The sequence below is a fragment of the Pseudomonas sp. GM50 genome (assembly GCF_000282375.1).
Classification (GTDB): domain Bacteria; phylum Pseudomonadota; class Gammaproteobacteria; order Pseudomonadales; family Pseudomonadaceae; genus Aquipseudomonas.
In genome coordinates this window covers 228,270-343,612 of record NZ_AKJK01000042.1, presented here as the reverse complement: position 1 = coordinate 343,612, position 115,343 = coordinate 228,270, and the positions used below count along the sequence as shown (strand labels likewise).

General features: G+C 59.1%; 106 protein-coding genes and 1 pseudogene (2 of these 107 cut by a window edge). 63 read left to right on the top strand and 44 right to left on the bottom strand.

The window, feature by feature from the left end:
• Positions 1-287 carry the 3' portion of a heme o synthase gene (cyoE, locus tag PMI30_RS20685; protein WP_008007987.1) on the top strand. 613 nt of this gene lie to the left of the window's left edge, so the window shows 287 of its 900 coding nt (coding positions 614-900); its start codon lies off the left edge, out of view; its stop codon occupies positions 285-287.
• The gene (locus tag PMI30_RS20690) at positions 284-919 is read left to right on the top strand and encodes an SCO family protein (protein ID WP_008007985.1); all 636 of its coding nucleotides are present in this window, start codon (positions 284-286) and stop codon (positions 917-919) included. Before cyoE ends, PMI30_RS20690 begins: the two co-directional genes overlap by 4 nt.
• 194 nt (positions 920-1,113) lie before the next feature.
• On the opposite strand, the gene PMI30_RS20695 is transcribed toward PMI30_RS20690, so the two are convergent.
• From PMI30_RS20695 to zur, 7 genes are all read right to left on the bottom strand, one after another.
• Complete coding sequence (locus tag PMI30_RS20695) at positions 1,114-1,887, bottom strand: MetQ/NlpA family ABC transporter substrate-binding protein (protein ID WP_008007983.1); 774 nt, start codon at positions 1,885-1,887, stop codon at positions 1,114-1,116.
• Positions 1,888-1,947: 60 nt separating this feature from the next.
• Positions 1,948-2,622, bottom strand: a complete 675-nt coding sequence (locus PMI30_RS20700; protein WP_008007981.1) for a methionine ABC transporter permease — start codon at positions 2,620-2,622, stop codon at positions 1,948-1,950.
• Positions 2,622-3,629, bottom strand: a complete 1,008-nt coding sequence (locus PMI30_RS20705; protein ID WP_008007979.1) for a methionine ABC transporter ATP-binding protein — start codon at positions 3,627-3,629, stop codon at positions 2,622-2,624. Before PMI30_RS20705 ends, PMI30_RS20700 begins: the two co-directional genes overlap by 1 nt.
• A 286-nt stretch (positions 3,630-3,915) precedes the next feature.
• Positions 3,916-4,632: a PA5502 family lipoprotein gene (locus tag PMI30_RS20710; RefSeq protein ID WP_007902852.1), complete on the bottom strand. Its 717-nt coding sequence runs from the start codon at positions 4,630-4,632 to the stop codon at positions 3,916-3,918.
• Positions 4,633-4,669: 37 nt separating this feature from the next.
• Positions 4,670-5,458, bottom strand: a complete 789-nt coding sequence (gene znuB / locus PMI30_RS20715; protein ID WP_007902855.1) for a zinc ABC transporter permease subunit ZnuB — start codon at positions 5,456-5,458, stop codon at positions 4,670-4,672.
• Positions 5,451-6,236 (bottom strand): zinc ABC transporter ATP-binding protein ZnuC, encoded by a 786-nt coding sequence (znuC, locus tag PMI30_RS20720; RefSeq protein ID WP_008007978.1) that lies wholly within the window; start codon positions 6,234-6,236, stop codon positions 5,451-5,453. The genes znuB and znuC overlap by 8 nt, the downstream gene beginning before the upstream one ends.
• Positions 6,236-6,718 carry a zinc uptake transcriptional repressor Zur gene (gene zur / locus PMI30_RS20725; protein WP_007902861.1) on the bottom strand — a complete coding sequence of 161 codons (483 nt, stop codon included), beginning with the start codon at positions 6,716-6,718 and terminating at the stop codon, positions 6,236-6,238. Before zur ends, znuC begins: the two co-directional genes overlap by 1 nt.
• A 66-nt stretch (positions 6,719-6,784) precedes the next feature.
• Between zur and PMI30_RS20730 the strand changes: the two genes are divergently transcribed.
• Positions 6,785-7,705 (top strand): zinc ABC transporter substrate-binding protein ZnuA, encoded by a 921-nt coding sequence (locus tag PMI30_RS20730; RefSeq protein ID WP_008007977.1) that lies wholly within the window; start codon positions 6,785-6,787, stop codon positions 7,703-7,705.
• 143 nt (positions 7,706-7,848) lie between these two features.
• Here PMI30_RS20730 and PMI30_RS20735 read toward each other — a convergent pair whose 3' ends face one another.
• Both PMI30_RS20735 and PMI30_RS20740 read right to left on the bottom strand, forming a co-directional pair.
• Complete coding sequence (locus tag PMI30_RS20735) at positions 7,849-8,799, bottom strand: homoserine kinase (protein ID WP_007902869.1); 951 nt, start codon at positions 8,797-8,799, stop codon at positions 7,849-7,851.
• A 59-nt stretch (positions 8,800-8,858) separates the two neighbouring features.
• The gene (locus PMI30_RS20740) at positions 8,859-9,146 is read right to left on the bottom strand and encodes a DUF2782 domain-containing protein (protein WP_008007976.1); all 288 of its coding nucleotides are present in this window, start codon (positions 9,144-9,146) and stop codon (positions 8,859-8,861) included.
• 74 nt (positions 9,147-9,220) lie between these two features.
• On the opposite strand from PMI30_RS20740, the gene polA reads away from it, so the two are divergent.
• Positions 9,221-11,989: a DNA polymerase I gene (polA, locus tag PMI30_RS20745; protein ID WP_008007975.1), complete on the top strand. Its 2,769-nt coding sequence runs from the start codon at positions 9,221-9,223 to the stop codon at positions 11,987-11,989.
• Between the two features lie 300 nt (positions 11,990-12,289).
• On the opposite strand, the gene yihA is transcribed toward polA, so the two are convergent.
• Entirely contained in the window at positions 12,290-12,931 is a 642-nt protein-coding gene (gene yihA / locus PMI30_RS20750) for a ribosome biogenesis GTP-binding protein YihA/YsxC (RefSeq protein WP_007902875.1), read from the bottom strand.
• 191 nt (positions 12,932-13,122) lie between these two features.
• On the opposite strand from yihA, the gene PMI30_RS20755 reads away from it, so the two are divergent.
• From PMI30_RS20755 to PMI30_RS20785, 7 genes are all read left to right on the top strand, one after another.
• Complete coding sequence (locus PMI30_RS20755) at positions 13,123-13,413, top strand: c-type cytochrome (protein WP_003196231.1); 291 nt, start codon at positions 13,123-13,125, stop codon at positions 13,411-13,413.
• Positions 13,414-13,459: 46 nt separating this feature from the next.
• A complete protein-coding gene (locus PMI30_RS20760; protein ID WP_008007974.1) occupies positions 13,460-14,071 on the top strand; it encodes a c-type cytochrome in 612 nt (203 codons plus the stop codon).
• Between the two features lie 199 nt (positions 14,072-14,270).
• Positions 14,271-14,912: a thiol:disulfide interchange protein DsbA/DsbL gene (locus tag PMI30_RS20765; protein ID WP_008007973.1), complete on the top strand. Its 642-nt coding sequence runs from the start codon at positions 14,271-14,273 to the stop codon at positions 14,910-14,912.
• Between the two features lie 14 nt (positions 14,913-14,926).
• Positions 14,927-15,784, top strand: coding sequence for an endonuclease/exonuclease/phosphatase family protein (locus PMI30_RS20770; RefSeq protein WP_008007972.1), 858 nt, complete (start codon positions 14,927-14,929; stop codon positions 15,782-15,784).
• Positions 15,785-17,833, top strand: coding sequence for a GGDEF domain-containing protein (locus PMI30_RS20775; RefSeq protein WP_008007971.1), 2,049 nt, complete (start codon positions 15,785-15,787; stop codon positions 17,831-17,833). It begins immediately after the preceding gene.
• Positions 17,834-17,938: 105 nt separating this feature from the next.
• Positions 17,939-18,718 carry an N-acetylmuramoyl-L-alanine amidase gene (locus PMI30_RS20780; protein WP_008007970.1) on the top strand — a complete coding sequence of 260 codons (780 nt, stop codon included), beginning with the start codon at positions 17,939-17,941 and terminating at the stop codon, positions 18,716-18,718.
• Positions 18,719-18,791: 73 nt separating this feature from the next.
• Positions 18,792-20,408, top strand: a complete 1,617-nt coding sequence (locus PMI30_RS20785) for an EAL domain-containing protein (RefSeq protein ID WP_008007969.1) — start codon at positions 18,792-18,794, stop codon at positions 20,406-20,408.
• A gap of 11 nt (positions 20,409-20,419) precedes the next feature.
• Here the strand turns inward: PMI30_RS20785 and PMI30_RS20790 are convergent, their stop codons facing one another.
• The gene (locus PMI30_RS20790) at positions 20,420-22,210 is read right to left on the bottom strand and encodes an ATP-binding protein (protein WP_008007968.1); all 1,791 of its coding nucleotides are present in this window, start codon (positions 22,208-22,210) and stop codon (positions 20,420-20,422) included.
• 10 nt (positions 22,211-22,220) lie between these two features.
• Positions 22,221-23,567 (bottom strand): sigma-54-dependent response regulator transcription factor AlgB, encoded by a 1,347-nt coding sequence (gene algB / locus PMI30_RS20795; protein WP_008007967.1) that lies wholly within the window; start codon positions 23,565-23,567, stop codon positions 22,221-22,223.
• Between the two features lie 441 nt (positions 23,568-24,008).
• On the opposite strand from algB, the gene PMI30_RS20800 reads away from it, so the two are divergent.
• The 4 genes from PMI30_RS20800 to PMI30_RS20815 all read left to right on the top strand — a co-directional run bounded on the left by PMI30_RS20800 (position 24,009) and on the right by PMI30_RS20815 (position 28,154).
• Entirely contained in the window at positions 24,009-24,293 is a 285-nt protein-coding gene (locus tag PMI30_RS20800) for a hypothetical protein (protein ID WP_008007966.1), read from the top strand.
• Between the two features lie 82 nt (positions 24,294-24,375).
• Complete coding sequence (locus tag PMI30_RS30440; RefSeq protein ID WP_003177151.1) at positions 24,376-24,540, top strand: DUF1328 domain-containing protein; 165 nt, start codon at positions 24,376-24,378, stop codon at positions 24,538-24,540.
• Positions 24,541-25,369: 829 nt separating this feature from the next.
• The gene (gene gltP, locus PMI30_RS20810) at positions 25,370-26,701 is read left to right on the top strand and encodes a glutamate/aspartate:proton symporter GltP (RefSeq protein ID WP_008007965.1); all 1,332 of its coding nucleotides are present in this window, start codon (positions 25,370-25,372) and stop codon (positions 26,699-26,701) included.
• Between the two features lie 223 nt (positions 26,702-26,924).
• A complete protein-coding gene (locus tag PMI30_RS20815; RefSeq protein WP_008007963.1) occupies positions 26,925-28,154 on the top strand; it encodes a nucleoside recognition domain-containing protein in 1,230 nt (409 codons plus the stop codon).
• Positions 28,155-28,273: 119 nt separating this feature from the next.
• On the opposite strand, the gene PMI30_RS20820 is transcribed toward PMI30_RS20815, so the two are convergent.
• The 9 genes from PMI30_RS20820 to PMI30_RS20860 all read right to left on the bottom strand — a co-directional run bounded on the left by PMI30_RS20820 (position 28,274) and on the right by PMI30_RS20860 (position 38,741).
• On the bottom strand, positions 28,274-28,900 hold the full coding sequence (locus PMI30_RS20820; protein WP_008007961.1) for an ABC-type transport auxiliary lipoprotein family protein: 627 nt from the start codon (positions 28,898-28,900) through the stop codon (positions 28,274-28,276).
• Positions 28,897-29,835 (bottom strand): MlaD family protein, encoded by a 939-nt coding sequence (locus PMI30_RS20825; RefSeq protein WP_008007959.1) that lies wholly within the window; start codon positions 29,833-29,835, stop codon positions 28,897-28,899. The genes PMI30_RS20820 and PMI30_RS20825 overlap by 4 nt, the downstream gene beginning before the upstream one ends.
• Position 29,836: 1 nt before the next feature.
• Complete coding sequence (locus PMI30_RS20830) at positions 29,837-30,640, bottom strand: ABC transporter ATP-binding protein (protein ID WP_008007958.1); 804 nt, start codon at positions 30,638-30,640, stop codon at positions 29,837-29,839.
• Entirely contained in the window at positions 30,637-31,785 is a 1,149-nt protein-coding gene (locus PMI30_RS20835; RefSeq protein WP_032835078.1) for an ABC transporter permease, read from the bottom strand. The genes PMI30_RS20830 and PMI30_RS20835 overlap by 4 nt, the downstream gene beginning before the upstream one ends.
• A 54-nt stretch (positions 31,786-31,839) precedes the next feature.
• Positions 31,840-32,868, bottom strand: coding sequence for a DUF5924 family protein (locus PMI30_RS20840; protein WP_008007954.1), 1,029 nt, complete (start codon positions 32,866-32,868; stop codon positions 31,840-31,842).
• 270 nt (positions 32,869-33,138) lie between these two features.
• On the bottom strand, positions 33,139-34,518 hold the full coding sequence (locus tag PMI30_RS20845; protein ID WP_008007951.1) for a M16 family metallopeptidase: 1,380 nt from the start codon (positions 34,516-34,518) through the stop codon (positions 33,139-33,141).
• A 56-nt stretch (positions 34,519-34,574) separates the two neighbouring features.
• Positions 34,575-36,233: a Na/Pi cotransporter family protein gene (locus PMI30_RS20850; protein ID WP_008007949.1), complete on the bottom strand. Its 1,659-nt coding sequence runs from the start codon at positions 36,231-36,233 to the stop codon at positions 34,575-34,577.
• Between the two features lie 346 nt (positions 36,234-36,579).
• Positions 36,580-37,347, bottom strand: a complete 768-nt coding sequence (locus PMI30_RS20855) for a TerC family protein (RefSeq protein ID WP_008007946.1) — start codon at positions 37,345-37,347, stop codon at positions 36,580-36,582.
• 86 nt (positions 37,348-37,433) lie between these two features.
• Positions 37,434-38,741 (bottom strand): CitMHS family transporter, encoded by a 1,308-nt coding sequence (locus PMI30_RS20860; RefSeq protein ID WP_008007945.1) that lies wholly within the window; start codon positions 38,739-38,741, stop codon positions 37,434-37,436.
• Between the two features lie 320 nt (positions 38,742-39,061).
• Between PMI30_RS20860 and PMI30_RS20865 the strand changes: the two genes are divergently transcribed.
• Positions 39,062-39,463 carry a GFA family protein gene (locus PMI30_RS20865; RefSeq protein WP_008007943.1) on the top strand — a complete coding sequence of 134 codons (402 nt, stop codon included), beginning with the start codon at positions 39,062-39,064 and terminating at the stop codon, positions 39,461-39,463.
• Here the strand turns inward: PMI30_RS20865 and PMI30_RS20870 are convergent, their stop codons facing one another.
• The gene (locus PMI30_RS20870; protein ID WP_008007941.1) at positions 39,464-39,790 is read right to left on the bottom strand and encodes a DOPA 4,5-dioxygenase family protein; all 327 of its coding nucleotides are present in this window, start codon (positions 39,788-39,790) and stop codon (positions 39,464-39,466) included.
• 87 nt (positions 39,791-39,877) lie between these two features.
• On the opposite strand from PMI30_RS20870, the gene PMI30_RS20875 reads away from it, so the two are divergent.
• Positions 39,878-40,543, top strand: coding sequence for an NAD(P)-dependent oxidoreductase (locus PMI30_RS20875; RefSeq protein ID WP_008007939.1), 666 nt, complete (start codon positions 39,878-39,880; stop codon positions 40,541-40,543).
• 66 nt (positions 40,544-40,609) lie between these two features.
• Here the strand turns inward: PMI30_RS20875 and PMI30_RS20880 are convergent, their stop codons facing one another.
• Positions 40,610-41,560: a choline sulfate utilization transcriptional regulator gene (locus tag PMI30_RS20880; RefSeq protein ID WP_008007937.1), complete on the bottom strand. Its 951-nt coding sequence runs from the start codon at positions 41,558-41,560 to the stop codon at positions 40,610-40,612.
• 114 nt (positions 41,561-41,674) lie between these two features.
• Between PMI30_RS20880 and betC the strand changes: the two genes are divergently transcribed.
• The 3 genes from betC to PMI30_RS20895 all read left to right on the top strand — a co-directional run bounded on the left by betC (position 41,675) and on the right by PMI30_RS20895 (position 45,887).
• Positions 41,675-43,189: a choline-sulfatase gene (gene betC, locus PMI30_RS20885; protein WP_008007935.1), complete on the top strand. Its 1,515-nt coding sequence runs from the start codon at positions 41,675-41,677 to the stop codon at positions 43,187-43,189.
• Between the two features lie 16 nt (positions 43,190-43,205).
• Complete coding sequence (choX, locus tag PMI30_RS20890; RefSeq protein WP_008007933.1) at positions 43,206-44,126, top strand: choline ABC transporter substrate-binding protein; 921 nt, start codon at positions 43,206-43,208, stop codon at positions 44,124-44,126.
• Positions 44,127-44,318: 192 nt separating this feature from the next.
• A complete protein-coding gene (locus tag PMI30_RS20895) occupies positions 44,319-45,887 on the top strand; it encodes a SulP family inorganic anion transporter (RefSeq protein WP_008007931.1) in 1,569 nt (522 codons plus the stop codon).
• A 106-nt stretch (positions 45,888-45,993) separates the two neighbouring features.
• Here PMI30_RS20895 and aroE read toward each other — a convergent pair whose 3' ends face one another.
• Both aroE and hemF read right to left on the bottom strand, forming a co-directional pair.
• Positions 45,994-46,812 carry a shikimate dehydrogenase gene (gene aroE, locus PMI30_RS20900; protein ID WP_008007929.1) on the bottom strand — a complete coding sequence of 273 codons (819 nt, stop codon included), beginning with the start codon at positions 46,810-46,812 and terminating at the stop codon, positions 45,994-45,996.
• Between the two features lie 81 nt (positions 46,813-46,893).
• Positions 46,894-47,808, bottom strand: coding sequence for an oxygen-dependent coproporphyrinogen oxidase (gene hemF, locus PMI30_RS20905; RefSeq protein WP_008007927.1), 915 nt, complete (start codon positions 47,806-47,808; stop codon positions 46,894-46,896).
• 173 nt (positions 47,809-47,981) lie between these two features.
• Between hemF and PMI30_RS20910 the strand changes: the two genes are divergently transcribed.
• Positions 47,982-48,959: an NADPH:quinone reductase gene (locus PMI30_RS20910; RefSeq protein ID WP_008007925.1), complete on the top strand. Its 978-nt coding sequence runs from the start codon at positions 47,982-47,984 to the stop codon at positions 48,957-48,959.
• 116 nt (positions 48,960-49,075) lie between these two features.
• Here PMI30_RS20910 and PMI30_RS20915 read toward each other — a convergent pair whose 3' ends face one another.
• From PMI30_RS20915 to PMI30_RS20925, 3 genes are all read right to left on the bottom strand, one after another.
• A complete protein-coding gene (locus tag PMI30_RS20915; RefSeq protein ID WP_008007923.1) occupies positions 49,076-49,633 on the bottom strand; it encodes an L-threonylcarbamoyladenylate synthase in 558 nt (185 codons plus the stop codon).
• Between the two features lie 54 nt (positions 49,634-49,687).
• Positions 49,688-50,788, bottom strand: coding sequence for a DNA-processing protein DprA (gene dprA, locus PMI30_RS20920; protein WP_008007921.1), 1,101 nt, complete (start codon positions 50,786-50,788; stop codon positions 49,688-49,690).
• Positions 50,789-50,868: 80 nt separating this feature from the next.
• Complete coding sequence (locus PMI30_RS20925) at positions 50,869-51,894, bottom strand: LysM peptidoglycan-binding domain-containing protein (protein ID WP_008007920.1); 1,026 nt, start codon at positions 51,892-51,894, stop codon at positions 50,869-50,871.
• Between the two features lie 169 nt (positions 51,895-52,063).
• Between PMI30_RS20925 and def the strand changes: the two genes are divergently transcribed.
• The 5 genes from def to PMI30_RS20950 all read left to right on the top strand — a co-directional run bounded on the left by def (position 52,064) and on the right by PMI30_RS20950 (position 56,753).
• Positions 52,064-52,570 carry a peptide deformylase gene (gene def / locus PMI30_RS20930; RefSeq protein ID WP_008007919.1) on the top strand — a complete coding sequence of 169 codons (507 nt, stop codon included), beginning with the start codon at positions 52,064-52,066 and terminating at the stop codon, positions 52,568-52,570.
• 71 nt (positions 52,571-52,641) lie between these two features.
• The gene (gene fmt, locus PMI30_RS20935) at positions 52,642-53,601 is read left to right on the top strand and encodes a methionyl-tRNA formyltransferase (RefSeq protein ID WP_008007917.1); all 960 of its coding nucleotides are present in this window, start codon (positions 52,642-52,644) and stop codon (positions 53,599-53,601) included.
• Positions 53,598-54,908, top strand: a complete 1,311-nt coding sequence (gene rsmB, locus PMI30_RS20940; RefSeq protein ID WP_008007915.1) for a 16S rRNA (cytosine(967)-C(5))-methyltransferase RsmB — start codon at positions 53,598-53,600, stop codon at positions 54,906-54,908. The genes fmt and rsmB overlap by 4 nt, the downstream gene beginning before the upstream one ends.
• A 22-nt stretch (positions 54,909-54,930) precedes the next feature.
• Positions 54,931-56,304: a Trk system potassium transporter TrkA gene (gene trkA, locus PMI30_RS20945; RefSeq protein WP_008007913.1), complete on the top strand. Its 1,374-nt coding sequence runs from the start codon at positions 54,931-54,933 to the stop codon at positions 56,302-56,304.
• A 134-nt stretch (positions 56,305-56,438) separates the two neighbouring features.
• Complete coding sequence (locus PMI30_RS20950; RefSeq protein WP_008007911.1) at positions 56,439-56,753, top strand: tetratricopeptide repeat protein; 315 nt, start codon at positions 56,439-56,441, stop codon at positions 56,751-56,753.
• Between the two features lie 138 nt (positions 56,754-56,891).
• Here the strand turns inward: PMI30_RS20950 and PMI30_RS20955 are convergent, their stop codons facing one another.
• Together PMI30_RS20955 and tag are read right to left on the bottom strand one after the other, a co-directional pair.
• Complete coding sequence (locus tag PMI30_RS20955) at positions 56,892-57,779, bottom strand: lysophospholipid acyltransferase (protein ID WP_008007909.1); 888 nt, start codon at positions 57,777-57,779, stop codon at positions 56,892-56,894.
• A gap of 40 nt (positions 57,780-57,819) precedes the next feature.
• A complete protein-coding gene (gene tag, locus PMI30_RS20960; RefSeq protein ID WP_007902964.1) occupies positions 57,820-58,377 on the bottom strand; it encodes a DNA-3-methyladenine glycosylase I in 558 nt (185 codons plus the stop codon).
• Positions 58,378-58,458: 81 nt separating this feature from the next.
• Here tag and glyQ point away from each other — a divergent pair, with 81 nt between their 5' ends.
• The 4 genes from glyQ (at position 58,459) to PMI30_RS20980 (ending at position 62,868) form a co-directional block, all read left to right on the top strand.
• The gene (glyQ, locus tag PMI30_RS20965; RefSeq protein ID WP_003213601.1) at positions 58,459-59,412 is read left to right on the top strand and encodes a glycine--tRNA ligase subunit alpha; all 954 of its coding nucleotides are present in this window, start codon (positions 58,459-58,461) and stop codon (positions 59,410-59,412) included.
• Complete coding sequence (gene glyS / locus PMI30_RS20970; protein ID WP_008007908.1) at positions 59,409-61,463, top strand: glycine--tRNA ligase subunit beta; 2,055 nt, start codon at positions 59,409-59,411, stop codon at positions 61,461-61,463. The genes glyQ and glyS overlap by 4 nt, the downstream gene beginning before the upstream one ends.
• Positions 61,464-61,467: 4 nt before the next feature.
• Positions 61,468-62,007: a D-glycero-beta-D-manno-heptose 1,7-bisphosphate 7-phosphatase gene (gene gmhB / locus PMI30_RS20975; RefSeq protein ID WP_162831697.1), complete on the top strand. Its 540-nt coding sequence runs from the start codon at positions 61,468-61,470 to the stop codon at positions 62,005-62,007.
• Between the two features lie 81 nt (positions 62,008-62,088).
• Complete coding sequence (locus PMI30_RS20980) at positions 62,089-62,868, top strand: lysophospholipid acyltransferase family protein (protein ID WP_032835069.1); 780 nt, start codon at positions 62,089-62,091, stop codon at positions 62,866-62,868.
• Positions 62,869-63,050: 182 nt separating this feature from the next.
• On the opposite strand, the gene PMI30_RS20985 is transcribed toward PMI30_RS20980, so the two are convergent.
• Both PMI30_RS20985 and PMI30_RS20990 read right to left on the bottom strand, forming a co-directional pair.
• Entirely contained in the window at positions 63,051-65,363 is a 2,313-nt protein-coding gene (locus PMI30_RS20985; RefSeq protein ID WP_008007905.1) for a CHASE2 domain-containing protein, read from the bottom strand.
• Positions 65,364-65,381: 18 nt separating this feature from the next.
• A complete protein-coding gene (locus PMI30_RS20990; RefSeq protein ID WP_008007903.1) occupies positions 65,382-66,377 on the bottom strand; it encodes a FecR family protein in 996 nt (331 codons plus the stop codon).
• Positions 66,378-67,142: 765 nt separating this feature from the next.
• Between PMI30_RS20990 and PMI30_RS20995 the strand changes: the two genes are divergently transcribed.
• Positions 67,143-67,862, top strand: a complete 720-nt coding sequence (locus tag PMI30_RS20995; RefSeq protein ID WP_008007900.1) for a response regulator transcription factor — start codon at positions 67,143-67,145, stop codon at positions 67,860-67,862.
• A gap of 72 nt (positions 67,863-67,934) precedes the next feature.
• Here PMI30_RS20995 and gyrB read toward each other — a convergent pair whose 3' ends face one another.
• From gyrB to dnaA, 4 genes are read right to left on the bottom strand one after another with little or no spacing between them, the layout of a single operon-like run.
• A complete protein-coding gene (gyrB, locus tag PMI30_RS21000) occupies positions 67,935-70,352 on the bottom strand; it encodes a DNA topoisomerase (ATP-hydrolyzing) subunit B (protein ID WP_007902994.1) in 2,418 nt (805 codons plus the stop codon).
• Positions 70,353-70,357: 5 nt separating this feature from the next.
• Positions 70,358-71,461 carry a DNA replication/repair protein RecF gene (recF, locus tag PMI30_RS21005; RefSeq protein ID WP_008007898.1) on the bottom strand — a complete coding sequence of 368 codons (1,104 nt, stop codon included), beginning with the start codon at positions 71,459-71,461 and terminating at the stop codon, positions 70,358-70,360.
• A gap of 20 nt (positions 71,462-71,481) precedes the next feature.
• Entirely contained in the window at positions 71,482-72,585 is a 1,104-nt protein-coding gene (gene dnaN / locus PMI30_RS21010; RefSeq protein ID WP_007903001.1) for a DNA polymerase III subunit beta, read from the bottom strand.
• Positions 72,586-72,624: 39 nt separating this feature from the next.
• Entirely contained in the window at positions 72,625-74,145 is a 1,521-nt protein-coding gene (gene dnaA / locus PMI30_RS21015; protein ID WP_008007897.1) for a chromosomal replication initiator protein DnaA, read from the bottom strand.
• Between the two features lie 567 nt (positions 74,146-74,712).
• On the opposite strand from dnaA, the gene rpmH reads away from it, so the two are divergent.
• The 21 genes from rpmH to glmS all read left to right on the top strand — a co-directional run bounded on the left by rpmH (position 74,713) and on the right by glmS (position 94,988).
• Positions 74,713-74,847: a 50S ribosomal protein L34 gene (gene rpmH, locus PMI30_RS30425; RefSeq protein WP_003213577.1), complete on the top strand. Its 135-nt coding sequence runs from the start codon at positions 74,713-74,715 to the stop codon at positions 74,845-74,847.
• Between the two features lie 16 nt (positions 74,848-74,863).
• Entirely contained in the window at positions 74,864-75,265 is a 402-nt protein-coding gene (gene rnpA, locus PMI30_RS21020) for a ribonuclease P protein component (RefSeq protein WP_032830545.1), read from the top strand.
• Positions 75,258-75,503 carry a membrane protein insertion efficiency factor YidD gene (gene yidD, locus PMI30_RS30420; protein ID WP_052966011.1) on the top strand — a complete coding sequence of 82 codons (246 nt, stop codon included), beginning with the start codon at positions 75,258-75,260 and terminating at the stop codon, positions 75,501-75,503. The genes rnpA and yidD overlap by 8 nt, the downstream gene beginning before the upstream one ends.
• Positions 75,504-75,505: 2 nt before the next feature.
• Positions 75,506-77,191, top strand: coding sequence for a membrane protein insertase YidC (gene yidC / locus PMI30_RS21025; RefSeq protein ID WP_008007895.1), 1,686 nt, complete (start codon positions 75,506-75,508; stop codon positions 77,189-77,191).
• Positions 77,192-77,270: 79 nt separating this feature from the next.
• On the top strand, positions 77,271-78,641 hold the full coding sequence (gene mnmE / locus PMI30_RS21030) for a tRNA uridine-5-carboxymethylaminomethyl(34) synthesis GTPase MnmE (protein WP_007903009.1): 1,371 nt from the start codon (positions 77,271-77,273) through the stop codon (positions 78,639-78,641).
• 551 nt (positions 78,642-79,192) lie between these two features.
• Positions 79,193-81,085 (top strand): tRNA uridine-5-carboxymethylaminomethyl(34) synthesis enzyme MnmG, encoded by a 1,893-nt coding sequence (gene mnmG / locus PMI30_RS21035; protein ID WP_008007892.1) that lies wholly within the window; start codon positions 79,193-79,195, stop codon positions 81,083-81,085.
• Entirely contained in the window at positions 81,082-81,726 is a 645-nt protein-coding gene (gene rsmG, locus PMI30_RS21040; protein WP_007903014.1) for a 16S rRNA (guanine(527)-N(7))-methyltransferase RsmG, read from the top strand. Before mnmG ends, rsmG begins: the two co-directional genes overlap by 4 nt.
• Before the next feature lie 18 nt (positions 81,727-81,744).
• The gene (locus PMI30_RS21045) at positions 81,745-82,542 is read left to right on the top strand and encodes a ParA family protein (protein ID WP_008007890.1); all 798 of its coding nucleotides are present in this window, start codon (positions 81,745-81,747) and stop codon (positions 82,540-82,542) included.
• Positions 82,543-82,551: 9 nt separating this feature from the next.
• The gene (locus PMI30_RS21050; protein ID WP_008007888.1) at positions 82,552-83,424 is read left to right on the top strand and encodes a ParB/RepB/Spo0J family partition protein; all 873 of its coding nucleotides are present in this window, start codon (positions 82,552-82,554) and stop codon (positions 83,422-83,424) included.
• 148 nt (positions 83,425-83,572) lie between these two features.
• Entirely contained in the window at positions 83,573-83,980 is a 408-nt protein-coding gene (locus PMI30_RS21055) for a F0F1 ATP synthase subunit I (protein ID WP_007903021.1), read from the top strand.
• Between the two features lie 16 nt (positions 83,981-83,996).
• Positions 83,997-84,866: a F0F1 ATP synthase subunit A gene (atpB, locus tag PMI30_RS21060; protein ID WP_008007886.1), complete on the top strand. Its 870-nt coding sequence runs from the start codon at positions 83,997-83,999 to the stop codon at positions 84,864-84,866.
• 133 nt (positions 84,867-84,999) lie between these two features.
• Positions 85,000-85,257, top strand: coding sequence for a F0F1 ATP synthase subunit C (gene atpE / locus PMI30_RS21065; protein WP_002555987.1), 258 nt, complete (start codon positions 85,000-85,002; stop codon positions 85,255-85,257).
• Positions 85,258-85,313: 56 nt separating this feature from the next.
• Positions 85,314-85,784, top strand: coding sequence for a F0F1 ATP synthase subunit B (locus PMI30_RS21070; protein ID WP_007903028.1), 471 nt, complete (start codon positions 85,314-85,316; stop codon positions 85,782-85,784).
• A 12-nt stretch (positions 85,785-85,796) separates the two neighbouring features.
• A complete protein-coding gene (locus tag PMI30_RS21075) occupies positions 85,797-86,333 on the top strand; it encodes a F0F1 ATP synthase subunit delta (RefSeq protein WP_007903030.1) in 537 nt (178 codons plus the stop codon).
• A gap of 21 nt (positions 86,334-86,354) precedes the next feature.
• The gene (gene atpA, locus PMI30_RS21080) at positions 86,355-87,899 is read left to right on the top strand and encodes a F0F1 ATP synthase subunit alpha (RefSeq protein ID WP_008007884.1); all 1,545 of its coding nucleotides are present in this window, start codon (positions 86,355-86,357) and stop codon (positions 87,897-87,899) included.
• 50 nt (positions 87,900-87,949) lie between these two features.
• On the top strand, positions 87,950-88,810 hold the full coding sequence (gene atpG, locus PMI30_RS21085; protein WP_007903034.1) for a F0F1 ATP synthase subunit gamma: 861 nt from the start codon (positions 87,950-87,952) through the stop codon (positions 88,808-88,810).
• A 27-nt stretch (positions 88,811-88,837) separates the two neighbouring features.
• Positions 88,838-90,217 carry a F0F1 ATP synthase subunit beta gene (atpD, locus tag PMI30_RS21090; protein WP_008007883.1) on the top strand — a complete coding sequence of 460 codons (1,380 nt, stop codon included), beginning with the start codon at positions 88,838-88,840 and terminating at the stop codon, positions 90,215-90,217.
• A gap of 45 nt (positions 90,218-90,262) precedes the next feature.
• Positions 90,263-90,688 carry a F0F1 ATP synthase subunit epsilon gene (locus tag PMI30_RS21095; RefSeq protein ID WP_007903037.1) on the top strand — a complete coding sequence of 142 codons (426 nt, stop codon included), beginning with the start codon at positions 90,263-90,265 and terminating at the stop codon, positions 90,686-90,688.
• A gap of 117 nt (positions 90,689-90,805) precedes the next feature.
• Positions 90,806-92,173, top strand: a complete 1,368-nt coding sequence (gene glmU, locus PMI30_RS21100; RefSeq protein WP_008007881.1) for a bifunctional UDP-N-acetylglucosamine diphosphorylase/glucosamine-1-phosphate N-acetyltransferase GlmU — start codon at positions 90,806-90,808, stop codon at positions 92,171-92,173.
• Positions 92,174-92,377: 204 nt separating this feature from the next.
• Positions 92,378-93,154 (top strand): DeoR/GlpR family DNA-binding transcription regulator, encoded by a 777-nt coding sequence (locus PMI30_RS21105; RefSeq protein ID WP_008007879.1) that lies wholly within the window; start codon positions 92,378-92,380, stop codon positions 93,152-93,154.
• 1 nt (position 93,155) lies between these two features.
• Positions 93,156-94,988 carry a glutamine--fructose-6-phosphate transaminase (isomerizing) gene (gene glmS, locus PMI30_RS21110; RefSeq protein ID WP_008007877.1) on the top strand — a complete coding sequence of 611 codons (1,833 nt, stop codon included), beginning with the start codon at positions 93,156-93,158 and terminating at the stop codon, positions 94,986-94,988.
• Between the two features lie 71 nt (positions 94,989-95,059).
• Here the strand turns inward: glmS and PMI30_RS21115 are convergent, their stop codons facing one another.
• Genes PMI30_RS21115 through PMI30_RS21140 form a run of 6 tightly spaced genes read right to left on the bottom strand, consistent with a single transcriptional unit; the run spans position 95,060 to position 100,798 of the window.
• A complete protein-coding gene (locus PMI30_RS21115) occupies positions 95,060-95,992 on the bottom strand; it encodes a phosphatidate cytidylyltransferase (RefSeq protein WP_008007875.1) in 933 nt (310 codons plus the stop codon).
• Position 95,993: 1 nt separating this feature from the next.
• Positions 95,994-96,614 (bottom strand): lysophospholipid acyltransferase family protein, encoded by a 621-nt coding sequence (locus PMI30_RS21120; protein WP_008007874.1) that lies wholly within the window; start codon positions 96,612-96,614, stop codon positions 95,994-95,996.
• A gap of 11 nt (positions 96,615-96,625) precedes the next feature.
• Positions 96,626-97,081, bottom strand: coding sequence for a hypothetical protein (locus PMI30_RS21125; protein ID WP_008007872.1), 456 nt, complete (start codon positions 97,079-97,081; stop codon positions 96,626-96,628).
• The gene (locus tag PMI30_RS21130) at positions 97,071-98,381 is read right to left on the bottom strand and encodes a phosphatase PAP2/dual specificity phosphatase family protein (protein WP_008007870.1); all 1,311 of its coding nucleotides are present in this window, start codon (positions 98,379-98,381) and stop codon (positions 97,071-97,073) included. Before PMI30_RS21130 ends, PMI30_RS21125 begins: the two co-directional genes overlap by 11 nt.
• A complete protein-coding gene (locus PMI30_RS21135) occupies positions 98,378-100,135 on the bottom strand; it encodes a bifunctional alpha/beta hydrolase/class I SAM-dependent methyltransferase (protein ID WP_008007869.1) in 1,758 nt (585 codons plus the stop codon). The genes PMI30_RS21130 and PMI30_RS21135 overlap by 4 nt, the downstream gene beginning before the upstream one ends.
• A gap of 39 nt (positions 100,136-100,174) precedes the next feature.
• A complete protein-coding gene (locus tag PMI30_RS21140; RefSeq protein ID WP_008007867.1) occupies positions 100,175-100,798 on the bottom strand; it encodes a CDP-alcohol phosphatidyltransferase family protein in 624 nt (207 codons plus the stop codon).
• A 159-nt stretch (positions 100,799-100,957) separates the two neighbouring features.
• Between PMI30_RS21140 and PMI30_RS21145 the strand changes: the two genes are divergently transcribed.
• The 6 genes and pseudogenes from PMI30_RS21145 to PMI30_RS21170 all read left to right on the top strand — a co-directional run bounded on the left by PMI30_RS21145 (position 100,958) and on the right by PMI30_RS21170 (position 108,035).
• A complete protein-coding gene (locus PMI30_RS21145) occupies positions 100,958-101,860 on the top strand; it encodes a LysR family transcriptional regulator (RefSeq protein WP_008007865.1) in 903 nt (300 codons plus the stop codon).
• A gap of 131 nt (positions 101,861-101,991) precedes the next feature.
• Positions 101,992-102,618 carry a glutathione S-transferase family protein gene (locus tag PMI30_RS21150; RefSeq protein WP_008007863.1) on the top strand — a complete coding sequence of 209 codons (627 nt, stop codon included), beginning with the start codon at positions 101,992-101,994 and terminating at the stop codon, positions 102,616-102,618.
• Between the two features lie 63 nt (positions 102,619-102,681).
• Positions 102,682-103,674: pseudogene (locus PMI30_RS21155) on the top strand (pyridoxamine 5'-phosphate oxidase family protein); the annotation flags it as partial.
• 388 nt (positions 103,675-104,062) lie between these two features.
• Complete coding sequence (locus PMI30_RS21160; protein ID WP_008007859.1) at positions 104,063-104,440, top strand: DUF6124 family protein; 378 nt, start codon at positions 104,063-104,065, stop codon at positions 104,438-104,440.
• A 279-nt stretch (positions 104,441-104,719) separates the two neighbouring features.
• Complete coding sequence (locus PMI30_RS21165; protein ID WP_008007857.1) at positions 104,720-105,913, top strand: DUF3142 domain-containing protein; 1,194 nt, start codon at positions 104,720-104,722, stop codon at positions 105,911-105,913.
• Positions 105,900-108,035, top strand: a complete 2,136-nt coding sequence (locus PMI30_RS21170; protein ID WP_008007855.1) for a hypothetical protein — start codon at positions 105,900-105,902, stop codon at positions 108,033-108,035. Before PMI30_RS21165 ends, PMI30_RS21170 begins: the two co-directional genes overlap by 14 nt.
• On the opposite strand, the gene PMI30_RS21175 is transcribed toward PMI30_RS21170, so the two are convergent.
• A complete protein-coding gene (locus PMI30_RS21175; RefSeq protein WP_008007853.1) occupies positions 108,036-108,665 on the bottom strand; it encodes a LysE family translocator in 630 nt (209 codons plus the stop codon).
• A gap of 145 nt (positions 108,666-108,810) precedes the next feature.
• Between PMI30_RS21175 and PMI30_RS21180 the strand changes: the two genes are divergently transcribed.
• Positions 108,811-109,284: an Lrp/AsnC family transcriptional regulator gene (locus PMI30_RS21180; protein WP_007896573.1), complete on the top strand. Its 474-nt coding sequence runs from the start codon at positions 108,811-108,813 to the stop codon at positions 109,282-109,284.
• Positions 109,285-109,405: 121 nt separating this feature from the next.
• On the opposite strand, the gene lpdA is transcribed toward PMI30_RS21180, so the two are convergent.
• A complete protein-coding gene (lpdA, locus tag PMI30_RS21185; RefSeq protein ID WP_008007851.1) occupies positions 109,406-110,806 on the bottom strand; it encodes a dihydrolipoyl dehydrogenase in 1,401 nt (466 codons plus the stop codon).
• Positions 110,807-111,013: 207 nt separating this feature from the next.
• On the opposite strand from lpdA, the gene hflK (PMI30_RS21190) reads away from it, so the two are divergent.
• The 4 genes in view from hflK (PMI30_RS21190) to PMI30_RS21205 are tightly spaced (each overlapping or abutting the next) and all read left to right on the top strand, a layout consistent with a single transcriptional unit that may run on beyond the window.
• A complete protein-coding gene (gene hflK / locus PMI30_RS21190) occupies positions 111,014-112,978 on the top strand; it encodes a protease modulator HflK (protein ID WP_081501255.1) in 1,965 nt (654 codons plus the stop codon).
• On the top strand, positions 112,975-114,030 hold the full coding sequence (hflC, locus tag PMI30_RS21195) for a protease modulator HflC (protein ID WP_081501254.1): 1,056 nt from the start codon (positions 112,975-112,977) through the stop codon (positions 114,028-114,030). Before hflK (PMI30_RS21190) ends, hflC begins: the two co-directional genes overlap by 4 nt.
• On the top strand, positions 114,027-115,085 hold the full coding sequence (hflK, locus tag PMI30_RS21200) for a protease modulator HflK (RefSeq protein ID WP_008007846.1): 1,059 nt from the start codon (positions 114,027-114,029) through the stop codon (positions 115,083-115,085). The genes hflC and hflK (PMI30_RS21200) overlap by 4 nt, the downstream gene beginning before the upstream one ends.
• On the top strand, positions 115,082-115,343 hold the 5' end (the start) of the coding sequence (locus PMI30_RS21205; protein WP_008007844.1) for a cation-translocating P-type ATPase. 1,649 nt of this gene lie beyond the right edge of the window; the window shows 262 of its 1,911 coding nt (coding positions 1-262); its start codon is at positions 115,082-115,084; its stop codon lies beyond the right edge, outside the window. The genes hflK (PMI30_RS21200) and PMI30_RS21205 overlap by 4 nt, the downstream gene beginning before the upstream one ends.

Sequence of the window (115,343 nt, the reverse complement as noted above, 5' to 3'; positions counted from 1 at the left end):
CGATGCTGCCGGTGACCCATGGCGAGCACTACACCAAAGTCCACATCCTGCTTTATACCTTTGCGCTACTGGCCGTCAGCCTGATGCCCTACGTGATCCACATGAGCGGCGTGCTCTACCTGATTTGTGCCCTCGTACTGGGCGCGAGGTTTCTGCAATGGGCCGTGGTGCTGTACCGTGGCACTCGGCCGCACGCGGCGATCAACACGTTCAAGTACTCTATTTACTACTTGTTCCTGCTGTTTATCGCGCTGCTCGTAGACCACTACTTACTGTTGAACCTATGACTCGAACCCAGAAAACCGTCTTCATTCTCGTCGCCTTGATCGCGCTGATCCTGGGCCTGACCATCAATAAAGTACTGACCGGAAAAAACCAGGGCGACCCGACGGCACTGATCGATGCGGGGATCATCCTGTTGCCCCAAAGCCGTAACCTGCCGGACGTGAAGATGACCGATCAGGACGGTAAACCGGTGGCAGTCAACGAGCTGAAAGGCAAGTGGAGTTTGCTGTTCTTCGGCTACACCTTCTGCCCGGACATCTGCCCGACCACCCTCGCCCAGCTGCGGCAGATCAAGAGCGAACTGCCGGCAGATTCGGTGGACAAGTTGCAGATCGTTTTGGTCAGCGTCGACCCGAATCGCGACACGCCCAAGCAGCTCAAGCAGTACCTGGGCTACTTCGATCCGCAGTTCATCGGGCTGACTGCGTCCTCGGTCGAAGACATTCAGAAACTGGCCAATGCGGTGAGTATTCCGTTTATTCCGGCGGACACCAGCAAGCCTAACTACACCGTCGACCACAGCGGCAACCTGGCGGTGCTCGGCCCGGACGGGACGCAGCGTGGGTTCATTCGTGCACCGTTGAATAACCAGAAACTGGTCACGCAGTTGCCGGTAATGCTCAAGCGCGAATAACCAACACAGAACCGTAGGAGCCAGGCTTGCCGGCGAAAGCGATATCACGGGCGCCTTCGCCGGCAAGCCTGGCTCCTACAGGGGTGGTATTTCAGGCATAAAAAACGGGGACGCAATCAATGCGTCCCCGTTTTTGATCGTTCCCACGCTCCGCGTGGGAATGCAGCCAGGGACGCTCTGCGTCCCCTTTAACATCAGAACGCCGGCAATACCGCGCCTTTGTACTTCTCAAGAATGAAGGCTTTCACTTCCGGGCTGTGCAGGGCAGCAACCAGTTTCTGCATCGCGGCGCTGTCCTTGTCGTCTGGACGGGCAACGAGGATGTTCACGTACGGCGAGTCGCTGCCTTCGATGACCAGCGCATCCTTGGATGGATCAAGCTTGGCTTCCAGCGCGTAGTTGGTGTTGATCAGCGCCAGGTCGACCTGAGTCAGCACGCGCGGAATGGTCGCGGCTTCCAGTTCACGGAATTTCAGGTCCTTGGTGTTCTCGGTGATGTCCTTCACGGTCGACAGGATGTTGTTCGAATCCTTCAACTTGATCAGGCCAGCCTTCGCCAGCAGCAACAGCGCACGACCGCCATTGGTGGCGTCGTTCGGGATCACCACGTTGGCGCCGCCCGGCAGCTCGGTCAGCAATTTGTACTTGCTGGAGTAAGCGCCCAGCGGCTCCAGGTGCACACCGGCAACGCTGACAAGGTTGGTGCCTTTGGCCTTGTTGAACTCATCCAGGTACGGCTGGTGCTGGAAGAAGTTGGCGTCCAGACGCTTCTCGGCCACCTGCACGTTCGGCTGGATGTAGTCGGTGAAGACTTTGACCTTCAGGTCCACGCCTTCTTTGGCCAGGGCCGGTTTAACGAACTCGAGGATTTCCGCGTGAGGCACCGGGGTAGCCGCGACAGTCAGGGTGTCGGCAGCGTGTGCGGAAAAGGCTGCAACGGCAGCGAACGCGACGAGTAGTTTTTTCATTCAGCTAACTCCTTGTGAGACGCCCGTATGGCGCCTGCCAGCGAATGGCCGGCTCATGACTTATTTACGTGAGAAATGGACAACCAATTTGTCGCCAACGGTTTGCAGCACTTGAACCAGCATCAGCAGCAACACCACCGTCACAACCATCACATCCGTCTGGAAGCGCTGGTAACCGAAACGGATCGCCAGGTCGCCCAGACCGCCAGCGCCGACCACACCGGCCATTGCCGTGTAGGACACCAGTGTAATCGCTGTCACCGTAATCGCCGCGAAGATGCCGGGACGGGCTTCCGGCAACAAGGCATTGGTGATGATCTGTCGTGTCGTCGCGCCCATGGCCTGGGTCGCCTCGATGATGCCGCGATCCACTTCACGCAGGGCGGTTTCCACCAGTCGTGCGAAAAACGGAGTTGCGCCCACCACCAGCGGTGGAATCGCACCGGCAACCCCCAGGGAGGTACCTGTGATCAACACGGTGAACGGAATCATCACGATCAGCAGAATGATGAACGGCAGTGAACGCAGAATGTTCACCACCAGCGACAGCATCGCGTAGACGCCTTTGGCTTCCAGCAACTGGCGCGGGCTGCACAGGAACAACAACACGCCCAGCGGCAGACCCAACAGTACAGTGAACAACAGCGAACCGCCGAGCATCAGCAGGGTGTCGCCGGTAGCCAGCCAGATTTCGTACCAATCGATATTGGAAAAGAAACTCATCAGGACTTCCATCAGCGCAGCACCTCCATGTGGACGTCAGCTGCGGTGAAGCGGGCAAACGCCGCGTCCATGTCGCCACCAGTAACGGCCAGGGTCAATTGCCCGTAAGGGACGTCTTTGATGCGATCGATACGACCGGCCAGGATGCTGTAGTCCACACCCGTTTCCCGAGCGACGGTGCCCAGCAACGGCGCGTAGGTCGCTTCGCCCTGGAAGGTCAGACGCACGATGCGCCCCGGTACGTGAGCGAAGTCGTCGCGCTGTTCGCTTTCGTCGATTTGCTCGTCTTCCTGCACGAAGCGCTTGGTGGTCGGGTGCTTGGGATGCAGGAACACCTCGGCCACCGAACCTTGCTCGACGATCTTGCCGGCATCCATCACCGCTACCTGATCGCAGACCCGACGGATCACATCCATTTCGTGGGTGATCAGGACGATGGTCAGTTTCAGTTCGCGGTTGATCTCGGCCAGCAGTTGCAGGACCGACGCGGTGGTTTGCGGGTCCAGGGCACTGGTAGCTTCATCGCACAACAGGATTTTCGGTTTGGTTGCCAGGGCGCGGGCGATGCCGACACGCTGTTTCTGACCACCGGACAATTGCGCCGGGTACTTTTTCGCATGGTCAGACAGGCCGACCCGCGCCAGCAACTCCGCCACACGCTGGTCGATTTCGCGACGGGACAGTTCACCGGCGAGGGTCAGCGGTAGCGCGACGTTATCGGCCACGGTTTTGGACGCCAGCAGGTTGAAGTGCTGGAAAATCATCCCGACCTGCTGACGGAAACGCCGCAGGCTATTGGCGTCCAGCGCGGTGACTTCTTCGCCATCGACGATGATCTTGCCGCCACTGGAGTTTTCCAGGCGATTGATCAGACGCAGCAGGGTACTTTTCCCCGCGCCGGAATGGCCGATCAGACCAAAAACCTGACCATTATCAATCGTCAGACTGGTCGGGTGCAGGGCGGGAATATCCTTACCGGCAACGCGGTAAGTTTTGTGGACGTTTTGAAACTCGATCACGTAGCGAACCTTGTGGGGCGCGTTGGAAAAGGATCAGCGGTTAGCCGGGCGGGCATTTTAGCCTGTCCGTATAGAGGTTATTAGCATTTATTCCGCATTCAACCAGCGATTTGGCAATAACGCGATCAAAGGTAGGAGGCCTAAGGCCAAGGCGGTTCCGGCTTGAGGATCTTTATCGAACAGGAGGACGCCTTCGCGGGCAAGCCTCGCTCCTACAGGTTTAGTGTCGTTCGTTGATTACGGAAACGATACCAACCTGTAGGAGCGAGGCTTGCCCGCGAAGCTTTTAAGGCTTGCGCGGACTCAAAACCATCTGCGCCGGAATGTTGCGCAGAATCTGCTTCTCCAGCTTCAGATCAAACTCCGAATCCAGCTTCTTCACCCGCTTGGTCAGCAGCGTGGCCAGCCAAGGGTAATCCTGAGTGCGTGGCGCCTGAATGCTCACGTCGCACTGATAATTCACCACATCGGCGGCAATGGCATCCAGTTGACGACGAAGCTTGCTCATATCGGTGAGATTCAACGCCACCGTAGTGCTTTCAGCCGTCGGGTCGATGACTTTGGCCTGAGGTTTGGCCTCGGCAGCCTTGAGAGCCGCTTCGGCTTTATCCAGTTCAGCCTTGCGGGCATGGACAATGGCGCTGTTGACACCACCGGTCAGCGCCGGGGCCTTGGGCATCAGCACCCGGGCACGGCTGAGGGCGGTGGCGGCTGCATTCACATCACCTTTTTGCAACACGATCTGGCTACGCAGCAAATAAGCCTCGGCCAATTGCCGTTGGTACTGCTCGAGGGATTGATCGTTGGGCGACTCGGCCTGCAAGGCCGCCAATTGCCCTTCGGCGGTGGCCAGCTCGCTGCTGGCCAGGCTTTGTTCCAGCTGTGCGATAGCCGTGGCCCGTGCATCGGGGGCCTCGGTGGCTGCCGGTGGCGTGCTCTGGCAAGCGCCCAGCAGCAGCGAAAATGCGACAAGGAGCAGATAACGGGAGGCGAACAGCTTCATTCCTGCGACTCTCTATTTGCGCAAAAAACGAGCAAGTCTACACCCCTCGACGGGGCAGGACAAAACTCAGCAGAAACAGCGCGGCGGCCGTCACCACAATCGACGGGCCGGCCGGGGTGTCCTTGAACCAGGACAACGCCAGCCCGCCACACACCGCGAGCATGCCCAGCAGGCTCGCGCCCAGTGCCATCTGCTCCGGCGAGCGGGCATGACGCTGTGCCGCAGCCGCTGGAATAATCAGTAACGAAGTAATCAGCAACACGCCGACGATTTTCATCGCCACCGCAATCACCACAGCGATCAGCAACATCAGCGCCAGGCGCAACCCCGCCACTGGCAAACCTTCCACCTTGGCCAGTTCTTCATGCACCGTGATCGCCAGCAAAGGTCGCCACAGCGTGACCAGCAATGCCAGCACCGCCGCGCTACCGCCGAGAATCCAGGCCAGATCGGTCGGGCTGATCGCCAACAAATCGCCGAACAGATAAGCCATCAGGTCGATCCGCACTTCATGCATGAAGCTTAGTACCACCAAGCCAAGCGAGAGCGTGCTCGGTGCGAGAATTCCCAGCAGCGTGTCGGACGCCAGTGGTTGCCGTTGTTGCAACGTCACCAGCAATACCGCCAGCAACAAGCAGCCTACCGTGACGGCAACGGTCGGGCTGACATCCAGCAGAAAACCCAGTGCCACGCCGAGCAATGCGGCATGGGACAGCGTGTCGCCGAAATAGGCCATGCGTCGCCAGACCACGAACGAACCCAACGGCCCCGCAACCAGCGCCAGGGCCAGACCTGCAAGCAGGGCAAAGAGCAGAAAATCAGCCATGCTTGCAGCTATCTCCATGAACGTGGGTAGGGGCCGACGGGGCCGCGCTGACCACCGAGCCATGCAGGTCGTGAGCGTGGTCGTGATGGTGGTGATAAATCGCCAGGCTTTGTGCGTTCTTTCCGAACAGTTCGACGAACGCCGGATCGCCACTGACCTGCTCGGGATGCCCGGAGCAGCAAACATGACGGTTCAGGCACACCACCTGGTCGGTGGTGCTCATCACCAGATGCAGATCGTGGGAGACCATCAAAACGCCGCAACCATGACGGTCGCGCAAGCGTGTAATCAGGCTGTAGAGCTCGGCTTGACCGGCCACATCGACACCTTGCACCGGCTCATCGAGCACCAGCAATTCCGGCTCGCGCAGCAATGCCCGCGCCAGTAGCACCCGCTGCATTTCGCCACCGGAAACACTTTGCACCGGGCTGTCGATGACCTGTTCGGCACCGACTTCCTTAAGGGCGGCCAACGCCCGAGCGCGGTCCACGCCCGGGACCAGACGCAAGAAGCGCAGCACCGACAGCGGCAGGGTCGGATCAACATGGAGTTTTTGCGGCATGTAACCGACGCGCAACTTCGGCTTGCGCCAGACGCTGCCGCTGTCCGGTTTCAGCAAACCGAGCACCGCGCGCACCAGCGTGGTTTTGCCGGCACCATTGGGGCCGATCAAGGTGACGATCTGCCCCGGTTCGACGCTCAGCTCGATGTTGTCCAGCACGTTTTGCCCGGCAAAGGTGACAGCCACCTGCTCGAGGCGAATCAGCGCGTTGCTCATCAAGCCCCCTGGCAACCCGAGCAGAGACCGATCACTTCAACGGTCTGGGCCTCGACGATGAATCCGACATCTTTGGCGCTATTGATGATCGCGTCGCTGATGGATTTCTGTTCGAGTTCGATGGCGGCGTGGCATTCGCGGCAGATCAGGAACTGGCCTTGGTGGGCGTGTTCCGGGTGATTGCAGCCGACAAAGGCGTTCAGCGAGGAGATGCGGTGCACCAAACCGTTTTCCAGCAGGAAATCCAGTGCGCGGTACACTGTCGGAGGCGCGGCGCGGCGGCCGTCCTGCTCGCTGAGCACCGCCAGAATGTCATAGGCACCCAACGGTTTGTGGCTTTGCCATACCAGTTCCAGCACCCGCCGGCGCAAAGCGGTCAGGCGCAGCCCCTGACGTGCGCACAAGGCATCGGCCTCAGACAGTGCGCTATGAACGCAATGAGAGTGGTCGTGGGGACGGCTGGCAATCGGTGTTTTAGGCATGAGCGGCGACGAGTTTTGTGAGAGACGTTATTATGTTACCCGTTCTCGCCTCTTCGAGTGGTCATCGTGTCCCGACTTTTTTCTATCTTTGTCGCATTTGTCGCAACTTTTCTGCTGATTGGCTCAGCTCAAGCCGAGGTCAAAGTCCTCACCAGCGTCAAGCCCCTGCAGCTGATCGCCGCTGCGGTACAGGACGGTGTAGCAGTTCCGGAAGTCTTGCTGCCGCCTGGCGCCTCGCCCCATAACTATGCCCTGCGCCCTTCCGACGTACGGAAAGTGCAATCGGTGGATCTGGTGTACTGGATCGGCCCGGACATGGAAGGTTTCCTGCCTCGCGTGCTGAAAGGTCGTACGCTGCCCAGCGTCGCGGTGCAGGACTTGCCTGGCCTGAAACTGCGACATTTCGCCGAAGATAACCATTCCCACGCCGAAGAAGCCGACGAGCATGACCACGATCACCGCCCCGGTAGCCTGGATGCACACTTGTGGTTGTCACCGATCAACGCCCGAGTGATCGCCACCAAAATGGCCGCCGATCTGAGCGCCGCCGATCCGGCCAACGCGGTGCGCTACCAGAGCAACCTCAAGGCATTCGATGAGCGCCTGGATGCTTTAGACCTGCGCCTGAAGGCCCGTCTGGCGGGTATCGCGGGCAAGCCATATTTCGTGTTCCACGAAGCCTTCGACTACTTCGAAGACGCTTACGGCCTCAAGCACACCGGTGTGTTCAGTGTCGCTGCCGAAGTGCAGCCCGGCGCCCAACACGTGGCAGCGATGCGCACGCGGTTGCAGGAAGTCGGCAAGACCTGCGTGTTCAGCGAGCCTCCGCTGCGCCCACGCCTGGCAGAAACCCTGGTGGCCGGGCTGCCGGTGAAACTGGCGGAACTGGATGCATTGGGCGGGTACACGCCAGCGACCGCTCAAGGGTATGAGCAGGTGTTGGAAAAGCTGGGGAATGATTTGGCGGGGTGTCTGGAGTCGTTGTAAGCGTCCCGTAGAACTGTGGCGAGGGGGCTTGCCCCCGTCGGGCTGCGAAGCAGCCCCACATGAGCCCCCCAATGAATTGCTGGGGAGCGCTTCGCACTGGAGCGCCAGCCCGGTCCAACGGGGGCAAGCCCCCTCGCCACAATTTAGAGGGCGAAAGGCAGCGGTGTGTGGACCTTCTGCCGCTGCATCAGCCGCAACTGAAATTCCATAGGATCGTGAATCAACACGTCCTGCCCGGCGAAAGACTCCGCGGCGATCAACCGCGACAACCAGAACCGTACGCATGCCACGCGCAGCATGGTCGGCCATAGCTCGGCTTCGGCAGCGGTAAACGGTCGAAGCGCGGCATAAGCGCCCAGCAATGCCCGCGCCCGAGCGCCATCAAGCTGCCCTTGTTCGTCCGAACACCAATCGTTCAAGGCAATCGCCACGTCATAGAGCATCGGCCCCGAACAGGCGTTGTAGAAGTCGATCAACCCGGTCAGGTGCGTGCCTTCGAACATTGCGTTATCGCGGAACAGGTCCGCATGGATGTTGGCTCGCGGCAGCGCCAGAATTTTCGTCTTCTGCTGTGTGATCTCATCCAGCGCCCGTTGCAGCAAATCGCTTTGCTCGGCATTCAGATGCGAAAGCAACTGCGTGCCCTCCTCCAGCATCCAGTCCAGGCCGCGATCGGTTTTGCGTTTGATCATGTTTGCCTGGGTCGCCAGGTGCAGATGAGCCAGCAGCTCGCCGACCTGAGCGCAATGCTGCGCGTTGGCGTCCTTGATGTGCTTGCCCGCCAGACGAGGTTGCAGCAGCGCAGGTTTACCGGCCAGTTCGCGCAACGCGACGCCGTCGGTGGTGCGCAAGGCATAAGGCACCGGCAGGTCAGCGTCGTGCAACACGTCGAGCAGCTCGATGAAGAACGGCATCTCCTGCACCGGACCGCGCTCGACCAGGGTCAGGACAAATTCGCCCTGCTCCAGGCTGATAAAGAAATTGGTGTTTTCACTACCGGCGGCGATCCCCTGGAAATCAAGCAGGCGGCCGAGCCCGTAAGGGGCGAGAAAGGTTTCCAGCTCGGGCCGAGCCAGGGGGGTGAACACAGACATGGTTAAAACTGCCAGTACGGGCGCCGCGACTGCCGGCGCCGATTTAAGTTAGGAGCGGTTTACCACTCAAATATTTTCCACGACGGAATCAGCATATCCGGCTGGTCCGAGCGGATGAAGTTACCGTCCGAGCCATCAGCGCGCACCAGGAAATACGGTTTACCGCCTTTCGGGGTCACCTTGATGGCATACAAAAAACCATTTTGCCGATATTCCTGAATGGTTTTGTCACCTTCCGTGCGGATTGTTACATCCGGGTCCGCCGAGGGCGCGTCGTCCGCCGCCATGACAGCCAATGGGGTGATTGCAAACAAGCCAGCCAGCAACAAGCGATTTAGTGTGCGCATGATAACCTTGTCCCTTTGTCGTCAACGGTCCCGCTATTCTAGCGCCGGACCCGCCGAAAAGGTTGATCCTGCTCATGAGCCAAGCCCCCCTCGTCCTGGTGGACGGTTCTTCTTATCTGTACCGCGCCTTTCACGCGCTGCCACCGCTGACCACGTCCAAAGGCCTGCCGACCGGAGCGGTCAAGGGCGTACTGAACATGCTCAAGAGTCTGCGCAAGCAGTATCCGGACAGCCCGTTCGCCGTGGTATTCGACGCCAAGGGCGGGACGTTCCGCGACGAGATGTTCGCCGAATACAAGGCCAATCGCCCAAGCATGCCTGACGACATGCGGGTCCAGATCGAGCCGCTGCACGCCAGCGTCAAGGCCCTGGGCTTTCCATTGCTGTGCGTGGACAACGTCGAAGCCGATGACGTGATCGGCACCCTGGCCCGCAGCAGCGCGGCCGCCGACCGTCCGGTGGTGATCTCCACCGGCGACAAGGACATGGCGCAACTGGTCGACGGGCACATTACCTTGGTCAATACGATGACCGGTAGCGCGCTGGACGTGGAGGGCGTGAAGGAGAAATTCGGCGTCGCTCCCGAGCAGATCATCGATTATCTGGCACTGATGGGCGATTCGTCCGACAACATCCCGGGCGTTCCGGGTATTGGCCCCAAGACCGCTTCCGGCCTGCTGGTCGGCGTGAATGGCGGCCTGACCGAGCTCTATGCGCAGCTCGACATCGTCCCGTCCCTGCCGATTCGCGGCGCCAAAACCCTGCCGGCCAAGCTCGAAGAACATAAGGAAATGGCCTTTCTTTCTTATCGGTTGGCAACCATCAAGATCGACGTGCCGCTGGACGTCGGTCTCGATGACCTGCAAATGGGCAAGCCGGATCACGACAAGCTCGCCGAGCTCTACACCCTGCTGGAATTCAAAAGCTGGTTCGAAGAGAACCAGCGTGACGCCAAGCGCTCGGGGCAGGACATTGTCGAGGTCGCCCAGGAACAGCCGGACGCTGCCGAAGCGAAGTACGAAACCATCCTCGACCAGAAGCACTTCGAGGCCTGGCTGGACAAGCTCGACAAGGCGCCGTTGATCGCCTTCGTCACCGAAACCAACGGCAGCGATGCACAACATGCACAACTGGTGGGTCTGTCGTTTTCCGTCGCGGCCAACGAAGCGGCCTACATTCCGCTGACCCATTCCTACATGGGCGTGCCGGAGCAACTGGATCGCGACACGGTGCTGTTGGCGTTGAAACCGCTGCTGGAAAACCCGAACAAACTGAAAGTCGGCCAACACGCCAAGTTCGAAACCAATATCCTCGCCAACTGCGCCATCGGTGGCGATCAGAACAACGGGATTATTGTTCAGGGTATTGCCTACGACACCATGCTCGAATCTTACGTCCTGGACTCGACGGCCACCCGCCACGACATGGACAGCCTGGCGCTCAAGTACCTGGGCCAAAGCAAGACCGACATTCAAGGGATCGCGGGCAAAGGCGTCAAACAGCTGAGTTTCGACCAGATCTCTCTTGAGCTGGCAGGCCCCTATGCTGCCGAAGATGCCGATGTCACCTTCCAGTTGCACCTGGCTTTGCAGGAAAAACTGGCAGCAACGCCAAGCCTGGGCAAAGTGCTCAACGAGATTGAAATGCCGCTGATGCCGGTTCTGGCCCGAATCGAACGCCAAGGCGCGCTCGTGGATGCCAACCTGCTGGGCATCCAGAGCGTCGAACTGGGCGATAAACTGGTCGCCCTTGAGCGCGAGGCCTTTGCCATTGCCGGTGAAGAATTCAACCTGGGTTCGCCGAAGCAACTGGGCGTGATTCTCTACGAAAAACTCGGCTTGCCCGTACTCAGCAAAACCGCCAAGGGCCAGGCCTCGACTGCCGAAGCGGTGTTGGCCGAATTGGCCGAACAGGACTACCCGCTGCCAAAGGTGCTGATGCAATACCGCTCGCTGAGCAAGCTCAAGAGCACCTACACCGACCGTTTGCCAGAGCAGATCAACGCTCGCACCGGGCGCATTCATACGTCTTACCAGCAAGCCGTCGCCGCCACCGGGCGCTTATCGTCCATCGACCCGAACCTGCAGAACATTCCGATCCGTACCGCCGAAGGTCGTCGGATTCGTCAGGCGTTCGTCGCGCCGAAAGGCTACAAGCTGCTGGCCGCGGACTACTCGCAAATCGAACTGCGGATCATGGCGCATCTGGCCAAGGATGAAGGCTTGCTGCACGCCTTCCGCAACAACCTCGATGTACACCGGGCAACGGCCGCAGAGGTGTTTGGCGTCGAACTGGACGCGGTCACCAATGATCAGCGTCGCAGCGCGAAAGCCATCAACTTCGGTTTGATCTACGGCATGAGCGCGTTTGGCCTGGCCAAGCAGATCGGCGTAGACCGCAAACAGTCCCAGGCCTACATTGATCGCTACTTCGCCCGTTATCCCGGCGTACTGGAATACATGGAGCGCACGCGCGCGCAGGCCGCCGAGCAAGGTTTCGTCGAAACCATCTTTGGTCGTCGCTTGTACCTGCCGGAAATCAACGCGAAAAACCAGGCCCTGCGCAAAGCTGCGGAGCGCACGGCGATCAACGCCCCGATGCAAGGCACCGCGGCAGACATCATCAAGAAAGCCATGGTAACGGTGGATAACTGGCTGACATCGTCAGGCCTGGACGCCAAAGTCATCCTGCAGGTACACGATGAATTGGTGCTTGAGGTGCGTGAGGACCTGATCGACCAGGTGCGTGAGGACATTCGCGTGCACATGAGTAGCGCAGCACAGCTGGATGTACCGCTTCTGGTCGAGGTAGGCGTAGGCAATAACTGGGATGAGGCGCACTGAACGGCCTGAAAGACGCCGGTGCTGCGGCCTTATGCCGCAGCACAAAATAACGAAGGGCTATAGTGCGGAAAATGACATCGATTATTTCCAATGGTTTTTGAAAATAGTCTGAACTAAATCCGTGAACCGCCACTCAGAGATACTGAATGGCTGGTGAAGCCCTTCGATGCTCCTATGTTGTGTTAAGTGTTGGCAGATATCTGGACCCCGCCCTAGCGGTCCGGAGCTTGAACCCCGGAACTTCTCCCTCCCCATATGAAGTCCGGGGTTTTTTTTGCCTGGCTTTTCACCTGTAAAGCCTTACTCGGCAGCCTCGCTGCCCTTGTCCGCCAACTCCATCCAGCCCGCCAATACAGTGTAGGCGTCTTCCAGACCCAAGCGTTTGGGTGCCGAAAACAGCTGGATAGTGATCGTATCGCCCCAGCCCTTGCGGATTTCCGACTGAACCTTGAGCAGCACGTTTTTCGCCGCGCCGTAGGTCAGCTTGTCTGCCTTGGTCAGCAAAATATGCATCGGCATGCCGCTGGCGACAGCCCAATCGAGCATCAGCAGGTCGAAATCGGTCATTGGATGACGGATGTCCATCATCAGAATCAAACCTTTCAAACTCTCGCGGCCGCCCAGATAGGCTTCGAGGTGACGCTGCCAGTGCATCTTCAACGGGATTGGTACTTTCGCATAACCGTAACCCGGGAGGTCGACCAGACGGCGTTCATCGTCTAGCTTGAAGAAGTTCAACAGCTGCGTGCGACCCGGTGTTTTCGAGGTCCGCGCCAGGCTGGCGTGTGTCAGGGTGTTCAACGCGCTGGACTTGCCGGCGTTGGAACGCCCGGCGAAGGCCACTTCAAAGCCTTCGTCGTCGGGGCATTGGTCGACTTTGGCGGCGCTGAGCATGAAGGTGGACTGTTGGCACAGACCGAGGATGGGGTTCTTGAGTTGCATGGGATTTCCGATGTGGGCGGCGCCGGGAATGGACGCGGCAAGCAGTGTCGTTTCCGTTTCAGTGACGCCAGTATATAATGCCGCAGATTTTGTGTGCGCTTTGTCCCAGCGTAGGATGAAGTTCACGAGAGCGATTAACCTTGATTGCGCACTAGAACGCAGCACGCTCTCAACCCTGAAAAGGTCGTTTTATGACGAAATGGCTGCTAGCTGCCGGTGTCTTGATGCCGCTTTACAGCGCTCAGGCTACACAGGATCCGGAAGCTGTGTACAACCGTGTTTGTGGTGCCTGTCATTCCGGCCAACTACCCATGGCGCCCCGCAAGGGCGATCAGGAAGCTTGGACGCCGAGGTTGGCGAAAGGTATGGAGACGCTGGTGCAACACGTGACCCAGGGTTTCAAGGCGATGCCGCCGCGTGGTTTGTGCATGGACTGCAGTGCCGAGGATTACCGAGCCATCATCCAGTGGATGAGCGAGTAAACCCGGTCCATAACTCTTTAACCCTTAGCCGTAGTTGGATTAGCTGATGAACAAATTGATCGTGAGTCTGCTGTTGACCGTGGGGATCTCCGGCATTGCCCATGCTGCAGGTGATGCGACTGCTGGTCAGGCGAAAGCCGCAGTATGTGGCGCCTGTCATGGCCCGGATGGTAATAGCATGGCGCCTAACTTTCCGAAACTGGCAGGTCAGGGCGAGCGTTATCTGAACAAGCAGCTGCACGACATCAAGTCCGGCAAACGCCAGGTACTGGAAATGACCGGCTTGCTGACCAACCTGAGCGATCAGGACCTGGCTGATATCTCCGCCTACTTCGCCAGCCAGAAAGGCAGCGTTGGCGCCGCCGACCCGAAAGTCGTGGCTCGCGGTGAAGCACTGTTCCGTGGCGGTGATCTGGCCAAGGGCCTGCCAGCTTGCACTGGTTGCCACTCTCCAGATGGCAAGGGCAACGCAGCTGCCGGCTTCCCGCATCTGGGCGGCCAGCATGCCCAGTACGTTGGCAAGCAATTGACCGACTTCAGAAAAGAAGAAGGTGGCCGCACCAACGACGGCGATACCAAACCGATGCAGAGCATCGCTAAAAAGCTGAGTGACGAAGATATCGCCGCAGTCTCCAGCTATATTCAAGGCTTGCACTGAGATCGATCGAACAAGCGTTGCTGGAGATGTACATCTCTTGCAACGTTAACACTCGATTAATCCGTCGATGCAAACATAAAAAGGGTAGCTTTGGCTGCCCTTTTTTGTGGCCGCTGCCGTTACACTACAAACTCAAGCCCGCCAGGATCTGTCTGAAAACAGGTCGCGCGAGGCGACCCAATTTGTCCAGGAGTAAAGCATGCGTAATCTGATCATCAGCGCCGCACTCGTCGCTGCCAGCCTGTTCGGCATGACTGCCCAAGCCGCCGAAAAACCCGAAGCGCCCTATGTCGAACTGAGCAATCCGGTCCCGGTGGCCGCGCCTGGCAAAATCGAAGTCGTGGAGCTGTTCTGGTACGGCTGCCCGCATTGCTATGCCTTCGAACCCGTCATTAACCCATGGGTTGAAAAGCTACCTTCCGATGTGAACTTCGTGCGCATTCCGGCCATGTTTGGCGGCCCTTGGGACGCACACGGCCAAATGTTCCTGACCCTTGAAGCCATGGGCGTCGAAAGCAAGGTTCACGCGGCAGTTTTCGAAGCGATTCAGAAAGAACACAAAAAACTGACCGACAAAGAAGACATGGCGGACTTCCTGGCGACCCAAGGTGTAGACAAGGACAAGTTCCTGGCCACCTTCGACTCTTTCGCCATCAAGGGCCAGATCAACAAAGCCAAAGAACTTGCAAAGAAATATGAAATCACCGGCGTGCCTACCATGATCGTCAACGGCAAGTATCGCTTTGACATCGGCTCTGCCGGCGGTGCCGAACAAGCGCTGAAACTGGCCGACCAACTGGTTGCCAAAGAGCGAGCGGCAACCAAGGCCGTCGCCAACTAAGCGCGGCACCTGCCATGCGCCGCTGGGGAACTGAACGCATCGTTGGCCTGCATCATCCGCGGGTCAACGAGCATCACCTGGAATCGGGGTTGCCCGTGGACAGCCGTCTGCGTTTGCTCAGTTTCAATATCCAGGTCGGCATCAGTACCGAGCGCTATCGGCACTATCTGACCCGCGGCTGGCAGCATCTGTTGCCACACACCGGGCGCGCCGACAACCTGCAGAAAATCGGTAATCTGCTGGGCGACTTCGATCTGGTCGCCTTGCAGGAAGCCGATGGCGGCAGCCTGCGATCAGGCTACGTCAATCAGGTCGAACACCTGGCGCAGCTCGGTGCCTTCCCCTACTGGTATCAACAACTCAATCGCAATCTCGGTCATCTCGGCCAGCACAGCAATGGCGTGCTCAGCCGCCTGCGCCCGTGGGCGATTGAAGATCATCCACTGCCGGGGCCCAAGGGTCGCGGGGCCATTCTGGTGCGCTTCGGCGAAGGTCCGGAAGCGCTCGTGGTGGTGATGATGCACCTGGCGCTGGGCGCCCGCGCCCGTAGCCTGCAACTGGCCTACATCCGCGAGTTGATCGGCGGTTATAAACACCAGGTGCTGATGGGCGACATGAACACCCATGCCAGTGACTTGCTGCAAAACTCCCCGTTGCGTGATTTGGGCCTGCTCGCGCCGCAACTGGAAGCGACCTTTCCCAGCTGGCGCCCGCAGCGCTGCCTGGACCATATTCTGCTCAGCCCCACTCTGACCCTTGAAAAGGTCGAAGTGCTGGCACAGCCCATTTCCGATCACCTGCCGGTCGCGGTAGAGATTCGTCTGCCGGGTTCGCTCACGGCCGATGCATTGCCCGCGTTGAGTCCTGCCTGAATGAGCGACGAAACACAGCGCTGGAAAGAGAAATACCTCAAAAGCATCGAACAACAAGAAAAGCTGGAACGTCGATGGGACGCCCGGCTCGACTTGCTGCGTCGCGGGCTGGTGCGCAGTACCCTGGCCGCGGAAGGCACCGATCGCGCCGTTGACCAATGCATGAAGGAAATGCGCGAAGTCGTACGCACCGATGACATGGACGCCGGCCTGGCAGCCTTGCTGCCGCGCCTGGAAAAAGCCGTACTCGACTCCGAGCAACGCCGGGAAACCCGGGTCGATCAAGTCAGTGCCGCCCTGACGGCGCTGGTCTCTCAGCTGCAAGCGTTGCCGCTGCCCCGGGAAGTGAGCCAACCGCTGAAAAAATTCGCCAAACAGCTGGACGGACGCGTAGGCCAAGCTCGCGAAATTCCATTGCTGCTCAGCGAGCTGAGTGGCTTGCAAGGCAAAGCCTTGAACCTGCTGGAGAACCCTGCCGAACCTGATCGTCCGGGCTTCCTGCAGCGGTTGTTCGGCAGGGAAACGGAAGAGACCGCGCCACAGCTCGCCGCCTCCGAATCGCAAATGCCAACCCCGCAACCTGTCGAATCGGTTGCAGTACCGGCCGAGCCCCCACAAGCGATGGCCAATCTCTCGCCGGGCGCCGATAAACCGCAAGGGGTATTGCCAACCGTAGAAGCCGCCCTACCCGCCGCTGCACACCCTGAGCCACCGCCAATTCAGGCGCCAACAGCAATGGCACCTGAGGCTGAAGTCGTGGCATTTGTCCCGCCCGTCCTTGAGCCAGAAGCTACTAACAGCCAGGTCCCGGAATTACAAACCCGACCGAATATCGAGCAACCACAAGAACCGGTTCAAGCGGTTACCCTATCGGCCACTCAGGCTCAGTCGGCAATCAACCCCGATGAACTGACTCCGATGGCCATCGATCCAGAGCAGCCCGAGCAGCCCGAGCAGCCCGAGCACGATATTCTGTATGCGCTGCCGGACTCGCCGGAGCCGTCCTACAGCTCTGTCGCCAAGCATATCGAAGATACGCTGCTGGGCCTTCTCGATGACCTGACGCTGCCCGAGCGCCATCGTCCGCAAGCCGAGGCGATGCGTGATCGTCTTCAAAATGGCTTGAACTGGTATGAATTGCTACCGATTCTCGATGACCTGGCAACCTTGATGCTGGCGATCACCGACAGCGGCCAGCACGAATTCGAAGCCTATCTGCAGCAACTCAACGAACGCCTCGAGTCATTTCAGAGCAACCTGCAAGCCGCGAGCGACGGCCACGCCGACAACCGCTCGGCCGCGCGGGAAATGGACACGCAGATTCGCGAGCAAGTCGACGGCTTGCAAAGCAGCATGCAGGAAGCGGCAGACCTTGATGACCTCAAGCACGTGCTGGAAAACCATCTCGAAGGCCTGCTCGGCACCATGGACCAACACCAGAAGCAGCGTGACGAGCGTGAGCAGGAAGTAGCAGCCCGCCTGCAAAGCCTGGCCGAAAGGGTTGCCCACATGGAGCAGGAAGCCCTGGGCTACCGCGAGCATCTCGAAGAGCAGCGCCAGAAGGCGTTGATCGATCCATTGACCAGCCTGCCGAATCGAGCAGCCTGGAGCGAACGCCTGGAGCACGAAATAGGCCAATGGCAACAACATGGCAATACCCTGTTGCTGGCAATGCTCGACCTCGACCATTTCAAACGCATCAATGACAACTATGGCCATCTGGCGGGCGACAAGGTACTGAAAATCATCGCCAACGTGCTACGCAAGCGTCTGCGCGGGACTGATTTTATTGCCCGATTTGGCGGTGAGGAGTTTGTGCTATTGATGCCTGCCACACTTCCTATGGTCGGCGCGAAACTACTGGAAACCTTGCGCGCATCGATCGAAGCCTGCCCGTTCCACTTCAAGGGCGAGCGAGTCACCGTCACTATTTCCATGGGACTGACCGCCTTCAGATCGGGCGAACATAGCGATCTTGTGCTTAAAAGAGCTGATCAGGCGCTATATCGGGCGAAAAATAATGGCCGGAATCGAATAGAACTGGGCTGATAGCTAATTGTTCCATTTTGTTTAAAACAGCACTTTTTGCCCTCTGCGCGCAAGGCAATACCGTTACACTGTTGCATTATTGTCTTGCGTGTACTGCCTCCCGCCATGAAATGTCTTGTTCTTATTGCGTCGCTGCTTCTATTAGCCGGTTGTGCCAGCGGCCCCCGAATCGATACCAGTCACCCTTCAGCCAATCACGACAGTCGCATTCAGTTCGTGGTGATGCATTACACCTCCGCATCCCTGGAGACTTCGCTGCAATTGCTGACCCATGGTGAGGTCAGCAGTCACTACCTGATTAGCGACGACAAGCGCGCCACTATTTATAAGCTGATGGATGAAAATTTCCGGGCCTGGCACGCTGGCGAAAGCGAATGGCAAGGCCGGACCTGGCTGAACTCCAGCTCCATTGGTATCGAGATCGTTAATCAGGGCTTTGAGGACACCCCGAACGGGCGTCTCTGGTATCCCTACAGCGAAGCCCAGATTCAGTCGATGATCTTCCTGCTCAAGGACATCAGCAAGCGCCAGGGCATCAGCCCCCGCCATATCATTGGCCATAGCGACATCGCACCGATGCGCAAGCTCGACCCCGGCCCGCTGTTCCCCTGGAAACGCCTGGCTGCCGAAGGCCTGGGGATCTGGCCGAACGAGCAGGCCGTGGCGCGGCAGCAAGCGCAGTTCGCCGTGCAACTGCCAAGCATCAGTTGGTTTCAGGGGCAGCTTGCCCGCTTCGGCTATGCCACGCCGCAAACCGGCGAACTGGATGTAGAAACACGCAATGTACTGGCCGCCTTTCAGCTGCATTTTCGCCCTTCCCGTTTCGACGGTACACCGGACGCACAAACCGCGGCGATTCTTCAGGTGTTGAATCAGACAAAATAATGACGCCCGCCCGACGGTCAGCGCTTTTTCCAAATCAGCAGCTATAACTCATTGGTAATTCTTCGGATATTCCATGATGCCTGCTGCTCGGGAGAGACTGCATAGCTGGTTCTATCGCCCTTGGTTTTTGGCGATGCTGGCTACTGCCTTGAGCGCAATGCTTCTAACGGTTGGCAGTTTGTTCGTGGCGATGAATCAAGTCGAGCACAACGAAAGCCAGGAAATGAATGCCCAGGGAGAACGCTTTCTGGTCCGTCTGGAGCAGTTGTTCGGGCAATTGCGCGAAAGCCTCGATGACCTGGAAGCCCAACCGCTGCGAGGTTGCGATGACGAAATGATCGCCACTTTGCAGCAGGTCAGCTTCAATTACCGCTTCGTTTATGAAGCCGCTTATATGGACACTTCGCGAACCTGCTCCAACCGCCCCCGCCAGGAAGGGGTATCGCTGATCCGACCGCCGGACATCAAGGGCCCCATCTACAGCTACTGGCTGAACACCACCACTGAACCCGATGAGAACCGCGCCGCACTGATGCTTGGGCGTGGCAATTTCCGGGTGGCGACGTCCCGGGGGCATTTGACCGACATGGTCGATCTGTCTCCGGGGAGCAGCCTGTTGGTGGTGCTCGATCACGGCACCCGGGCGATTCCGGTACTCGGTGTCGCGCAGGCCTGGCCCCCCGCAGAACCCTGGCCCCCGAAAAGCCGTGATGCGCTGCAAGTCACCCACACCCGCCTGATTTACCGAATGCCCACTAACACCCCCGAATACCAACTGGTACTGATCACCCCACGCACCGGAATACATGTGCCGGCAGTATGGTGGTGGCTACTGCCGGCCAGCCTGGCGCTGAGTGCCTGTGTAGGCATTCTGGTGTTTTTGCTGGTGCGCCAGCGTCAGTCGCTGGATGCCGAACTGCAAGGCGCCATACGGCGAGGCGAGCTACAGGTGTTGTATCAACCGATCTTCGACCTCGACAGCCGCAACTGCGTCGGCGCCGAAGCCCTGCTGCGCTGGCGAAGGCCGGACGGCACACTGACCAGTCCCGACCTGTTCATTCCGATGGCGGAGAATACCGGCCAGATCCGCCAGATGACCGACTTCGTATTGCAGCGCCTGCTGGAACAGCTCGGGCAACTGTTGCGGTCCAATCCGCAACTGTACATTTCGGTCAACCTGGCAGCCTGCGATGTCATGGTGCCGCGTATCGGTCAGGTGATGGCGCGTCTGCTGAGCATGCACCGAGTGGCAGCCAGGCAGATTGCCTTTGAGGTGACCGAGCGCGGATTGGTGGATGTGGTGGTGGCCAGAGAAAACCTGCAAGCCCTGCGGGATGTCGGGCATCAAGTGCTGATCGACGACTTTGGCACCGGCTATTGCAGCCTCGCCTATCTGCAAACCCTACCGGTGGACTGCCTGAAAATCGACAAGGCGTTTATCGACGCGCTGGGCCATGATGCCGCCAGCAGCGGCGTGGCACCGCACATCATTCGCATGGCTCAGGCCCTGCAACTCAAGGTGATTGCAGAAGGCATCGAACATGAAGCCCAAGCGGTGTTTCTGAGCAGCGAAGGGGTGAAGTTCGGCCAGGGTTGGTTGTTCGCCCACGCACTGAGTGCCGTGCAGTTCATCGAACTGATTACCCGTGGCCGCCGACTGAACACCCGACGTCTGGATGACGAAGCCTGAATGGCCCCGGCTTATATCGCCAGTGCCATGTAGAACTGCGTGCCCTGCCCGGGCCGCGAGTAAACACCCATCCGCCCGCCATGCAGCTGCACGATTTCCTTACACAGCGCCAGACCGAGCCCGGCACCGCCCTTTTTGCGGCCGACCTGGACAAAGGGCTCGAAGATCCGCCCTTGCTGGCCGTAAGCAATGCCTTCGCCGTTGTCCTCGACGCTGATAATCATCCGCTCTCCATGGCGCCGGGCCTGCAAGCGTATCAGTCCATCAGGGGAGGTATGGCGCAAGGCGTTGTCGATCAGGTTGTCGAGCACCCGCTCCAGTTGCGCCTGATCGGCTTGCAGCCGCGGCAGCGGTCCCTGCACTTCCACCAGCAACTCAATGCCTTTCTCCTGTGCCGGGCCGGCAAAACGTATCTGGGCCTGATCCAGCAAGTCTTCGATGGAGCACGGTGCCAGCGTGAGTTTTTGCAGGCCGTTTTGATAGCGAGAGAAATTCAGCAGGTCGTTGATCAACTGCATGAGGCGCTGCATTTCTTCGTTGACGGTGTCCAGCAGGTCAGCTTCGCGGGAGTCTTCGGCAAAATGCGTCCGCTCGCGGAAAAGGCCGAATGCCATGTGCATCCCGGTAACCGGTGTGCGCAACTCATGGGAAGCGCGCAAGACGAACTCGCTGCGTACCCGTTCGAAGGCACGCTGTTCGGTGACGTCATGCAACACCATCACCGCGCCGAGAATATGACCCTGGGTATGGCTCACCGGCGTCAGGCTATAGGTCAGCAATCGCGACTCCCCATCGACCTCGATACTCAGGTCTTCCGGCGCTCGTTCCAGAGTGCCGCCGCGCAACACCAACTGCAGTTGTTCATCAAGCTCGGGACGCTCAAGCGCCGAACCCAGCCCTTGGCCGAGACGATCGGTGTCCCAGCCTAGCTGGCGCTGAGCCACCGGGTTGAGGTGCTCGAGATGACCTTGACGATCGATAATCAGCAAACCGTCGTCGATGCTGTCGAGCACCGCTTGCAAACGTTGCTGGCCGGCGAGCAATTCGTCGATATTGGTAGCCTGATGCTCACGCAAGGCTTCGGCCATGACACCGAAACGCCGGGTCAACTGATTCATTTCCACCGCCGAAGAAACCGGCAGGATCACTTCGAAATTGCCTTGGCCGATATTGTCAGCTGCCTGCACCAGAGCCTCGATCGGAGCCCCGAAACGCCGGGCGATCGCATGGGCGGTAATGAACCCGATGAACAACACCGCCACGCCGACCAACCCAAGCAGGCCGGCAATCAACAGTGCTCGCTCCCGGGCCTTGCGTTCGATCTCAGTGATGTTTTCCAGTGCGCGCTTCTGTTCAGAGATCAAACCGTTTCGCAACGCGTTGAATTTTTCCGTGAGATCCCCGCCATCACTGACTACCTGTACCTGAGCGTGGGAAAGATCAAAAGCCTGCAATAAGCTCTGATAATCAGCCTTGGCCTTTCTGAAACCATATTGGGCACCCTCGCCGGATGGCTCGCGAGCAATGCCTTCGTCCAGCAACTCAAGGACGTGCTGCCTGGATGCCTCGAACGCCGTAGGGTCAGGGTTCTCGCCAAGCACGATGATCAGTTGATCACCCAAGGTCTGACGCAGCTTCAATCCCAGATCCAGCGTGACGAAGTTGTCACGGATGAGGGCTTCCTGAGTCCCCGCCATCTGCATCACGCTGACCAGCCCGAGCAAGAGCCCAAGCAGCGCCACAGTAATCAGTGCGGAAATACTGAGAAACAGCCGGGTGCGCAACGTCATCGCCAGTTTCATCGGTTACGACTCACAGGTTGTACTGCTTGCGTTTGCGGTACAGGGTCGAAGCATCGATACCCAGAGTCTTGGCCGCCTGGTCCAGCGTGTCGGCCGTGGCGAGGACCGCGCCAATGTGAGCTTTCTCCAACTCATCCAGGCTCAACGCAGCGCCGATGCGCGGCGTGTGGTTGGTCGGGGTCTCGGCCATGCCCAAGTGGCTGAGCTCGACCCGCTCCTGCGGACAAATAATGCTCGCGCGCTCCACCACGTTGCGCAGTTCGCGAATGTTACCCGGCCAGCGGTAGCTGAGCAGCGCTTCGCGGGCCTCGTCGCTGAAACACCGGGCCGGACGCGAGTATTCCTTGACGAAGCGCGCCAGGAAGCGGTCTGCCAGGTTCAGAATGTCTTCCCTGCGCTCACGAAGCGGCGGCAGGTGCAAGGTGATGACGTTCAGGCGATAGAGCAAGTCTTCACGAAAACGACCATCGCGAACCATGTCTTCCAGGTTGAGGTTAGTTGCTGCGAGGATTCGCACGTCGGCGCGACGGGTCACCGGGTCGCCCACGCGTTCGTATTCCTTGTCCTGAATGAAACGCAGCAATTTTGGCTGTAAAATCAGAGGAAAATCGCCGATCTCGTCGAGAAACAACGTTCCGCCGTCGGCCTGATTGACACGCCCCAAGGTACTTTCGCTGGCACCGGTGAATGCGCCCCGGCTGTGGCCGAAAAGCTCGCTGTCCATCAACTCTGCAGTCAGGGATGGGCAGTTGATGGTGATGCAGGATTTCTTCTGGCGTTTGCTCCAGCCGTGAATGGCCTGTGACAGTTCACCTTTACCGGTGCCGGATTCGCCGAGAATCAGAATGTTGGCATCAGTACTGGCGACCTGGCGTGCGGTTTCCAGTACCACTTTCATGGCCGGACTGTGGGAATCCAGGCCCTCTTTGGGTTTGCGCACTTCACCTTCGAGGGCTTCCAGGCGTGCCGAAAGTTGCCGTACTTCCAGCTGTTTGGCAGTGGCCAAACGCAATTGATCGGGACTACAGGGTTTGACCAAATAGTCAGCTGCACCGGCCTGAATCGCATCCACGGCAGTGTCCACGGCCGAGTGAGCAGTGACGATCACCACCCGCATCCAGGGCGCCTGGATGCGCATTTGGGCCAGTACATCGAGCCCATTGTCTTCACCCAGACGCAAATCGAGGAAACACAGATCGAAAACCTGGCGCTGCAACAAGGCTTCGGCCTGAGCAGCACTGGTCGCGGTGGCCACGCTGTAGCCTTCGTCTTCGAGGCAATAGCGAAAGGTTCGAAGGATGGCGGACTCATCGTCCACCAGCAGAATGCGGCCTTGATGCTCAGTGGCTGATTCCATGTTCCTGCGCTCCTTTAAATTGTGGATTTTGGTTAGGCCCAGAGAAATCGGGCAAGTTGCATGATTGATTGTGGCCGATTTCAGTCAAATCAGCGGAGCTATCTACTTAATAACAAGCTAACCAACTGATTTATTTAATTTTTTATTAATGAGCCGTTCTTAGGCGATTGCCTGCGTCCCTTTCTGACATCTGCGCCCTTCCCTCAATTCCAAAAATATTGAAAGTTTTCATGAGTTCATCGTGCATTACGCACGACTTCAGTGACGCCATCGTGCAGGATGCGTCCAAAACGGTTTTTACTAACAATATAACTTATTGATTTTAAACGAATTAATTCCTATAAAAAGGTGGCATGCAGGCTGCAAGAGTCTGGGTAACAGGGCATTTAATGAACCAGCGCCCGCCAAAGATCACTACCCCAGCGTGGGAGGAACTTCAGGATGAATCGCCAAGGTGCCGCCCCATTGCGTATCTCGCCATTGCTTGTCCAGCAAGGCTTGTTTGCCCTGCTGGCGCTATTGATCACCTTGATTGGCGGCCAACAGTACTTGCGTTGGGAACAGAACCAACAGCCAGAGACGCCGCACCTGTCGATTCCACACACGCCTCAAACCCACTTCAGCGCCGTCAGCAGCAGCCTGGCTGATAACGACTCGATGCGAATGATGGACGTCGACCAGGCCCAGCCTGTGGATGAGATGCCTCAGGAACGTTGGGTGTTTTAAGCAAACGAACTTGGCGCACTCGACGCGCCGGGAAAAGCACCACAAGCAATACCTTTAAACAGAAAGCGTAAGGAGAATCACCATGTTGAGCTGGGCAATCACATTCTTGATCATTGCCATCATCGCTGCAGTACTGGGCTTCGGTGGTATCGCGGGCACCGCCACGGGTATCGCCAAGATTCTCTTTGTCGTATTCCTGGTGATGTTCATTGCTTCCTTCTTCTTTGGCCGTCGCGGCCGAGGCTGAACATGAGCAATTTCGTTAAAGACAGTGGCAGCCGCCCTGCTTCTGGGCGGCAGTGCCATGGCGATGCCGGCCAATAATGGCCAGATGCGCCAATGAATTGCTCAATTGATGGAACAACTAAAAAAGATCCAGACTGGTATTGAGTTTCGAAACACGAAAGAGGCCACAGCGCTTCTTTCCACTGCGCTACCCGAGGACGGTAGACGCATGACCAAGGGGTCGGGACGTTCTGACCGCTTCAGGGTCGGAGTGACCTACGGGTACAGGGAGTACCTGCGCAAGGGCCGGGTCAGGCACAGCTGCGACGCAAGTTCGCCGTGGCCTTGAGCGGCTCGACGAACTTGCGGAGAGCTTCAACGTGCAAAACGTTGATCTAGAGCACTCAGCTCATCTGTTTCTGCTGCATATTCCCCGCAAAACAGTTTCGCGGTATTTCTTCGTGACCGTATATCGAGAAAGCCCCGACTTTCACGAGAAGAAAATTCGCCGTCAAACGTAGGCATTTTCCCAAATTTTTACTTATTCAAAAAACATGAACCTGCGCTGAAATGGCCGGCTCACGGCACTTATGCCCGCCAAAATGTCGTATTCGAACCGGCTGGGACGCGGGTTTCGAATGAAAAATCTCATGCCGATTCGGCATAGGGTAGGCGTTTACGGCATTAGACGGCGCTTGCCAGCATCGGAATAGTTGCGCCTTTTTCGCTGCCTGAGAGCTGTAAATGCTCGCTCGCGGGGACCTTATACGGGGGTCGATGCAAGATTTGTTCGCCATTGCGCGTTTCAGTTCATGCATCAGCCTGAGTCAAACGCAAGTAAGGGTAAAGATATGAAGAAGGCAAAGCTTAGCCTCGCCTGGCAGATCCTCATCGGTCTGGTTCTGGGGATAGCAATTGGTGCACTGCTCAACCATTTCAGTGCCGAAAAGGCCTGGTGGATCAGCAACGTTCTGCAACCGGCAGGCGATATCTTTATCCGTCTGATCAAGATGATCGTGATCCCGATCGTGGTGTCCTCGCTGGTCGTCGGCATCGCTGGCGTAGGGGATGCGAAAAAACTCGGGCGTATCGGTCTCAAGACCATCATTTACTTCGAGGTCGTCACCACCATCGCCATTCTGGTCGGTCTGGTGCTGGCCAACGTGGTCCATCCGGGCAGCGGCATCGACATGAGCACCCTGGGTACGGTGGATATTTCCAAGTACCAGGCCACTGCCGCCGAGGTACAGCATGAACACGCGTTCATCCAGACCATCCTCAACCTGATCCCGTCGAACATCTTTGCGGCCATGGCCCGCGGCGAGATGCTGCCGATCATCTTCTTCTCCGTGTTGTTCGGTCTCGGTCTGTCGAGCCTGCAATCGGACCTGCGTGAACCGCTGGTGAAGATGTTCCAGGGCGTGTCGGAAAGCATGTTCAAAGTTACCCACATGATCATGAACTACGCCCCGATCGGCGTGTTCGCACTGATCGCGGTGACCGTGGCCAACTTCGGTTTCGCCTCTCTGCTGCCGCTGGCCAAACTGGTCGTCCTGGTTTACTTCGCCGTCGCCTTCTTCGCCTTTGTGGTGCTGGGCCTGATCGCTCGCCTGTTCGGTTTCTCGGTGATCAAGCTGATGCGCATCTTCAAGGATGAGCTGGTACTGGCCTACTCCACTGCCAGTTCCGAAACCGTGCTGCCGCGCGTGATCGAGAAGATGGAAGCCTACGGCGCGCCGAAAGCCATTTGCAGTTTCGTGGTGCCGACCGGCTACTCGTTCAACCTCGACGGTTCGACCCTGTACCAGAGCATCGCGGCAATCTTCATTGCCCAGCTCTACGGCATCGACCTGTCGATCAGCCAACAGTTGCTGCTGGTGCTGACACTGATGGTCACCTCCAAAGGCATCGCCGGCGTACCGGGCGTGTCCTTCGTGGTGCTGCTGGCCACCTTGGGCAGCGTCGGTATTCCTCTGGAAGGCCTGGCGTTCATCGCCGGTGTCGACCGCATCATGGACATGGCCCGTACCGCGCTGAACGTGATCGGCAACGCCCTCGCCGTGCTGGTCATCGCACGTTGGGAAGGCATGTACGACGACGCCAAGGGCCAGCGCTACTGGAACTCCCTGCCACACTGGCGCAGCAAGGAAAAGCTGCCGGCTGGCGAAATTTCCAGCAACTGACACAAAAACCTGCAGGAGCATGGCTTGTGTGGCGAGGGGGCTTGCCCCCGTTCGAGTGCGCAGCGCTCGCAAATTCGGGTCCGCTGCGCGGCCCAACGGGGGCAAGCCCCCTCGCCACAAGCCCGCCCCCACAAGGGCCACAAACAAACCCCGGAGAAATCCGGGGTTTGTCGTTTCTGTCTACCCCGCTATCATTCGCCGCATCTTCCGGGGGATTTGACTGATGCTTAATGGCCTGTGGCTTGGCTTCTTCATCGTGGCTGCCGTTTCGGCGCTGGCGCAATGGCTGATCGGCGGCAACGCCGGGATCTTCGCGGCGATGGTGGAAAGCATTTTCGCCATGGCCAAATTGTCGGTCGAGGTCATGGTCCTGTTGTTCGGCACCCTCACTCTCTGGCTGGGCTTTCTGCGAATTGCCGAGAAGGCCGGCATCGTCGAATGGCTGGCCAAGGCGCTGGGCCCGCTGTTCCTGCGCCTGATGCCGGAAGTGCCGGCCGGTCACCCGGCCATCGGCCTGATCACTCTGAACTTCGCCGCCAACGGCCTGGGGCTGGACAACGCCGCCACGCCGATCGGCCTCAAGGCAATGAAAGCACTGCAAGAGCTCAACCCCAGCGACACCATCGCCAGCAACGCGCAGATCCTCTTCCTGGTACTCAACGCCTCATCCCTGACCCTGCTGCCGGTGACCATCTTCATGTACCGCGCCCAGCAAGGTGCGCCCGATCCGACCCTGGTGTTCCTGCCGATCCTGCTCGCCACCAGTTGCTCGACCATTGTCGGCTTCCTGACCGTAGCGTTCATGCAGCGCCTGCGCGTCTGGGATCCGGTGGTGCTGGCGTATCTGATTCCCGGTGCCCTCGCCCTCGGTGGCTTCATGGCACTGCTGGCGACGCTCTCAGCGACCGCTCTGGCGGGCTTGTCATCGATCCTCGGCAACGTGACGCTGTTCGGGCTGATCATGCTGTTTCTGGTAATCGGTGCGTTACGCAAAGTGAAGGTCTACGAAGCGTTCGTCGAAGGCGCGAAAGAAGGCTTCGACGTCGCCAAGAACCTGCTGCCGTATCTGGTGGCGATGCTTTGCGCCGTGGGCGTACTGCGGGCGTCCGGAGCGCTGGATTTCGGCCTGGACGGGATTCGTCATCTGGTCGAGTGGGCCGGTTGGGACACGCGCTTCGTCGATGCGCTGCCGACGGCCATGGTCAAACCCTTTTCCGGCAGCGCCGCGCGGGCGATGCTGATTGAAACCATGAAGACCTCCGGGGTAGACAGCTTCCCGGCGCTGGTGGCGGCGACGATTCAGGGCAGTACCGAAACGACCTTCTATGTACTGGCGGTGTACTTCGGTGCGGTGGGCATTCAGCGGGCACGGCATGCGGTGGGCTGTGCATTGCTGGCGGAGCTGGCGGGTGTTCTTGGCGCGATCGGGGTGTGCTACTGGTTCTTTGGTTAAACCAAAGAACCCTGTGGGAGCGAGCCTGCTCGCGATGGCGGTTTAACAGCCAACAGAATTGTTGAATGTGCAGACCTCATCGCGAGCAGGCTCGCTCCCACATTGATGTGTGTAGGTCTTCAAGGCCTAAGCGGCGGCGCAACTTTCTGACCTTGCTCCACCGTCCAAGCCACCACCTGCGCCGTCAACTGGTCGCTGGCCAGGCCAAAACCGGTCACCACCGCCGGCACCTTCACATCGCTTAACGGCTGACGCACTTCAAAGCGTCGGCTGGCGAGGATTCGCTGGTCATACCCACGCACCAACAACGCATCCAGGCGCACGACCACGCTCGCCGCCGTGCCTTGGTACTCGGTCTGGAACGCTTGCAGGTTGCCACCCAGTTCCAGGTCCGCCTGGAAATTACTGTCATCGGTGCTGAGCAACGGCACGCGACCGTCACGCTGGAAACCATCGAGCAGACGATTACGCAACAGCACCGGTGCCGGATCGCTCCAGCGTGAAGCCTTGTAGCTGCTGATCAGATCACCCTGAGGGATTACGGCGATTTTCGGGTTGTTCAAGGCTTCGCTGGTTTGAGGCTTGGCCAGCCGCAACGACCAGCGCTGCGCCGTGCCGTGTTGGGCCGATGTGTCGCGCTGTGCCGACGGCAATCGATAGACATCGGACGGCTCGGTCTTGGGGAAAATCGAACAGGAAGCGACCAACGCAAAACCGGCGAGGAGGGCGAGATGAGCCAGCTTCATGGCGTGAACTCCTTGTTTTTGTCACTGCCCAGCAGGTAACCGCTGGGGTTGGCCTCAAGCCGCTGGGAAATGGTTCGCAGCGAGCTCAAGGTATCGCGCAGCTCGCGCACCGCCGGTGCAAGGCCATTGAGGCCCTGCATGCCACTGTTGAGGGAATCCTGATTGGCGGAGAGCAACGTGTTGATGGTCGCGCTGCTTTGTTCCAGGGACTTCATGGCTTGCTCGGCACTGCCGAACATCTGCTTGCCCTGATCGTTGAGCAGGCCGTTGGCGTTGCGCATCAACGCGGCGGTTTGTTCGAGTGTGGCGGAGGCCTGTTTACCGATCGACGCCAGTTGCTGCATGGCCTGACCGATGTCGCCGCGCTGGTCGGCGATGGTGCCGGTGGTTTGCTCCAGATGCTCAAGGGTCTTGCTGATGCGCTCGACGTTTTCCGAAGAAAACATCTGATTGACGTTCTGCATCAACACGTTCACACCGGTCATCAGGTCGTTACTGTCGTTCATCAATCGAGAGATGGGCGAGGGTGATGCCACGATGGTCGGCAAATTGCCGTCCTTGCCCTTGAGCGTCGGACTTTGTGGCGTGCCGCCGCTGAGCTGGATGATCGAGGTCCCGGTGATCCCGGTCAGCGCCAGCTTGGCCTGAGTGTCTTCTTTGATCGGAGTGTCTCCGCCCAGGCGAATCCGTGCCAACACCCGGCGCGGATCGTTCGGGTCCAGGCGCAGCATCACCACGTCGCCGACCTTGATCCCGCTGTACTGCACGGCGCTGCCCTTGGACAGGCCGCTGACCGCCTCGTTGAAGACGATTTCGTAATCCTTGAATTCGGTATCGACACTGGACTTGGCCAGCCACAGACCAAAGAGCAGGGCGCCTGCCACCACTATGACGGTGAACAGGCCAATCAATACGTGATGGGCTCGGGTTTCCATGTCAGACCTCGTTGAGCTGGTTAGCGGCCGTCAGCGCCGCGCGGCCGCGAGGGCCATGGAAGTATTCGTGAATCCACGCATCATCGGTTTCCGACACCTTGTCGATGGCGTCCGCCACCAGCACTTTCTTCTGCGCCAGCACCGCCACCCGGTCGGTGATGGTGTAGAGCGTGTCGAGGTCGTGGGTCACCAGAAACACGCTCAGGCCCAAGGCATCGCGCAGGGTCAGGATCAGTTGATCGAAACTCGCGGCGCCAATCGGGTCTAGACCAGCGGTGGGTTCGTCGAGAAACAGGATGTCCGGGTCCAGCGCCAGTGCTCGGGCCAGGGCCGCGCGCTTGATCATGCCGCCGGACAGTGAAGCAGGATATTTGTCGGCCGCCGACAATGGCAGCCCGGCCAACGCCATTTTCACTGCCGCCAGATGCTCGGCGTCGGCACGGCTCAGGCCGGCGTGTTCAATCAGGGGCAGGGCGACGTTCTCGGTCACGGTGAGCGAAGAGAACAAGGCGCCTTTCTGGAACAACACACCGAACCGCCGTTCAACCAGCGAGCGCTCGTGTTCCGACAGGCTCGGCAAGTTCTTGCCGAAGACCTTCACCAGCCCTTCGCTGGGCTGACGCAGGCCGACAATGCTGCGCAGCAGCACCGATTTGCCGCTGCCAGAACCGCCGACCACCGCCAGAATTTCACCCTTGTACAAGTCCAGGTCGAGGTTCTCGTGCACGCTCTGGCGGCCGAAGCGATTGCACAGCCCACGGACTTCGATCACCGCCTCTGAAGGCGCTCGGGGTAAACGACTCACCAGTCCATCTCCATGAAAAACAACGCCGCCACGGCGTCGAGCACGATCACCACGAAAATCGACTGCACCACACTGGACGTGGTGTGCGCGCCGACAGACTCGGCGCTGCCGCTGACCTTGAAGCCCTCGAGGCAGCCAATGGCGGCAATCAGGAACGCAAAAATCGGCGCTTTGACGATCCCCACCAGAAAGTGCTGAACGCCGATGTCCGATTGCAGCAGTGACAGGAACATTGCCGGCGAAATATCCAGCGACAGCGCGCAGACCACGCCACCGCCGACAATCCCTGACAACATCGCCAGAAAGGTCAACATCGGCAGCGCCACCAGCAACGCCAGGACGCGGGGTACTACCAGCAACTCCATCGGGTCGAGGCCGAGGGTGCGGATCGCGTCAATTTCTTCGTTGGCCTTCATCGAACCGATCTGCGCGGTGAACGCGCTGGCGGTGCGGCCTGCCATCAGGATCGCCGTGAGCAACACGCCGAACTCCCGCAGAAAAGAGAACGCCACCAGGTCCACGGTGAAAATACTCGCGCCAAAACTGGCCAGCACCGTCGCCCCGAGAAACGCCACCACAGCCCCCACCAAAAACGTCAGCAAGGCAACGATGGGCGCGGCGTCGAGACCGGTTTGTTCGATGTGAGCGACCATCGGTGTGAGGCGCCAGCGCTTGGGCCGAAACAACCCGCGAGCGATGGTTTCCAGGATCAGGCCGACGAAACCCAACAGTTGCAACGTATCCTGCCAGACCGCGTCGACCGCACGGCCGATGCGGGTCAGCAGTTGAATGCCGACGCTGATTTCCGGTTCTTTGATCGGCACGCAGAAATCGGTCAGCGAGCAGTACACCGTCTGCAACAAGGCGCGATCAGCGGAGGAAAGGGTGCAATCGGGGTGTTCGGCGGATTTGCCCAGACGCTCGGCTCCCAGCAACTCCACCAGCAATGACGCACCCGCCGTATCGAGCGCGCCGAGGCCATTGAGATCGATGTGGGTGTCGTCGTCGTATTGGCCGCGAAGCTTTTCACTCAGGCGGCTGAGATCGGCGTAATGGGCGAGCGTCCAGTCACCCGTGACCCGCAACAGGGCAGGGCTGTGCGAGGTGTCCAGTCGGGCACTGCCGGGCATTGTGCTGCTAGTCATAAGCTCCGTGCTTGTTCGGCTATTACGCAGATCTGACTAATAGCACGAACCGCGTTACTTTTCTTTGATGGGTGTGCTGTCCATGACTTTGAAGCGCAGCACGCCAATCAACTGACCGTCCTCAGTCAGCACCCGGACCTGCCATTTGCCTGCGGGGTTGCCGGGGAAGTTCTGCTTATGGGTCCAGGCGCGGTAGCCTTCCTTGCGCCCCCCGTTGATGTCCAGCGGGATACGGTCGACTTCTTTACCGTTGAACATCCAGACGTGATAAATCCGCTCGGCCAGCCCCCGCGGGGCGTTGATCGCGGTGTACGCGTACAGCCCACCTCCGCGAATCTGCTCGGCGCTGACTTCTTCCAGGCTCTTGCCGGGGGTGCGGTCCTGCATTTGGGTGCTGATCGCCACATCGGTCATCCACAGGGTCGCCGGCGGAACCCAGGAGCGCAGCACCCAGCCGGCGGCGCCGATGCCGACGGTGATGCTGAGGATCGCCAACGCATTGCGCACGGTGCGAATCGGGAAGATCGACGCCAGGCTCGGGAACGACAGCACCATGGCAATGCCCAGCGCCAGCTTGAAGCTTTGGGCGGTGGTCAGGTGCAAAATGACGGGCAGGGCGGTCAGCAGGGCCGCGAACAGGGTCAGGGTGTGCAGCGCCAGGAACGCCCAGCGGCGCGGTGCCAGCCATTTGTAGTAGAGCGGATCGATGATCGAAATCAGCGCCGCCATGCTCAGTAATCCGGTGAAGAACAACTGGCCGCTGTTCCAGGTGGTGGTGATTAAGAAGAATGGCAGGACGAAGAACAGGCTTTCCTGATGGATCATCTGCGTTGCGTAACGCAGCAGTGGCTGGGGTATTTCGCGCTTGAACACCCTGGCGAACAGCTTGGTGAGGCTGTTCTCCAGCATCAGCCAGACCCAGCTGACCAGCATGATGGTAGTGATCCACGTCGCCAGACCTTGTTGGCGATCCACCAGCATGAAGCTGCCAACCCCTGAAATGAAACCGCCAAGCGCAATGACCCCGGGATAGCGCTTCATCAATTCCAGGATGCGCTGTACGTACAGGGTCAGGTTCGGCATTCGGCGGTTCACAATAGTCGTGGGAAAAATCCTCGACAGGGTACCGCCCGAGGGGCCCCGTGGCGAGGCTTGCGGTCACTTTGATCGAACCCAAAACCCTGTGGCGAGGGGGCTTGCCCCCGTTCGGCTGCGCAGCAGTCGCAATATCGGTGAATGCGGTGTGTCTGATAAACCGGGGTGCCATTTTTTAGGGCCGCTTCGCAGCCCAACGGGGGCAAGCCCCCTCGCCACAGAGCCCCCTCGCCACGGGGCCCCCTCGCCACAGGGAAATCATTTCTTTCTGCGGTGAACGCGCCAACCCAGTATTCCAAGCACCATCAGTCCAAATCCCCCGGCAATCGCCCACATCACCTGGTCATAACTCATCAGCGGCTTCTCGATCCGCAGATACCCCGGCTGCTGCAGCAACTCGCGCATTGCCTTGTTCGCCTCGGCCAGTGTCACGTCTTGCAGTGCCTTGGCCGGGTTGACGAAATGGCCGTCCTCGTAGTCGCCAAGGGCGCTCCAGTAATAGTCCGCCAGGGCGCTGTTGCCTTGCACGGCCCAGGTCTGGCGAGCGATGGCGGCTTGCTTGAGACGGGCGAAGGTGGCGGCGTCGAGGCCGTTCTTGAGCAGATCGGCTTTAAGCTCATCCAGCACCTGTTCTGCTGCCAGCACGTCGCCGCGATCAAGGTCGGCGTTCAGGCTCATGAAGCCCACCCCACCAAATACCTCGCGCTCGGCCGAGGGACCGTAGGACAACCCATGGGCCAGGCGCAATTGGCGATAGAGCGCCCAGTCCAGATAGTCCTTGAGCAGGTCGAAGGTTTCGTCGTGCTGGTCTTCCAGCACCGGTTCCGGCACCAGCCAATGCAATTTGGCACCGCCACCGACGAAACCTTTACTCAAATTACGCTCATGGGCCGCGCTGGCCTGAATGTCTGGCAGCGGCAGGTGAGCGCTGGGCTCAACCGCTTCGAGCGCGCCATAGGCCCGTTCCAGATAGGCCGGCAGCAACCGGTCGAGGTCACCGACCACGATCAGGGTCATGTTGTTCGGCGCATACCAGTCCTTGCGCACCTTCTCCAATTGCTCGCGGGTCAGGTGATCGACTTGCGCGCGCTCGGGGCATTTGAGGCCCAGTTCCACCGCCAACTGATTACTGGCGGTGTGTCCCAGATCCTGGCGATCCAGCCAGCGTTGCAGGTGCGAGTAATGACCACCGTCTTCGCGCTCGACCACTTGCTTGGCGACGTTGATGGCATTGTCGTCGATACGGGTCTGGGTCAGCAGCGCCAACAACAGGTCGAGGACCTTGCGCTGGTTTTTCGCCGGGGCTTCGATGACGAAGGTCGTGTCGGCATTGCTGGTGTAGGCATTCCATTCACCGCCCAGGGCCTGCATGCGTTCTTCCAGGCCGCCTTCGCCGGTGGCGTCGATACCGCTGAACAGCAAGTGTTCGAGCAGGTGCGGCAGTTCCTTGTCGGCGCAGCTGAAATCATCCAGGCCTACGCCAACCACCAACCGGATCGCCACATGCCCGCGCTCGGTGCCCGGTTTGAGGACCAATTGCAGGCCGTTGCGCAACGTGTAGCCCTCGACCTGAAAGCGATCCAGGGCGATTGAAGGCAGTGATCCAAGCAACAGACAAGCGAACAGCAGACAACGCATAACGAGTTTCCGTACGACCAGCGTAAGTTCAACAGACTTCAGGCAACTGTGGACGTTCAGGGTGAATGAGTGATGTCAGTCAAATCGTCGACCGCCAGGGCGCCAGTGTCCGAAGTGCCCAACACCGCATAGGCGCTGCTGCAAAACAGTGAATTCAAGCGCCTCATGTCAGCAATCAGCTCCAGATGCAGCGAACTGGTCTCGATACTTTGTACGATCTTACGGTTTAAACGGCTGACATGAGCGTGGGCCAGGCGGCGTTCCTGTGCGCGAAAGCGACGTTTCTCACGCAGTAACTGGCGCGCACTTTCCGGGTCGGCACTAAGAAACACTGACAACCCCAGGCGCAGGTTGGCAATCAGCTGACTGTGCAGCCCCGCCAACTCCTCCAGGCCCACCTCGGAAAAAGACCGGCGTTGCGAGGTTTTCTGCTGCTGAACCTTGCGCAGCATGCGTTCGATCAGGTCGCTGGAGAGTTTCAGGTTGATCGCCAGCTCGATGGTTTCAGCCCAGCGCCGGCTGTCCTGTTCGCTGAGGTCTTCGCGGGGCATTTGCGCCAGATAGAGTTTGATGGCGCTGTAGAGCGCTTCGACATCATCGGTCAGGCGCCGTATTTCCTGGGTGACGGCGGTCTGTTTGCCGCGCAGCACGTCGAGCATGGCTTCGAGCATGCTGTCGACCAGATCGCCGATGCGCAGGGTTTCTCGGGCAGCGTTGGCCAGCGCCAGACTCGGGGTGACCAACGCGGTCGGGTCGAGATGCCGCGGTTTGGCCGTGCCATTGATGTCCGGCCGCTCTGGCAGCAACCACGCACAAAGCTTGGCCATCGGCCCGACGCTGGGCAACAGGATCAGGCAACGCACGGTGTTGTAGAGCAGGTGGAAGCCGATGACCATTTCCTGAGGGCTGAAGTCGAGGCTGTCGATCCAGTGCACCAACGGGTCGAGCACCGGAATGATCAGCAGCAGGCCAATCAGTTTGTACAGCAGGCTGCCGAGCGCCACCTGACGGCCGGCCGCGTTCTGCATGCTGGTACTGAGGAAAGCAAGAATGCCGCTGCCGATGTTGGCGCCGATCACCAGGCCGATGGCCACTGGCAGACTGATCACGCTGGCACCAGCGAGGGTCGCGGTCAGCAGAACAGCGGCCAGGCTGGAGTAGGAAATCATCGCGAACAGCGCGCCGACCAAGGCATCGAGCAGGATGTCGCCGGTCAGGGAGGCGAAGATGACCTTCACCCCTTGCGCCTGAGTGATCGGCGCGGCGGCCTCGACGATCAGTTGCAGCGCCAGAATGATCAGCCCCAGACCGATACCGACCCGGCCCATCTGCCCGACCCGGGTCTGCTTGCGTGACAGAAAGAAAATCACCCCGAGGAAAATCAGCAGCGGCGACAGCCACGATAGATCGAGGGTCAGTACCCGCGCCATCAGTGCGGTACCCACATCGGCACCGAGCATGGTCGCCAAAGCCGGAGTCAGCGCCATCAGGCCCTGACCGACAAACGAGGTCACGAGCATGGCAGTGGCATTGCTGCTCTGGACCATGGCGGTCACCATGATTCCGGCGACAAACGCCAGCCAGCGCCTGGACATGTTATGAGCAATCACGTGGCGCAAGTTGGAGCCATAAACCCGCAGGATGCCGGTTCGGACGATGTGCGTGCCCCAGATCAAAAGGGCCACGGCCGATAACAAATTGAGCAGGGTGAGCATACAGGCCCCCTGTGGTGGTAGCGCCCCAGTGGGGCAAGTCTATGGTGCCGCGCGTTTTTCTACGTTCTGTACATAAGCTGTAGTTGGCTAACGGTCTGGGCGCCAGCATCGCATAGCTAAAGAGGCGATTGAAACAAAACTGTCATGAAAGCAGTTTGCTGTAGAGGAGAGAAAGGGGGCGTACAGATAGCACATTGAGCAAACAAATGTGGGAGCGAACCGACCTGTAGGAGCGAGGCTTGCCCGCGAAGGCGGTGTGTCAGTCGACATTGTTGTTAACTGACACACCGCCTTCGCGGGCAAGCCTCGCTCCTACAGGGCAGGCTGGCTCCCACACAGAGTCGGGTTACTGCCCCGGAACATCCTTGCGCAGTTTCACCGGATCCTGCTGCTTCCTCTTTTTCATCATCGCGGTGCGCATCTTGATGTTGATCGCTTCCACCGCCAGCGAGAATGCCATGGCGAAGTAGACGTAGCCTTTTGGCAAGTGCACGTCGAGCGATTCGGCAATCAGCACGGTACCCACCAGCAACAGGAACGACAGCGCCAGCATCTTCAGCGACGGGTGCTTGTCGATGAACTCGCTGATGGTGCCAGAAGCCCACATCATCACTAGCACCGCAACGACAATCGCCGCGACCATGACCGGTACGTGGGACACCATGCCCACCGCCGTAATCACCGAGTCCAGCGAGAACACGATGTCGATGATCGCGATCTGGATGATGGTGTACAGGAAATTGCCGCCCTTGCCTGAAGGCTCGTCGCCGCCTTCATCTTCACCTTCCAGCGCGTGGTACATCTCTTGCGAGCTCTTCCACAGCAGGAACAGACCACCGAAGAACAGGATCAGGTCTCGCCCGGAAATACCCTGGCCGAACACTTCGAACAGGTCTGCGGTGAGACGCATGACCCAGGTGATCGACAGCAGCAACAGGATCCGCGTGATCATGGCCAGCGCCAGGCCGAAAATTCGGGTGCGCGCCTGCATGTGCTTGGGCATGCGGCTGACCAGGATCGAAATCATGATGATGTTGTCGATGCCCAGGACGATCTCCAGGGCAGTCAGGGTGAAGAAGGCAACCCAGATTTCAGGGTTGGTCAGCCATTCCATGTGTATTCCTTTGAGCGAGTGTTTAAACCACAAAGGGCCCAGGCTTCAAACAACAAAGCCTGGACCCGTCATGGTGAGTCTTGGGCTTATAGAGTGCTGAACAGCGGAAAAATCCCCATCAGCAACGCAGCGACCAGTATGCACAGGCAAACCAGCACTGCCCACTTCAGGGTGAACCGCTGATGATCACCGAATTCGATACCGGCCAGCGCCACCAACAGATAAGTCGATGGTACCAGCGGGCTCAGCAAGTGGACGGGCTGACCGACGATCGAGGCACGTGCCATTTCCACTGCGGTTATACCGTAATGACTGGCGGCTTCGGCAAGTACCGGTAACACGCCGTAATAAAAAGCATCGTTCGACATGAAGAACGTGAACGGCATGCTCACCAGCGCGGTGATCACGGCCAGGTACGGCCCGAGGAAATCCGGGATGACCGCCAGCAGGCTTTTCGACATGGCGTCGACCATGCCGGTGCCCGTCAGGATACCGGTGAAGATACCCGCGGCAAAGATCAAACCGACCACCGCCAGTACGCTACCAGCGTGGGCCGCAACGCGGTCCTTCTGCTGTTGCAGGCACGGGTAGTTGACGATCATCGCAATACTGAACGCCACCATGAACAGTACCGGCAGCGGCAACAGGCCGGCGATCAAGGTGCCCATCAGCGCCAGGGTCAGCGCGCCGTTGAACCAGATCAACTTCGGACGACGAGCATCCGGGAACTGCGAAACACTGATTTCGCTGTGATCGATTTCATCGCCCACCAGGTGCAATTCACCCAGACGCGCACGCTCGCGTTTACCGTAGAAGTAGGCAATCGCCAGAATCGCCACCACGCCGGCCAGCATCGCCGGAATCATTGGCACAAAGATGTCGGACGGGTCGACATGCAACGCACTGGCCGCACGGGCAGTCGGGCCACCCCACGGGGTCATGTTCATCACGCCACCGGCGAGGATGATCAGACCGGCCATGATCCGCGGGCTCATGCCAATGCGGCTGTAGAGCGGCAGCATGGCGGCCACGCAGATCATGTAAGTGGTCGCGCCGTCACCGTCCATGGACACGATCAGCGCCAGTACAGCGGTACCGACCGAAACTTTCAGCGGGTCGCCCTTGACCAGTTTGAGGATCTTGCGCACGGCCGGGTCGAACAGGCCGGAGTCGATCATCAGGGCGAAGTAGAGAATGGCGAACATCAGCATCACGCCGGTCGGCGCGAGCTTGGTGATGCCTTCAAGCATCATCGGGCCGATCTTCGGCGAGAAGCCGCCGAACAGGGCGAAGATGATCGGGATGATGATCAGAGCGATCAGCGCGGACAGGCGCTTGGTCATGATCAGGTACATGAACGTGATGACCATGGCGAAGCCAAGGAAAGTCAGCATAGGAATACTCCAGGCGTAGCGCGGCTAGGGAATGGCGAACCGGATGGGGTCAGCGCAGAACGGGAAGCACGAGACGTACGGGCGGAGTGACAGCGAAGAGGCGGGTAGTAGCGGACATCAGAATCACCATTGTTGTTGTTTAATGGACCGGGCGGGCGATAAAACACTCGCATTGGCCAACCGGTCTGTTGCCGGCAGTGAGGGCGATCCTAATCGCGGAAGCTTTCAGCCAGCTTTCGCTGGTGAAAGCATTGACCGAATGTGCAACCGGTCGTCGGGCCGGGTTGAGAGTCCGTAAACACGGGGTCAGGAGAAAAAACATGGGTGAACTTCACACTGGCGGCTGCCACTGCGGACAAATGCGCTATCAATTCAGCGGGCCATTGCACGATATCGCTCACTGCCATTGCTCGATTTGCCGGCGGGTCAGCGGCGGGATCGTGACCACCTGGATCACCGTGCCCGCCTCAGCATTTGAATGGATGGCGGGTACGCCGTCCCGGTACGAGTCTTCGTCCACCTGCGTGCGGTATTTCTGCCGCAATTGTGGGGCACAACTGGCGCTGGTGACGAAGCTCAGCCCCGAGAGCATCGACGTGACCATCGCCACCCTTGACCATCCCGAGCAAGCACCGGCCGAACGGCATATCTGGACCGACAGTCGTTTGCCCTGGTTGCATCTGGACGAGCACTTGCCTGGCGAGGCCCAAGAACAACTCTGATCAAAAAACAGACAGGTTCAGCGGCCGGATCGCGCCCATCCAGATCGCATGTTCGGTGTGGTCGAGCAGATCGTCGCCCGTGTCCGGGTGCAGGAACACCACCAAACCCTTGCGGTTGAGCGCCAGCCACGGCAACACCTCGCCAATGTATTGCGGCTCGAAAGCCAATTGGCAGCTCCAGTCCGGGTGCGGGCCGACCGGGCGTTCGTGTACGCGCCCCATCTTCAGTGGAAACAATTGCGCTGCCTGCTCACACAAGGCCCGTGCCTGTGGCAGGGTACTGGCATCGAAATAGACATGGGCGTGGTAACCCTTGATCTGTTGCATCTCAAACCCCCTCTAAAACTACTTGTCGAACCCACCCCGCTTCCCGCAGGTCACACGCTATATAGGCAGCAAGTACGGAGCACATCCATGAAAAATGCCGAAACCCCAGTGGTGAAGGTGGTGCTTTATGGTGCCATGAGTAGCTTGGGCAGTGCGCTGATGGCTGAAATGCTGCGGCGCCAGCATGAAGTGATCGCGATACTCGATGACCTGAACGCGCTCGCACCGCGCCCGGGTTTACGCACCAAGGCTGGTGACCTGTTCGATGCCAAGCGGGTCAAGCAGAGCGTGGCCGGCTGTTCGGCGGTGATCTGCCTGCTCGATGCGCCAGGGTTGCCGATGAACAGTGAACACATCGAAAAATCCATCGTGCCCGGCCCGGTCGAGGAGGTGCTGGCGGTGGATGCACTGATCGACGGCATGCAGGCCGCAGGCATTTCCCGGCTGTTTGTGGTGGGCGATTTCGAGGTGCTGGACGATCCGGAAATCGAAGACCCGTTGCAACGCCACGCCGCCGAAGAAATCCGCGAGTCTCTGCAAAGCAGCTCTTTGCACTGGACCTTGGTGAATGCACCACGCCGCGTGCCCGGGCTGACCATCGAGCATTTCAGTCACGTCAGCAGTAGCCTGGAACCTGGCCTGGCCGCAGCGCTGGAACGGCTGAACAGGGTAGCCATAGGGATTGCCGATGAGCTGCACCTGAACCTGCATGTGGGTGAGCATGTGAGTTTTGTTGGGACTTCGGAATCGTAAAAGATCGCAGCCTTCGGCAGCTCCTACGCGCCTGTGGGCGCTGTCGAAGGCTGCGATCTTTTCGCTTTACACCGCAATCGAAGGCAAAGGAAGACCATTGAGCGATTGCGCACTGCTGGCCTGTTCCGCCATCAACCAATCCACAAACAGCTGAATCAACGCCCCACGCCGTTTGCGCTGGGGCAGGACCACGTAATACCCCAGCCTGGAAATCACCGTGTCGGCAATCGGGCGACACAACAGACCTTGCGCCAACAAGTTATCCACAAGGTGCCGCCACCCGATCGCAACGCCCTGGCCGCCAATCGCCGCCTGAATCAGCAAGGTGTAATTGTCGAAGCGCAGTTGCCCCGGAGCCGGGGCCGATGTGATCCCCAGCTCGCGAAACACGCCGCTCCAGTCAAACCAGTTGCTGCTGTGTTCGCCTCGCAGGTGCAGCAGCGGAAACTCCAGCAATGCCTGGGCCGGCAAGGGCAGGGCACGGTCCTTCAATAGCAGCGGGCTGCACACCGGAAACACCTCTTCGCTAAACAGCCAGTGGCTCTCGCCTTGCTTGAACCGGCCATCGCCGAACAGCACCGCCACATCGATATCGGTACGCAGCATGTTGTGGCTGCGTTCGCTGGTGACCAGGCTGACGTCCACTTGAGGGTTGGCGGTATGGAAGCGGTGCAGACGCGGCATCAGCCAGTACGCGGCAAAGGCGAAGTCAGTGGCTACCTGCAACACTTCGTGCTGTTGTTGTGCGCTGATTGCGCTCAATCCTGCTTCGATATTCTGCAAACCGAGCTGAACTTGCTCGAACAGAATGGCTCCGGCCTCGGTCAGCTCAATACCGCGATAGATACGGTCGAACAACCGGGTAGCGAGCTGTTCTTCCAATCGCTTGATCTGCTGACTGATGGCCGGTTGCGTGGTGCCGAGCTCTACCGCAGCGGCGGTGAAACTGCGCTGTCGGGCTGCGGCTTCAAAGGCACGCAGCAGGTCCAGAGACAAATCACCGAGGGCGTCATACATAAGCTGTGCTTATCCTAGTCATTGCCTGGCATGGGCTTTACCACAAAGATTATGGACTCCATGCTCGATCACAGCACTCTCGCATAAATATCCACTATGGAATGCCGCGATCACATGAAGCGCAAAAATATTCTTTTCATCATGGCCGATCAAATGGCCGCGCCAATGTTGCCGTTCTACGGCCCTTCGCCGATCAAACTGCCGAATCTCAGCCGCCTCGCCGCCGAAGGCGTGGTGTTCGACGCCGCGTACTGCAACAGCCCACTCTGCGCGCCGTCGCGTTTCACCCTGGTCAGTGGCCAGTTGCCGAGCAAGATCGGCGCCTACGATAACGCGGCCGATTTCCCCGCCGATGTACCGACTTATGCCCACTACCTGCGTCGACTCGGCTACCGCACCGCGCTGTCGGGCAAGATGCATTTCTGCGGTCCGGACCAGTTGCACGGCTATGAAGAACGCCTGACCAGCGACATCTATCCGGCCGATTATGGTTGGGCGGTGAACTGGGACGAACCGGACGTGCGCCCAACCTGGTACCACAACATGTCGTCGGTGTTGCAAGCCGGGCCGTGCGTGCGCACCAATCAGCTGGATTTCGACGAAGAGGTGGTGTTCAAGGCCCAGCAATACCTGTTCGATCACATCCGCGAGGATGGCGATCGGCCGTTTTGCCTGACCGTGTCGATGACTCACCCACACGACCCGTACACGATTCCCAAGGCTTTTTGGGATTTGTACGACGACGCCGACATCCCTTTGCCCGAAACACCCGCACAGGATCAACTTGATCCTCACTCCCAGCGTCTGCTCAAAGTCTATGACCTGTGGGACAAGCCGCTGCCTGTGGATAAGATTCGCGACGCGCGTCGTGCCTACTTCGGTGCGTGCAGCTATATCGACAGCAACGTCGGCAAACTTCTGCAAACACTCGAGGAAACCGGGCTGATCGATGACACCATCATCGTATTCTCCGGTGACCACGGCGACATGCTCGGCGAGCGCGGCCTCTGGTACAAAATGCACTGGTACGAAATGGCTGCCCGTGTACCGCTGGTGATCAGTGCACCTGGGCAATTCGGGGCGGGGCGGGTCAGCGCGGCGGTGTCCACTGCCGACCTGCTGCCGACGTTTGTCGAACTGGCCGGCGGCTCACTGGAGCCGGGTCTGCCGCTGGACGGCCGCTCGCTGGTTGCGCACCTGCAAGGGCAGGGCGGTCACGACGAAGTGTTTGGTGAGTACATGGCCGAAGGCACCATCAGCCCGTTGATGATGATTCGCCGTGGCGCCTACAAATTCATCTACAGCGAAGACGACCCGTGCCTACTCTTCGATGTACATAACGACCCGCGCGAACAGGAAGAACTCAGCCAATCGCCGCAATATCGGCAGCTTTTCGAGGATTTTCTCGTCGAAGCGCGAGCCAAATGGGATATCCCGGCGATCCACCAACAGGTGCTCGCCAGTCAGCGACGCCGGCGTTTCGTCGCCGACGCCCTGACGATCGGCAAGCTGAAGAGCTGGGATCACCAGCCGCTGGTAGACGCCAGTCAGCAATACATGCGCAACCACATCGACCTCGACGATCTGGAACGTAAAGCACGTTATCCACAACCCTGCCAAAACCAATAACGTTAAGGGGAAGTCCATGCAAAGGTTATCCACAGTACTGACGGTCGGGCTTCTGGCTCTGGGCAGTGCCTCGGCCTATGCCGAGCAAAGCTGCGAGACGGTGAAAATGGCCGACCCTGGCTGGAGCGACATCGCTGCAACCAACGCCATCACCGGGTTTCTGCTGGACGGCATGGGCTATAAGGCCAAGGTCGACACCCTGGCGGTGCCGATCACCTTTGGCGGCCTGAAGGATGGCCAGGTGGATGTGTTCCTGGGTAACTGGATGCCGGCGCAGCAGGGCTTCTACGACAAGTTCGTGGCCAATGGCGACGTTACGCAACTGGCGAAGAACCTCGACGGCACCGAGTTCACGCTGGCGGTCCCGGATTACGTTTGGGACGCGGGTGTGCATAACTTTAACGACTTGAACAAGTACGCCGACAAGTTTGACAAGAAGATCTATGGCATCGGCTCCGGCGCCCCGGCGAATATTTCGCTGCAAGAGATCATCAAGAAGAACGACTTCGATATGGGTCAGTGGAAACTGGTCGAATCCAGCGAGCAGGCGATGCTGGCCGAAGTGTCTCGTGCCGTGAAGAAACAGAAGTTCGTGACCTTCCTCGGCTGGACGCCACACCCCATGAACGTTCAGCTGAAAATGCATTACCTGAAGGGCGGCGAGAAGTACTTCGGCGACACCGGCAGCGTTTATACACTGACCCGCAAAGGTTATGCACAGGCCTGCCCGAACGTCGGCAAGCTGCTCACCAACCTGAGTTTCACCCAGGAAATGGAGAACAGCATCATGGCCGAAGTGGTGAACAAAAAGGTCAGCAACGCCGAGGCGGCCAAGGCGTGGATCAAGGCTAATCCGGCGGTGCTGGATAAGTGGCTGGACGGTGTGAAGACCGTGGACGGGAAAGACGCATTGCCGGCGGTGAAAGCCAAGTTGTAATTACTTTTTGTGGCGAGGGGGCTTGCCCCCGTTGGACGGCGAAGCCGTCCCAAAATCAGCTGACTCGTTCTTTCAGTTGAGACGTTGTAGCCGGTTTTACGGCCGCTTCGCGCCCGAACGGGGGCTAGCCCCCTCGCCACATTTACCGTTTTACCCTGCTACCCTTGCGCAAAATCCCACCCGAGAGGACCCATGGCCTTCCCCAGCCGCCATTCACTCTTTCCCTTCCTGACCTGGTTGCCCCGGCAAACCCGCGCCAGCGTTGGTCGTGACCTGATCGTCGGCCTGAGCGGCGCGATTCTCGCGTTGCCACAATCGATTGCCTACGCGCTGATCGCCGGTCTCCCACCGGAATATGGCTTGTACGCCGCCATCATCCCGGTGCTGATTGCCTGCCTCTGGGGTTCGTCGTGGCATTTGATCTGCGGTCCTACGGCGGCCATTTCCATCGTCCTGTATGCCAGCGTCAGTCCTCTGGCCGTCCCAGCGTCGCAGGACTACGTCACGCTGATCCTGCTTCTGACACTCCTTGCGGGCATTTTCCAGTGGCTGCTGGGTTTACTGCGTTTCGGCGCCTTGGTGAATTTCGTCTCTCACTCGGTGGTGCTGGGCTTCACCCTCGGCGCAGCGGTGGTGATTGCCATTGGGCAACTGCCAAACCTGCTGGGGCTGGATGTGCCCAACCAGGCCACGGCGCTGAACAGCCTAGTGCTGCTGTTCAGTCATCTCAGCGAAGTGGACAAACCCTCGCTGGTACTAGGCCTGGCCACGGTCGTGGTGGGCATTGTGCTGAAACTGCTGTTGCCGCGCTGGCCAACGCTGTTGATCGCGCTGGCCCTGAGCGGGTTGCTGGTGTGGTTGTGGCCAGCGATGTTCGGTCATGTGCAGTTGGTCAGCGCCTTTGTCGGGCGGCTGCCGCCCTTCAGCCCGTTGCCGCTGGATCTGGACCTGGTGTTGCGCCTGCTGCCTAGCGCGGTGGCGGTCGGCATGCTCGGACTGGTGACGAGCCTGTCGATTGCCCGCTCCTTGTCGGCGCGTTCGCAACAGTTGCTCGACGCCAATCAAGAAGTCCGCGCCCAGGGTTTTTCGAACATGGTCGGTGCGTTTTTTTCCGGCTCGCTGTCAGCCGGTTCCTTCACCCGCTCGGCCCTGAGCTACGACGCCGGTGCCTGTTCACCGCTGGCGGGGGTCTTTTCCGCGGTGTGGGTGGCGCTGTTCGCGATCTTCGGCGCGGTATTGATCGCGCACATTCCGATCCCGGCCATGGCCGGCAGCATTTTGTTGATCGCCTGGGGATTGGTCGACCATCGCGGCATTCGCGCCTTGCTGCGGGTCAGCCGTGCCGAGTTTCTGGTCATGGCGCTGACCTGTGTCGCGACGCTGTTGCTGGAGTTGCAAACAGCGATCTACGCCGGCGTGCTGGCCTCACTGTTCTTCTACCTCAAACGCACCTCGCAACCACGGGTGCAGCATTGGCGTGAGGGCGACGAGGACATTCTGCGAGTCGGCGGTTCAATCTTTTTCGGCGCCAGCCATTACCTGCAAGTGCGTTTGCAACGGATGCACGGCGCGCGGGTGGTGATCGAGGCACAGCAGATCAACTTCATCGACTATTCGGGCGTGGAAATGCTGCACCAGGAAGCGCGACGGCTGCTACGCCAGGATCGCAGCCTGACCCTGCGGCGGGCGCGGCCGCAGGTGGTGGAGGAGTTGAGGAAGCTCGAAGGCGCGGAGAAATGCCCGATTCGCTTCGAAGATTGAAACACAGCCCCCTGTAGGAGCGAGGCTTGCCCGCGAAGGGAGCGCCGCGGTGATTCAGGCATACCGCATCATCGTTCTTCGCGGGCAAGCCTCGCTCCTACAGGGGTTAGGCGAGCTGGCGTCGGAGTTCGGCCAGCACTGGCGCTGTATCCGGCCGTACACCGCGCCACAGGTAGAAAGCTTCCGCCGCCTGCTCGGCCAACATTCCCAAGCCATCCATCGCCACTGCCGCGCCGTGCTCGCTGGCCCAGCGGCAGAAGGAGGTCGGGTCCTTGCCGTACATCATGTCGTAGCAAACCGTCTTGCCCGGCTCGACCAAGCTGCTGGCAATCGGCGGTACATCGCCTGACAGACTGGCGGACGTAGCGTTGATGATCAGGTCCACCGGCTCCTGCAACCAATCGAAACCACTGGCCGATACCGGCCCCAGATCCGCGAACAATTCGGCCAGCAATTCGGCCTTTTCCACCGTGCGGTTGGCGATGATCACTGACGCCGGTTGCTCCGCCAGCAGCGGCTCCAGCGCCCCGCGCACCGCACCGCCGGCCCCGAGCAGCAGGATGCGTTTGCCCTTGAGACTGAAACCGGCATTGACCGTCAGGTCCCGTACCAACCCGGCGCCATCGGTGTTGTCGCCCAGCAGGCTGCCATCGGCCAGTTTGCTCAGGGTATTCACCGCGCCGGCCCGCTGCGCTCGCTGGGTCAAGCTGTTCGCCAAACGATAGGCATCTTCCTTGAACGGCACCGTCACATTCGCCCCACGCCCTTCACGGAAAAATGCCTGGGCACAGCCGGAAAAGTCGTCGAGGGGCGCCAGCAAGGTGCTGTAGTCCAGTTTTTGCCCCGTCTGCTCGGCGAACAGACGGTGGATCAGCGGCGATTTGCTGTGGCCAATCGGATTACCGAATACGACGTAACGATCCATCTACATTCCTCAACCGTAGGAGCTGTCGAAGGCTGCGATCTTGACTGCAGCCCCGACGATGCAAAAACTCAAACCCTGGAATCAGGCCTTGGCCAACCAATCGCGGTCTTGCAGGAAATACTCGGTCAGGCGCGCTTCTTCACTGCCTGGCTCGGCTTTCCAGTCGTAGGCCCAGCGCACTTGCGGTGGCAGCGACATCAGGATCGACTCGGTACGCCCGCCCGATTGCAGGCCGAACAGCGTGCCGCGGTCATAGACCAGGTTGAACTCGACGTAACGGCCACGGCGAAACTCCTGGAATTCACGCTGTTTGGCCGTGAACGCATCGTTCTTGCGGCGCTGCACGATCGGCAGGTACGCATCGATGAACGCATCGCCGATGGCGCGCATGAAGGCGAAGCTGGTGTCGAAGTCCCATTCGTTCAAGTCATCGAAAAACAAACCGCCGATGCCACGCGGCTCATGGCGATGCTTGATGTGGAAGTAAGTGTCGCACCAGGCTTTGTAGCGCGGGTAGACGTCTGGCCCGAACGGCGCGCAGGCCTGTTCGGCGACGCGGTGCCAGTGCACGCAGTCTTCTTCATTACCGTAATAAGGGGTCAGGTCGAAGCCGCCACCGAACCACCAGACCGGCTCTTCACCTTCTTTTTCAGCGATGAAAAAGCGCACGTTGGCGTGGGATGTCGGTACATGAGGGTTGTGCGGGTGAATCACCAAAGACACGCCCAAGGCTTCGAAGCCTCGGCCGGCCAATTCTGGCCGATGAGCGCTGGCGGAGGGTGGGAGACCGCTGCCAAAGACGTGGGAAAAGTTGACGCCGCCCTTTTCGATGACCGCGCCGTTTTCGATCACTCGGGTGCGACCGCCGCCACCGGCCGGCCGGGTCCAGGCGTCTTCAACGAAACGCGCGCCACCGTCTTCAGCTTCCAGGGCAGCGCATATGCGGTCTTGCAGGTCGAGCAGGTAGGCTTTTACGGCCTCGGTGCGGGTAGTCATGGCATCACCTTGAATCGGGCAAAGCTACGCGGCACTGATACAGGCCGGCGGCAAATTGCTGCGTAGGATAACACTGCACCTTGTGCCGCCACAGTTGACGAAGATCAAGCTTGGGAGTTCGATAGGGCGCTTGGCGCTACAACTCTAGAAGCCAAGACCTAAGGAGAGTGCAGATGGCAAAGCGTATCCAGTTCCGCGCCCATGGCGGCCCCGAAGTGCTCGAATACGTGGATTACCAACCCGCCGAGCCCGGCCCGCAACAGGTGCGCGTGACCAACAAGGCCATCGGCCTGAACTTCATCGACACTTATTACCGCAGTGGCCTGTATGCGCCACCCACCCTGCCATCAGGCCTGGGCGCTGAAGGCGCGGGCGTGGTTGAAGCAGTCGGCAGCGAAGTCACCCGTTTCAAGATTGGCGATCGCGTGGCTTACGGTAGCGGCCCGTTGGGCGCCTACAGCGACGTTCATGTGTTGCCGGAAGCCAATCTGGTGCATCTGCCGGACGCCATCAGCTTCGAACAGGCCGCGGGCGTGATGCTCAAAGGCCTGACCGTGCAGTACCTGCTGCGTCAGACGTATGAACTCAAGGGTGGCGAAACCATCCTGTTCCACGCTGCGGCTGGCGGCGTCGGCTCTTTGGCCTGCCAATGGGCCAAGGCCTTGGGCGTGAAGCTGATTGGCACGGTCAGTTCAGCAGAGAAAGCCGCCCTGGCGAAAGCCAATGGTGCCTGGGCAACCATCGATTACAGCCATGAAAACGTCGCACAACGCGTGCTGGAATTGACTGACGGCAAAAAAGTGCCGGTGGTGTACGACGGTGTAGGTAAAGACACCTGGCTGACGTCGCTCGACAGTGTCGCGCCTCGGGGGCTGGTGGTGAGTTTCGGCAATGCTTCGGGCGCAGTAGACGGAGTGAACCTGGGGATTCTCGCGGCAAAGGGTTCGCTGTACGTGACCCGGCCGACCCTGGCGACCTACGCCAACAACGCTGAAAACCTGCAAAGCATGGCCGATGAGCTGTTCGAGATGATCATCAGCGGCAAGCTTACGGTGGACATCAGCCAGCGCTATCCATTGGCTGAAGCGGCGAAAGCACAGACCGAATTGTCGGCGCGGCGCACGACTGGTTCGACCGTTTTGTTGCCTTGAGGACGCCATCGCGAGCAGGCTCGCTCCCACAGTGGATCTTTGTTGAACCCAAAATCCATGTCCACTGGAGACCTAATGTGGGAGCGAGCCTGCTCGCGATTGGCAGCGCTGCGGTCTTAATCCGGGCGCACAACGTGGCCGGTCGCCAGATCACGAATCACGCTCGGATTCTTGCGCCCGCCCAGATTGCCACCCAGCACCCAATCAACCTGCCCACGGAAATACTGCTCCACGCGAATCCGCGTTCGCGCCGCCGGCCGCCCCTGAGGGTTGGCCGAGGTTGAAACCAACGGCCCGACCAACGCACACAAATCCCGCACCAATGGGTGATCGCTAACCCGCAACGCCACCGTTTCATGCACACCGGTAATCCACTGGGGCAACATATTCTGATGCGGCACCAGCCAGGTGTTCGGGCCCGGCCAAGTGCTGGCCATGCGGTCCATCCACAATTCAGGGAAGTCTTCGAAGAGGAAGTCGAACTGGCGAATATTGTCGGCCACCAGAATCAACCCTTTTTCCACCGACCGACCCTTGATCGCCAGCAGACGATAGACCGCCTCTTCGTCCCATGGGTCGCAACCCAGGCCCCAGACCGCTTCGGTTGGGTAGGCAATCACCGCGCCTGCGCGAATGGCTCGTGCGGCTTGTTGCACACGCCAACTGTTGACCATGAAAGATTCTCCGGAATAAGGCTCTGCGCAGTTTACCGATCTTGCTTATAAAACCTAGTTTACCCGCGCAAACCATCGGCCGCTTTCGCAGACCGCACGGCCGTCCATTTCCAGTTCCGTCAACGCTGCCAGCACTTTGGACAATGCCCAGCCACTGGTGACCGCCAAGGCTTCACTGGTGTGGGGCGCTGCATGGAGCAATATGAGCAGCGGGTGAGTTTCCGTCGGTGTTTCTGTGGATAACGGCAGCCGTTGCCAGCCGCGCAAGGCTTCGAGGATGTGTTCTATGGTCTCCACCAGCACCGCACCGTCGCGGATCAGCTGATGGCAACCCTTTGCCCCAGGGTGATGAATCGACCCTGGAATCGCATACACCTCACGCCCCTGTTCCGCCGCCAGCCTGGCAGTAATCAACGAACCACTGGCAACACTCGCCTCGACAACCAGCACACCGAGGGACAAACCGCTGATGATTCGATTGCGCCGGGGGAAATTGCTGGGGGAAGGGCCGGCGTCCAGCGGGAACTCCGAAAGGACCGCGCTTCCCGAGGCGATCATGGCGTCCGCCAGTCGCCGATTTCGCTGTGGATAAAAATTTTCAAGCCCCGTGCCAAGTACGCCGACCGTTTGCCCGCCAACGTCCAGAGCCGCCTGATGCGCCGCAGCATCGATGCCCAGGGCCAGACCGCTGGTGATGACAAAACCGGCGCCGGCCAGCGTGCGGGAAAACGCAGCGGCGGTGTCCATGCCTGGTCGCGAAGCACGACGGCTGCCGACCATCGCCAGCTGTGGTTTCTCCAGAATTCCCGGATCGCCTGCGGCGAATAACAGCGGCGGCGCATCACTGATTTGCGCCAGCAACGCGGGGTAGTCAGGTTGGTCCCACATCAGTAAATGCTGGCCCGGGCGCTCTAACCAGGCCAATGCGTGACTGGCGCCGTCACGTATTTCACTGGAGCGCCGGGCCTGCGCGCAGGCAAGTGGCAGGCCCAATGCACGCCAGGCACTGGCCGGTGCGCTGATGGCTTTGGAGGCAGAGCCGAAGGCCTCAAGCAACTTCTTGAAACGCGCAGGGCCGAGTTCCGGTAAACGATGCAGGCGTAAACGGGCTTCCAGTTCCGCAGGGGAAACGGACGTACAGGCAGACAGCGACATGGATCATCCTTGATCGTTATAGAGTCCCGTCGAATCGGGAATAAGCTGTGGATAACTCTGTTGGTAACTTGTGAGCAGGCTTAAGGGTTTCGCACCTTGTCCATCACCGCCAGGGAGCGCGATGCGTTAAGGACAAGCCCGTAGCTGAGCTTGTCGTAGGTGCGGAATACCATCAGCAAACCGGCCCGCTCGTCGGGAATTTTCAATGGCTGACCGGTAATTCGGTCACGCACGGTTTCACCGGTTTTCATCACCACCAGCACATTGCCTTCGGCCAGTCCATCGCGCTGCCCCTTGTTCAGCGTGACGACGTCCAGCGCGCCGATCTGGGTGACCCCACGCGGCACATCAATGATCAAGCCGTCGATGTCGGTTGCCGGCGCACTGGGCATGAAAGTCGAATTGATCGAGCGCTCTTCACCGCCGAACAGCCGGTCGCCGAGTCGTACTTCCTGAGTGGTGCGTTGCAGGGCCAGGGTGGCGACATCGCCTTCAGTGGCAATGATCTCGCCGCCACCGATGTCGTCGGCGTTGATCCCCAGAAACTCCTTGCTCTGGGGATCGGTGTAGACCTTGCCCTGACGGAAGATGCCGTACACCGGTTGTGCCGGGTCGAAATGGCCACGCGCGAATATTCGATCACCGGTGCCACTGAGCACCCGTTCGGCATCGCCGGCGACAATGTAGGGCGCCTTGTCGAAATCCTCTGCCTTGTCGACGATGCGATTGCTCAGCAGAAAGCTGTTGATCGATTTCAGCGGAATGCTCGGAATGGCATCGGCCACCGGCGAGCTGCGGATTCGTGGCGAAAGCTTGATGGTGCCCCGGGAAGCGCCGCGATTGAGGGTCAGGCGTGGCTGACCGTTGACGTAGACCAGCGACAGCGTATCGCCCGGATAGATGAGATTGGGGTTTTCGATCTGTGGATTGGCCTGCCAAAGCTGCGGCCATTCCCACGGCTCACGCAGGTATTTGGCGGAAATGTCCCAGAGTGTGTCCCCTGCCACCACGGTGTATTGCTGTGGAAAACCTTCCCTGAGTTGCACTTGCCCGTGCGCAAAACCGGCCGAGGCCAGAAGGAGCAAGGCGAGTAGTGATTTCCTCATGCGGTGAATCCCTTTATTATGTACGTTCGCGTGAAACGCCAGAGCCCTCGTGGCTCGCTACCGGCTCCTTATTGAAAAGCCGGAAGCTACGTTCACAACGGTAGCCTGCATCCTCGGACTCGCCAGGCCATCGACCCGACTTTACCTCACACGTGCAGCAATTGAGCTTATGGCCATTTTAGACATCCTCGAATTCCCCGACTCGCGCCTGCGTACTATCGCCAAACCAGTGGCTGTAGTGGACGACGAAGTGCGTCAGTTGGTCGATGACATGTTTGAAACAATGTATGAAGCGCCAGGCATCGGCCTCGCCGCGACCCAGGTCAACGTGCATAAACGTATCGTCGTGATGGACCTCTCCGAAGACCGCAGCGAACCACGGGTGTTCATCAACCCCGAGTTCGAAGTCCTGACCGACGAGGTGGACCAGTACCAGGAAGGCTGCCTTTCGGTGCCGGGTTTCTACGAAAACGTCGACCGCCCGCAAAAGGTCAAGATCAAGGCCCTGGACCGCGACGGCCAACCGTACGAACTGATCGCCGAAGGCCTGCTCGCGGTATGCATCCAGCATGAATGCGACCACCTCAACGGCAAATTGTTCGTTGATTACCTGTCCACGCTCAAACGCGACCGGATCAAGAAGAAACTGGAAAAGCTCCATCGCCAGAACGCTTGATGCCCTTCTTTCAAAGGCTTGCTGCGGCAAGCCTTTTTCTTTTGCGACTGCTTTGTAATTGAGAGCTTCCCATGACTGAGCCACTGCGCATTGTCTTTGCCGGTACCCCGGAATTCGCCGCCGAACACCTCAAGGCTCTGCTCGACAGTCCTTACGAGATCGTTGCGGTCTACACTCAACCGGACCGTCCGGCAGGCCGTGGGCAGAAGCTGATGCCGAGCCCGGTCAAGCAGTTGGCTCTGGAGCACAACATCCAGGTGTTGCAACCTCCAACCCTGCGCAACGAAGACGCTCAGGCTGAACTGGCTGCACTGAAACCGGATTTGCTGGTGGTGGTCGCCTATGGCCTGATCCTGCCGCAAGTGGTGCTGGATATTCCGCGCCTGGGTTGCATCAACAGCCACGCCTCCTTGCTGCCACGCTGGCGCGGTGCGGCGCCGATCCAGCGCGCCGTTGAGGCAGGCGATAGCGAAAGCGGCGTGACCGTGATGCGCATGGAGCTGGGCCTCGACACCGGGCCGATGCTGCTCAAGGTCACCACGCCGATCAGCGCCGAAGACACCGGTGGCAGCCTCCACGACCGCCTCGCAGAAATGGGCCCACCGGCCGTGGTGCAGGCGATTGCCGGCCTGGCCGCTGACACTCTGCAAGGCGAAGTGCAGGACGACAGCCTCGCCACCTACGCACACAAATTGAACAAGGACGAAGCGCGCATCGACTGGAGCCGCCCGGCAGTTGAGCTGGAACGTCTGGTTCGCGCCTTCAACCCTTGGCCGATCACCCACAGCACGCTGAACGGCGAAGCGCTGAAAGTGCTGGCTGCAAGCCTGGCCGAAGGGCAGGGCGCACCGGGTGAAATCCTCAGTGCCAGCAAGGACGGCTTGGTTGTCGCCTGCGGTGAACAGGCACTGTGCCTGACCCGTCTGCAATTGCCCGGCGGCAAGGCGCTGAACTTCAGCGACTTGTTCAACAGCCGTCGTGAGAAATTCGCCCTCGGCACCGTCCTTGGTCAGACGGCGGACGCTCAATGAATCCACGTCTGGCCGCCGCCAAGGCACTGGCCGCTGTTCTTAACGGAAAAGCCTCACTCAACAGTTCTCTGCCGACGCAAATGGACAAGGTCGAAGACCGTGATCGCGGCTTCACCCAGGACCTGGCGTTCGGCACGGCTCGCTGGCAACCACGTTTGTCGGCGCTGGCGGCCAAGTTGCTGCAAAAACCGTTCAAAGCGGCTGATGCCGATGTCGAGGCGCTGTTGCTGGTCGGCCTCTACCAACTGCTCTACACCCGGGTTCCGGCTCACGCTGCCATCGGCGAAACCGTCGGTTGCGCCGACAAACTGAAAAAGCCGTGGGCCAAAGCCTTGCTCAACGCCGTGCTGCGCCGTGCCCAACGGGAAAGCGAAGCGCTGCTGGCCGAGCTGGAACACGACCCGGTGGTACGCACTGCTCACCCACGCTGGCTGCAAAAATCCCTCAAAGCCTTCTGGCCTGAGCAGTGGGAAGCCATTTGCGCGGCGAACAACGCTCACCCGCCGATGATTTTGCGGGTCAACCGTCGCCATCACACTCGCGATGCCTACCTCGGTTTGCTGACTGAAGCGGGTATTGCTGCCACGCCATGCGTTTACAGTCAGGACGGCATCATCCTCGACGCAGCGGCCGACGTGCGCAGCCTCCCGGGTTTCGCCGAAGGCTGGATCAGCGTGCAGGACGAAGCCGCGCAACTGGCCGCCGACCTGCTGGACCTGGCGCCAGGCCAACGGGTGCTGGACGCCTGCTGCGCACCGGGCGGCAAGACCTGCCACATCCTTGAAGCCGAGCCGGCACTCGCTGGCGTGGTGGCGGTGGACCTGGAAGCCAAGCGTTTGGTGCGGGTGCGGGAAAACCTCGCACGCCTGGGCCTGAGCGCTGAACTGATCGCCGCCGACGGCCGCGACACCGCGACCTGGTGGGACGGCAAGCCATTCCAACGCATTCTGCTGGACGCGCCATGCTCGGCCACTGGTGTGATTCGTCGTCACCCGGACATCAAACTGACTCGCCAACCCGACGACATTGCCGCCTTGGCGGTGCTTCAGGGCGAATTGCTCGACGCTATGTGGATAACATTGGAAGTGGGCGGCATTCTGCTTTACGCCACCTGCTCCACACTGCCGACCGAGAACACCGAAGTCATCGAAGCGTTCCTCGCCCGCACACCGGGCGCCCGTGAACTCGACATCGCCAGTCAGGCCGGCATCAAGCAGCCCCATGGTCGCCAATTACTGGCCCAGGAAGGCGGCCACGACGGGTTCTACTACGCCAAGCTGATCAAGATTGCCGCCGCGCGCGGTTAACCGGTTTTAAGGGAGTGACTGGATGAAAATCATCATCCTCGGCGCAGGGCAGGTCGGCGGTTCGCTGGCGGAACACTTGGCCAGCGAGGCCAACGACATCACCGTGGTCGACACCGATGGCGAACGCCTGCGTGACCTCGGCGATCGGCTGGACATCCGCACCGTGCAGGGTCGCGGTTCGCTGCCGACCATTCTGCGTCAGGCCGGTGCCGACGACGCCGACATGTTGGTTGCAGTGACCAACAGTGACGAAACCAACATGGTGGCCTGTCAGGTCGCCCACACTCTGTTTCACACACCGACCAAGATCGCCCGGGTCCGCGAAGCCGCGTACCTGACCCGCGCCGAATTGTTCGATAACGAAGCGATTCCGGTCGACGTGTTGATCAGTCCGGAGCAAGTCGTTACCAACTACATCAAACGCCTGATCCAGCATCCGGGGGCGTTGCAGGTAATCGATTTCGCCGAAGGCAAGGCGCAACTGGTGGCAGTGAAAGCCTATTACGGCGGTCCGCTGGTGGGTCAGCAACTGCGACAGCTGCGCGAACACATGCCGAATGTCGAAACGCGCGTTGCGGCGATTTTCCGTCGTGACCGACCGATCCTGCCCCAGGGCGATACGGTGATCGAGGCCGACGACGAAGTATTTTTCATCGCCGCCAAAGCGAATATTCGCGCGGTAATGAGTGAAATGCGCCGCCTCGACGAGAGCTATAAACGCATCGTCATTGCTGGCGGCGGGCAGATTGGCGAGCGTTTGGCCGAGGCCATCGAAAGCCGCTATCAGGTGAAGATCATCGAGATGAACCCGGCCCGCTGCCGCCATCTCTCGGACACCCTCGACAGCACCGTGGTGTTGCAGGGCAGTGCCTCCGACCGCGACTTGCTGATGGAAGAGAACATCGCCGACGCCGACATCTTCCTGGCGCTGACCAACGACGACGAAGCCAACATCATGTCGTCGCTGCTGGCCAAGCGTCTGGGCGCGAAGAAGGTGATGACGATCATCAACAACCCGGCCTACGTCGACCTGATTCAGGGCGGCGACATCGACATCGCCATCAGCCCGCAATTGGCGACCATCGGCACGTTGCTGGCCCACGTGCGGCGCGGCGATATCGTCAGCGTGCACTCATTGCGTCGGGGTGCGGCGGAAGCCATCGAGGCCATCGCCCACGGTGATGCGAAGTCGAGCAAGGTGATCGGCAAGGCCATCGAAAACATCGGCCTGCCGCCGGGGACCACCATTGGCGCGATCATCCGCGACGAAGAAGTGATCATCGCCCACGACGACACCGTGATCGAAGCCGGCGACCATGTGATTCTGTTCCTTGTGGATAAAAAGCATATTCGGGATGTGGAAAAGCTGTTCCATGTGGGGTTGAGCTTCTTCTGATCCGGCATTTGCAGTGGCTGGACGGGCCTCTTCGCGGGCAAGCCTCGCTCCTACAATGGATCACGCATGACCCGTAGGAGCGGCTTGCCCGCGAAAGCGATTTCGAACTCACCCAAAAACCAAAGGTGCCATCAATGATCGAATCCCTGGAAAAAATGCTCGCCAAGGGTGTGGATAACTCGCTGCTGCGCTTCGGCCTGGGCAAGGGTTATCTGGATCTTGGTGAAAATGCCAAGGCCGCAGAGCATTTCCAGCGCTGCGTCGAGTTCGATCCGAAGTATTCGGCGGCCTGGAAGCTATTGGGCAAGGCCCATCTGGCGTTGGCGGATTACGCGGCGGCGCGTCAGGCTTGGGAACAGGGTCTGGAAGCCGCCCGCAATCATGGCGACAAGCAGGCGGAGAAGGAGATGACGGTGTTTCTGAAAAAGCTTGAGCGTCAGGCGCACTGATCAGAAGTAACGCAGGCTAATCGCAAGATCAAAAGATCGCAGCCTTCGGCAGCTCCTACGGGGTGTACGCCGCGCCTTTTGTAGGAGCAGGCGAAGCCTGCGATCTTTTGATTTTACCGGGGGTTATCCACAGCGGCATCAGTACCAGCGTTCTTCGCCCGGCGGACGCTTCTTGAAGCGCTTCATGCTCCACATGTACTGGCTCGGATACGCCCGCACATAGCGCTCGACCACTTGGCTCATCGCCGCGCAGGAGGTTTCGGTATCGGTGCTGTACATGGCCTCGGGGGCGGCTTCGAGGATCACTTTGTAACCCGAGCCGTCCGGCAAACGCAGGGCATGCAGGAACACGCCGACCGCTTTGCCGCCGGCCAGCATGTTCGGCACGAATTTACTGGTCAGGGCCTGAGTGGCGAAGAACGGCACGAAGATCCCGGCGGATTCGGCCGGTTCCGGGTCAGCCGGAATGCCCACTGCACCACCTTTGCGCACTTCCTTGATCACGCTGAGGATGCCTTCCTTGGTGGAAGCAGCTACTCGGTTACCCAATTGCACCCGCTGCTTGCGCAGCAACTCATCCACCGCCTTGAGCTTGGGCGGACGGTAGAAAATGATCGGTTTGCACTGGTTGCAATAGAAGTGGTTCAACACTTCCCAGTTGCCCAGGTGGCTGGTGATGCCGACCACGCCTTTGCCGGAGGCGAGGGCATCCTTGAGCACATCGAGACCTTCGACTTCACGCACCAGGTCGATGGAACGCTGAGCCGGCCAGATCCACGCGCAAGCGCTCTCGGTCAGGGACTTGCCGATGTCTTTCAGGCTCTGTCCGACTAAACGCTCGCGTTCGGCCGGGTCCATTTGTGGGAAGCACTTGGCGAGGTTGATCCGCACCACATCGCGGGAACGGTTGGGGGTTTTCCACATGATCCAGCCAATCGCTGAACCCACCGCCTGCACGGCCCGCCAAGGAAGCAGGGCAAACAGACGCAGAGCGCCTACCAGCAAGGCGCCTTTCAACTTATCCACAGGTCACTCCTGATCTTGTGCTGTGCGCGAGGCGGCTATTCTAACCGCCGTTCGCCAAGGTGGCGTAGCGATCGCAATCCCGGGTGTGGTCCATGACCATGCCCGAGGCCTGCATCAACGCGTAACAAATGGTCGGGCCGACGAACGTGAAACCGGCTTTTTTCAGGCCTTTGCTCATCTCGACGGCGACCGGTGTCACGGCCGGCACTTCACTGCGATCCTTGAAATGATTGATCACCGGCGTTCCGCCGACGAACGACCAGAGAAACGCCACCGGGTCCTCCAGCGCCAGCCAGGCTTGGGCATTGCGCCGGGCGGCATTAAGTTTGAGGCGATTGCGGATGATCCCCGGATCAAGCATCAATTCATCGATTTCCGCGTCGCTCATCTGTGCCACACGCTGTACGTCGAAGCCAAACAGCACCTCGCGATAACGCTCTCGTTTGCGCAACACAGTGATCCAGGAAAGCCCGGCCTGGAACCCTTCGAGCAAAAGCAACTCGAACAAACCCTGCGCATCGCGTAGCGGCGTGCCCCACTCCTGATCGTGATAAGCCATGTACAGCGGATCTTCGGTACACCAAAAGCAGCGTGGCATAAGGCTCCAGGGGGCGTGCGCAGGACCGAATCGGGTATACTCCCGCTCTTTAAATCGCAGCCCAAGAAACAGGTGAATTTCGTGAGCCAGCCTACGCCAGCCGTGCGTACCTTCCAAGACTTGATCCTCGCCCTCCAGCAATACTGGGCCGAGCAAGGTTGTGTGGTACTTCAGCCCTACGATATGGAAGTAGGCGCCGGCACTTTCCACACTGCCACGTTCCTGCGCGCCATTGGCCCGGAAACCTGGAACGCCGCTTATGTGCAGCCCAGTCGTCGCCCGACTGACGGCCGCTACGGCGAAAACCCGAACCGTCTGCAGCACTACTACCAGTTCCAGGTAGTCCTGAAGCCGAACCCGGACAACTTCCAGGAACTGTACCTGGGCTCCCTCAAGCACGTGGGCCTCGACCCGCTGGTGCACGACATCCGTTTCGTCGAAGACAACTGGGAGTCGCCAACGCTGGGCGCCTGGGGTCTGGGCTGGGAAGTCTGGCTCAACGGCATGGAAGTGACGCAGTTCACTTACTTCCAGCAAGCGGGCGGCATCGAGTGCTACCCGGTGACCGGCGAGATCACTTACGGTCTTGAGCGTCTGGCCATGTACCTGCAAGGCGTGGACTCGGTCTACGACCTGGTCTGGGCTGACGGTCCGTTCGGCAAGGTGACCTACGGCGATGTGTTCCACCAGAACGAAGTGGAGCAGTCGACCTACAACTTCGAACACGCCAACGTCGAGAAGCTGTTCGAGTTGTTCGACTTCTATGAAAGCGAAGCCAAGCGCCTGATCGAACTTGATCAGCCATTGCCGTTGCCGAGCTACGAAATGGTGTTGAAGGCTTCCCACACCTTCAACCTGCTGGATGCGCGCCGGGCGATCTCGGTGACGGCGCGTCAGCAATACATCCTGCGTGTACGCACTTTGGCGCGTTCCGTCGCACAAGCCTACCTGCTGGCTCGCGCCAAGCTGGGCTTCCCGATGGCGACCCCGGACCTGCGTGATGAAGTACTGGCCAAGCTGGAGGCTGCACAATGAGTGCTCAAGATTTTCTGGTTGAATTGGGCACCGAAGAACTGCCACCCAAAGCCCTGAACACCCTGGCCGAAGCGTTTATGGCCGGTATCGACAAAGGCTTGCAAGCTGCCGGCCTGAACTACGAAACCAAAACCGTGTACGCCGCGCCACGTCGTCTGGCCGTGCTGATCACCGCGCTGGCGACCCAGCAGCCGGATCGCAGCATCAACCTCGACGGCCCGCCACGTCAGGCCGCGTTCGATGCCGAAGGCAACCCGACTCAAGCAGCCCTGGGCTTCGCCAAGAAGTGCGGCGTCGACCTGAGCGAGATCGATCAGAGCGGTCCAAAACTGCGCTACAGCCAAAGCATCGCCGGCAAGCCGACCGCGAGCCTGATGCCGACCATCGTTGAAGACTCCCTGAACGACCTGCCTATCCCCAAGCGCATGCGCTGGGGTGCTCGCAAAGAAGAATTCGTTCGCCCGACCCAATGGCTGGTGATGCTGCTTGGTGACCATGTCATCGACTGCACCATCCTTGCCCAGAAGTCCGGCCGCGATTCCCGTGGTCACCGCTTCCACCATCCTGAAAGCGTGCGCATCACCTCGCCGGCCAACTACCTGAATGACCTGCGTGCAGCCTATGTGCTGGCCGACGCCAACGAGCGTCGCGAGCTGATCAGCAAGCGCACCGAAGAACTGGCGACCCTGCAGGAAGGTACGGCGATCGTGCCGCCGAGCCTGCTCGACGAAGTGACCGCGCTGGTTGAATGGCCGGTGCCGCTGGTGTGCTCGTTCGAAGAACGTTTCCTCGACGTGCCGCAAGAAGCGCTGATCACCACCATGCAGGACAACCAGAAGTATTTCTGCCTGCTGGATGCCGACGGCAAGTTGCTGCCACGATTCATCACCGTGGCCAACATCGAAAGCAAAGACCCGCAGCAGATCATCGCCGGTAACGAGAAAGTGGTTCGCCCACGCCTGACCGACGCCGAGTTCTTCTTCAAGCAAGACAAGAAGCAAAAACTCGAAGACTTCAACCTGCGTCTGCAGAACGTGGTGTTCCAGGAAAAACTCGGCAGCGTCTACGACAAGGCCGAGCGCGTTTCCAGGCTCGCCGCGTTCATCGCTCAACGCATTGGTGGCAACCCGGCCTGGGCTTCCCGTGCCGGCCTGATGTCCAAGTGCGACCTGGCGACCGAAATGGTCGGTGAGTTCCCGGAGATGCAAGGTGTCGCCGGTTACTACTACGCCCTCAACGACGGCGAGCCGGAAGAAGTCGCCCTGGCGCTGAACGAGCAGTACATGCCGCGCGGTGCCGGTGCTGAACTGCCGACCACCCTGACCGGTGCGGCCGTGGCCATCGCCGACAAGCTCGACACGCTGGTGGGTATTTTCGGTATCGGCATGCTGCCAACCGGGAGCAAAGACCCGTACGCCCTGCGCCGTGCTGCGCTGGGTGTATTGCGCATCCTGATCGACAAGAAGCTCGACCTCGACCTGAACGACGCCGTGGCGTTTGCCGTGAATGCGTTCGGTACCAAGGTCAAAGCTGCCGGCCTGAATGACTCGGTGCTGGAATTCATCTTCGATCGTCTGCGTGCCCGTTATGAAGACGAAGGCGTTGATGTCGGGACTTACCTGTCGGTCCGTGCCCTGAAGCCAGGTTCGGCGCTGGATTTCGATCAGCGTGTACAAGCGGTAGAAGCGTTCCGCAAATTGCCGGAAGCCGCAGCCCTGGCCGCGGTGAACAAGCGCGTTTCGAACTTGCTGAGCAAGGTCGAAGGCTCTGTTCCTTCGGTCGTTGAAGCCAAGTACTTCGACAACGCCAACGAGTTCTCCCTGTATTCGGCGATCCAGCAGGCTGACCAGGCTGTTCAGCCAATGGCCGCTGCGCGTCAGTACAGCGAATCGCTGGCACGTCTGGCCGCCTTGCGCGAGCCGGTGGATGCGTTCTTCGAAGCGGTGATGGTCAACGCCGAAGATGCCAAGGTGCGAGCCAACCGCTATGCGCTGCTGGCGCGTCTGCGTGGCTTGTTCCTCGGCGTTGCCGACATTTCGCTGCTGGGCTAAGGGGCTGCTGTTGAAACTGCTGATTCTCGATCGGGACGGAGTGATCAATTACGACTCCGACGCGTACATCAAGTCGGTGGAGGAGTGGATTCCGCTCCCCGGTTCGATCGAAGCGATCGCGCAGTTGAGCAAGGCCGGCTGGACGGTGGCGGTCGCTACCAACCAGTCGGGCATCGCTCGCGGCTATTACGACATCGCCACCCTGGATGCCATGCACGCTCGCTTGCGCGAGCTGGTGGCGGAGCAGGGTGGCGAAGTCGGGCTGATCGTCTATTGCCCGCACGGGCCAGACGATGGCTGCGATTGCCGCAAGCCAAAACCCGGGATGTTGAAAACCATCGCCGCGCATTACAACGTTTCGCTGACGAATCTATGGTTCGTCGGCGATACTCTCGGTGACCTGGAAGCCGCCAGAGCCGTCGACTCTCAGCCAGTTTTGGTAAAGACCGGGAAAGGCGAAAAGACGCAGGGCAAGACCCTACCGGCGGGCACCTTGATTTTTGACGATCTGGCGGCGATTGCCGCGGAACTTATCCACAACTAAGGCTCTTCTGACATCCTGGCCAAGGACTGATCGGGAGTGCGCTTGAATAGGCGGGCAATGCCCGCAACGGTAAATGTCGCCATGTCGATACTGCAGGCCATCAGAACTTTCCTCTTTTACCTGCTGCTGGGCACCAGCTCTTTGCTCTGGTGCACCCTGAGCTTTTTTATCGCGCCGTTTCTGCCATTCAAGGCGCGCTATCGCTTTATCAACGTGTACTGGTGCCGCTGCGCCTTATGGCTGAGCAAAGTCTTTCTGGGTATCCGTTACGAAGTGAAGGGTGCCGAGAACGTGCCTGACCAGCCCTGCGTGATTCAGTCGAACCACCAGAGCACCTGGGAGACATTTTTTCTCTCGGCCTATTTCGAGCCTCTGAGCCAGGTGCTCAAGCGCGAACTGCTCTACGTTCCGTTCTTCGGCTGGGCCATGGCCATGCTGCGACCGATCGCCATCGACCGTGGCAACCCAAAGGCCGCGCTCAAACATGTGGCGAAGAAGGGTGATGAGCTGCTCAAGGACAATGTCTGGGTACTGATCTTCCCTGAAGGGACTCGCGTCCCTTACGGCACTATCGGCAAGTTCTCCCGCGGTGGCACCGCGTTGGCCGTCAATGCGTCATTACCGGTACTGCCGATTGCGCACAATGCCGGCAAGTTCTGGCCAAAAACCGGTTGGGCGAAACAGCAAGGCGTGATCACCGTCATCATTGGCGCGCCGATGTACGCCGAGGGTAACGGGCCGCGAGCCATTGCCGACCTGAATGATCGAGTGCAGGCCTGGAACGAACAGATGCAACGCGAGATGGGCTCGCTGCCAGCAGCCCCGGCGGCACCCAACGCTACCGATCAAGTGACTGTCTGAGATTCTGTGGATAACCTGTGTACCGTTTTGTTGAAAACCGTCGTTTTTTGTTTTTAAACTTATGATTTACATACATATTTCTTAAGCAAATAAAACGCCGGAAAAGGTGCATAAGTATATTTAGGACGTAAAAAAACCGGCTGATATAGCCGGTTTTTTTATGCCCGTTGAAAGCGTCTGGATCACTCGCTCAATAGCGGTAACTGGACGCTGAACGTCGTGCCTTGCCCCACCACGCTATGACAGGAAATCCTCCCGCCATGACGGTCCACCACCGCCTTGACCATGGACAAACCCAACCCCAGGCCGTCGCTGCCGTGAGCCGAGGTAAAACGCCGATACTGACTGAACAGCTCGGGAAGTTCATCGACAGCAATCCCTCGCCCCTGATCGGCGATCTCGCACAGTAGCCAACCCTCGGCACAACTCACCCGCACTGAGATCCGCGAGCCCGCCGGACTGTACTTGATGGCGTTTTCCAGCAGGTTGAACAGTGCCCGTGTCAGTAGCGATTGATCGGCCAGGACCAGCGCTTCAGCGTCTTCGTCGAGGTCATGCAGTAATTGAATGTTCTTCAGATGAGCGATGCTCGAAGCCTGGTCGAAGGTATCGAGCAACAACATCGCGAACATGCTCGGCTGAAACTGATAGGCCTCGGACTCGGCTTTTGCCAACTGCACAAAAGCCTCGGTCAGGTTCAGCGCCTTGCGCACTTGTAACTCGATCTGACTGAACACTTGAGTGTCGCCGGACACCTGATGCCGCTGAACATCGAGCAAGGCCAGTATCGCCGAATGGGGAGCCCTGAGGTCATGGGACAAAAAACGCAGCAACACGGCTCGCTGTTCTTCGGCATCGCGCTCGACGCTCAAGTCAGTGAGGCTCAGCAGCCAGCCAATCACGGAGTCACCCTCGGCCGGCAACAGCGGTGCCAGGTCCAGACGCAGGCTGCGTGCCTGGGTGTCACGAAACTCCAGCGGCTCCAGGGTCGACAACGCAGATGGCATTCCATTGGACGGCACCGGGTAACCCAAGTCGCTCAGTTGCTCGAGCATGTCCTCGCCCACCAGGCCACGACCAAACACCTCTCGAGCCTTGCGGTTGGCCAGCAGAATACGTCCGTTCGGATCGCTGATCAGTGTCGCCACCGGCAGGTATTCAAGTCCATCGGCGATGAAACGTCGGGTGTCGCGGGTCCGGCTCATGGCCTGCTCCAGCGCGACGATTTGCCCTTGCAGCACATCACCGGCCGGGGCCTGGGTGCGACGACGTTCGGGAAAGACTTTCGGCTCGCTATCCAGGCGCGCCAGTTCCCAGCCGAAATAGGCGAGCACCGCGTTCAGCCTTCGCCAATTCCAGATCAGGTAGCCCAGCATCATCCCTAGCAGGCTCGCCGCCGGTGACCACCACCAACCAAGCCGCAACAGTACACCCGAACCCAGTAGAGCGGCCGCCATTGCACCCAGTGTCAGCCATAGGGCGCGACGCGGACGTACCAACAGCAGGCCCAGCAACTCACCGACAATCATCACCGATAGCAACGCCGCCAAGCGCTGATCGAGAACCACGATGTTGCGCTGTTGCAGCAGCCCGTTGAGGATATTCGCCTGGATCTCGATGCCCGGTGTGGTGCCAATGCTGGCCGATTGCGGTGTCACGTAGCGGTCGCCCAGGCCTGGAGCGGTCGAGCCGATCAGGATCAAGCGATCGCGCAACAACTCGGGCGGGACTTCGCCGCGCAATACGCTGACGTAGGGCACAGTGGGAAAGCCCGCGTCGGAATGGATGAAAGGAATTCGTATTTCGTGGGCTCGCTGCCAGCCTTGCGCCGATGGCAGGGCCGGGGTACCAGACATCGGTACATTTCCCTTATCGGTAAGGGATTCTTCGTACAGCAGCCAAGCCAGTTGCGGGCGTGCTTTTTGCGCCGGTCCTTCGCTTAAATACACACTGCGCACAATGCCGTCGGCATCCGCTTCGGCATTGATGTGCCCGATGCCTTTGGCGCAATGGCTCAGCGCAGCCACCGGTTCAATTTCCCCCAAGGGCTGGCCATAACGTGCGACGCCTTCGCGCAACAGCGGCACGAAAACATTCCCGGCCCGACAGACCGCCTGGGCCAAAAGCTGATCGTTGCCGGGATGGCTATCGGGCTCGCTGAAGATAACGTCGAACAGAACGCCTTTAACGTTCGCGGCGCTGAGCCGATCCAAAAGTTGCGCGTGCATGACCCGCGACCACGGCCATTGGCCAAGCTGCTGCAAGCTGTAGTCATCGATCGTGACGATGAGTATTCGCGGGTCCACCGGCAGCGGACTCAGCCGGCGCAGGTTGTCATACAGCAGATTGCTCAGGGCCAGCCCCTGATTCATCGACAGCATCGCCGTCAGCGGCAACAGGATCAGACAGACCCACAGCCACTCGCGCACCATCCGCTGAAACAACCGCTGAGCCTGGGTCGGCTCGCGGTCATCCTTCCTTGGCCGTCTCTTCATCGGTCGTCGGCCAGGGCGCTATTGGACACGCGTGATCCTGGGGTAATAGAAAATGTCATACACCCCGGTCTCTCCCTCTAGCCCCTGAGCGTCATAGGCCGACAGGCGAACATGGTAGAAAAACGCTTTCAGCCCGCTGAATCTGACCTCTGGCGTGCTGGAAAACTGCTCTTGCTTGATGTCCAGAAAGGCTGCGTCGGTAGCCACTTGCGCCCGATAACGCGTGGCCCCTTCGATGGGTTTCATGATCAATTGCCACACAGGCACATTACCCGTCTGACCGGCTTGCCCCAACAAACGTGGGGCAGGTAGCAAGTCGATTGGCGTCAATGTGCCTTGTTTCTGAATACGTAAACCCTGACGGGCCATGACCTGGACCTCGTCAGCGTCAGCGCTCTGAGTCCGTTTGGCAGCCGACCGGGCAGGGCGGGAGCCCGACGTTTCCTCATCACGGTTGACCGCCACGTGTCCGTTCAGAACCTCCAGCAGCGCCTCGCCACCGTCATCGTTGCGCACCCGAAAGTGCGTGCCCCGTACGCCCAGTACACCGACCGGCGTGACGATCTGAAAGCGGTCATGGTCGCTGGGACGTTTGATCACATACGACTCAACCTGCCCCTGCTCAAGAATGACCTGAGGGATCGAATGTTCTTCATTGAGATGCAGGGTGATATGGGAACTGGAGGGCAACACCACCCGCGAGCCATCACCCAGGGACAGGCTGACAAACGCTGAGGGCGAGGTTTTGACTCCTTCCTGCTCGTCGATTGACATACCTTCCTGCAGCGGCGTCTGCTTGCCTTTGGCGTCCAGCTTCCAGGCTTCACCGGTCAGATGCTCGACAGTCGCCGGCAGCGGTTGACCACGGCATTGTTGGTTTTCATCGATATAAGGCAAGCGTTTTGCCAAGGAGACTGCCGCCGATGCACTCTGGGTGAGCAATCCCATCAGGCCGGCAACCAGTAAAAGACAGACACCAGAACGGCGTGAGAGCAATAAGGTCATGGGGTTCATGGATTGGCTTTTATGCTCTTATGGAAATCATGCCGGGAAACGCACGCGCTTGACGCACGATACCTGACCGGATGCTCTGGCAGATAGCCATGGAAGCAAAGGAAATGGGATGACACATCCCTGTGTCGGAGCCGAGCAGGCACTCCATGTATTTCCCCCTGAACGTGCGGACCACCGAAAACCGGCAATCGACGGTCCTGCCAGGTTGGCTTGACGCTCCCTGCGTCGGAGCACATCCCAATGCCCCTGTGCCGCTCAGCGCCAACGAATTTACCGACATGGAAGCCATGTGAGGCAATTATCAATATTTGTTCAGAATTGGCCGAGCGCGTTCAAAACACCCAACGTTGATGTGTTGGGTCAGGTTGTACGGCGTCTATCTGTGGGGAGTGCATCGGGGCAAAGCCGGGCGAATCCCCCATAACCGTGTTTGTTTCTGTTGGGCCGAAGTAACGCGGTACAGCCTCTTGGTCGACGACTGGAATCGACTGGACCGTGGTGCATCCCAGTCCAAGGCCAGCCACCAACATCAATGCTGCCAGTCTTGTGAACCCATTAGAGAGAATCTTTAGGTGCATCTTTCCCACAGTACCTCTTGAGCATTCTGCTGATGGATCATCGTCTACCGGCGAAGTGACATCAGCGTAACCATGCTTGGGAAGTTCGCAGCAATTCGCCACAATTGTTCAGATTCAATCAATCAGCCTAAACTCCCGCAGGCAATTTCTTAAACTTTGCACTTACGAGATGAAGGAAACACTCGGCATGCGTGTCGCAATACTGGATGACGAACCCGCCGAACTTCGCCGGGTGGAACAGACACTGCGACAGATCCCCGTAGCGGGAGAGCAGGGGTGGACGTTGCACAGCTTCGAGCGGGGAGAGGACTTGCTACGGCAACTTCGGCGGGAGACCTTCGACCTGCTGATCCTCGACTGGCAACTGCCCGATATCAGCGGCCTGGCGTTGTTGCGCTGGACCCGTGAACACATGGACGTGCCACCGGCCGCGATCATGCTCACCAGTCGCGATACCGAAAGCGATATCGTCCAGGCGTTGAACGCCGGGGCCGACGATTACGTGAGCAAACCGTTTCGTCCCAACGAACTGATGGCTCGAGTCAGCGCGGTGCTTCGTCGGCATGGGCTGCAACGCGCGGCAGCCACCGAAATACTGACCTTCAATGACCTTGAATTCGACGACGCCGAACTCACCGTCACCCGCGCCACCACCCCCATCAGCCTGACCGAACGGGAATACCGTCTCGCTCGCTGCCTGTTCGCCAATCTGGGCCGACCGTTGTCCCGTGAATACTTGTATGAACGTTTTTGGACCCATGAAGAAATAGCGTCCTCCCGCCCGCTGGATACTCATATTTATCGCCTGCGCAACAAGCTGGGCCTGACGGCCGATCGCGGTTGGCAGCTGCTGACGATTTACGGGTATGGGTATCGGCTCGAGAGCGTGGCCACTGCTAGCGAATGACGACGTTTCGACGATCAATAAAAAAGGCCAACGCTAAGCGTTGGCCTTTTTCGTTTTAGCGGTCCTGCTGGATCAGAAGTCCAGGTTGGACACCGCCAAGGCGTTACTTTCGATGAAGTCACGACGGGGTTCGACCGCATCACCCATCAGGGTGTTGAAGATCTGGTCCGCGCCAATGGCGTCCTCGATGGTCACTTTGAGCATCCGGCGCTGGCTTGGGTCCATGGTGGTTTCCCACAGCTGATCCGGGTTCATTTCGCCCAGACCTTTGTATCGCTGGATGGTGTGACGCTTGGTGCTTTCAGCCATCAGCCATTCAAGGGCTTCCTTGAACTCGGTGACCGGCTTCTTGCGCTCGCCGCGCTGGATGTACGCGCCGTCGTCCAGCAAGGTGCTCAATTGAGCGCCCAACGACACAACTGTCTTGTAATCGTTGCTGCCGAAGAAATCGCGGTTGAAGGTGATGTAGTTCGACAGGCCGTGGGAGATCAGCTCGACCTCTGGCAGCCAGACGTTACGTTCACGGTCTTCACGCAGGCTGGCTTTGTAAACCAGGCCGGATTTCTCGACGGTGCGCAGGCGAACTTCGAACTGAGCCATCCAATCCTGCATCGCTGCGTGATCGGACAGTTGCTCCATGCTCACCGCTGGCAGGTAGATGAAGTGCTCGGTCAGTTCCTGCGGGTACAGGCGCGACAGACGCTTGAGGGTCTTCATCACCAGGCGGAAGTCATTCACCAGACGCTCAAGCGCTTCGCCAGAGATACCCGGGGCTTCTTCGTTCAGGTGCAGGCTCGCGTCTTCCAGGGCCGACTGCGTCATGTACTCTTCCATGGCGTCGTCGTCTTTGATGTATTGCTCTTGCTTGCCTTTCTTGACCTTGTACAGCGGCGGCTGAGCGATGTAGATGTAACCGCGCTCGATCAACTCCGGCAACTGACGGAAGAAGAAGGTCAGCAGCAGGGTACGGATGTGCGAACCGTCGACGTCAGCATCGGTCATGATGATGATGTTGTGATAGCGCAGCTTGTCGATGTTGTACTCGTCGCGGCCAATGCCGCAGCCCAGCGCGGTGATCAAGGTGCCCACTTCTTGCGAAGAGATCATCTTGTCGAAGCGTGCCTTCTCCACGTTCAGGATCTTGCCCTTGAGCGGCAGGATGGCCTGGGTGCGACGGTTGCGTCCCTGCTTGGCGGAGCCGCCAGCAGAGTCACCTTCCACGAGGTACAGTTCGGAAAGGGCAGGGTCTTTTTCCTGGCAGTCAGCCAGTTTGCCCGGCAAGCCGGCGATGTCCAGCGCACCTTTGCGGCGGGTCATCTCACGGGCCTTACGCGCTGCTTCACGCGCACGCGCCGCATCGATCATCTTGCCGACGACCAGCTTGGCTTCGTTCGGGTTCTCCAGCAGGAAGTCAGAGAAGTACTTGCCCATTTCCTGTTCAACCGCGGTCTTCACTTCGGAAGACACCAGCTTGTCTTTGGTCTGGGAGCTGAACTTCGGATCCGGCACTTTTACCGAAATGATCGCTGTCAGGCCTTCGCGGGCATCGTCACCGGTGGTGGCAACTTTGTGCTTCTTCGCCAAACCTTCAGCTTCGATGTAGGTGTTCAGGTTACGCGTCAGCGCGGAACGGAAACCCACCAGGTGAGTACCGCCATCGCGCTGTGGAATGTTGTTGGTGAAACACAACAGGTTCTCGTTGAAGCTGTCGTTCCACTGCAGGGCGATTTCCACGCCGATGCCGTCTTCACGCTGGATGTTGAAGTGGAACACCTGGTTGACCGCAGTCTTGTTGGTGTTCAGGTATTCAACGAACGCACGCAGACCACCTTCGTACTTGAACAACTCTTCCTTGCCGCTGCGCTCATCCTTGAGGACGATGCCGACACCGGAGTTGAGGAAGGACAGTTCGCGAATCCGCTTGGCCAGGATGTCCCAGCTGAAGTGGATGTTCTTGAAGGTTTCAGCCGAAGGCTTGAAGTGGATCTGGGTGCCAGTGGTTTCGCTTTCGCCAACGATTTTCATCGGCTCTTGCGGAACACCGTGGACATAAGTCTGTTCCCAGATTTTTCCGCTGCGGCGAACGGTCAGGATCAGTTCTTTGGACAGTGCGTTCACCACCGACACACCTACACCGTGCAGACCGCCGGATACCTTGTAGGAGTTGTCGTCGAACTTACCGCCGGCGTGCAGCACGGTCATGATGACCTCGGCCGCCGAGACGCCTTCTTCTTTGTGCACGTCTACCGGGATGCCACGACCGTTGTCGCGAACGGTAATGGACTCGTCCGGGTGGATGATAATGCTGATGTCGTCGCAATGGCCTGCCAAAGCTTCGTCGATCGAGTTATCGACCACCTCGAACACCATGTGGTGCAGACCACTGCCATCGTCAGTGTCACCAATGTACATACCGGGACGTTTGCGTACGGCATCCAGGCCTTTCAGCACTTTAATGCTCGTTGAGTCGTACGTATTTTCTTCGCTCAATGCCTTCACTCCCGATGGTCGTGGGTCTGGGTGATACGGCCCTGTTCCACGTGGAACAGAGCGACTGGCGTTTCCGTCTGCCAGCCTTCCCTCAATAATTCGTGATCTACACAGGTGATAAAGACCTGGCAGCGTAAGTCTTCCAGCAAGCGGCAAAGCGCGCGACGGTGGTGCTCATCCAGTTCGGACGGCAGGTCATCCACCAGATAAATACACTGGCCGCGACGGGCCTGGCTAACCAAATGCCCTTGGGCGATCCGCAATGCACAGACCACCAACTTCTGCTGGCCACGAGACAAGATGTCCGCGGCGTTATGTGCGCCCAATCTAAGACGCAAATCAGCGCGTTGTGGTCCGGCTTGGGTATGACCCATTTGCTGATCCCGCTGAAGGGACCCGGCGAGCACTGCACTCAACTCACGGTCTTTGTCCCAGCCTCGGTAATAGCTGAGCGTTAAGCCCTCAAGCTCAACCAGTTCGCTCAAGGTCTGTTCAAAGACTGGTTTCAAGGCTTTGATGTAAGCGCGGCGGTATTCATCTATTTCAGCGCTGGCCTGGCACAGTTCCCTGTCCCAAACCGCTTGCGAAACGGCGTCAAGTGTACCATGTCGCAGCCAAGAGTTTCTCTGGCGCAAGGCCTTCTGCAAGCGCTGCCACGTGGACATGAATCGGGGTTCCACGTGGAACACACCCCAGTCGAGAAACTGTCGGCGAATCTTCGGCGCACCTTCCAGCAGGCGGAAGCTGTCCGGGTTGATCAATTGCAACGGCAGGATCTCTGCCAGTTGCGCAGCACTTCGTGCGTTCTGCCCATCAATGCGAATCTGGAACTCACCCTGGCGGTCGCGAGATATCCCCAACGCACTGTGTCCACCCTCAGCCAATTCGACTTGGCCAAACACCGTGCACGCCAATTGCTCGTATTGAATGACGGGTAACAGACGGCTGCTACGAAACGAACGGGCAAGCCCCAGCAGATGAATGGCTTCTAGAACACTGGTTTTGCCGCTGCCGTTGGCGCCGTAAAGAATGTTTATTCGGGGGGAGGGGGAGAAGGTCACCGGGTGCAGATTGCGCACCGCGGTGACCGAGACGCGACTTAAGGACATCTAGGTTCTGCTGAGCATGATTACAGACGCATCGGCATGACAACGTAAGCCGAGTCGTCGTTGTCGGACTCTTGCACCAGCGCACTGCTGTTGGAGTCGGACAGGATCAAGCGAACCTGCTCGGTGGTCATCACGCCCAGCACGTCGAGCAGATAGCTCACGTTGAAGCCGATTTCCAGAGAGCCGCCGTTATACTCAACGCCCACTTCTTCTTCCGCTTCTTCCTGCTCCGGGTTGTTCGCCTGGATCTTCAGCTGACCATTGGCCAGTTGCAGACGGATGCCACGGTACTTCTCGTTGGACAGAATCGCGGTACGGCTGAACGCTTCACGCAATGCCTGACGATCGCCGAGTACCAGTTTGTCGCCGCCTTTAGGCAGAACACGCTCGTAGTCAGGGAATTTACCGTCGACCAGTTTCGAGGTGAAGGTGAACTCGCCGGTGGTGGCGCGGATGTGGTGCTGGCCCAGCACGATGCTGACGTTGCCGTCCGGTTCGGTCAGCAGACGCGCCAGTTCCAGAATACCTTTGCGCGGTACTATCACCTGATGACGATCCGGCTGACCGATATCGGCCTGCATCGAACACATGGCCAGACGGTGACCGTCAGTCGCCACGGCGCGGATGATCCCGGCCGAGACTTCCAGCAGCATGCCGTTGAGGTAGTAACGCACGTCCTGCTGCGCCATGGCGAAGCTGGTGCGTTCAATCAGACGACGCAGTTTGCTTTGCTCAAGGCTGCAGGTCAGAGAGCCTGGGCCTTCTTCCACCGTCGGGAAGTCATTGGCTGGCAGGGTCGACAGGGTGAAGCGGCTACGGCCGGCCTTCACCACGAGCTTCTGCTCATCGACCTTGATGTCGATCAGCGCATCGTTCGGCAAGCTCTTGCAGATGTCCATCAGCTTGCGCGCAGGCACAGTGATGGAACCCGGGTCCGCAGGCTCTTCGAGTTGCACACGACCGACCAGCTCGACTTCCAGGTCGGTACCGGTCAGCGACAGTTGCTGGCCTTCGACAACCAGCAGCACGTTGGAGAGCACCGGCAAGGTCTGTCGGCGCTCGACGACGCCTGCGACCAGTTGCAGGGGTTTCAACAGGGCTTCGCGTTGAATGGTGAAATGCATGGTCTAGTCCCTTGCCTTAATAAGCTGCGCTGGTGTTCATCAAGTAGTCAGTGTACGCAGCAGGTTCTTATAGTCCTCGCGGATGTCCGCGTCGGATTCCTTAAGCTCGTTGATCTTGCGGCAGGCGTGCAAAACAGTCGTATGGTCGCGGCCGCCAAACACATCGCCGATTTCCGGCAGGCTGTGGTTGGTCAGTTCCTTGGACAACGCCATGGCGACCTGACGCGGACGTGCTACCGAGCGTGAACGACGCTTGGACAGCAGGTCGGATATCTTGATCTTGTAATACTCGGCGACGGTGCGCTGAATGTTATCCACAGACACCAGTTTGTCTTGCAGCGCCAACAAGTCTTTCAGGGATTCGCGAATCAGCTCAATGGTGATATCACGGCCCATGAAGTGCGAGTGGGCGATCACGCGTTTGAGCGCGCCTTCCAGCTCACGGACGTTGGAGCGAATACGCTGGGCAATGAAGAACGCCGCGTCGTGCGGCAGATCGACTTTGGCCTGGTCGGCCTTTTTCATCAGGATCGCCACGCGGGTTTCCAGCTCCGGCGGCTCGACGGCAACCGTCAGGCCCCAGCCGAAACGTGACTTCAGGCGCTCTTCAAGGCCTTCGATTTCTTTCGGATAGCGGTCACTGGTAAGAATGACCTGCTGGCCACCTTCAAGCAGGGCGTTGAAGGTGTGGAAAAACTCTTCCTGAGAGCGTTCCTTGCGGGCGAAGAACTGAATGTCATCGATCAGCAACGCATCCACCGAGCGGTAGAAGCGCTTGAACTCGTTGATCGCATTCAGCTGCAAGGCCTTGACCATGTCTGCAACGAAACGCTCGGAATGCAGGTACACAACCTTGGCATTCGGATTCTTCTTTAATAGGTGGTTACCCACCGCGTGCATCAAGTGCGTTTTACCCAAGCCGACACCGCCATAAAGGAAGAGCGGGTTGTAGCCGTGCTTGGGGTTGTCCGCCACCTGCCAGGCCGCAGCCCGTGCCAGTTGGTTGGACTTGCCTTCGACGAAGTTCTCGAAGGTAAAGGTGCGGTTCAGGTAGCTGGTGTGCTTGAGCGCGCCTTCGACCTGCACCGTACGCTGTTCGGAGCGAACCGGGGCCTGCTGCGAACTGGCGCCGGCCATTGGGTCGAAGCTGTCGCGGGACGGCTCTTCACTGACCTCGGCTACTTTTTGTGTCGCACGTTTGGTCGAGGCTGCTGCCGGGGCTGGCGCTGGAGCGCTGACAGGCGCTTGAGCGGCCTGGGCCTGGGACGCTGCAGCGGCCAACGGGGCATTGGGTGCCGCACGCGGCGCCGAACTGCGTTTGCTGCCTATTAATAAGGACAGCGCCGGCGCCAGGCCATTGCCATGCTCATCCAGCAGTTCAAGGACGCGGCCCAGGTACTTTTCATTGACCCAGTCGAGAACAAAACGATTCGGCGCGTAGACACGCAGCTCGTCGCCTTCGGCTTCGACCTGTAGTGGACGGATCCAAGTGTTGAATTGTTGGGCAGGCAGCTCATCGCGCAAAAGCTCAACGCACTGCTGCCAAAGTTCCACTGACACGGATATCCCCTAAGTTGAAAGCCGGTGAGGCAAAAACAAGCGGTCATTGTAGCGACCAGACGTCCACTTATCCACATGCAGGTTGCGCACAGGGCATGATTTATCAATGCGTTAACCCTCGAAAAGAAGACCAACGGTATGTGCATAAGCTCTGTGGATAACCGCCCATGAGGGCACTGGACAAGTGGGGGCGAAACTCGGTGGATAACCTGCCTGTGGATAACTAGCGTTTCCACACACAGCTTATCCGACAGCGCAGCACAGGCTGACCACCGTTTTCCACCGTAGTTGTCATTCTCTGTACATCACGGTTTAGAAGGCCTGAAGGTAGTTATCCACAGACGAACGTGGCCCTAGCTTTTATAAGCTTTACAGAAAAGCTTTAAATAATTCCCTTCTTTATTTCTATATCTAGCGAACAACCTTCGGCGAGCAAATCGTCTGGATATCTATTTATAAGGAAACGCTGGTTGGAAATTGACCTAGAGGCTTGCTTTCTCTAGAATCCCCGGTCTCTTAAAACGGGGGCCATTCCGGCCCGTTGTGGACGAACCAGGTAACACGACAATGAAACGTACTTTCCAACCAAGCACTATCAAACGCGCTCGTACCCACGGTTTCCGTGCTCGCATGGCTACCAAGAACGGTCGTGCCGTTCTGTCGCGTCGTCGCGCCAAAGGTCGTGCGCGTCTGGCAGTTTGATAAGCCGGCACTGGAGGTGAGTCAGGACTTCAGTCGGGAAAAGCGTCTGCTTACTCCCCGGCATTTCAAGGCAGTCTTTGACTCCCCTACCGGCAAGGTTCCGGGGAAAAATCTCCTGCTCCTTGCGCGCAACAACGATCTTGATCACCCCCGTCTCGGGCTGGTTATCGGGAAAAAGAGCGTAAAGCTCTCCGTCGAGCGCAATCGCCTCAAACGTCTGATGCGCGAATCGTTTCGCCTGAACCAGGATTTACTGGTCGGTTGGGACATCGTTATCGTCGCGCGCAAAGGTTTGGGTGACGTAGAAAGCCCCGAATTGATTCAGCATTTCGACAAACTCTGGAAGCGTCTGGCACGCAGCAAGCCGGTACCAGCAGTCAAAACCGAAACTGTAGGGGTAGACAGTACCGATGCGTAAACTGGCACTCGTTCCGATCCAGTTTTATCGCTATGCCATCAGTCCCCTGATGGCCAGTCACTGTCGTTTCTACCCCAGTTGTTCCTGCTACGCGTATGAAGCCATAGAAAATCATGGCCTTCTGCGCGGTGGCTGGCTGACCTTTCGTCGTTTAGGTCGCTGTCATCCGTGGAATCCCGGTGGTTATGACCCGGTTCCATCTATCCCTACCTCCCGTTCTTCTTCGATGGCCGAGTAATCATGGATATCAAACGCACGATCCTGATCGTCGCCCTGGCAATCGTGTCCTACGTTATGGTCCTTAAATGGAACCAGGACTATGGCCAGGCTGCCCTGCCGACTCAGAATGTTGCTTCCAGTACTACCGCACCGGGCCTGCCGGACACGGCGACTGGCAATAATGCTTCTGTCAGTGACGACATTCCACGCGCCGCAAGCGATACCAGTGCGACTGCACCTGCTGAAACACCAGTAGCTGCAAGCAAAGACCTCATCCAGATCAAAACGGATGTGCTCAACCTGGCTATCGATCCACAAGGTGGTGATGTTGCCCAGTTGACGCTGCCGCTGTATCCACGTCGCCAGGACCATCCGGAAATTCCATTCCAGCTGTTCGATAACGGCAACGAACGGACTTATCTGGCCCAGAGCGGCCTGATCGGCACCAACGGTCCGGACGCAAGTCCTGCCGGTCGTCCGGTTTACTCCTCCGAGAAGAAGATTTATCAACTGGCTGACGGTCAAGACCAATTGGTCGCGGACCTGAAGTTCAGCAAGGACGGCGTCAACTACATCAAGCGTTTCACGCTGAAACGTGGCTTGTATGACGTAACCGTTTCCTACCTGATCGACAACCAGAGCGCTCAGCCCTGGTCCGGTGCAATGTTCGCGCAACTGAAGCGTGATGCCAGCTCCGATCCTTCTTCCAGCACCGCCACCGGCACCGCGACTTACCTGGGCGCCGCCCTGTGGACAAGTAACGAGCCGTACAAGAAAGTGTCGATGAAGGACATGGACAAGGCTCAGCTGAAAGAAACCGTCACCGGTGGTTGGGTTGCCTGGTTGCAGCACTACTTCGTGACCGCGTGGATTCCGGTCAAGGGCGAAAACAACGTCGTCCAGACCCGTAAAGACAGCAAAGGCAACTACATCATCGGCTACACCGCCCCGGCAATGACTGTTGCGCCAGGTGCGAAAGCTGAAACCAGCGCCGTTCTGTACGCAGGTCCGAAAAGCCAGGCTGTGCTGAAAGAGTTGTCCCCAGGTCTGGAATTGACCGTCGACTACGGCATTCTGTGGTTCATTGCCCAGCCAATCTTCTGGCTGCTGCAACATATCCACGCGCTGGTCGGTAACTGGGGCTGGTCGATCATCTTCCTGACCATGCTGATCAAGGGGATTTTCTTCCCGCTGTCGGCTGCCAGCTACAAATCCATGGCGCGCATGCGTGCAGTAGCACCGAAACTGGCCGCGCTGAAAGAGCAACATGGCGACGACCGGCAGAAAATGTCGCAAGCCATGATGGAGCTGTACAAGAAAGAGAAGATCAATCCGCTGGGTGGTTGCTTGCCAATCCTCGTGCAGATGCCGGTTTTCCTTTCGCTGTACTGGGTTCTGCTGGAAAGCGTGGAAATGCGCCAGGCGCCATTCATGCTGTGGATTACTGACCTGTCGATCAAGGATCCGTTCTTCATTCTGCCGATCATCATGGGCGCAACCATGTTCATCCAGCAGCAGTTGAACCCGACTCCTCCGGATCCGATGCAGGCGAAGGTCATGAAAATGATGCCAATCATCTTCACCTTCTTCTTCCTGTGGTTCCCGGCTGGTCTGGTGCTGTACTGGGTTGTGAACAACTGCCTGTCCATCGCCCAACAGTGGTACATCACGCGTAAAATCGAAGCGGCTACCAAAGCGGCTGCCTGATTTACACTGTGGATAACCACTCAAAACGCCCCCTAGTGGGGCGTTTTGCTATCTGTCACTTTTGTCTGGATACCGGTTTATGAGCGTTCCTCGTGAAACCATTGCCGCCGTCGCCACCGCTCAAGGTCGCGGTGGTGTGGGCATCGTCCGTATTTCCGGGCCGCTGGCGAGTGTGGCGGCCAAAGCCATCAGCGGTCGCGAACTGAAACCGCGGTTTGCCCATTACGGCCCGTTCCTCAGTGCAAACGAAGAGGTGCTGGACGAAGGCATCGCGCTTTATTTCCCGGGACCGAACTCGTTCACCGGCGAAGATGTGCTTGAGCTGCAGGGTCACGGCGGCCCGATCGTTCTGGATATGCTGCTCAAGCGTTGCCTGGAGCTGGGCTGTCGTCTGGCCCGGCCGGGTGAATTCAGCGAACGCGCCTTCCTCAACGACAAGCTCGATCTGGCTCAGGCCGAAGCCATTGCCGACTTGATCGAGGCAAGTTCTGCACAGGCGGCACGAAATGCCCTGCGATCGTTGCAGGGGGCGTTTTCCCAGCGTGTGCATAACCTCACCGAGCAACTGATAGGCCTGCGCATTTACGTCGAAGCAGCCATCGACTTCCCCGAAGAAGAAATCGACTTCCTCGCCGATGGCCATGTCTTGAGCATGCTCGACAAAGTGCGCGACGAATTATCCACAGTGCTGCGTGAAGCCGGTCAAGGGGCATTGCTGCGTGACGGCATGACCGTGGTCATCGCCGGACGGCCGAATGCCGGCAAGTCCAGCCTTCTGAATGCCTTGGCCGGACGTGAAGCTGCGATCGTGACCGAGATTGCCGGTACTACCCGGGACATTCTTCGCGAACATATCCACATCGATGGCATGCCGTTGCACGTGGTCGACACTGCCGGCCTGCGCGATACCGATGATCAGGTGGAAAAAATTGGCGTCGAACGGGCATTGAAAGCCATCGGCGAGGCAGATAGGGTGTTGCTGGTGGTCGATGCCACAGCTCCCGAGGCCCTTGATCCCTTTGCCTTGTGGCCTGAATTCCTCGAAACCCGCCCGGATCCGGCGAAAGTTACGCTGATCCGCAACAAGGCTGACCTGACGGGGGAAGCGATTGCCCTGGAAGTCAGCAACGATGGCCACGTTACGATCAGCCTCAGTGCGAGGTCTGCCGGCGAAGGCCTGGAGTTGCTGCGCGAGCACCTCAAGGCCTGCATGGGTTACGAGCAGACGTCCGAAAGCAGCTTCAGTGCTCGCAGACGTCACCTGGAGGCACTGCGTCATGCGAGTGCATCCCTCGAGCATGGCCGTGCGCAGCTGACATTAGCGGGGGCCGGAGAGTTGCTGGCCGAAGATTTGCGGCAGGCGCAGCAGTCTTTGGGCGAAATCACCGGCGCATTCAGCTCTGATGATCTGCTGGGAAGGATCTTTTCCAGCTTCTGTATCGGTAAATAGTCCCTTCAGATGTTCACAGACAGGTCATTCGGGCCTGTCTGTTCCCTCCTTTCCTGAAATTTTTCCCCAGTGCCGAGCAGATTCTTCGCTTGAGCGGATTTCCCTTGCCCGGGATTTGCTCATTCAGCGGCTTTTCTGTGGATTAAGCCCTGTGAATAAGTGCCGCTAAGGGCAGTTGATAACAAGGCCTGAAAACTGAAGATAACCGCCTCTGTGGATAACCACTCCTTTCATCCACAGGCTTAAACCGGTTATCCAAGGGCCTCCTTGGCACATGACCACAGGGTTTTGAATCTCTGTACACATTGAAAATAAAGGGCTGTATCAATCTATCCACAGAAAGGTGGCTCAGTAGAAATAAACATAAAAACAAAGAGTTAATAAATTTCTCTCTTTTTAATTTCTATAACCCCGACTTCTCCACAGCTGGTTAAATTTTGTGCAAAGGGTTCTTTAGGAAGGGCGAAGTCCCTATACTTGCCGACCAGGTCCAAAAACCTGAGCTCAAACTATTTCCGGATTACCTGACTGAAGCAGGCACGAGGTGCGTGGTGGATTTCCCTTCCCGTTTTGAAGTGATCGTCATCGGCGGCGGTCATGCCGGTACCGAGGCAGCACTGGCGTCAGCACGTATGGGGGCAAAAACCCTGTTGCTGACGCATAACGTGGAAACCCTCGGTGCCATGAGTTGCAACCCAGCCATTGGCGGGATCGGCAAAAGCCATTTGGTTAAAGAAATCGATGCCCTGGGCGGCGCGATGGCCATGGCTACCGATAAAGGCGGTATTCAGTTTCGCGTATTGAACAGCCGCAAAGGCCCAGCCGTGCGTGCAACCCGCGCTCAGGCAGATCGGGTTCTGTACAAGGCCGCTGTCCGCGAAGCGTTGGAAAACCAGCCGAACCTGTGGATATTTCAACAGGCTGCTGACGACCTGATCGTCGAGCAGGAACAAGTGCGCGGTGTTGTCACCCAAATGGGTCTGCGTTTCTTCGCCGATTCCGTGGTGTTGACCACTGGCACCTTCCTTGGTGGACTTATCCACATCGGCATGCAGAATTATTCCGGCGGTCGCGCCGGTGATCCGCCGTCGATTGCGCTGGCTCATCGCCTGCGCGAACTGCCATTGCGTGTCGGTCGCCTGAAAACCGGTACACCGCCGCGTATCGACGGTCGCACTGTGGATTTTTCGGTGATGACCGAGCAGGCAGGGGATACGCCGATTCCGGTGATGTCGTTCATGGGCTCCAAAGAGCAGCATCCGAAACAGGTCAGCTGCTGGATTACCCACACCAACGCCCGTACCCACGAAATCATTGCCTCGAACCTTGATCGTTCGCCGATGTATTCCGGCGTGATCGAAGGGATCGGCCCACGTTACTGCCCATCGATCGAAGACAAGATCCACCGCTTTGCCGACAAGGAAAGCCACCAGGTCTTCATCGAGCCGGAAGGTTTGACCACCCACGAGCTGTACCCGAACGGGATATCCACTTCCCTGCCGTTCGACGTGCAACTGCAGATCGTGCAATCGATCCGCGGCATGGAAAACGCGCACATCGTTCGCCCTGGTTACGCCATCGAGTACGACTACTTCGACCCGCGTGACCTGAAGTACAGCCTGGAAACCAAAGTGATCGGCGGTCTGTTCTTCGCCGGACAAATCAACGGCACCACCGGTTACGAAGAAGCCGGCGCCCAAGGTTTGCTGGCCGGAGCCAACGCCGCACTGCGCGCCCAGGGCAAAGATGCCTGGTGCCCGCGTCGCGACGAGGCGTACATCGGCGTTTTGGTCGACGACCTGATTACCCTGGGTACCCAGGAACCGTATCGGATGTTCACGTCCCGCGCCGAATACCGTTTGATCCTGCGCGAAGACAACGCCGACCTGCGTTTGACCGAGAAAGGTCGCGAATTGGGTCTGGTGGATGACGTGCGTTGGGCGGCGTTCTGCAAGAAGCGCGAAAGCATCGATCTGGAAGAGCAACGCCTGAAAAGTACCTGGGTTCGCCCGGGCACCGAGCAGGGCGATGCGATTTCCGAGAAGTTCGGTACGCCGCTGACCCATGAATACAATTTGCTCAACCTGCTGAGCCGTCCGGAAATCGACTACGCTGGTCTGATCGCCGTGACCGGTGGGGGCGCAGAAGATCCACAGGTCGCCGAACAGGTCGAAATCAAGACCAAATACGCCGGTTACATTGATCGTCAACAGGATGAAATCGCGCGCCTGCGGGCCAGCGAAGACACCAAACTGCCTGTGGATATCGATTACACGAACATCTCCGGTCTCTCGAAAGAGATCCAGAGCAAGCTCGGCGCGACCCGTCCAGAGACCCTGGGCCAGGCGTCGCGTATTCCGGGCGTGACCCCGGCAGCGATTTCGTTGTTGATGATTCATTTGAAAAAACGCGGCGCGGGCCGTCAGTTGGAGCAAAGCGCTTGAGTTCGTTGGTCACCTCGCAACACGCCGAAGAGTTATCCACAGGTGCTCGCCAGCTCGGTGTCAACCTGACGGACGCCCAGCATGCACAGCTGCTGGGTTATCTGGCCCTGTTGATAAAATGGAACAAGGCCTACAACCTCACGGCCGTGCGTGATCCCGACGAAATGGTTTCACGGCATTTGCTCGACAGCCTGAGCGTGATGTCCTTCATCGAAAACGGCCGTTGGCTGGATGTAGGCAGTGGCGGCGGCATGCCAGGGATTCCCCTGGCGATCCTGTTTCCCGAGTCGCAAGTGACCTGCCTGGACAGCAACGGCAAGAAAACCCGCTTCCTGACCCAGGTCAAACTCGAACTCAAACTGGATAACCTGCAAGTTATCCACAGTCGCGTCGAAGCCTTCCAGCCTGAACTGCCATTCAACGGGATCATTTCCCGTGCGTTCAGCAGCATGGAGAACTTCAGTAACTGGACTCGCCATTTGGGCGACGCCGAAACACGTTGGCTGGCAATGAAGGGCGTTCATCCCGCTGATGAGCTGGTAGCATTGCCGGCAGACTTCCACCTCGATAGCGAACACGCCCTGGCCGTACCCGGTTGCCAAGGCCAACGCCATCTGCTGATACTGCGCCGCACGGCATGATTGGGAACACAAGCAAGAATGGCTAAGGTATTCGCGATAGCGAACCAAAAGGGTGGTGTGGGCAAGACCACCACCTGCATCAACCTCGCAGCTTCCCTGGTCGCTACCAAGCGTCGGGTGCTGTTGATCGATCTCGATCCACAGGGCAACGCCACCATGGGTAGCGGTGTGGATAAACACGGCCTGGAAAACTCGGTCTACGACCTTCTGATCGGCGAATGCGATCTGGCCCAGGCCATGCACTATTCCGAGCATGGCGGTTATCAATTGCTGCCGGCCAACCGCGACCTGACCGCGGCCGAAGTCGTTCTGCTGGAAATGCAGATGAAGGAAAGCCGTCTGCGCAGTGCGCTGGCGCCGATCCGTGAAAACTACGATTACATTTTGATCGACTGCCCGCCGTCGCTGTCGATGTTGACGCTCAATGCACTGGTTGCCGCCGACGGGGTGATTATCCCCATGCAGTGCGAGTACTTCGCGCTCGAAGGGTTGAGCGACCTTGTGGATAACATCAAGCGCATTGCCGAACTGCTGAACCCTAACCTGAAGGTCGAAGGCCTGTTGCGGACCATGTACGACCCGCGCCTGAGCCTGATGAACGACGTATCGGCGCAGCTCAAGGAACACTTCGGCGATCAGCTCTACGACACCGTGATTCCGCGCAACATCCGCCTGGCCGAAGCGCCAAGCTATGGCATGCCGGCGCTGGCGTACGACAAATCATCGCGGGGCGCGATTGCCTATCTGGCATTGGCTGGCGAGATGGTTCGCCGTCAGCGCAAAAACTCACGCATCGCCGCTGCTCAGGCAACTTAAGGAATCCCCATGGCCGTCAAGAAACGAGGTCTCGGACGTGGACTGGATGCACTGCTGAGTGGTCCGACTGTCAGCTCGCTGGAAGAGCAAGCGGTACAAGCCGATCAGCGTGAGTTGCAGCACCTGCCCCTGGACCTGATCCAGCGTGGCAAGTACCAGCCGCGTCGGGACATGGATCCTCAAGCACTGGAAGAGCTGGCGCAGTCGATCAAGGCCCAGGGCGTGATGCAGCCGATCGTGGTGCGCCCGATCGGCAGCGGCCGCTTCGAAATCATCGCCGGCGAACGCCGCTGGCGTGCCAGCCAGCAGGCTGGCCAGGAAACCATCCCGGCGATGGTTCGCGATGTGCCGGATGAAACCGCCATCGCCATGGCGCTGATCGAGAACATCCAGCGTGAAGACCTCAATCCGATCGAAGAAGCGGTGGCCTTGCAGCGTTTGCAGCAGGAATTCCAGCTGACTCAGCAACAAGTGGCCGAGGCTGTGGGTAAGTCCCGCGTCACCGTCGCCAACCTGTTGCGTCTGATTGCGCTGCCGGAAGTCATCAAAACCATGCTGTCTCACGGCGACCTGGAAATGGGTCATGCCCGTGCCTTGCTCGGTTTGCCGGAAAATCAACAAGTTGAAGGGGCGCGACATGTTGTCGCACGGGGGCTGACTGTGCGCCAGACTGAAGCACTGGTTCGCCAGTGGTTGAGTGGCAAACCGGAGCCTGTGGAACCTGCAAAACCGGACCCGGATATCGCCCGGCTCGAGCAGCGTCTGGCCGAGCGCCTAGGCTCTGCGGTGCAGATCCGCCACGGAAAGAAGGGTAAGGGGCAGCTGGTGATCGGCTACAACTCTCTTGATGAGCTTCAAGGTGTGCTTGCACACATCCGCTGAAACAATTCCTCATGTAGCGTGAAGTCGGAAATCACTACCTGACAGTTGAATAGGGGCAGAACCGCCCCTATACTCTGCGCGCATTTTGTCGGCACAAATTATGCCAGGTTATTGAGTTCTGGCAGCCGACCATTGGGGAGCAAAAGAGATGGAAAACCGCACGCCAGACCGCTTGCCGTTCCATCGCCTGGCAGTTTTTCCGGTGTTAATGGCTCAATTTGTCGTTTTGCTGATTGCCGCTTTGGCGCTCTGGCAATGGCATGGAGTCGTTGCCGGGTACTCAGGACTCTGCGGAGGCCTGATAGCCTTGCTTCCCAATATTTATTTCGCTCACAGGGCATTTCGGTTTTCCGGCGCCCGAGCAGCTCAAGCCATCGTCCGGTCTTTTTATGCCGGCGAGGCGGGCAAACTGATTTTGACGGCAGTGCTGTTTGCATTGACGTTTGCAGGTGTGAAGCCATTGGCGCCGTTAGCAGTATTCGGCGTCTTCGTGCTGACCCAACTGGTTAGCTGGTTCGCTCCCCTGCTAATGAGAACAAGACTTTCGAGACCTTAGGGCGTTTGAGGCAACCATGGCAGAGACAACCGCTTCGGGCTATATCCAGCACCACTTGCAGAACCTGACCTTCGGTCAGCACCCAACTGGCGGGTGGGGTTTTGCCCATACCGCAGCAGAAGCCAAAGAAATGGGCTTCTGGGCTTTCCACGTCGATACTCTCGGCTGGTCGGTCGCGTTGGGTCTGATTTTCGTTCTTCTTTTCCGCATGGCGGCGAAGAAGGCGACTTCCGGTCAGCCTGGTGCTTTGCAGAACTTCGTTGAAGTATTGGTCGAATTCGTCGATGGCAGCGTGAAAGACAGCTTCCATGGCCGTAGCCCGGTGATTGCACCTCTGGCGCTGACCATCTTCGTCTGGGTCTTCCTGATGAACGCCGTCGACCTGATTCCGGTTGACTGGATTCCTCAAGTAGCCATGTGGATCTCCGGCGACGCGCACATTCCGTTCCGCGCCGTATCGACCACTGACCCGAACGCTACCCTGGGCATGGCCCTGTCGGTATTCGCGTTGATCATTTTCTACAGCATCAAGGTCAAGGGTATCGGCGGTTTCATCGGCGAACTGACCCTGCACCCGTTCGGCAGCAAGAACATCTTCGTTCAAGCCCTGCTGATTCCGGTGAACTTCCTGCTTGAGTTCGTGACCCTGATTGCCAAGCCAATCTCGTTGGCACTGCGTCTGTTCGGCAACATGTATGCCGGCGAACTGGTCTTCATTCTGATTGCTGTGATGTTCGGCAGCGGTCTGCTCTGGCTTAGCGGCCTGGGCGTAGTTCTGCAGTGGGCGTGGGCTGTGTTCCACATCCTGATCATCACCCTGCAGGCGTTTATCTTCATGATGCTGACCATCGTTTATCTGTCGATGGCGCACGAAGAGAACCATTAAGGCCAGTCTCGACTAGTCTGATGTCCCATCCGGTAACACGGGTGGGGGCCCTAACAGGGCTATGAAACGATTTGTTTTACCGCTTTAAAATCTAAAAAACCTAAACCATACGACGTAAAAGTCGGGAGGAAAGATGGAAACTGTAGTTGGTCTAACCGCTATCGCTGTTGCACTGTTGATCGGCCTGGGCGCACTGGGTACCGCAATTGGTTTCGGCCTGTTGGGCGGCAAGTTCCTGGAAGGCGCAGCGCGTCAACCAGAAATGGTTCCAATGCTGCAAGTTAAAATGTTCATCGTTGCCGGTCTGCTCGACGCCGTGACCATGATCGGTGTTGGTATCGCTCTGTTCTTCACCTTCGCGAACCCATTCGTTGGTCAACTCGCTGGCTAATCACTCGAATCGTCGAGTGATTAGTGTGTTGTGCAACGAACGAGCGAGGTGTTGGCGTGAACATTAATGCAACCCTGATTGGCCAGTCCGTTGCGTTCTTAATTTTTGTACTTTTTTGCATGAAGTTCGTATGGCCTCCGGTCATCGCGGCTTTGCACGAACGTCAGAAGAAGATCGCGGATGGACTGGACGCTGCCGCCCGAGCAGCTCGCGACCTGGAGTTGGCCCAAGATAAAGCGGGTCAACAACTGCGCGAAGCGAAAGCTCAGGCAGCCGAAATCATTGAGCAAGCCAAGAAACGCGGTAACCAGATCGTTGAAGAGGCTGTTGAAAAAGCCCGTATCGACGCTGACCGTGTGAAGGTTCAGGCTCAGGCCGAGATCGAGCAGGAACTGAACAGTGTCAAAGACGCGCTGCGTGCCCAACTGGGTGCACTGGCTGTCGGCGGCGCCGAGAAGATCCTGGGTGCCACAATCGATCAAAACGCGCACGCGGAGCTGGTAAACAAACTGGCTGCTGAAATTTAAGCGAGGGCGATCATGGCAGAATTGACCACGTTGGCCCGACCTTACGCTAAGGCAGCCTTCGAGCACGCCCAGGCCCACCAGCAACTGGCCTCTTGGTCAGCCATGCTCGGCCTGGCTGCAGCAGTGTCGCAAGACGACACCATGCAGCGCGTGCTCAAGGCCCCGCGACTGACGAGCGCAAACAAGGCCGCCACGTTTATCGACGTGTGCGGCGACAAGTTTGATGCCAAGGCACAGAACTTCATTAACGTCGTTGCCGAAAACGACCGTCTCCCGCTTTTGCCGGAGATATCCGCTCTGTTCGACCTGTACAAGGCTGAACAAGAGAAGTCGGTAGACGTTGAAGTGACCAGTGCTTTTGCATTGAACCAAGAACAGCAAGACAAACTCGCCAAGGTTCTCAGTGCACGACTCAACCGGGAAGTGCGCCTGCAAGTCGAGGAAGACAAATCCCTTATTGGGGGCATTGTCATCCGCGCCGGCGACCTGGTTATCGATGGCTCGGTTCGCGGCAAACTCGCAAACCTTGCCGAAGCATTGAAATCTTGAGTTTGAAGGGGCAGCAGAGCAATGCAGCAACTCAATCCTTCCGAAATAAGTGAAATTATCAAGGGCCGCATCGACAAGCTCGATGTGACCTCCCAAGCCCGTAACGAAGGCACTGTCGTCAGCGTATCTGACGGTATCGTGCGGATTCACGGTCTGGCCGACGTCATGTACGGCGAGATGATCGAGTTTCCGGGCGGCGTCTTCGGTATGGCTCTCAACCTCGAGCAAGACTCTGTAGGTGCCGTTGTATTGGGCTCCTACCAGTCTCTGGCTGAAGGCATGAGCGCCAAGTGCACCGGCCGCATCCTCGAAGTTCCGGTTGGTAAGGAACTGCTGGGTCGCGTAGTCGACGCACTGGGTAACCCAGTTGACGGCAAAGGTCCGCTGAACAACACCGAGACCGATGCGGTCGAGAAAGTTGCTCCAGGCGTGATCTGGCGTAAGTCGGTAGACCAGCCTGTACAGACTGGCTACAAGGCTGTCGATGCCATGATCCCTGTCGGCCGTGGCCAGCGCGAGCTGATCATCGGTGACCGTCAGATCGGTAAAACCGCTCTGGCGATCGACGCGATCATCAACCAGAAAGACAGCGGCATTTTCTGCGTCTACGTAGCCATCGGTCAGAAGCAATCGACTATCGCCAACGTGGTTCGCAAGCTGGAAGAAAACGGCGCACTGGCTAACACCATCGTCGTGGCGGCGAGCGCTTCGGAATCTGCAGCACTGCAGTTCCTGGCTCCGTACTCCGGTTGCACCATGGGTGAATTCTTCCGCGACCGCGGTGAAGACGCGCTGATCGTTTATGACGATCTGTCCAAGCAAGCAGTGGCTTACCGCCAGATTTCCCTGCTGCTGCGCCGTCCACCAGGCCGTGAAGCTTACCCAGGCGACGTGTTCTATCTCCACTCCCGTCTGCTGGAGCGCGCATCCCGCGTTTCGGAAGAGTACGTAGAGAAGTTCACCAACGGCGCAGTGACCGGCAAAACCGGTTCCCTGACCGCACTGCCGATCATCGAAACCCAGGCTGGCGACGTTTCCGCGTTCGTTCCGACCAACGTGATTTCCATCACCGACGGTCAGATCTTCCTGGAATCGGCCATGTTCAACTCCGGGATCCGTCCTGCAGTGAACGCCGGTGTTTCGGTATCCCGTGTGGGTGGTGCCGCTCAGACCAAGATCATCAAGAAGCTCTCCGGTGGTATCCGTACCGCTCTGGCTCAGTACCGTGAACTGGCGGCATTCGCCCAGTTCGCTTCTGACCTGGACGAAGCGACCCGTAAGCAACTTGAGCATGGTCAGCGCGTTACCGAGCTGATGAAGCAGAAGCAATACGCACCAATGTCGATCGCTGACATGGCGCTGTCGCTGTATGCCGCTGAGCGTGGGTTCCTGACTGACGTCGAAATCGCCAAGATCGGCAGCTTTGAACAAGCGCTGATTGCTTTCTTCAACCGCGATCACGCCGATTTGATGGCGAAGATCAACGTGAAGGGTGACTTCAATGACGAAATCGACGCTGGCATGAAAGCCGGTATCGAGAAGTTCAAGGCCACCCAAACCTGGTAAGCCGCAGCGGGAGCCGCAAGGCTCCCGCTTGCTAACCTGATAGGTGTTACATGGCAGGCGCAAAAGAGATTCGCAGTAAGATTGCGAGCATCAAAAGCACGCAAAAGATTACCAGCGCCATGGAAAAAGTGGCGGTCAGCAAAATGCGCAAGGCACAAATGCGCATGGCTGCTAGCCGTCCTTACGCGGAGCGCATCCGCCAGGTTATTGGCCATCTGGCCAACGCCAACCCGGAATATCGCCACCCATTCATGATCGACCGTGAAGTAAAGCGCGTCGGTTACGTTGTGGTGAGCAGTGACCGTGGTCTGTGTGGTGGCTTGAACACCAACCTGTTCAAGGCCCTGGTCAAGGACATGGCGGTAAACCGCGAAAACGGCGTCGAGATTGATCTGTGTGTAGTGGGTAGCAAGGGTGCGGCTTTCTTCCGCAACTTCGGCGGTAACGTCGTTGCAGCTATCAGCCACCTGGGTGAAGAGCCGTCGATCAATGACTTGATCGGCAGCGTCAAGGTGATGCTGGATGCCTACCTGGACGGCCGTATTGACCGCCTGTCCGTGGTGTCCAACAAGTTCATCAACACCATGACGCAATCGCCTACCGTGGAGCAGTTGATTCCACTGGTGGCAACCCCGGATCAAGAACTCAAGCACCACTGGGATTATCTGTACGAACCGGACGCCAAAGAGCTGCTTGACGGCTTGATGGTCCGTTACGTGGAGTCGCAGGTCTACCAGGCGGTGGTCGAGAACAACGCGGCTGAACAAGCTGCGCGGATGATCGCGATGAAGAACGCTACCGACAACGCCGGTGATTTGATCAGCGATTTGCAGCTGGTCTACAACAAGGCGCGTCAGGCTGCGATCACCCAAGAGATCTCGGAAATCGTCGGCGGCGCTGCCGCGGTTTAACGGTTCAAATATTCAGAGGATCCAGCTATGAGTAGCGGACGTATCGTTCAAATCATCGGCGCCGTTATCGACGTGGAATTTCCACGCGACAGCGTACCGAGCATCTACAACGCGCTGAAAGTAGTGAGCGCGGCCGAAACCACCCTGGAAGTTCAGCAGCAGCTGGGCGACGGCGTGGTTCGTACCATTGCGATGGGTTCCACCGAGGGCTTGAAGCGCGGTCTGGAAGTCAATGACTCTGGCGCAGCCATCTCCGTACCAGTCGGTAAAGCGACCCTGGGCCGGATCATGGACGTTCTGGGTAACCCGATCGACGAAGCTGGCCCGATCGACACCGAAGAGCGCTGGGGCATTCACCGTCCTGCGCCAACCTTCGCTGAACAAGCGGGCGGCAACGACCTGCTGGAAACCGGCATCAAGGTTATTGACCTGGTTTGCCCGTTCGCCAAGGGTGGTAAAGTCGGTCTGTTCGGTGGTGCCGGTGTAGGCAAAACCGTAAACATGATGGAACTGATCCGTAACATCGCCATCGAGCACAGCGGTTATTCCGTGTTCGCCGGTGTGGGTGAGCGTACTCGTGAGGGTAACGACTTCTACCACGAGATGAAGGATTCCAACGTTCTGGACAAAGTGGCACTGGTTTACGGTCAGATGAACGAGCCGCCGGGTAACCGTCTGCGCGTAGCACTGACCGGCCTGACCATGGCCGAGAAGTTCCGTGACGAAGGTAACGACGTTCTGCTGTTCGTCGACAACATCTATCGTTACACCCTGGCCGGTACTGAAGTATCCGCACTGCTGGGCCGTATGCCTTCCGCAGTAGGTTACCAGCCGACCCTGGCCGAAGAGATGGGTACTCTGCAAGAGCGTATCACTTCGACCAAAAACGGTTCGATCACCTCGATCCAAGCGGTATACGTACCTGCGGATGACTTGACTGACCCGTCGCCAGCGACCACTTTCGCCCACTTGGACGCCACCGTCGTTCTGTCCCGTGACATCGCTTCCCTGGGTATCTACCCAGCGGTCGATCCACTCGACTCGACTTCGCGCCAGCTGGACCCGAACGTAATCGGCCAGGACCACTACGACACCGCTCGCGGCGTACAGTATGTTCTGCAGCGTTACAAAGAACTGAAGGACATCATTGCGATCCTGGGTATGGACGAGCTGTCGGAAGCCGACAAGCAGTTGGTAAACCGTGCTCGTAAGATCCAGCGTTTCTTGTCGCAGCCGTTCTTCGTGGCTGAAGTCTTCACCGGTGCATCGGGTAAATACGTTTCCCTGAAAGACACCATTGCTGGCTTCAAAGGCATCCTCAACGGTGACTACGACCACCTGCCAGAACAAGCGTTCTACATGGTCGGCGGCATCGAAGAAGCGATCGAGAAAGCCAAGAAACTGTAATCCCGGCGCCCGGCAACGGGCGCTAATTTAGGTTGAGGCAATCAGATGGCTATGACAGTCCATTGCGATATCGTCAGCGCGGAAGGGGAAATCTTCTCCGGCCTGGTCGAGATGGTGGTTGCGCACGGTGCACTGGGTGATCTTGGTATCGCCCTGGGTCACGCGCCGCTGATCACTAATCTCAAGCCGGGTCCGATCCGCCTGATCAAGCAGGGCGGGGAAGAGGAGGTGTATTACATCTCCGGCGGTTTCCTCGAGGTTCAGCCGAACATGGTCAAGGTTCTTGCCGACACCGTGCAACGTGCTGCCGACCTGGATGAAGCCTCCGCTCGGGAAGCAGTTCAGGCTGCCGAGAAGGCCCTGCATGACAAAGGCGCGGAGTTCGATTACGGAGCTGCTGCCGCACGTCTGGCCGAGGCTGCAGCCCAGCTGCGCACCGTCCAGCAGATCCGCAAGAAGTTCGGCCACTAATAGGCCATCGACTTATTGCGCGATTGATTAAAAAGGGTAGCCTCGGCTACCCTTTTTTCTTTTCCGACTTTCATCACCCGGTCGCAGTCGCTGACCCCCCAGGATTAGTAGCCTGTCATGTCTCTTGAAATCGTTATCCTCGCTGCCGGCCAAGGCACGCGCATGCGTTCGGCCTTGCCGAAAGTCCTGCATCCGGTTGCCGGTAATTCAATGCTTGGCCATGTTATCCACACGGCCCGGCAACTAGCTCCACAACGCATCCATGTGGTGATCGGCCATGGTGCCGAAGCGGTGCGTGAGCGTCTGGCGGCCGATGACCTGAATTTCGTCCTGCAGGATCAACAGCTCGGTACCGGACATGCGGTGGCCCAGGCTGTACCGTTCATCAAGTCCGACACCGTGCTGATTCTGTACGGCGACGTACCCTTGATCGAAGTCGAAACCCTGCAACGGTTGCTCAAGCTGGCTGCACCGCAGCAACTGGGCTTGTTGACCGTTGAGCTGGATGACCCGACGGGTTACGGCCGCATTGTCCGCGATGCCGCCGGCAAAGTTACCGCCATCGTCGAGCATAAAGACACCAACGACGTCGAGCGTGCGATCACTGAGGGCAATACCGGCATTCTGGCGCTACCTTTCGGACGTCTGGGCGATTGGGTGAGTCGTCTCTCCAATAACAATTCCCAAGGCGAGTACTACCTGACTGACGTGATCGCCATGGCGGTCAGTGATGGTCTGGTGGTGGCTACCGAACACCCCCATGACACCATGGAAGTGCAGGGCGCCAACGATCGCAAGCAACTGGCCGAGCTTGAGCGTCACTATCAGCTGCGCGCTGCTCGTCGTTTGATGGCTCAGGGCGTGACCCTGCGCGACCCGGCACGTTTCGATGTGCGGGGTGAGGTCACCGTCGGTCGGGATGTACTGATCGACATCAACGTGATCCTCGAAGGCAAAGTGGTCATCGAGGACGACGTGGTGATCGGCCCGAACTGCGTAATCAAGGACAGCACCCTGCGCAAAGGCGTGCAGATCAAAGCCAACAGCCATATCGAAGGCGCGATACTCGGTGAAGGCAGCGATGCCGGCCCGTTCGCTCGTTTGCGTCCGGGTACGGTGCTGGAAGCTCGCGCGCATGTGGGTAACTTCGTTGAACTGAAGAACGCCCATATGGGCGAGGGCGCCAAGGCCGGGCACTTGACGTATCTGGGCGACGCCGAGATCGGTGCGCGTACCAACATCGGCGCAGGCACCATCACCTGTAACTACGATGGCGCCAACAAGTGGAAAACCGTGTTGGGCGAAGATGTATTCATCGGTTCCAACAACTCGTTGGTGGCGCCTGTGGATATCTTGGCGGGTGCGACGACGGCGGCCGGTTCGACCATTACCCAGAATGTGGATAAGGCTCAGTTGGCTGTGGGTCGGGCTCGGCAGAAGAACATCGATGGCTGGAAGCGGCCGGAGAAGATCAAGAAGAGCTGAGTTATCCACAGTTCACGATGTGATGGCCATGAGATCGCTTTCGCGGGCAAGCCTCGCTCCTACGGAATATCACCGTCCGTAGGAGCGAGGCTTGCCCGCGAAAGCTTTTTATCCACAGATCATTTTTCTCGTGTCCCGCTTGACGAAGTTTCGACAATAGGCTTTTATTGCTTACGTTATCTTTCGAATCGAAACTTACCAGCCATGTCGAAGCGCAACACACCCCAACGCCGCCACAACATCCTCGCCTTGCTCAATGAGCAGGGGGAAGTCAGCGTGGATGAGTTGGCCAAGCGTTTCGAAACCTCGGAAGTTACGATTCGCAAGGACTTGGCGGCGCTCGAAAGCAACGGTCTGTTGCTGCGTCGTTATGGCGGGGCGGTCACCATGCCTCAGGAGTTGGTCGCCGATCTCGGCCAACCGGTTTCCAAATACAAGCAGGCCATTGCCCGTGCCGCTGTCATGCGGATCCGCGAGCATGCGCGAATCATCATCGACAGCGGCAGCACCACCGCCGCGATGATCCCGGAACTCGGCCAGCAACCGGGTCTGGTGGTGATGACTAACTCCCTGTATGTCGCCAACGCTTTGAGCGAACTCGAGCACGAACCGGTGCTGTTGATGACCGGGGGGACCTGGGACCCGCATTCCGAGTCCTTCCAGGGTCAGGTGGCCGAGCAAGTACTACGCTCATATGACTTTGATCAGCTATTTATCGGTGCCGATGGCATCGATCTGGTGCGCGGGACGACCACCTTCAACGAATTGCTGGGCTTGAGCCGTGTCATGGCCGAGGTTGCCCGCGAAGTGATCGTGATGGTCGAGGCCGACAAGATCGGCCGCAAAATTCCCAATCTGGAGCTGCCATGGAGCAGTGTCCATACCCTCATTACCGATGATCGCCTGTCACTTGCGGCACGCGATCAGATTCAGGCCCGCGGCATCAATTTGATTTGCGCCGCCGTCAGTCAGGAGAACTAGCATGTGTGGAATTGTCGGTGCAGTCGCAGAACGTAACGTTACCGCCATCTTGCTCGAAGGCCTCAAGCGTCTGGAATACCGTGGGTATGACAGCGCCGGTGTGGCGGTGTACACCAACGATGAAAAACTCTTGCGCACGCGTCGTCCGGGCAAGGTCAGCGAATTGGAACAGGCGCTGATCGAAGAGCCTCTGGTCGGCCGTCTGGGCATTGCCCACACGCGTTGGGCGACTCACGGCGCGCCGTGTGAACGTAATGCTCACCCACATTTCTCAGGCGGTTTGGCGGTGGTGCACAACGGCATCATCGAGAACCATGAAGCTCTGCGCGAGCAACTCCAGGCGTTGGGCCACGTGTTCACGTCGGACACCGACACTGAAGTCATCGCGCATTTGCTGCACGAAAAACTCAAGGTGCAACCCGACCTGACGGTAGCCCTGAAAGCGACCGTGCAAGAGTTGCACGGTGCTTACGGTCTGGCGGTGATCAGCGCCCTTCAACCGGATCGCCTGGTGGCGGCCCGCAGTGGCAGTCCATTGGTGATCGGGCTGGGTATGGGTGAGAACTTCCTGGCGTCCGACCAACTGGCACTGCGCCAGGTCACCGACCGCTTCATGTACCTGGAAGAAGGCGATATCGCCGAAATTCGCCGCGACAGCGTGCAGATCTGGGATATCACCGGCGCACTCGTCGAGCGTGAAAGCGTTCAGTACCGTGACGGTGCCGAAGCGGCTGACAAGGGCGAATTCCGCCATTACATGCTCAAGGAAATTCACGAGCAACCGGTCGTAGTACAGCGCACTCTCGAAGGTCGCCTGAGCCATAATCAGGTGCTGGTCGAGGCTTTCGGTCCACAAGCAGCCGAGCTGTTCGCCAAGGTGCGCAATGTACAGATCGTCGCCTGCGGCACCAGCTATCACGCCGGCATGGTTGCCCGTTACTGGCTCGAAGAACTGGCTGGCATCCCATGTCAGGTCGAAGTCGCCAGCGAATTCCGCTACCGCAAAGTGGTCGTGCAGCCAGACACCCTGTTCGTGAGCATCTCCCAATCAGGTGAAACCGCTGACACTTTGGCCGCGCTGCGCAATGCCAAGGAACTTGGTTTCCTCTCCAGCCTGGCGATTTGCAACGTCGGCATCAGCTCCCTGGTACGTGAATCGGACCTGACGCTGCTGACCCAGGCCGGCCGCGAAATCGGCGTGGCCTCGACCAAAGCCTTCACCACTCAACTGGTTGGCCTGCTGTTGCTGACCCTGTCTCTGGGTCAGGTTCGCGGTACGTTGGCCGAAGGTGTCGAAGCCACACTGGTCGAAGAACTGCGTCGCCTGCCGACCCGTTTGGGCGAAGCCCTGGCCATGGACAGCACCGTTGAAAAAATCGCCGAGCTGTTCGCCGAGAAGAACCACACCCTGTTCCTCGGTCGCGGCGCGCAATTCCCGGTGGCGATGGAAGGGGCCCTCAAGCTCAAGGAAATTTCTTACATCCACGCAGAAGCCTACCCGGCGGGCGAACTTAAACATGGCCCGTTGGCGCTTGTGGATAACGATATGCCCGTCGTCACCGTGGCGCCGAACAACGAGTTACTGGAGAAATTGAAATCCAACCTCCAGGAAGTCCGCGCCCGTGGTGGTGAGCTGATCGTCTTTGCCGACGAGCAGGCTGGCATGACCAATGGCGAAGGCACTCATGTTGTCCAGATGCCGCACATCCACGACATTCTGTCGCCGATCCTCTACACCATCCCGCTGCAGCTGCTCTCGTACTATGTGGCCGTATTGAAAGGCACTGACGTTGACCAGCCGCGTAACCTGGCGAAGTCGGTGACTGTGGAATAAGTTATCCACAAGCCATGAAATAAAAAGACCGCAGCTTTGGCTGCGGTCTTTTTTTTTGAGGGTCAGCTATTTCAAGTCCACCAATACCGCACAAGATGAAAGAAGATCGGTGCCGCAAAACACACTGAATCCAGTCGATCCAGCATCCCGCCGTGACCTTCGATCATGTGTCCCCAATCCTTCACGCCGCGATCACGCTTGATCGCCGACATCACGATGCCGCCGGCAAACCCCAGCAGGTTGATCAGCAGCGCAATCAAGAACGACTGCCACGGGCTGAACGGCGTAGTCCACCACAAGGCCGCGCCAATCAGCGAGGACAACAGAACGCCGCCGACAAAGCCTTCAACGGTTTTCGACGGCGACAGAGTGGGCGCGATTTTGTGTTTGCCGAACAACTTGCCGCATACGTACTGCAGCACGTCTGACAGCTGCACCACGATCACCAGATACGCGATCAGCAGCAGGTTGCGGCCTTCATAACCGACGATGTCCAGTGTCAGCAGGGCGGGGACGAACGACACGCAGAACACCGCGATCATCAAGCCCCATTGCACTTTCGACGCTCGCTCGAGGAAGTGCGTGCTGTCGCCGCCGAGAGACGCAAGAATCGGCAGCAGCAAAAACACGTACACCGGAATAAAGATCGAGAACAGTCCGTACCAATCGGAATAGATCAGCAGATATTGCAGCGGCAATGCCAGGTAAAACGCTGCCACCAGCGCCGGGTAGTCGCTGCGTCGGGTGGGCATGAGGGTGAGGAATTCGCGTAGCGCATAGAACGATACCGCGTAAAACAGCAGGATCACCGCGCCGGTGCCCAGCCAAAAAGCGATGCCGATCACGACCACCATCACCCACCAGGCGTTGATGCGGGCGTTGAGGTTCTCGATGACTGCATTGGGCGTGCCCCGGGTGCGCAGTTTGAGGATCAGGCCAATCAGTGAAGCCAGCACCAGGATCATGCCGATCCCGCCGAACAGCATCAGGGTTTGTCTATCCATGTCAGGAATGCTCCGGGGCGAGGGCCAGCAGTGCGTCGCGGCTGCGTGAAAGGAACTGCTCTTTGCTCTCGCCTTCGGTCAGTTGCAGGGGCGCGCCGAAACTGGTGGTACACAACAGCGGCAGTGGCAGCACTCGACCCTTGGGCATGACCCGGTTGAGGTTGGCGATCCACACCGGAATCACTTGGGCCTGTGGGTAACGTTTTGCCAAGTGATACAGGCCGCTTTTGAATGGCAGCAAACCCTCTTCCAGATTGCGCGTGCCTTCAGGAAAGATGATCAACGAATCACCGTTCTCCAGGGCGTCGAGCATGGGCTGCAACGGGTTATCCACAGGGTCCTTGCGCTCGCGATCGATCAGCACGCCGTTGAACACCCGGCTGATGATGTAACGGCGTAAGGCGCTCTTGTTCCAGTAGTCGCTGCCGGCCACCGGTCGCGTAAGTTTGCGCAGGGCGGAAGGAAGCGAGGCCCAGAGCAGCACGAAGTCGCCGTGGCTGCTGTGGTTGGCAAAATAAATGCGCTGCACGGGTTCCGGCGCGCAACCCATCCACAGGCTGCGGGCGCCAGTAACGGTTCGGGCCATGGAGGTGATGAGGGTGGCGACCACAGGTTCGAACATGAACGATTTCCTTATCCAGCGAAGGGCAGCCAAGGGCTGGCCAGGATGACAGCCAAGGGTGGCAGCACTTGGGCGGCCAGCAGGACAGCCTGTTTGCGCAGCAGTTTAAGCCCCCCGCGCTGACGTTCGGTCCAGGGCCGGCCGGCGCGGTTGGCCGGTTGCAGACCGAGGTTTTGCAGGGCCTGGTCGAGGGCTTGAGTGCGGTCTGACAAAGCGTCAGCGTCGCGGGCCATCAGGGTAAACAGGTCAGCGTCGAAGGCTACCCGCAGCGCCCAGTATTTTTGCCATAGCCCGAGGATGATCAGCCAGGCGCTGAGGATCAAGAACGGCGCAGTCGGGGTGATCAGCAGCAGTTGCAGCAGGCCGAACAACACACCCAGCAAGGTCAGCCCTGTGGATAACTGGTCGAGGGTGCGGCCCCGGCGCAGCAGGCTGGCGATCACGTGCAGTTCCATATCAACCGGCATAGGCGTTCTCCAGGGCTTGGCGATGGGCCGGATGCAGCACCACTTGCGGGCGCGCGGCCTGGATCATCGCCACGGCGGCATCGACAGTGGCCGCTCGACCACTGTGCAGCAACCAGGCCGCGATAGCGGTGGCGCTACGTGAATAGCCCAAAGCGCAGCAGACCAGCAGTGGACCTTGCTGGCGCAGGTGTTCAATGGCCTGGGCGGCGGCGAGGCATTGCTCAGCGCTAGGCGCAGTCAGGTCGAGTATCGGAACGTTTTGATAGGCGCGGCCTCTCGGGTTGAGCGGCAACTCAGCGCATAGATCAACCACAGCTTTGAACGGCGCCAACTGCTCAGCGTCGGGAAGCCTGCCGAGCCAAACGTTATCCACAACCTCATTGGGCTGTGGATGTTTGCGGGTCCAAAGCCGTGAGTTGATCCACGCCGCTGCCACGTAAGGCGCAAATAACCAACGGGCGGCCGGGCTAAGGCGGCCGTCGGCGCGTTTCTGAAACCCGGCGGCGTCCAGCAGCGTGTAGTTGAGCGCCACCAGCAGCAGCGCCACGGCGGGCCAGATCAGCCACAGCCATCCGCCGCCCAGGCCAAAGGCTGGAAGGGCGAACATCGCCGCGCCGATGCCATAACGCAGGGCCAGGCGCCAGCGTTTCGGGTCCTTGGCCAACCGCAGGCTACTCAAGGGGCTGGGCCGATCCAGTGGCCACAACCACACGCACAGCCAGCCGGCGAGGGCGCCTGTGGGTAAGTCGATAAAGTGATGTTGATAAGTGGTCAGCACCGAAATCCCGATCAATGCGAACCAGCCGTGCACCAGCCAGCGCCACAGCCCTTGAGAGTGCCGTTGGTACATCACCCACAAAATCACCAGCAGGGCGATGTGCAGCGATGGTGCCTGATTGAACGGCTTGTCGAACCCGGCCAGCACCGCGAACAGCCAGCCGAACACTCCATCCAGTTCAGGCCGTTCGAAGGTGAAGCGCAGCGGCCATAACAGGAAACAACTGACTGAGATCACTTGAGCACTCAGCAGGCGCAAGGCGTGGCGCTTGAGTTCATGGCGACTATCGGGCAGCAGCAGCGAAAAACCGTACAGCAGATCTATCGTCCAGTAGGGGACGATGGTCCAGGCCCAGAAGGGCATGGCGGTTTCCCAATCGAAAACGAAGGTGCCGACATCGCTGCGCTGGGCCGTGACCCACGTGGCAAAGCCGTAGCTGGCGAAAAACAACGGCGCCAGCACCAGCAACCAGAGCACGGCGGGTTTCAGCAAACCCGGCTCTCTCGGGGCAGCCCCCATCATTGCACCCGTTGCGCGAGGGACACGGTGAAGATCCCCCATTCATCCACTCTCTGGGTGATTTTACGAAAACCCGCTGCTTCCACCAGTTGATCCATTTCCGCCTGGCTGCGCCGACGCATCACCCAAGCCTGGCCTTGACGGTGACTGGTGAGGGCGCGGGCGATCAGTTCCAGCTGCGGGTGCCAGGGCTGACCGGTGTAGACCAGATAGCCACCGGGCTCCACGGCCTCGGCCAGGCCCGCCAGAGAGCCGCCGACCAGTGCATTGTCGGCAAACAGTTCATACAAACCGGACACCACCGCCAGTGTCGGCTTTGGCTCCAGTGCCGCCAGGTCGGCGCGGTCGAACGCGTCGCCTTTCACGAACTGCGCGATGTCTCCAAGGCCCTTATCGCGAATCAGCGCACCACCGTCACGCACATTGATGTCGCTGTAATCGCGCAACAGTATCGATTCCGGTAGCGGGCTGACGCCTTGCAAGGCTTCGAGAATGTAGCGGCCGTGACCGGCGGCGATGTCGACGATGCGCACCGGTCGGCCTTCTTCGCGCAGCTTGGCCATGGTCAGGCGCAGCAACTCTTCGACGTTGAGTTTGCGCTGGCGAATGCCGCGCCAGCCGATGGAATTCAGGTAGTTCTGATCAATCATCCGCCCGAGCCCGCCCTTGCCGGTGGGCTGGTTGCGGTACACGTAGTCCAGGGTGCTGCCGGAGTCGAAACCGGTGTCGAAGCCCAGCTTCACCCCGTCGGACAGCCGGCTGCCCAGGCGCATGCTGGCGCGGGTCATGCGCCAGTACAGGTCGCGCAACGAGTTGTGCGGCAGCGGGGCGGCGAGGGATTCGGATTCGGCGCAGGTCAGGCCGATCTTGTCGGCATCGAGCAGCGAGGCGCGGTCCAGCGGGTATTCAAAGTTTTGCAGGATAAAGCGTTTGGCGCTGACGACGGCCACGGCGCGATCACGTTCCCCAAGCGTGTCGTGGAAGAAGCCCGGGAGGATGTGTTTTTCCTTTTTCAGGCTGCCCAGGCGTTCGAAAAACTGCTCCTGGGGTTTGCGGTGGACCACAAAATCCGAGCCGGAAATCAGCAGCTGGGTCGGCACTTGAATCGCCTGCGCATCGGCCACCACACGGTCGGCGGCTTCATACAAGCCGAGCAGCACATTCACCGAAATCGCCTTGGTGATCAGCGGATCGCTGTCGTAGGAGGCGACACGTTCCGGGTCGTGGCTGAGGAACTTGGCCTTGACGTAGCTGTTGACGAAAAAGTTGCCGCGAAACTTGCGCATCAGCGCCAGGCCCGGACGGGCGAAAGGGACGTAGAGCTTGACCTTGAATGCAGGCGACGCAAGCACCAACGAGCGGATGCGCGGTGCATAGTCGTGGACCCAGGTCGAGGCAATCACCGCGCCGACGCTCTGGGCGATCACGGCCATGTTCTCTTCGTCGATCTGGTGGGTCGCGTTCAGGTGATCGCAAAAGGTCTGCACGTCCCGCACGCTGGTGGCGAAACTCGGGCTGTCGCCGCGAGCACCCGGCGACTGACCATGGCCGCGGGCGTCCCAGGCAAAGAAGTCGAACGCTGGCAGGTCCAGTTCATCCACCAGGTGGGCGATGCGCCCCGAGTGTTCATGACCGCGATGAAACAGCAGCACAGCCTTGCGCGGTTCACCCGGATTACGGGCCGTGGCCGGCCAATGGCGGTAGAACAGCTCGACGCCGTCGTGGGTAGTGAAGGTCTGATTCTGAGTTTCACGCATTGCACTTTCCTTATGCTTGGGGAGCCTTACGCTGAGGCCTTATGCCGAGGGGGCGTTTTCCTGCACTTCTTTCAGGCCCAGACGGACCCGGTTGACCAAGGTGTAAGCCAGCAGGACGGCAACCACCGCAAACACAACGTTAATCCACAACGCGTTGATCCAGCTGATCGCAATGCCGGTAGCCAAGACGCCCAGTACAAACGCGCGATCGCTCTTGCCCATCGGGCCGTCATAACGTCGCGACGCGCCTATCATTGGTCCGAGGACGCCACTGTACTCGCTGAACAATGCCAACAGCGTGACCAACAGCACAATCAACACACTCACGTCGGGAATCAGGGCAAAAGGCAGGATCAGCGCGCTGTCGGCAACGATATCGCACAGTTCATTCAGGTAGGCGCCGAGGCGCGACTGCTGGCCGAATTCCCGGGCCAGCATGCCGTCGATGGCGTTCAGCGCCATCCGCAGGATCATCCACACGGGGACCAGCAGAAAAACCCACAGGTGATTGGCGAAACAGGCAATCGCGACGCCCGTCACGACCGAAATGACGCCGGCCAGCACGGTGATTTGATTGGCGGTGGTGCCGTTATCGAACAATCGCTGAACCAGCGGTCGCAACAGATTCTGGAAGGCAGGTTTCAGTTGGTAAATGGAGGGCATCTGGATACGGTCTCAGCAATTGAAAGCGTGAACGTTCAGGGTTATACGTCACAATAATCAGAATGCCAGTAAAACTGCACGACTCATCCTCTTCCAGCGATATCCAGGTCCAATCGGGAACTGTCGGCCTCGCGTTTTTCAGTGCTCAGGAGTTAATCCATGGACCGCTTCCAGGAAATGCAAGTCTTCGCCACCGTCGCCCAGGAACAAGGCTTCTCGGCGGCGGCGCGGCGGTTGGGGATGTCGGCGGCCAGCGTGACCCGAGCCGTGGCGGCGCTGGAGAAACGCATTGGCACGCTGTTGCTGACACGTACCACCCGTAGTGTGCATTTGAGCGAGGCGGGTCAACGTTATCTGGAGGACTGTCGGAGAATTCTCACCGAGGTGCAGGAAGCCGAGGATTCGGCAGCCGGGAGCCACGCCCAACCCCGTGGGCAAATGACGATCACGGCGCCGGTATTGTTCGGTGAGTTATTCGTCACGCCGGTCATGGTCGGTTACCTGACTCAATTCCCTGAAGTCAGCATCAACGCTCTATTGGTCGACCGGGTGGTGAGCATGGTCGAGGAGGGTATCGATGTGGCCGTGCGCATCGGTGAGTTGCCTGACAGCAATCAACATGCAATTCGCGTGGGCGAAGTGCGGCGGGTGATCTGCGCTTCCCCTGGATTCCTGACCGACCATGGTCGGCCTCGACATCCTGCAGATTTGAGCGCAGCCCCGATCATCGCGACCTCGTCTATCGGTCAGCACAGAAGCTGGCCGTTCCTTGACGGGGGAGAGCCGATCAGCGTTCGTCCGGAACCGCGTCTTGTGGTCACCGCCAATCAGGCGGCTATCACTGCCGCCGCCATGGGGCTGGGCCTGACCCGAGTGCTGTCGTATCAAGTGGCGAGCAAGGTCGCCGCCGGTGAGCTGGAAATCGTTCTGGCTGACTTCGAACTGCCGCCATTGCCCATTCATGTGGTCTACCAGGGCGGGCGCAAGGCCCCGGTGCGGGTCCGTAGTTTTGTCGACTTCGCGGTGAAGGTACTGCGCGAACACCCCGCGCTGCACGGATGAAGGGTTATTGCACTGGATGAAATAATGGATTGCGTTTGCTGGTTATTCTGTTGTTTTGGTTGCGGATGGAAGATAGCCCCCTATCGGCGCTGATCTTTCCTGAACGGCGCCACCAGCCAGCGGAGCCGACCATGCAAGCCATCAAACTCTACAACTTCCCACGTTCTGGCCATGCTCACCGTGTGGAGCTGATGCTGTCGCTGCTGCAACTGCCGACCGAGCTGATCTTCGTCGATTTGGCCAAAGGCGCGCACAAGCAAGCGGATTTTCTTGCACTCAACCCGTTTGGTCAGGTTCCGGTGATTGATGATCAAGGCATGGTGCTGGCCGACTCCAACGCGATCCTGGTCTACCTTGCGCTGAAATACGGCAACGGCCACTGGCTGCCAACTGATCCGGTCGGTGCGGCCAAGGTTCAGCGCTGGTTGTCGGTCGCCGCCGGGCCGATTGCCTTTGGCCCTGGCAGGGCAAGGCTGATCACTGTGTTTGGTGCGCCTTACAACGCGCAAGAGGTGATCGCTTATGCCCACACCTGGCTCAAAGTGATCGATCAGGAACTGGGCGCAACGCCCTATCTGGTCGGTAGCGAGCCGACCATCGCCGACATCGCCGCGTATAGCTACATCGCCCATGCACCCGAAGGCAATGTGTCGCTGGACGACTACACCAACATCCGCGCCTGGCTGGCGCGGATTGAAGCCTTGCCAGGGTTTGTCGGCATGCCACGCACCGTCGCCGGTTTGCAAAAAACTGCCTGATGCTCACGACCCGATTCAGTCGGGCCGTTCTTGTTGCGCGATGAGCGCAGGGGAGAAGCCGTTATGGAACGTTCACCTTGGCACGCAGGCGAGAAACAGTTGCAGGCTTATGTGGGTGTCGCCGAGCGAATGGACGAATTAGGCCGTAGGGTGATTCGCAGCGAGATGCCGGATCAACACCGCATGTTCTATCAGCAACTGCCGTTCATGCTGTACGGCGCGGTGGATGCTGACGGCAACCCTTGGGCAAGTATTCTTGAAGGGGCGCCGGGCTTTGCGAAGTCTCCCGAGCCTACGCTGTTGCAGTTCGGCAGCCTGCCTGGCAGTGACGACCCAGCGCAATTGCAAGAGGGAGCGGCGATCGGTCTGCTCGGTATTGAGCTGCACACGCGACGTCGCAACCGTCTCAATGGTCGAGTTGGCGTCGTGACGGCGAGCGGCTTCGAGGTGAAGGTGGAGCAATCTTTCGGCAATTGCCCGCAATACATTCAATTGCGCCAGTTTCGCTCGGTGCCATTGGCGGATCCGGCGACGCGTATCGCGCAGCACCTCAGTGGGCTGGATGACGCGGCCAAAGCCATGATCGCCGGCGCCGATACCTTCTTTGTCGCCAGTTATGTGGACGTCGATGGCCAACGCTCGGTGGACGTTTCTCACCGGGGCGGCCAGGCCGGTTTCGTCCAGGTAGAGGGCAATCGCCTGACCATTCCGGACTTCGCCGGCAACCTGTTCTTCAACACCCTGGGCAACCTGCTGATCAATCCTCGAGCCGGTTTGCTGTTCATCGATTTCGATACGGGCGACCTGCTGCACCTCAGCGGTCGCACGCAAATAATCCTCGAAGGCCCGCAGGTCGAAGCCTTTCAAGGGGCCGAGCGGTTGTGGACATTCGAGGTGGAGCACGTGGTGCGGCGGCCCGCGGCACTGGCCTTGCGTTGGCGCTTTGACGGCGTGTCACCCAAAAGCTTGCTGACCGGCACCTGGACGCAGGCGAATGCGCGTCTGCAAGCCCAAGCCAGACCTGTAACCCATGTGGGAGACATAGAAAATCCACTGTAGGAGCGAGGCTTGCCCGCGAAGGCTTTCTCACATTCAACATTGAGGTCGCCTGACACGCCGCCATCGCGAGCAGGCTCGCTCCCACTTTTGATCGTGGTCGTCCTACAGACCGAGTGATTTTTGGGAATGTTTCCGACAGGTTTTGACGGTTGTCGGTCGGAAATGAGGTGGATAGGCTTTGGGAGTCGCTGCAAATTCAGTGATCGGGTTTGGTCGCCCAGGTTTAGAATGGCGCACTTTTGTGCTTGCTTCATGGCGAGCTGTGCGTGGGAGGGCTTACGTCCTGCCGGGTTCCATTCCCTGGTCGACCAACCCGCGTACGGTTCGCCACCCTTCTGCTTGGTCGCAGTGTTGGCGAACTCCAGTCCTCGAATGGAGTTTCACCATGTTCAAAGCAACACCGAATCCCCCGGAAACCGACGACGTTTCCCCCTACGAATCCCTCGATTCCAAAAAACTAAACGAAGCCGCTAACCGCGCGCTCGATCACTACCTCAACCCCTCTGCCCTTAAATCCCCCGTGGCCCGCAAACCGAGCACGATGTACATGGTTGCACCGGATATCAAAGACGAAGACCTGTTGGCCCACACCTGTGAATCGTTGGCCCAGGCCAATGTGATGGCGAGTGATTTTGCGGGGTATCTGGAAGGGCCGCACCGGCACATGGCGATGGCGATTCAACAGATCGTCATGCTGGCTGAACTGGCGGTGAACCGGATGCTGGATAACGTTGCCATACCAAAACCTGCGCCACACAGCTAATCCCCCTGTAGGAGCGAACTGTGGCGAGGGGGCTTGCCCCCGTTTGAGTGCGTAGCACTCACAAGATCTTTGGTACATCAGAGATTTTGGGGCCGCTTCGCAGCCCAACGGGGGCAAGCCCCCTCGCCACGGAGTAGGACAGGGATTTCTCTTCCAGTAGCGGCTGGTACCGAAAATTCAGGTGATCATTGCCCGCAAGCCAATGGCTGAGTAGGGTAACGAGCAGAGCGACAAAGGGCCTTGAGCGGCCCTTTTTGTATTTCAGGGATAAGGTTTTTCATGGTTTTTTTCACACGCTTGATCGTTTTGCTGGCAGCGGTGTTGCTCAACGGTTGCGAGCAACAAAACGCGCCGCCGCTCGATCAGCAACTCTATGTCTGGCAACGGCAATGGACGCCGGCCCATGACGCCGCGCTGCGCGACAGCCGCGCCGATTTCTCGACCTTGCGCGTACTGGCCTTGCAGGCGTTTCCGCAGGCCGGCTGGAGCCGGGCGCGAATCGATCCGGCGCTGCTCAAACGTGATGGCCGGCCGCTGATTGCAGTGATTCGTCTGGATGGCCAGCTCAAGGGGCTGGATCAGGACGAGGTCACGGCGCAAATCCAGCAGGTGCTCAGCGATTGGCAAGGGCTGGGGCTGATCCTCTCCGGCGTGGAAATCGACCACGATGCGGGCAACGCCCGGCTACCGGCCTACCGCGAATTCCTCACGCATTTACGCGCGGTTCTGCCGGCCTCCTTGCCACTGAGCATCACCGCGTTGCCGGCCTGGCTCGACAGCCCCGAATTGCCGGCGTTGCTGGCGACGGTCGACAGCAGCGTATTGCAGGTGCACGCGGTGAGCGATCCACGGCGTGGGTTGTTTGACCCGGATCAGGCCCGGCAATGGGCCAAGGCCTGGAGCCGTATCACCTCGAAACCATTTTATCTGGCGCTGCCGGCTTATGGCGTGGCGTTGTTGCCAGGGGCCAGTGGCGCGCCGGTCGTGGAAAGTGAAGTGCCCATCGGGCGGGGCGGCAAACGCCGGGAGTTACTGGCGGATCCGCTGCAACTGAGCAAACTCGGCGCCGAGTTGCGCGCCGATCCACCGGCTCATCTGGTCGGGCTGATCTGGTTTCGCCTGCCGCTGGCCAATGATCGCAGGGCCTGGAGCCTGACGACGCTAATCGCGGTGGCGCGGGGCGATAGGCTCGACAGCCGCGTGGGGCTGAAGCTCTCGACGCAGGACGGCCTCTACGACATCAGCGTCAGCAACCAAGGCAATCTCGACAGCGCCTGGCCCGAACGCCTGACACTGGCGGTGCAGGGCTGCGATGGCGCCGATGCATTGGCCGGTTATGCGTTGCAACAGCGCCCGGATCTGCTTACCTTCACCCGCCTGCGCGAGGGTCGAATCCCGGCCGGCGGGCAGCGCGCCATCGGTTGGGCACGCTGCGCAACTATTGATCAAGGAGGTTCGAATGTTCACCCGTAACTGGCCCCGCCATGTGCTTTGCCTGAGCCTCAGCCTGCCGCTGGGCTCGGCGCTGGCCTGCGGGCCGGATTTCCCCATGCGCCTGCTGGACAACCGTGGCCAGTCGCTGGCGGAACTGCCTGAAGGCAACTTCAACGTTGAGATCAACCGCCTCGGGCATGCCATCGCGGGACTGAAAAATGTCACCGCAGCCACCAACATTCCGGGGGACGGTTACGGCGATGCGCCTGATTACGCGGGTCAGCGGAACACCGCCGAACAGGCCGGTCTGACGCCTGAGCAGCAAGCGCTGGTGCAACAGCTGCGCGGCCTGACCGATGCCCGTCAGGTTGAAGAGCAAGGCGCGAGCCTGCCGGCCGAGCACATGTTCTATCTGGCGGGCGCTGTGGCGTTCAACGCCGGTGACCATGGTTTGGCCACCGAGTATTTTCAGAAAGTGCTGGCACTGCCGGCGGATCAACGCGCGTTGCGCAGTACCTGGGCGGCTTACTCGTTGGGGCGGGCACTGTTTGCCATGAGTTCAGAGGCGGATGCCGGCCCGGACCTGTTGGCTCAGTCGCGCAAAGCGTTCGAGCAGACTCGTCAATTGAGCATCGATGGTTTCAGCGACCCGTTGGAGCTGGGTGTTGCCAGCCTCGGCGAAGAAGCGCGAGTGGCCCGCACCGCTGGCGACTGGGACAACGCCATCGAACTCTACGCCACGCAGAACCTCCACGGTTCGGCGGTGGGCTACACCTCGCTGAAACTGTTGATGGCCGATCTGATGACAATGCCCGACGATCAACTGACCGGGTTACTCAAGGGCAGAGCGGTGCAGCAACTGGTGACGGCGTCCTTGATCAGTCGACTGGGCTGGTCATTCGGTGATCAGCCGCCAAGCGAACAGAAACTGATCAAGCTGTTGCAAAACAGTACTCGCGGTAGCCTGGATAACGCGGATCGTCTGGCGGCAATGAATTATCAACAGGGCGATTACGCCAGCGCCAAAGCCTTCCTCGAGCACGCCGGTGATGGCGGCCTAGCGTGGTGGCTGCGGGCGAAACTGGCGTTGCGTGATGGCGACAAAAACGCCGCCGCGGCAGCCTACGCCAAAGCAGCCCAGGCCTTTCCGCAAAATGAATCCTGGGGTGAACGACGGACCCCGGACTGGGATTACGAAACGGTGCAGCCCAAGTGCCGGGTCGACGGCGAAAGCGCGATTCTGGCCCTGCAGCGCGGGGATTATCTGCAAGCCTTTGATCAGCTCTATCGCAGCCAGAACATTTACTGGTACGACGCGGCCACCGTTGCCGAGCGGGTGCTGACCCTCGATGAACTCAAGCAGTACGTCGACGCTCAAGTGCCCGCACCGCCGCCGCTCAGCCAGCAGGATCGCGACAATTATGTGCCGTTGCCGGTAGCCGCGAACCTGCGCAATTTGCTCGGGCGGCGCCTGTTGCGTGAAGGGCGTTATGACGAAGCGCCGGCTTACTTCGACAACGTCGATCTGCAGAACAAGGCCAAGGCGTATGGGCTGTATCGTGAGGAAGCGGACGCTGCCTGGTGGCCGACTAAACGTGCCGCTGCGTTGTTTAACGCCGCTTCGACGGCGCGTCAGTGGGGGATGGAGATTCTCGGCTACGAAATGGCACCGGATTACGCCACATTTGGTGGTAATTTCAGCCTTGAGAGCCGTGAGCTAAAGGTCGGCCCGTTAGTGGCTGAAGATGAGGTCCTGCGTCAGCAAGCCAGCGCCGCTCAACCAGATCAGCGCTATCACTATCGTTATGTCGCAACGGCTTTGGCCAGTGGTGCTGCCGATAATCTGCCTCATACCAGCCAGGCTTTTGCGGCGGTGTTGTGTGCGGCGGCGGGGTGGAACACCAGCCTTGAAGAAGAGAGCACCTTCTATCAACGCTATGTGAAAGAAGGCCCGTACGTGGATTGGGCGGTGAACTTCGGCCACCATTGTCCTTATCCAGACTTCCAGAATGCGGACAAACGTTACGTAAGCCAGGCATTGAGTCCGGTCCGCTCGGCATTGCGACCTTATAAAGAATGGCTGCAAATGGGCGGTGTGGTGGTGTTTACAGCGGTAGCTCTGGTGCTGATCAATCGACGCCAGCGCAAGGCGCGACAGTAATCACGCTTGTTGCACAAAAGTCAGCCGTACCGCAAAGCCGATCAGCAGGCTGCCGAACAACCACTGCTGTACCCGTTGGGCCGATGGACTGCGTTGCAGCCAGCGGCCCAGTGCGGCGCCGGCCAGCGCGTAGGCGCTGTCGAACAACAGCCCCACACCGACCAGCATCACGCCCAGCGTCGCAAATTGCGCGAGCACTGGCCCGGCGTGCGGCTCAATGAACTGCGGCAACAGTACCGAGCAGAACAGCAGCGCCTTGGGGTTGAGCAGGTTGGTCAGCAAACCGCGTTGGATCGCCTCGCGCCAATGCGGTTTTGCGGTCGTTGCGTCTGTACCGTTCAAGCTCGGCAGCATCGTGGTGCGCAGGCACTGAATGCCGATCCACAGCAGGTACGCGGCCCCGATCAGGCGCACCACATCGAAGGTCCAGGGTGCCGTCTTGAACAGCGCCGCCAAACCCAACGCCGCCAAGGCCACATGACAACCACGCGCTATGCCCAGCCCCAACGCCGTGGCCAGCGCCGCGCCTTTGCCCTGACGCGCGCCGGTCTGCAACAGCAGAATCATGTCCGGGCCGGGCAACAAGTACACCACCGCCAGAGCCATGAAAAACAGCCAGATTCCCGCCATGTTGCACCCCATTCGTTGTCGATTTGGTGAGGTCAGTCTATGGCTGAAGAGCAGGGCAGGTGGTTGCGTAGTCAGCTTCTAAAGCTTCCATATTTGGCATAATCTGCCCTTTTGTGATGATCGAACCATCGGGATCTGCCAAACCATGAAACTGGACGCCTATGACCGCAAGATTCTCGCCGCGCTGCAACGGGACGGTCGCCTGAGCAACGTGCAATTGGCTGATGAAATCGGTTTGTCCGCCTCGCCGTGTTTGCGTCGAGTACGGATGCTGGAAGAGGCGGGAGTGATTCGCGGCTATCAGGCCAATCTGGATCGAGATGAAGTGGGTCTTGGGCTGACGGTGTTTGTCGGAGTCAAAGTTGAACGACACAACGATGAACAGGCCGAAGCCTTTCGCCTGGCCGTGACGGCACTACCTGAGGTGATTTCGGCGTTTCTGGTGTCAGGGGAATCGGATTTTCTGCTGCAAGTGGTGGTGCCGGATTTACGCGCCTATGACCGTTTTCTCACCGGGCGACTGCTGAAACTGCCGGGTGTGAGCGACATTCGCAGCAACTTTGCGATTCACACGGTGAAGACCCCGGGGGCGTTGCCGCTGGGGCATTTGCCGCTTTAGATCGTGTCGACTGCATCGCGAGCAGGCTCGCTCCCACATTGGTTTTGTGAACGCCACAGATCAAATGTGGGAGCGAGCCTGCTCGCGATAGCGGTAGTTCAGTCTCCATCAACCTCCAGGCTTACATCTGCGTCGCCATCCCCTCCACATCCATTGCCGCCTGACGCAATGCCTCGGAGCGGGTCGGGTGTGGGTGACAAGTCAGGGCGATGTCTTCGGCCGAGGCGCTGAACTCCATGGCCACGCAATATTCGCCAATCATTTCACTGACGCTCGGGCCCACAAGGTGCACGCCGAGGACTTCGTCGGTGCGCTCATCGGCCAGTACTTTGGCGAACCCTTCGGTTTCGTGGTTGATCTTCGCCCGGCTGTTGGCGGTGAAGGGGAATTTTCCGACCTTATAGGCGCGACCTTCGGCTTTTAGCTGCTCTTCGGTCTTGCCGACGCTGGCCAGCTCCGGTTTGGTGTAGATCACGTTGGGGATCAGGTCGTAATTGACCTCGCCGGCCTTGCCGACGATCTGCTCGATGCAGGCCATGGCTTCGTCTTCGGCCTTGTGGGCGAGCATCGGCCCTGAGGTGACGTCACCGATCACCCAGATGCCCGTAGCTTCGGTGCGGTGGCCCTTGTTGGCGAGCATGCCGCGTTTATCGGTGGCGAGGCCGACATTCTCCAGCCCCAGGCCTTGGGTGTATGGACGACGACCAATAGCCACCAGCACGTAGTCGGCTTCAAGCAACTCGGCGGTACCACCTGCAGCCGGTTCGACGCTGAGCTGAACACCGTTCGCCGAGGTGGCGGCGTGGGTAACTTTCGAACTCAACTTGAATTTGATGCCTTGCTTGCTCAATGAACGCTGAAGGGTTTTGCCTGCCTCGCCATCCACGCCGGGGCAGATCCGGTCGAGAAATTCGACCACCGTCACCTGGGCGCCCAGGCGCCGCCATACCGAGCCCAACTCCAGACCGATCACCCCGGCGCCGATCACCACCAAGTGCTTTGGCACTTCGGCCAGCGACAGTGCGCCGGTGGAGTCGAGAATGCGTTTGTTGTCGATGTCTACACCCGGTAGGGGAGTGGGTTCGGAACCGGTGGCGATGACGATGTCCTTGGCAGTCAGCTGGGTCTTGCCACCCTGGCTGTCGGTCACCGTGACGCTGCCCGGCCCGTCGATGTGGCCCCAGCCCTTGATCCAGTCGACCTTGTTTTTGCGAAACAGAAACTCGATGCCTTTGGTCAGCCCGGTAACGCTTTCATTCTTCTGTTTCATCATCTGAGCCAGATTGAGCACAGGTTTGACCTCAATCCCCAGGTTGGCGAATTCCGTCCCCATGGCTGCGTCGTAGAGTTCGGAGGCATGCAGCAGCGCCTTGGACGGCATGCAGCCGACGTTCAAGCAGGTTCCACCGAGGGTTGCGCGGCCTTCAACGCACGCCGCTTTCAAACCCAACTGACCAGCGCGGATCGCTGCGTTATAACCGCCGGGGCCTGCGCCCAGAATCACGACGTCATAGGTGCTCATGTGGGACTCCTGGATTGAAAGGACGGGATCGATAAAAGTAGTCTTCAACAAAAATTACGAACGTAATATGTGCGTTTCGGAGCATTTCGGTCAAGGCTTCAGCCTAGCGACAGGTTTAGCGCTTTTAGATAGAACGATTCAGAACGAAAATTTCACGATTTTCGTTATATCGTAACGAATGGTGAAGTGAGCAGTGACTGGGGTGGTATGCAAGTCGATCTCGATGGCGATGGAGCACAGATAGCAGGGCTGCCGCGCTTTCAGCAGGCGGTCGTTCAAGGACGTCGATTGCGGCAATTCGCGATCGGTTTGGGGGCCTTGGCGGCGATTGGGCTGGTGCTGGCGTTTTTTGTCGGGCTGTTTGCACCGCAGTCGCTCTGGCCAGCGTTGCTGGTCAATCAGAGCGCTGGTTTGCTGGTGCTGGTCGCTGGCCTGCAATCGGCCTGGTGGGTAGCGCGGTGGCGCGCACGGGCGATGAATCCGGCGGTGTTGGTGCCGGTGGTTGTCGCTGAGGAAGTTGTTGCCGCCGAAGGCTGGTATGAGCGGTTGCTGGACCGGATCAGTCAGCGTTGGTTGCGCTTGCTGGGGCAGATCGGTAAACCGACGCTATGGCTGGGTGGCTGGGCGTTGTTGACGTTGTACAGCATCGAGCAAGTCTGGAATCTGGCCTTGCCGCCCGCTGCGTTGGGGGTGTCGGCCAGTGTCGGCGCCGCGCTGTCGTTGCTGCTGGCTTTCGGTTTGCTGGTGCTGGAGCGGCAACTTGCGCAGGAAAATGTAGCCCAGTGGCCTGAAGCAGGACCGTTGGCGCAGCTGACGCGGGTCGCGATTATTTGCCTGGTGCTCAGCGCCCTGTGTTTGTTGTTCGGCAGTGAAACGTCGGTCTGGCCGGTGCGTCTGGCGGTGCTGATCGGCTTGCTGCCGGGGCTGGTCGCCGTCGAGTTGCTGCTGCGGGCCGTGTTATCGCTGTTCAGTCCTCGTCGTGAACAGCTGGAACCGGCCTTGCTGGCTCGAAGTTTTGTCGCCGATATGCTGCGTTGGCCGCCGCAACCTTTGCTCGCGTTGCAGCACGAGTTGCACAACCGCTTCGGTATCGACCTGCGACAAATTTGGGCCTTCACCTACATGCGCCGGGCGTTTTTGCCGGTGCTGGCGGTGGTGGCGATCGTGGGTTGGTCGCTCACCGGTATTCACGAAATACCACTGCAAGGGCGAGGCATCTACGAGCGTTTTGGCAAACCGGTGGAGGTGTTCGGCCCTGGTTTGCACGCCGGTTTGCCATGGCCACTGGGCCGCGTGCTGAGCGTCGAGAACGGCGTGGTCCATGAGTTGGCCACCAGCGTGGGTGAAACGTCGGCCCCAGTCGCGGCCGAACCTGCCGAAGGCCCGGCACCGGCGATTGCCAATCGATTGTGGGACGCCAGCCACGTGAACGATAAATCCCAAGTCATCGCCAGCAGCCGCGCCGACAAACAGAGCTTTCAGATCGTCAACATGGATGTGCGCTTCGTCTATCGCATCGGCCTGAGCGATCAGGCGGCGCTGGCAGCCACGTACAACAGCGCCGATGTGCCAACGTTGATCCGCAGCACTGCCAGCCGGATTCTGGTTCACGATTTTGCCTCACGAACCCTCGATGGTTTGCTCGGCGAGGACAGGGTAGGGCTGGCCGAAGAGATCGGTCGCGCCGTGCAGGCTGATCTGCAAAAACTCGACAGTGGCGTGGAAATTCTCGCCACGGTGGTCGAGGCCATCCACCCGCCAGCGGGGGCGGCCAATGCTTATCACGGTGTGCAAGCGGCGCAGATTGCTGCTCAGGCGTTGATCTCCCGCGAGCGCGGTGCCGCGGCGGAGGCGACCAACCAGGCGCAATTGCAGGCCAGCATCGTTCACGATCAAGCCACGGCCAGTGCTCATGAAATCAACTCGACCGCTCAGGCCGCCGACCTGAAATTTGCCGCCGAGCGAAAGGCTTATTCCGACGCCGGCCAGGCCTTCGTGCTGGAGCAATACCTCAGTCAACTGACCCAAGGTTTGGCCAACGCCAAGCTGCTGGTTCTCGATCATCGTTTGGGCGGCAGCAGCAATGCGCCGACCATCGACCTACGTACATTAACGCTGCCGGCTGACCCTGCGCCGCCGCGTAATACCGTTCAGCCAGGAGCCATCCATTGAGCCAGCCGACGCCTACACACAATCGCGATCACGATCACGATGATCACGCCGGCCACGATCATGGCCATGGCGGACATCACCACGGTCATCACCATCATCACCACGGTGAACCACACGAAGCGGGTCCTTTCCCGTGGCGGCGAATGGGTTGGGCGGCGTTGCTGGTGGCGTTTGCCATTGCGGCGGCGAGCCTGGTGCAAGTGCGTTCGGGAGAGGCTACGGTGATCACTCGCTTCGGCAATCCATCGCGGGTATTGCTGGAACCGGGTCTTGGCTGGCGCTGGCCGGCACCGTTCGAGGCGGCGATCCCGGTGGATCTGCGGCTGCGTACCACCTCCAGCGGTTTGCAGGATGTGGGCACGCGCGATGGCCTGCGCATCATCGTGCAAGCCTACGTGGCCTGGCAGGTGCAGGGCGATCCAGACAACGTGCAACGTTTTATGCGCGCCGTACAGAACCAGCCGGATGAAGCTGCACGGCAGATTCGCACTTTTGTCGGCTCGGCGCTGGAAACCACCGCCAGCAGTTTCGATCTGGCCAACCTGGTGAACACCGACGCGAACCAAGTACGCATCGCCGATTTTGAAGCGCAACTGCGTCAGCAGATCGATCAGCAGTTGCTCACCACCTATGGCGTGCGAGTGCTGCAAGTCGGCATCGAGCGTTTGACCCTGCCGTCGGTGACGCTCACCGCGACGGTCGATCGCATGCGCGCTGAGCGTGAAACAATCGCCACTGAACGCACGGCCATCGGTAAGCGTGAAGCCGCGCAAATTCGCTCGGCGGCCGAGCGTGATGCGCGAATCGTGCAAGCCGATGCGACAGTGAAAGCCGCGGACATCGAAGCCCAATCCCGCGTCGAAGCCGCGCAAATTTACGGTCGTGCCTACGCCGGTTCGCCGCAGCTCTACAATTTGCTGCGTTCGCTCGACACCTTGGGCACCATCGTCACGCCTGGTACCAAGCTGATTTTGCGTACCGATGCGGCGCCGTTCCGCGTGTTGGTTGACGGTCCGCCGACGCTCGATAACAAGCCCGGGTCGCAGCCATGAGTTTAGTTCCACGTGGAACACATGAGTTGAGCAGCCCATGGATTCAGGCCGGGCGCTTGGCTTTTTTGGCTCTGTACGCCGTGACTGTGCTGGCTGCTTTGGCGTGGGCATTCTCCAATGTGCGGCAAATCGACCCGCAAAATCGTGCCGTGGTGCTGCACTTCGGCGCACTGGATCGCATTCAAAATGCCGGTTTGCTGTTGGCATGGCCACGCCCGTTTGAGCAGGTGATCTTGTTGCCGGCAGCGGATCGGGTGATCGAGCGTCGGGTGGAAAATATGCTGCGCTCAGATGCTGCATTGCAGGCGGATCGAGTCGCGAGTTTCGCCACGCCGATCAGCGATGCGCTTGCCGGTTCTGGTTACTTGTTGACCGGCGATGCAGGCGTGGTGCAACTGGATGTGCGAGTGTTCTACAAAGTCATCGAGCCCTATGCCTTCGTTCTTCAGGGTGAACATGTGCTGCCAGCGCTGGATCGGCTGGTGACGCGCAGTGCTGTGGCGCTCACCGCTGCGCGAGACCTGGACACCATTCTGGTGGCTCGACCGGAACTGATCGGCGCAGACAATCAGGCCGCCGAACGTCGCGAACGTCTACGCGGTGATCTGGTGCGGGGCATCAATCAACGCTTGGCCGAACTGACGGCGACCGGGCAGGGGTTGGGCATTGAAGTGGCGCGGGTCGATGTGCAATCGAGTCTGCCCGGCCCGGCGGTGAACGCATTCAACGCGGTGTTAACCGCCAGCCAGCAGGCCGACAAAGCCGTGGCCAACGCGCGCACTGAAGCCGAGAAGCTGACTCAGAGCGCCAACGAACAAGCCGACCGCACGCTGCAAGTGGCTCACGCCCAAGCCAGCGAGCGCCTGGCAAAAGCCTCCGCCGACACCGCCACGGTACTGAGTTTGGCCAAGGCGCAACAGCAGGGCACCGACCCGCAAATGCTGTTACGTATTTACCGTGAACGGATGCCGAAGATTCTCGGGCAGGCCGGCTCGGTGACCACGGTTGATCCGAAAGACGATTCCCGCCTGATCATTCAGGGAGCTGCGCAATGACTGCCCAAACCGCCGCCGCGCCGAGCATGTTGTCCTCGGCTGAACAACGTAGCGCCGCGCGCCAGTTGACCCTGGCCATGCTTGCGCTTGGGTTGCTTGCGCTGGGGCTGATCTGGCGCTGGTTGTCGCCGGAGCAGACCGGTGTCAGCCAATTACTATTGGGTTTTGCTTCTTTGCTGGTAGCCGTGCCGGTCATGCGTTCGGCGTGGTACAGCCTGCGTTATCCGAGCCTGCACGGGATCACCGATCAACTGATCG

Coding starts and splice junctions, on each gene's coding strand:
- PMI30_RS20690 (WP_008007985.1), top strand. CDS start 284: ATGACTCGAACCCAGAAAACCGTCTTCATTCTCGTCGCCTTGATCGCG.
- PMI30_RS20695 (WP_008007983.1), bottom strand. CDS start 1,887: ATGAAAAAACTACTCGTCGCGTTCGCTGCCGTTGCAGCCTTTTCCGCA.
- PMI30_RS20700 (WP_008007981.1), bottom strand. CDS start 2,622: ATGGAAGTCCTGATGAGTTTCTTTTCCAATATCGATTGGTACGAAATC.
- PMI30_RS20710 (WP_007902852.1), bottom strand. CDS start 4,632: ATGAAGCTGTTCGCCTCCCGTTATCTGCTCCTTGTCGCATTTTCGCTG.
- znuB (WP_007902855.1), bottom strand. CDS start 5,458: ATGGCTGATTTTCTGCTCTTTGCCCTGCTTGCAGGTCTGGCCCTGGCG.
- znuC (WP_008007978.1), bottom strand. CDS start 6,236: ATGAGCAACGCGCTGATTCGCCTCGAGCAGGTGGCTGTCACCTTTGCC.
- zur (WP_007902861.1), bottom strand. CDS start 6,718: ATGCCTAAAACACCGATTGCCAGCCGTCCCCACGACCACTCTCATTGC.
- PMI30_RS20735 (WP_007902869.1), bottom strand. CDS start 8,799: ATGTCTGTGTTCACCCCCCTGGCTCGGCCCGAGCTGGAAACCTTTCTC.
- PMI30_RS20740 (WP_008007976.1), bottom strand. CDS start 9,146: ATGCGCACACTAAATCGCTTGTTGCTGGCTGGCTTGTTTGCAATCACC.
- polA (WP_008007975.1), top strand. CDS start 9,221: ATGAGCCAAGCCCCCCTCGTCCTGGTGGACGGTTCTTCTTATCTGTAC.
- yihA (WP_007902875.1), bottom strand. CDS start 12,931: ATGCAACTCAAGAACCCCATCCTCGGTCTGTGCCAACAGTCCACCTTC.
- PMI30_RS20755 (WP_003196231.1), top strand. CDS start 13,123: ATGACGAAATGGCTGCTAGCTGCCGGTGTCTTGATGCCGCTTTACAGC.
- PMI30_RS20760 (WP_008007974.1), top strand. CDS start 13,460: ATGAACAAATTGATCGTGAGTCTGCTGTTGACCGTGGGGATCTCCGGC.
- PMI30_RS20765 (WP_008007973.1), top strand. CDS start 14,271: ATGCGTAATCTGATCATCAGCGCCGCACTCGTCGCTGCCAGCCTGTTC.
- PMI30_RS20770 (WP_008007972.1), top strand. CDS start 14,927: ATGCGCCGCTGGGGAACTGAACGCATCGTTGGCCTGCATCATCCGCGG.
- PMI30_RS20775 (WP_008007971.1), top strand. CDS start 15,785: ATGAGCGACGAAACACAGCGCTGGAAAGAGAAATACCTCAAAAGCATC.
- PMI30_RS20780 (WP_008007970.1), top strand. CDS start 17,939: ATGAAATGTCTTGTTCTTATTGCGTCGCTGCTTCTATTAGCCGGTTGT.
- PMI30_RS20785 (WP_008007969.1), top strand. CDS start 18,792: ATGATGCCTGCTGCTCGGGAGAGACTGCATAGCTGGTTCTATCGCCCT.
- PMI30_RS20790 (WP_008007968.1), bottom strand. CDS start 22,210: ATGAAACTGGCGATGACGTTGCGCACCCGGCTGTTTCTCAGTATTTCC.
- algB (WP_008007967.1), bottom strand. CDS start 23,567: ATGGAATCAGCCACTGAGCATCAAGGCCGCATTCTGCTGGTGGACGAT.
- PMI30_RS20800 (WP_008007966.1), top strand. CDS start 24,009: ATGAATCGCCAAGGTGCCGCCCCATTGCGTATCTCGCCATTGCTTGTC.
- PMI30_RS30440 (WP_003177151.1), top strand. CDS start 24,376: ATGTTGAGCTGGGCAATCACATTCTTGATCATTGCCATCATCGCTGCA.
- gltP (WP_008007965.1), top strand. CDS start 25,370: ATGAAGAAGGCAAAGCTTAGCCTCGCCTGGCAGATCCTCATCGGTCTG.
- PMI30_RS20815 (WP_008007963.1), top strand. CDS start 26,925: ATGCTTAATGGCCTGTGGCTTGGCTTCTTCATCGTGGCTGCCGTTTCG.
- PMI30_RS20820 (WP_008007961.1), bottom strand. CDS start 28,900: ATGAAGCTGGCTCATCTCGCCCTCCTCGCCGGTTTTGCGTTGGTCGCT.
- PMI30_RS20825 (WP_008007959.1), bottom strand. CDS start 29,835: ATGGAAACCCGAGCCCATCACGTATTGATTGGCCTGTTCACCGTCATA.
- PMI30_RS20835 (WP_032835078.1), bottom strand. CDS start 31,785: ATGACTAGCAGCACAATGCCCGGCAGTGCCCGACTGGACACCTCGCAC.
- PMI30_RS20840 (WP_008007954.1), bottom strand. CDS start 32,868: ATGCCGAACCTGACCCTGTACGTACAGCGCATCCTGGAATTGATGAAG.
- PMI30_RS20845 (WP_008007951.1), bottom strand. CDS start 34,518: ATGCGTTGTCTGCTGTTCGCTTGTCTGTTGCTTGGATCACTGCCTTCA.
- PMI30_RS20850 (WP_008007949.1), bottom strand. CDS start 36,233: ATGCTCACCCTGCTCAATTTGTTATCGGCCGTGGCCCTTTTGATCTGG.
- PMI30_RS20855 (WP_008007946.1), bottom strand. CDS start 37,347: ATGGAATGGCTGACCAACCCTGAAATCTGGGTTGCCTTCTTCACCCTG.
- PMI30_RS20860 (WP_008007945.1), bottom strand. CDS start 38,741: ATGCTGACTTTCCTTGGCTTCGCCATGGTCATCACGTTCATGTACCTG.
- PMI30_RS20865 (WP_008007943.1), top strand. CDS start 39,062: ATGGGTGAACTTCACACTGGCGGCTGCCACTGCGGACAAATGCGCTAT.
- PMI30_RS20870 (WP_008007941.1), bottom strand. CDS start 39,790: ATGCAACAGATCAAGGGTTACCACGCCCATGTCTATTTCGATGCCAGT.
- PMI30_RS20875 (WP_008007939.1), top strand. CDS start 39,878: ATGAAAAATGCCGAAACCCCAGTGGTGAAGGTGGTGCTTTATGGTGCC.
- PMI30_RS20880 (WP_008007937.1), bottom strand. CDS start 41,560: ATGTATGACGCCCTCGGTGATTTGTCTCTGGACCTGCTGCGTGCCTTT.
- betC (WP_008007935.1), top strand. CDS start 41,675: ATGAAGCGCAAAAATATTCTTTTCATCATGGCCGATCAAATGGCCGCG.
- choX (WP_008007933.1), top strand. CDS start 43,206: ATGCAAAGGTTATCCACAGTACTGACGGTCGGGCTTCTGGCTCTGGGC.
- PMI30_RS20895 (WP_008007931.1), top strand. CDS start 44,319: ATGGCCTTCCCCAGCCGCCATTCACTCTTTCCCTTCCTGACCTGGTTG.
- aroE (WP_008007929.1), bottom strand. CDS start 46,812: ATGGATCGTTACGTCGTATTCGGTAATCCGATTGGCCACAGCAAATCG.
- hemF (WP_008007927.1), bottom strand. CDS start 47,808: ATGACTACCCGCACCGAGGCCGTAAAAGCCTACCTGCTCGACCTGCAA.
- PMI30_RS20910 (WP_008007925.1), top strand. CDS start 47,982: ATGGCAAAGCGTATCCAGTTCCGCGCCCATGGCGGCCCCGAAGTGCTC.
- PMI30_RS20915 (WP_008007923.1), bottom strand. CDS start 49,633: ATGGTCAACAGTTGGCGTGTGCAACAAGCCGCACGAGCCATTCGCGCA.
- dprA (WP_008007921.1), bottom strand. CDS start 50,788: ATGTCGCTGTCTGCCTGTACGTCCGTTTCCCCTGCGGAACTGGAAGCC.
- PMI30_RS20925 (WP_008007920.1), bottom strand. CDS start 51,894: ATGAGGAAATCACTACTCGCCTTGCTCCTTCTGGCCTCGGCCGGTTTT.
- def (WP_008007919.1), top strand. CDS start 52,064: ATGGCCATTTTAGACATCCTCGAATTCCCCGACTCGCGCCTGCGTACT.
- fmt (WP_008007917.1), top strand. CDS start 52,642: ATGACTGAGCCACTGCGCATTGTCTTTGCCGGTACCCCGGAATTCGCC.
- rsmB (WP_008007915.1), top strand. CDS start 53,598: ATGAATCCACGTCTGGCCGCCGCCAAGGCACTGGCCGCTGTTCTTAAC.
- trkA (WP_008007913.1), top strand. CDS start 54,931: ATGAAAATCATCATCCTCGGCGCAGGGCAGGTCGGCGGTTCGCTGGCG.
- PMI30_RS20950 (WP_008007911.1), top strand. CDS start 56,439: ATGATCGAATCCCTGGAAAAAATGCTCGCCAAGGGTGTGGATAACTCG.
- tag (WP_007902964.1), bottom strand. CDS start 58,377: ATGCCACGCTGCTTTTGGTGTACCGAAGATCCGCTGTACATGGCTTAT.
- glyS (WP_008007908.1), top strand. CDS start 59,409: ATGAGTGCTCAAGATTTTCTGGTTGAATTGGGCACCGAAGAACTGCCA.
- PMI30_RS20980 (WP_032835069.1), top strand. CDS start 62,089: ATGTCGATACTGCAGGCCATCAGAACTTTCCTCTTTTACCTGCTGCTG.
- PMI30_RS20985 (WP_008007905.1), bottom strand. CDS start 65,363: ATGAAGAGACGGCCAAGGAAGGATGACCGCGAGCCGACCCAGGCTCAG.
- PMI30_RS20990 (WP_008007903.1), bottom strand. CDS start 66,377: ATGAACCCCATGACCTTATTGCTCTCACGCCGTTCTGGTGTCTGTCTT.
- PMI30_RS20995 (WP_008007900.1), top strand. CDS start 67,143: ATGCGTGTCGCAATACTGGATGACGAACCCGCCGAACTTCGCCGGGTG.
- recF (WP_008007898.1), bottom strand. CDS start 71,461: ATGTCCTTAAGTCGCGTCTCGGTCACCGCGGTGCGCAATCTGCACCCG.
- dnaN (WP_007903001.1), bottom strand. CDS start 72,585: ATGCATTTCACCATTCAACGCGAAGCCCTGTTGAAACCCCTGCAACTG.
- rpmH (WP_003213577.1), top strand. CDS start 74,713: ATGAAACGTACTTTCCAACCAAGCACTATCAAACGCGCTCGTACCCAC.
- yidD (WP_052966011.1), top strand. CDS start 75,258: ATGCGTAAACTGGCACTCGTTCCGATCCAGTTTTATCGCTATGCCATC.
- yidC (WP_008007895.1), top strand. CDS start 75,506: ATGGATATCAAACGCACGATCCTGATCGTCGCCCTGGCAATCGTGTCC.
- mnmE (WP_007903009.1), top strand. CDS start 77,271: ATGAGCGTTCCTCGTGAAACCATTGCCGCCGTCGCCACCGCTCAAGGT.
- PMI30_RS21045 (WP_008007890.1), top strand. CDS start 81,745: ATGGCTAAGGTATTCGCGATAGCGAACCAAAAGGGTGGTGTGGGCAAG.
- PMI30_RS21050 (WP_008007888.1), top strand. CDS start 82,552: ATGGCCGTCAAGAAACGAGGTCTCGGACGTGGACTGGATGCACTGCTG.
- PMI30_RS21055 (WP_007903021.1), top strand. CDS start 83,573: ATGGAAAACCGCACGCCAGACCGCTTGCCGTTCCATCGCCTGGCAGTT.
- atpB (WP_008007886.1), top strand. CDS start 83,997: ATGGCAGAGACAACCGCTTCGGGCTATATCCAGCACCACTTGCAGAAC.
- atpE (WP_002555987.1), top strand. CDS start 85,000: ATGGAAACTGTAGTTGGTCTAACCGCTATCGCTGTTGCACTGTTGATC.
- PMI30_RS21075 (WP_007903030.1), top strand. CDS start 85,797: ATGGCAGAATTGACCACGTTGGCCCGACCTTACGCTAAGGCAGCCTTC.
- atpA (WP_008007884.1), top strand. CDS start 86,355: ATGCAGCAACTCAATCCTTCCGAAATAAGTGAAATTATCAAGGGCCGC.
- atpG (WP_007903034.1), top strand. CDS start 87,950: ATGGCAGGCGCAAAAGAGATTCGCAGTAAGATTGCGAGCATCAAAAGC.
- atpD (WP_008007883.1), top strand. CDS start 88,838: ATGAGTAGCGGACGTATCGTTCAAATCATCGGCGCCGTTATCGACGTG.
- PMI30_RS21095 (WP_007903037.1), top strand. CDS start 90,263: ATGGCTATGACAGTCCATTGCGATATCGTCAGCGCGGAAGGGGAAATC.
- glmU (WP_008007881.1), top strand. CDS start 90,806: ATGTCTCTTGAAATCGTTATCCTCGCTGCCGGCCAAGGCACGCGCATG.
- PMI30_RS21105 (WP_008007879.1), top strand. CDS start 92,378: ATGTCGAAGCGCAACACACCCCAACGCCGCCACAACATCCTCGCCTTG.
- glmS (WP_008007877.1), top strand. CDS start 93,156: ATGTGTGGAATTGTCGGTGCAGTCGCAGAACGTAACGTTACCGCCATC.
- PMI30_RS21115 (WP_008007875.1), bottom strand. CDS start 95,992: ATGGATAGACAAACCCTGATGCTGTTCGGCGGGATCGGCATGATCCTG.
- PMI30_RS21120 (WP_008007874.1), bottom strand. CDS start 96,614: ATGTTCGAACCTGTGGTCGCCACCCTCATCACCTCCATGGCCCGAACC.
- PMI30_RS21125 (WP_008007872.1), bottom strand. CDS start 97,081: ATGCCGGTTGATATGGAACTGCACGTGATCGCCAGCCTGCTGCGCCGG.
- PMI30_RS21130 (WP_008007870.1), bottom strand. CDS start 98,381: ATGATGGGGGCTGCCCCGAGAGAGCCGGGTTTGCTGAAACCCGCCGTG.
- PMI30_RS21135 (WP_008007869.1), bottom strand. CDS start 100,135: ATGCGTGAAACTCAGAATCAGACCTTCACTACCCACGACGGCGTCGAG.
- PMI30_RS21140 (WP_008007867.1), bottom strand. CDS start 100,798: ATGCCCTCCATTTACCAACTGAAACCTGCCTTCCAGAATCTGTTGCGA.
- PMI30_RS21145 (WP_008007865.1), top strand. CDS start 100,958: ATGGACCGCTTCCAGGAAATGCAAGTCTTCGCCACCGTCGCCCAGGAA.
- PMI30_RS21150 (WP_008007863.1), top strand. CDS start 101,992: ATGCAAGCCATCAAACTCTACAACTTCCCACGTTCTGGCCATGCTCAC.
- PMI30_RS21160 (WP_008007859.1), top strand. CDS start 104,063: ATGTTCAAAGCAACACCGAATCCCCCGGAAACCGACGACGTTTCCCCC.
- PMI30_RS21165 (WP_008007857.1), top strand. CDS start 104,720: ATGGTTTTTTTCACACGCTTGATCGTTTTGCTGGCAGCGGTGTTGCTC.
- PMI30_RS21170 (WP_008007855.1), top strand. CDS start 105,900: ATGTTCACCCGTAACTGGCCCCGCCATGTGCTTTGCCTGAGCCTCAGC.
- PMI30_RS21175 (WP_008007853.1), bottom strand. CDS start 108,665: ATGGCGGGAATCTGGCTGTTTTTCATGGCTCTGGCGGTGGTGTACTTG.
- PMI30_RS21180 (WP_007896573.1), top strand. CDS start 108,811: ATGAAACTGGACGCCTATGACCGCAAGATTCTCGCCGCGCTGCAACGG.
- lpdA (WP_008007851.1), bottom strand. CDS start 110,806: ATGAGCACCTATGACGTCGTGATTCTGGGCGCAGGCCCCGGCGGTTAT.
- hflK (WP_081501255.1), top strand. CDS start 111,014: ATGCAAGTCGATCTCGATGGCGATGGAGCACAGATAGCAGGGCTGCCG.
- hflK (WP_008007846.1), top strand. CDS start 114,027: ATGAGTTTAGTTCCACGTGGAACACATGAGTTGAGCAGCCCATGGATT.